Raw genomic sequence first — 100,471 nt, 5'->3', positions numbered from 1 at the left:
TTGCCCGGGTGCCTATTTGGGGCTTAATCGCGTGTTGGTACCGGTGGGGGCCCCCACTCTACCTGACGCGTCGCGTCGGCGGGGGGGGGGGGCCGGTTGCCGCGCCCACGACGCTGATCGCCGCCCAGCCGGCGGCCGCGGCCGCACCGGCCGTCTCGGTGGAGTTATCGGACGGTTCGCAGAGCCGGCACATCCGGCTCAAGCTCTACATCGGGCGCTGCAAGGACACCTGCCGGGCCAAGGTCCGCGTCACCAACATCTCCCGGAGCAACCTCTTCAACGCCCGCCTCACCCTCTCGGTGAAGGTCAACGGGAAGAAGATGGGCAGCTGCACCGACTACATCGGGCGGATCAACGCCAAGCGGGTGCGCTGGGCGGCCTGCACCATCCGGACCGCCAAGCTGGACAACTACTGGGACCGCTGGCTCGACGGCGACCTGAGCCGCTGGTCACCGTACGTCTACGCGGTCACCAACTACCGCTACTACGTGTGAGTCGGCGTTTCCTGCCCGGTTGACGACAAAAGCCGTCTGGCCGAAGGGCCAGACGGCTGGGTCGCGCCGGTCGGGTCAGGGAGCGGTGATCATCAAGGCGAGCCCGATCAGGACGACGATCGGGACGACCCAGACCACGGCCTCGGCAGCGAATTCCTTGTACATCGTCGCGCTCTCCCTTTTGCCACGCTTTGTCAGGCGCTCACATTCAGACTGCAGCATAGCGCCTGTCCGTATGTGGCCATGACCTCTAGCCCAAGGACGAATCTGCCTTTACCGTCCATCACAGATCTTGTCCGATCCGGGAGATGAAGCATGCGCCTCTTACGTCTGAGAACCGCTGTCGCGGCCGTGGCAGCCGTGACCCTGTCCGCCGCCCTGGGCACCCCCGCCGAGGCGGGCACCCTCGACGACATCTTCGCGAAGATCCTCGTCAAGAAGGTGACCGGGGAGAACGTCCACAAGCACCTCGAGAAGTTCCAGGCCATCGCCGACGCCAACGGCGGCAACCGCGCCGTCGGCACCCCCGGCTACGCCGCCTCCAGCGACTACGTCGCCCAGACCCTGCGCCGCGCCGGCTACAAGGTGACCGTCCAGCCGATCAAGTACGTCGAGAACTGGGTCGAGAACACCCCCACGGTCTTCCAGCAGACCGCCCCCAACGCCAAGGCCTACGTGCCGGGCACCGACTTCTTCACCGTCAACGCCTCGCCCAGCGGCGACGTGACCGCCCAGGTCCAGGGCGTCGACCTCACCCTGCCGCCCACGCCCACGCCCTCCTCCACGAGTGGCTGCGAGCGCTCCGACTTCACCGGCTTCGTCCGCGGGCGCATCGCGCTCATCCAGCGCGGCACCTGCCCCTTCACCCAGAAGCTGCGCAACGCCGACTGGGCCGGCGCCGCCGGCGTCATCATCTTCAACGAGGGCCAGCCGGGCCGCACCGACGCCTACGAGCTCCCGCTCGGCGAGTGGCGCGGCGGGCCCATGGTCTTCGCCGACTTCGCCGTGGGCCAGGAACTCGCCTCCGCACCCGGCGCCACCGTGCGGATCAAGACCGACACCACGACGACCTTCGGCACCAGCACCAACGTCATCGCCGAGACCCGCTTCGGCGACCCGCGCAACGTCGTCATGGTCGGCGCGCACCTCGACAGCGTGCCCGAGGGCCCGGGCATCAACGACAACGGCTCCGGCACCGCCGCCATCCTCGAGACCGCCCTCCAGCTCCGCCACATCCCGGTGCGCTACAAGGTGCGCTTCGGCTTCTGGGGCGCCGAGGAGATCGGCCTGCTCGGCTCCGAGCAGTACGTCCGCGGCCTGTCCCAGGCCGAGCAGGACCGCATCCGTGTCTACCTGAACTTCGACATGGTGGCCTCGCCCAACTACGCCATCAAGATCTACGACGGCGACGACTCCGACGGCGTCGGCTCCCCGGCCGGGCCGCCCGGCGCCGCCCAGATCGAGAAGCAGCTCGAGAGCTTCTTCGACAAGCGCGGCGTGGGCCACGTGGGCACCGACTTCGACGCCCGCTCCGACTACGACGCCTTCAACTGGGTCGGCATCCCCTCCGGCGGCATCTTCACCGGCGCCGAGGGCATCAAGACGCCGGCCGAGGCGGCGCTCTTCGGCGGTACGGCAGGCGCGCCGTACGACCCGTGCTACCACTCGGTGTGCGACACGATCACCAACATCGACAAGACGGCGCTCGACGTCAACTCCGACGCCATCGCCGACTCGACGGCCCGGTTCGCCTTCAACCTGCGGGCCATCCCGGACCGGTCCTCGACGGCGGCCCTGACCGCCGCCACCCCTGAGAGCCGGCCCGCCGTCGAGGGTTCGGACGACCACCGCCTCCGCTGACCCTCATCTGACAACGGTGCCCCGGCCCTCCTTCGGGCCGGGGCGCCTTCAGGTCTCCCGGCGACCTTCCGCGGCCTGGCCCCAGCCGAGCGGTAAGGATGGGTTCATGACCGTCGACCTCGCCCGAGCCGCCACCTTCCTGGCCGGCCACGCCCGCGTCCTGGACCGCCGCCGCTTCGGCCTGCTGTTCGTCCAGGACCACCCCGCCGACCCCGCACCCGTCCTGGCCGCCCTGGACGGCTACCGCAACCCCGACGGCGGCTACGGCTGGGGCCTGGAAGCCGACCTCCGCTCCCCGGAGAGCCAGCCCGGCGCCGCCCTGCACGCCTTCGAGGTCCTGGAAGACGTCGCCCTCGCCACCACACCGAGAGCCGTCGAGCTGTGCGACTGGCTGGGGTCGATCACGCTGCCCGACGGCGGCCTGCCGTTCGCCCTGCCCCTGACCTACCCCGACGCCAGCGCCCCCTGGTGGCAGAACGCCGACCCCACCGCCTCGGCCCTGCAGATCACCTCGGTCACCGCGGCCGCCGCCTGGCGCGTCGCCGCGCACGCCCCCCGGGTCGCCGCCCACCCCTGGCTCGCCCGCGCCACCCGCTACTGCCTCGACGCCATCGCCGCCCTGGACGAGCAGCCGCCCGCCTACGTCCTGGCCTTCGCCATCCGCTTCCTCGACGCCGCCCACTCGGCCCACCCCGAGGCCCTCGACCTCCTGGGGGGCCTGGCCAAGCACCTCCCGCCCGACGGCATCGTCCCGGTGGCCGGTGGCACCGCCGACGAGGCCCTCCGCCCCCTCGACTTCGCCCCCCATCCCGGCCGCCCCGCCCGCGACCTCTTCACCCCCGCGCTCATCTCCGCCGACCTCGACCGCCTGGCCGCCCTCCAGCAGGAGGACGGCGGCTGGATCGTGGACTACGCCCGCATCTCCCCGTCCGGAGCCCTGGACTGGCGCGGCCACGCCACCGTCGCCGCCCTCCAAACCCTCCGAGCCAACGACCGCCTCTAGGCCCTGCCGCCCGCCGGACCCGGCAACCCCATCCCGGCCAGCTTGTCCGGGTCCACCACGATCGCGATCCCGGTGATCTGCTCCCCGCTCACCGTGAACGAGATCACTGAGAGCACCGTGCCGTCCTCCCGCCATGAGACGTATCCCGGCCGCCCGCCGACCAGCACGGCCTGGTAGCTGACCACGGCTCCGGACACCGACTTCGCCCCGGTCGCCACGGCGGTGGCTCCGAGGGTGACCACCCTGCCGCCCGGAGTGTCCACGGTCAGCCGTACGTCCGGATCGAGCACCCGCAGCAACGCCTCGAAGTCCCCGCCGGTCGTCGCCGCCCGGAAGGCCTTGACGACCCGCCACTGCTCCCGCCCCGCGACCACCGGCCGCTCGGCCTCGCGCACCTTCCGCCGGGCCCGGCTGGCGATCATCTTCGTGGCGTCCGCCGACTTGCCCAGGATCTGCCCGATCTCCGCGAACGGCACGCCGAACAGGTCGTGCAGCACGAACGTCACCCGCTCGGCGGGCCCGAGCACGTCCAGCACCACCAGCAGCGCGACCCCCACGGAGTCGGTCACCGCCGCGGCCTCCTCGGGCGCGCCGCCCTCGTCCACGGTGACCACGACCTCGGCCAGGCCGTCGCCGTAGGACGCCTCGTGTCGCGCCTGCCGGGACCGCAAGACGTCCAGGCTGATCCGCCCCACCACCGTGGTCAGCCAGCCCGCCAGGTTGCCGATGCCCGCGGCGTCCTGCCGTACCAGCCGCATCCAGGCCTCCTGGACCACGTCCTCGGCGTCCACGTGCGAGCCCAGCATGCGATGGGCGACCGCGCCCAGCCGTCCCCGCTGCGCCTCGAACGCCTCGGCCAACAGCTCCACCCGACGGGCGTCAGTCACCTCGCACCCTCCTCAACTCCGCTTCCTGGTGGCCCGGCCAGGGCTCGCCCACGTCCCTGCACTGCTACCGGCGAAGCGGCTGGCGAAGCGCGATCCGGTTCCCGTCCGGGTCGACCGCCTCGATCCGCACCCCGAACGGGTAGTCCTCCGGCTCGGCCTGCTCGAACTCGACGCCCCTCTGGCGGAACACCTCGAAGTCCGCCCGCAGATCCTCGGACTCGAGGAACAACGCCGCGATCGCCGAGGCCTGCGCCTCCTCACCCTGCGCGCGGGGCCACAGCAGGATCTGCACCGGGCTGTCGCCCACCCCCACGGTGAGGAACCGCCCCTCCGGCCCCGGGAAGTCGAGGCGCTTCTCCAGGCCGAGCCCCTCGGTGTAGAACTTGAGCGCCCGCTCCTGATCGGTGACGTGGACCGTCACGTACATGATTCCTGTCAGCATTCTGATCTCCCGTCTCGGTGCGGTCCGACGGCCATGAGGGCCGGCGACCACCCCTATGACGGGCGAAGCCGTACAAAGGTAACAACCCACTTCTGGTACGGCTGGGCACGCCGCTCAGGGGTGCCCTCAGAACGGGTCGGAAAGCCGGAGCAGGAGCGCGGCGGCGATGTAGCGGGCATGCCCGGTGATCGTGCGCGGGTCGTACCCGAGGGCCCGGGTCAGCGACTCGTGCTTGGCCTGCATCGTCGAGTGGTGCATCCCCAGCCTGGCCGCCGCCGACCGCACGCTGTCCGACTCGACCAGGACCCGGGCGATGTCGGCCGACCGCGGATCGAGGGCGGCCAGGGCCCGGACGTCGTCGTGCGGCTCCCGCGGATCGTACGCCTGGGCGAGGATCAGCAGTGCCCCGATGTCGGTGGCGTCCACGACGGGGGACTTCGGGTCGGTGAGCCGGTAGGCGATGACGGCGCCCTCCCACGACTCGGGCGCCCGCTCGGCGTTGAGCCGCGGCCCGATCCCGGCGGGTTCGGTGGGCGCGAGCTCACCGGTCAGGTCGAGGGTGGCGCGCAGGATGCCGAAGCGGGTCGGCATCACGGTGGACGGCGCGCTCATGACGGGCGCGTCCGTGGCCGTCGCGATGAGCCGGATGCGCGCGTTCGGGCGGACCCGGAGCCTGGCGAGCGCTTTGGCGCGTTCGGAGACGGGTGTTCCGGCGTCGAGGGCGGTTTCGAGGGCGCCTTCCGGGTTGCGGCGCGCTTCGGCGAGATCGACGGCGAGGCCGAGCCGTTCCAGGATCATCTCGTCGTTGGCGTGGGGCGGGCCGACGCGTTCGAGCCAGACCGAGCCGCTGCGGGTGGTGCGCTGGAGCGAGCGGTGGATCTCGGTGTCGGTGACGTGCAGGCCGCGCGGGCTGTAGCGGGTGGTGCGGCCCCGCCGTTCGGCGCCGGCGACGACGCCCGACAGCACCGCGGCCCCGCGGAGCAGCCCGTCGAGGCCCGCTCCGCCCGCGTTCAGCGTGTCGAAGTAGGCGATGACCTTGAGCGTCTCACTCGCATCGGGGTCAAGGGCGGTGAGGCGTCCGACGAGATCCTGCATGTCTGCTCCCTCGGCCTGTCACCCCAACATACCCGCAGGTCGAGCGCGCCTCCGGGGCCCGTCCAAGAACCACGCCCACCGGCCCACCCGCGGCCACCCTCCCGCCCACGGCCACCGCTCCCGCGCACAGCCGTCCTCCCGCCCACGGCCACCGGGCCGCCCACGGCCACCGGCCTGCTCTCGGGCGCTTTCCGAAGCAGGCCGGTCACCGGCACTTCGGTGATCACTTACCGAGGATCTTGGCCACCCAGGCGTTCCGCGTGGCGACCGTCGCCTGGGCGAGGGCCGAGTGAGGCGCGGCGAGGTCGTAACCGTGGAACCCGCCCGGCCACACGTGCAGCTCTGCCTGGCCACCCGCCTTCCACAGGCCCATGGCGTACTCCACGTTCTCGTCGCGGAAGACCTCGGCCGAGCCGCACTCGATGTAGGTGGGCGGCAGCCCGCCCAGGTCGGTCGCACGAGCCGGGGCCGCGTAGATCGAGACGTTCTCGGTGCCGCGCCGCTCACCGAGCAGGGCGGTCCAGCCCATCACGTTGCTCGCCCGGTCCCAAAGGCCGACGCCGTCCATCTGCAGGGTGGAGACGGTCTGGTCGCGGTCGTCGAGCATGGGGTAGATGAGGACCTGCCCGACCAGCGCGGGGCCGCCCCGGTCGCGGGCCAGCAGGGCGGTGCCCGCCGCGAGCCCGCCGCCCGCGCTCGCGCCCGCGATGATCAGCCGCCCGGCGTCGATCCCGAGCTCGGCCGCGTGCTCGGCGGTCCACACGAGACCGGCGTAGCAGTCCTCGACGGGGTACGGGTCGGGGTGCTCCGGAGCCAGCCGGTACTCCACGGTCACCATGACGGCGTCGTGGTCGACGATCCACCGCAGGGTGTCGTGCAGCCCGGAGAAGCGGCTCCCGGCGACCATGCCGCCGCCGTGCGTGTAGTAGATCCCCGGACCGAGCCCCGTGTGGTCGTCCCGGGCGATCACCGAGACGGTGATCTCGGCACCCTCGTAACCGGGGATGGCGACGTCGCGCCTGGTCAGCCCGGTGGCGCTCAGATCCTCGTCCGTTACGTCGTTCGACGGGTGCCGGCGCAGCAGCGGGATCATCTCGGCGGTCACGACCGGCGGTAGCTGGTCGGCGATGAGCGCGAGCGTGGCGTCCAGTTCGGGATCGAACGGCGGTCGGGGAATGGCTTGCGACATGGGTTCCTCCACCTGGCCGCACCGGCGCGCGGCCTCCCTTCCATCATCCGAACCGGCCGCCAGGGTCACCCCCGCCAATCGTGGCAGGTCGGGGCCTTTTTCCCCGCCGTTCGGCCGGTAACAAAGCGAGGCCCGCCTGCGACCGTGGAACCACACCTACGAAGAGGAGCATGTCATGGTCTGGCCTGCAGGAGAGGTCGCCTTCGTCACCGGCGCGGCGTCGGGCATCGGGCTCGGCATCGCGAGAGCGCTGGTAGCCGCGGGGGCGAGCGTTGCGCTCGCCGACATCGACGGGAAGCGGCTGGCGGAGATCGCGCGCGAACTGACCGAGGCCGGCGGTTCGGTGGCCGCGATCGAGCTGGACGTCAGCGACGCCGCCCAGTGGGAGGCCGCGGCGGACCGGGCCGAGGCGGCCCTCGGGCCGGTCTCGCTGCTGTTCGGCAACGCCGGCGTCAGCGGCGGCGGCCGGATCGAGGACACCACGCTCGACGTCTGGCGCTGGGTCCAGAAGATCAACATCGAGGCGCAGTTCATCGGCGTCGCCACCTTCCTGCCCCGCTTCAAGGCGCGCGGCGGGCGGGCGCACATCCTCAACACCGCCTCGATGCAGGGCTGGTGCCCATGGTCACCCAGGGCGCCTACGTGGCCTCCAAGTTCGCCAGCGTCGGCTTCTCCATGGTGCTGCGGGACGAGCTGGAGGGCACCGGCATCGGCGTCTCCGTCCTCTGCCCCGGTACGGTCGCCACCCGCCTGGGCGTCACCGCCCCCGAGGCCGAGGCGAAGCTGCTGGGCGCGGACCTCGACGTCTCGATCGTCGAGCGCAACAGCGCCCTCCTGGCCACCGGCGCCGACCCCGACCAGGTCGGCAAGCAGGTCCTCGACGCCGTGCGTGACGGCCAGTTCTTGATCATCACGCACCGGGAGTGGGCGCCACTCGTCGAGGGCGTGCACGCCGAGCAGTCCCGCGCCTTCACCGAGTTCGACGGCCGCCACGGCGTGGACGCAACCGCCCAGATGCTCGCCTCGGGCATCCACATCGACCAGGCCTAGGGGCGCCTGCCGAGACCTTGACGTCTGGTCCCCCCTGATCGGGACCGCGAAGACGGCCTCTTGACCAGGCCTCACGAAGACCTCCGATTGACCAGGCCTCGTGAAGACCTCCGAGCTTGGCGGCGTCGCCGTTCTCACCGGTGCTCGGAGGTCTCACGGCCCACGACGCCACCCGGCCACCACTCCGCCCGGCCACCACTCCGCCCGGCGGCCACTCCGCCCGGCCGGCACTCCACAGCGGCCGGGACTTCTTAAGCCCTGCACTTCCTCAGGCCCCGTACCCTTTCCAGGCCTGCACCCCTTCGGCCTGGGATTCTTCACGCCCGGTACCTTCCGGCTCGGCCGCCTTCGACCTGAGCCGCGCTCACGAGCCGCCCGCTTCGACCGCAACTCCGGCTCTGCTCCGCCCAGGAGATCTCGGGCTGAGATCGCGTGGTCAACGGGGGTCGAAGGGGGCCGGGAGGCCCCCTGGGAAGACTGACCGAGCCTTTGCGCGCAGCGCCCCCGCGGCGAAGGACCAAGTAGCCGGCTCCCGCGGCGAAGGGCCAGGTCGGTGGCCTTCGCCGCGGAGGAGGGGGCTAGGAGTCGGGGTTGGTGAGGCCGGCCTTGCGGAGGGCTTCGGCCATGGCGCCCGACGGGGCGGGGCGGCCGCCACGGTTGCGATCGCCGCCACGGCGGTCAGAGGTGTCGCGGCGGTCGGACGGATTGCCGCGGCGGTCGCCGTTGGAGTCCCGGCGAGACGGGGAGTCGGCGCGCGCTGGGTCGGCGGTGCCACGGGAGCCGGCTGAAGTCCCTGCGCCGCGGGAGCCGCCTGCACCACCACCGGCACCGCCTGCACCACCGGCGCCGCGGGAGCCGCCTGGTGCGCCACCGCGGGGGTTGCCCGTGCCGCGGGGGCCGTCGGAGCGGGCAGAACCGCGGGGGACGCCGGAGCCTCGGGGGCCGGCACCGGCACCGGCGCCAGCGGTGCCGCGGGAGGAGGGGGAAGAGGCGGCGTCGGTGGTGTCGTCGTCGAGGCGGAGGGTCAGGGAGATGCGCTTGCGCGGGATGTCCACGTCAAGGACCTTGACCCGGACGATGTCCCCCGACTTGACCACGTCACGCGGGTCCTTGACGAAGGTGCGGGACATGGCCGAGACGTGGACGAGCCCGTCCTGGTGGACGCCGACGTCCACGAAGGCGCCGAAGGCGGCGACGTTGGTGACGACGCCTTCGAGGATCATCCCCGAAGCCAGGTCGGAGATCTTCTCGACGCCGTCCTTGAAGGAGGCGGTCTTGAAGGCGGGACGCGGGTCACGGCCGGGCTTCTCGAGCTCGCCGAGGATGTCGGTGACGGTCGGCAGGCCGAAGGTGTCGTCGACGAAGTCGGCGGGCTTGATGCTGCGCAGGGCGGCGGTGTTGCCGATGAGGGACTTGAGGTCGCTGCCGACGGTGGTCAGGATGCGCCGGACGACGGGGTAGGCCTCGGGGTGGACGGCGGAGGAGTCGAGCGGGTCGTCGCCGCCGGGGATGCGGAGGAAGCCGGCGCACTGCTCGAAGGCCTTGGGGCCGAGGCGCGGCACCTCCTTGAGGGCGGTACGGCTGCTGAAGGGGCCGTTGGCGTCACGGTGGGCGACGATGCTGAGGGCCAGGGTGGAGCCGATGCCGGACACGCGGGTGAGCAGCGGCGCCGAGGCGGTGTTGACGTCGACGCCGACGGCGTTGACGGCGTCCTCGACGACGGCGTCGAGGGAGCGGGAGAGCTTGGTCTCGGAGACGTCGTGCTGGTACTGGCCCACGCCGATGGACTTGGGGTCGATCTTGACGAGCTCGGCGAGCGGGTCCTGCAGGCGGCGGGCGATGGAGACCGCGCCGCGCAGGGAGACGTCGAGCTCGGGCAGTTCCTTGGAGGCGTACTCCGAGGCGGAGTAGACCGAGGCGCCGGCCTCGCTGACGACGATCTTGGTGATGCCGGGCATGTGCTTGACCAGCTCGCCGGCGAGCTTGTCGGTCTCGCGCGAGGCGGTGCCGTTGCCGATGGCGATGAGCTCGACGCCGTGGCGCTGGGCGAGCGCGCCGAGGACGGCCAGGGACTGGTCCCACTGCCGCTTGGGCTCGTGCGGGTAGATGGTGGCGGTCTCGACGACCTTGCCGGTCTTGTCGACGACGGCGACCTTGACGCCGGTGCGCAGGCCCGGGTCGAGGCCCATGGTGGCGCGGGCGCCGGCGGGCGCGGCGAGCAGGAGGTCCTTCAGGTTGGTGGCGAAGACGCGGACGGCCTCGTCCTCCGCGGCCTGCCACAGCCGGGTGCGCAGGTCGATGCCGAGGTGCACCAGGATGCGGGTGCGCCAGGCCCAGCGCACGGTGTCGGCGAGCCAGCGATCGGCCGGGCGGCCCTGGTCGGAGATGCCGAAACGCGAGGCGATGCGCATCTCGTACTCTTCGGCCTCGTCGGGCTCCAGCGTGACGGAGAGGATCTCCTCCTTCTCGCCGCGGAAGAGCGCCAGGATGCGGTGCGAGGGCAGCTTGGTGAAGGGCTCGGCGAAGTCGAAGTAGTCGCTGAACTTGGCGCCCGCCTCCTCCTTGCCCTCGCGAACCTTGGCGGAGACCTGCCCGTGCGTCCACATGCGCTCGCGCAGGGTGCCGATGAGGTCGGCGTCCTCGGCGAAGCGCTCGATGAGGATGGCCCGCGCGCCCTCCAGCGCCGCGCCCTCGTTCTCCACCCCCTCCTTCACGTACGGCGAAGCCGTACCGAAGGGGTCGAGGGACGGATCGCCCAGCAGCGCGTCGGCCAGCGGCTCCAGCCCCAGCTCCCGCGCGATCTGCGCCTTGGTGCGCCGCTTGGGCTTGTACGGCAGGTAGATGTCCTCCAGCCGAGCCTTGGTCTCGGCGCCTAGGATCTGCTCCCGCAGCTCGTCGCTGAGCTTGCCCTGCGACTCGATCGACTCCAGGATCGCGGCCCGGCGCTCCTCCATCTCCCGCAGATAGCGCAGGCGCTCCTCCAGCGTACGCAGTTGCGTGTCGTCGAGGCCGCCGGTCACCTCCTTGCGGTAGCGGGCGATGAACGGCACGGTGGAGCCGCCGTCGAGCAGGTCGACGGCCGCGGTCACCTGCCCTTCGCGCACGCCCAGCTCGTCCGCGATTCGCTGCTGGATTGAGAGCACCACTCCGCCTTTCCGCAGGTGCCTGTCCGAAGGCCTTGCCCGGTCAATTGTGCAGGACCGAGCCACTCTTCACGACCGGGCTGTGGATAACCGTGCGCCCGGCGTGCATGACCAGGGTGCGCGGCGGCCGGGTGACGACGGCTTCGGCGGCGCAGGAGGCGGGGACCGCGACGAGGTCGGCGCGGTCGCCTTCGGCGAGCCCGTAGCCGCTCAGTCCCAGCACGCGGGCGCCGCCGTAGGTCGCGGCGCGCAGGGCGAGCTCGATGTCCTCGTCGCGGCGGAAGGCGCTGCGGTAGGCCAGGTGCATCGCCCGGTCCAGCATGTCGCCGCTGCCGTACGGTCCCCACAGGTCGCGGATGCCGTCGTGGCCGCAGGCGACGGTGACGCCTGCGGCGAGCACGCGCTTGAGCGGCGGCACGGGGAAGCTGTAGACCGCGGCGGTGACCAGGGCGACGTCCGCCTCCGCGAGGAGCCGGGCGAGGCGGTCCTGGTGGTCGGGCTCGATCTGCCCCAGGGCGTAGGCGTGGCTGACCGCGACCCGGCCGCCGAGCCCGAGCGCGCGGGTGCGTTCGGCGATCAGCTCCAGCTCCCACGCGCCCAGGCTGCCGCCGTCGTGTAGATGCAGGTCGAGGAGGGCGCCGTAGCGGTCGGCGAGGCCGAAGACGAGGTCGAGGTGGCGGACGGGGTCGCGGTCGACGCCCGCCGGGTCGAGGCCGCCGATCGCGGCCACGCCGTTCTTGAGCGCCTCCTCCAGGAGCTCGGCGGTGCCGGGGTTGACCAGCACGCCGTGCTGGGGAAAGGCCACCTGCTGCACGGACATGCCGGTGGCCTCGGCGGCCTCGGCGACGGCCTCCACGCCGCGCAGGCCGACCTCGGGGTCGATGTCGGTGTGCGTGCGCACGTGCGCCGTGCCGTACCCGCGCATGGTCCGGAGCAGGGCGGAGATGCGTTCGACGCTGGGGACGCCGAGCGGGCCGCGGCGGGCGAGGTCGTTGGCGATGCGGCCGGGGAGGGTGTCGTCGGCGGAGTGGGGGACCCACGGCCCGCCGTACAACGTCTTGTCGAGGTGGCAGTGCGCCTCGACCAGGCCGGGGAGCAGGAGCTGGCCGGTGAGGTCGATGACCTCGCCGGGCGGGGGCGGCTGGTCGGAGGGCAGGACCCGGGCGATGCGGCCGTCACGGATGAGGAGGTCGGCGGGTTCGGCGCGGCCCCAGATCAGGCCGCCGCGGAGCAGCACGTCACTCATGAATCGACAGTAACCACCCGGATCATGATTTATCGGCATCCGTGCAAGCTTGCGCCGATACGATCTTGACCTCCGGTAGTGAACCGGATGCAGGCCGCCGAACTCCGCGTGCCGTACAAGATCATGATAAATCGGGAAAGGACCTCAATGCGTTGGCATAAGGGATTACTCGTCAGCGCCTTGGCCCTGGCGCTCACCGCCTGCGGGGGCGGTCAGGTACGCGGCGCCGACCGGACCCCCCAGCCGGCGGGGACGGCGACCGGAACCCCGGCGACCACCACCGCCGCCACCACCACGAACGACGACACCTTCGTCTACGCGCCCAACCTGGACGTCGTCACCGACTGGGACCCGGCGACCTCGTACTCCAACGAGATCATCGCCATGGCCAACCTCTACGAGGGCCTGACCCGCTACAACGCCCAGACCCAGAAGCCCGAGCCGCTCCTGGCCACCGAGTGGAGCTCGGCCGAGGGCGGCAAGGCCTGGACGTTCAAGCTCCGCGAGGGCGTCAAGTTCCACACCGGCGCCCCGCTCACCGCCGAACTGGCGAAGAAGGCGATCGAGCGCACCATCGAGAAGAAGGGCGGCGCGGCCTACATCTGGGACGCGGTCCAGACGATCGAGGCGCCCGACCCGCTGACGCTGAAGTTCACCCTGAAGTACGCCACCCCGCTCGACCTGGTGGCCGCCTCCGGTTACGCGGCCTACATCTACGACCCGGCCGGGATCGACCCCGAGGGCGGCAAGGACGGCGGCAGCGGTCCGTACACGGTCGACACCTGGCAGAAGGGCAAGGAGACCGAGCTCACCCTCAAGGCCTTCGACGGCTACTGGGGCGGCTGGAAGCCCGAGCAGTACCGCAAGGTCGCCTTCCGCGTCACGCCCGAGGTCAACACCGCCTGGCAACTGCTGAAGAACGACGAGGTGAACTTCGTCCCGCGGCTCAACCCGCAGCTCTTCCGTCAGGCCGCCGCCGACGGCACGGTCCTGACCTCGCAGACGCCGTCGTTCCAGAACCTGCTGGTGCTGTTCAACACCAAGAGCGGGCCCCTGCGCGACCCGGCGATCCGGCAGGCACTGCAGCTCGCGATCGACTACGACGGCCTCGCCGCTGCGCTCAAGGGCGCGGGCGTCAAGGCCAGCGGGCTGGTCCCGGCGGGCCTGCTCGGCCACGTGCCCGGCCGCGAGCCGGTCTTCGACCCGGACAAGGCGCTGGAGCTGCTGCAGGGCGCCGGTTACGGCCGTGACGCCGACGAGCTCACCCTGACCCTGACCTACGCGCAGGGCGACGCCGACCAGAAGCTGCTGGTCACGCTGCTCAGCAACGCGCTCAAGCAGCTCAACGTCCGGCTCGACGCCCGCCCGATGCAGTGGAACGCGCAGTGGGACCAGGGCAAGAAGGGCGGCCAGGACATCTTCGTCATGTACTGGTACCCCGACTACCCGGACGCCTTCTCCTGGTTCTTCAACGTCTTCCGCAGCAAGGACTCGACCGAGTTCAACCTGACCTACCTGAAGGACGCCGAGATCGACCAGGCGATCGACGCGCTGCCGGAGCTGGCGGCGACCGACCGCGACGCGGCCCAGGTCTCCTACGCCAGGATCCAGGAGAAGATCCTGGTGGACCAGGCCGCCGCGGCCGTGCCGTACGTCCAGACCTACCAGCGGGCCTTCAGCGCCGGCCTGCGCGGGTACGCCGACAACCCGGCGTACCCGAACGTCGTGTTCTTCTACGACCTGACCCGCTCACAGTGAGCGCAGCGCGCTGATCACGTCGAGCAGGATGCCCGGGTCCTCCATGGGCGCGGGCAGCTCGACCCGGACGAGCTCCTGGGCGTGCAGGTCGCCCACGAGCACGCGGACCACGCCGATCGGCAGCGCCAGCTCGGCGGCGACGTCGACCAGCCGGGTGGGCCGGATGCACTTCTGCAGGATGATCAGGTGCTCCGGCCCGAGGCCGGGCGGCGGCGCGAAGCCGCCCACGGTGGTGATGACCGCGATGAGGTCGATGGCCTCGCTGACCGGCACGGTGCGGCCGCGGGTCAGCAGGTAGGCCGGGACCACCGGCCCGGCCTCCTCGTCGAGCCAGCGCTCGTCAGTCATGGATCACCGCCTTGAGCGGAGCGGGGGTGATCACCTTGGCGGTGGGGATGAGCACGATCGCGGTGGTCCCTCCGTAAGACGATCCGCGCAGCGTCACGCGGATGTCGTTGCGCCTGGCGAGCCGGCCGACCACGAACAGGCCGAGCTTGTCGCCGTCCTTGAGGGCGTCGAACTCGGGCGGGTCGGCCAGGCGCGCGTTGTACTCGGCCAGCTCCTGCTCGCTCATGCCGAGCCCGTGGTCCTCGACGACCACGGCGAAGCCCCGGGCCGCCTGCTCGCCGCGGACGCGGACGGTGGCGGCGGGCGGGGAGAAGCGGGCGGCGTTCTCGATCAGTTCGGCGATCAGGTGGATGGTGTCGGCGACGATCGCGCCGTCGAGGTTGAGCCCGGGCATGGGCTCCACCACCACCCTGGTGTAGTCCTCGACCTCGGCCGCCGCGCCGCGGACCACGTCGTGCAGCGGCACCGGGCGGCTCCAGCCCCGGCCCGGCGTCGAGCCGGACAGGATGATCAGGCCCTCGGCGTGCCGGCGCATGCGGGTGGTCAGGTGGTCGAGGCGGAACAGGTCGTCCAGCGCGTCCGGGTCGGTCGCCCGGTGCTGCATGGTCTCGAGCTGGATGCGCTGGCGGTGCAGCAGGGCCTGGCTGCGCCGCGACAGGTCGCGGAAGACCCGCCGCACGCCCTCGCGGAGCTGGGCCTGCCCCACGGCGGCCTCGACCGCGGTGCTCTGCACCATGGCGAAGGCGGTGCCGACGTCGGCGATCTCGGCGGTGCTGCTCCTGATCTCGATGTCCGGGACCTCGACCGAGGCGCCCTCGCGCAGCTTGGCCACGACCTGGGGGAGCCGCTGCTCGGCGACCTCCAGCGCGGCCCGGCGCAGCTCGGCCAGCTCCTTGGACAGCCGCGCCGCCTGGCGCAGCGAGATGATGATCGAGACGATGACCAGCAGGAGGCCGGTGCCGCCGATGAGGATGGCGCGAAGCACCACCGAGTCGGCCACCGGCTCGGCGCGGGCGGTGAGCGTGGCGCCGGCGTGCATCTCGGCCTCGCCGAAGGTGCGGACCAGCTCCTTGCTGGTGTCGGCCCAGCCGGCCGGGACCCGGCCGTCCATGATCTGTTGCTCCATCGTCCGGACCCGCTGGTAGAGGGGCGAGGTGACGATGCCGAGCTGGATCTCGCGCAGCTCCGGGTCGAGCTCGGCCAGCGCCTGGTCGATCATGAAGCGGCGGTTGCCGACGAGCTGGGTGAAGGCGGTGCGCTCGGCCTCGGTGGTGGGGCCGGCGCCGATCGCCTGCTCGCGGGTGAGCAGCTCCTTGGCGTACCCGAGGGTGATGACCAGCCGGGACTGCTCGTAGATCGGGATGTCGTTGATCATCGCAACGCTGCGGTGCAGGGCGAACAGCGAGTCGACGATGGTGTTGTAGGAGTCCATCGCGTGGTAGCGGTCGAGCGCCGCGGCCTCGATCTCGCCGCGCACCTCCTCCAGCCGGTCGAGCTGGGTGAGCGTGGCCCTGACCTGGGCGCCGATGGCGGGGGAGGCGTCCATGGACAGCGCGGAGCGGGTGCGCAGCCGGTCACGGGCGTCGTCGGTGGCGGCGCGCTGCAGCAGGAAGGCCTGCCGGTCGACGTCGGCGTCGGTGCGCCCGCGCGAGCGCAGCAGCCGGACCGCGGCCAATCGCTCGTGCTGCAGTTCGCGGACGAGGTGGTAGGTCGGCTGTCGCAGGTTGGTCCAGAGGGTCTCGTAGGCGCGTAAGCCCAGGGACTCTTCGACGGTCAGCGTGGCCAGCACCCCCCAGAGGACCAGCATGGAGATGATCGGAACGAGCAGCAGGCCGATGATCTTCGCCCGGATCGTGCGGCTGCGGCTCATGGCACCTCGCTGGTTTGATCAGTAGAGGATAGCAAGACGATCACCACAAGTCCCGTTTTCTACGGACTTGTGCGATAGGTTGCCGAGCATCATGGAGGCCCGGGAATCGCGGCGCCGCCGCCTCGTGGCCGGCGTCCTTGTCGTGCTGCTGGCGATCGCCGGCTGCACCTCCGGCGCGTCCATGGAACCGCAGCCGTCGCCGGTCACCCGGGTGCCCCAGTTCGTGTACGGCAAGACGCTCGACGTGATCACCGACTGGGACCCGGCCTGCTCCTACTCCAACGACATCGCGGCCCTGCAGAACATCTACGAGACCCTCACCGTCTGGAACCCGGTCACCACCAGCGCCGGCCCCCGCCTGGCCACCTCCTGGCGCTCCTCGGCCGACGGCCGCCGCTGGACCTTCCAGCTCCGCAAGGACGTGCTCTTCCACACCGGGCGCAAGCTCGACGCCGACCTGGTCAAGGCCTCGGTCGAGCGCACCAAGCGGGCCAAGAGCGACGCGGCCTACATCTGGGACCCGGTCGAGGCGGTCCGGGTGGACGGCCCGCTGACCGTCACCTTCCTGCTCTCCTACGCCGTCCCCTTCGACCTGGTCGTCTCCGCCGGCTACGCCGCCTACATCTACGACCCGGCCGGGATCGACCCCAAGGGCGGAAAGGACGGCGGCAGCGGGCCGTACAAGATCGGGTCCTGGCGCAAGGGCGAGACCGCCGAGCTGGTCCTGGAGGCCTTCGACGGCTACTGGGGCGGCTGGGACGACCGCCCGCACTACCGGCGCGTGCTGTTCCACGTCTCCGGCGACCAGAGCGAGCACTGGCGGCGCCTCCTGCGCGGCGAGACCAACTTCGTGCCCCGGCTCAACTCCCGCCAGTACGGCAGAGCCACCGCCACCGGCGGCGTGCGCACCTCACGCACGCAGTCGTTCCAGATCCTGATGCTGCTGTTCAACACCAGGACCGGCCCGCTGGCCGACATCCGGCTGCGCAAGGCGCTGCAGAAGGCGATCGACTACGACGGCCTCATCCGCGCGCTGCGCGGCTCGGTCTCACCGGCCAGCGGCATCGTGCCGAGGGGCCTGTCCGGCCACCAGCAGGGGCTGCGCCCGAGCCGCGACCTCAAAGCCGCCGAGCAGCTGCTCCGCCGCGCCGGCTACGGCCCCGGCGGCCGGCCGCTCACCCTCAGCCTCACCTACGCCGAGGGCGACGACGACCAGCAGCTCCTGGTCACCTCGCTGACCCGGGCGCTGCGCTGGCTCAACGTGCGGCTGGAGGCGCGCGCGATGCCCTGGATCGAGCAGTGGGAGCAGGGCAAGAAGGGCGGCCAGGACATCTTCGTCATGTACTGGTGGCCCGACTACGCCGACGCCTACTCCTACTTCGGCTCGGTCTTCCGCAGCTCGGAGCAGCCCACCTTCAACCTGACCTTCGCCGCCGACGCCGAGCTGGACCGGCTGATCGACTCGCTGCCGGTGCTGTCGGCGACCGACCGCAAGGGCGCCGAGCGCGTCTACGCCAAGCTGACCGGGCGGATCCTGGACGACCTGGCGCTGGCCGCGGTGCCGTGGGTGGTCAACTACCAGCGGGGCTACTCGCTGGGCATCCAGAGCTACCACGACAACCCCGCCTATCCCGAGGTGGTCTTCGTCTACGACTTGAAGCCCTCGGCCTGAGCGTCGACCTCGCTCACCTTCTCGCGCAGCCGTACCCGGATCTCGTCCGGCGTGTAGGCGCGCCGGCGCCGCTCGGCCCGGGCGATCACCACGCCGGTCGCGGCCACTCCGGCCATTCCGGCCAGACCCAGAATCTTCCACCAACGAACGCGCATGCGCCCACGCTACCCGTGCTTAGTCTTGATGCGTGCTCACACTAGACGAAGCCGTCAACGAGACCCGCACCGGCGACCTGTGGGTGTTCAGGGGCCGCTCCGTGCCCGACCGGGCGATCCAGACGATGACCAACAGCCCGGTCAACCACGTCGGCATGGCCATCGTGGTCGAGGACCTGCCGCCGATGATGTGGCACGCCGAGCTCGGCAAGTCGCTGCCCGACCTGTGGGCGGGCACCCACCAGCGCGGGGTGCAACTGCACGACCTGCGCGCCGCCGTCACCGTCTGGGGCAACCGGTACGGCCAGCGGGCCTGGCTCCGCCAGCTCGAACCGCTGGCCAGTCCCGAGATGGAGGACGCGGCCCTGCGCACGGTGGCCAGGCTCGACGGCACGCCGTTCCCGTCGACCGCCCGCCTGGCCGGCCGCTGGTTCCGCGGCCGGGTCCCGCAACTGCGCAAGCCGCCGCGCGAGCGCGTGCTGGAGAGCGCCTACTGCGCCGAGGTCGTGGCGGTCACCTACGAGGCGATGGGCCTGCTCCCGGCCGAACGGCGCACCAACTGGTACGACCCGGGACGGTTCTGGAGCGGTGACGACCTCGAACTGCTCGGCGGCTACAAGCTGGGCAACGAGATCACCGTCGGCGTCCCCCGGCAGGACTAGAACGCGCCGATCATCGCGCTGAGCTCGCCCCGGTCGCGGGCGCCGGTCTTCTCGTAGACCGCGCCCAGCGTGTTGGCCACCGTCCGCACCGACACGACGAGGCGTTCGGCGATCTCCCGGTTGCTGAGCCCCTGCGCCGCCATCATCGCGATCTCGCGCTGGCGCGGGGTCAGCCCGGGCACCTCCAGGTCGGTGAGGGCGACCGTGCGCGCCCCCTGGCAGGCGCGGGCGAGCTGCCAGGCCCGGGTGGTCGCGTTGCGGGCGGCCCGCGCCTGGCCCTCGCGATGGTGGGCGAGCGCCGCCTGAGCCCCGGCCTCGGCGGCGAAGAGCAGGAAGCCGAGCTCGGCGAACTCCGCCGACACCGCCGCGAGCTCGGCCGCGCCGCGGGCCTGCGCGTGCCTGGCCAGCAGCGGCAGCAGCCGCCCCTCTATCGGCCACGCGGCCAGCCGGTCGGCGACCAGCTCGGCCCGGCCCAGCCGGACCACGTCGTGCAGCGCGAAGGGCACGAAGCACGGCGTCGTCTCGTCGGCCAGCTCCAGCGCCGCCCGCACCGCGCCGGCGAGATCGCCGCGCGCGGCCAGCGTCCAGATCCGGGCGAAGGCCACCGGAGCCGTCACCGGCGGCCCGATCGGCAGGGCGCGCCGCTCGGCCTCGGCCAGCCGTTCCTCGGCCGCCGACGCCTCGCCGCGCAGCGCGTGCGCCAGCGCCAGCTCGCCCAGGCAGGGCCCGGCGAAGGCGGCCCGCTCGGGCAGCCGCGTGACGATGTCGCGGGTGAAGCCGAGCGCGTCCGCCAGCCGGCCGCGCAGCCGCGCCACCTGCGCCTGCCGCGAGCCGAAAGTCTGGATGGCGCGCGGCCAGGTGCCGAACTCGCCGCCCAGCCGGTAGCCCTCCGCCGCCGCCTCGCCCGCCCGGTCGAGCTCGCCCATCAGCAGGTGCGCCGCCGCGGCGCTGTCGAGCACGGCGGCGGTCATGCTCGGCAGGTCGCCGCCGTACCGGGCGATCTCCGCGCGCATCTCGGCCACCTGCGCCAGGCACTCCTCCAGCCGGCACTCGGCCAGCAGCAGTCCCGCGCGCGTCGTGCCGTGGGCCAGCCGCCCGCGCGGATGCACGATCCGCTCGCTCGTGACCCGCTCCAGCCGCGCGCTCGCCGAGACCAGGTCGCCGCTGAAGGTCTCCAGAGAGGCGCGGGTGCCGAACGCCGCCTGCCGCTCCTCGGCGCCGGTGATCCCGGCCTCCGCCTCGTCCAGCACCGCGAGGGCCGCCTCGCTCCGGCCCAGGCCCCAGAACAGGTTGAACGAGCGGGTGATGGCGCACTCGATCCGCCGGTCGTCGTCCATCTCCCGCGCCCAGGCGGCGGCGTAGACCTCCTCCGACTCCTCGTAGCGGTCGAGGTAGAACAGGATCGCGGCCAGCGCGAGCTGCGCCTCCAGGCCGCCGCCCGCCTCGGTCGCCGCCCTCGCCAGGCGCAGCGCGAGATGCAGGTCCCGGGTCGCGCGGGCCCGCTGGCAGGCCCGCAGCAGCAGGTCGGGATCGCGGGCCGCGCCGCCGTCCAGCCGCCAGACCGCCACCCGCAGGACGTCCTCCCGGCGGCGCAGCCCGGTCGCGGCCACCGCGTCGGCCAGGCGGCGCATCAGGCCGCGGGCGCGCAGCGTGCCGCAGCCGGCGCGGATCACCTCGCCGTAGAGCGGGTGGGCGAGCCGGACGCGCAGGCGCCTGCCGTCGTGATCGACGGTGACCAGGTGCCGGTCCTCCAAGCGCTCGACCGCCGCCTCGGCGGTGAGGGCGGCCAGCGGCTCGGCGCCGAGCGGCTCGCCGTACGCGAGGTATTCGAGGACCTCGCGCTCGTCGGCGGTGAGCCGGCCGATGCGGCCGGCGATCGTCTGGCGCAGCGAGGGGGTGATGGACGGCTCGCGCGCCCAGCGCCACAACTCGCCCGAGCGCTGGAGCACGCCGGAGAGCACCAGCTCGTGCAGGTAGAGGGCGTTACCGCCGGACGCGCGCCACAAGCGGGCCACCGACTCGCGCTCCACCCGCCCGCCCATCGCCGCGTCGAGCAGGTCGGCGGTCTCCTCCAGGGTCAGCGGCCCGAGGTCGAGGCGCGGCAGCAGGTCGTCCTTCCACAGCGCCCGCACCGCGTCGGGCGGCGTCGTCTCGGCGCGGACCGTCACCACCACTCTGGTACGGCGGTGCACCACCAGATGGTGGACCAGCGCGGCCGAGGCGGCGTCGAGCAGGTGGGCGTCGTCCACGACCAGCAGCGGCGCGGTGATCGCCGAAGCCGCCCAGCCCAGCGGGTTGCCCCCGGGACTGTCGGTCGGCAGGAGCGGCGCGAACGCGCCCAGCGGCAGCTCGGCGGCGGCCTCGGTGGCCCGCACCCACGCGGCGCCGGAACCCTCGACGGCCTGCGCGGCCAGCCGGCTCTTGCCCGCGCCGGGCGGCCCGGCCACCACGATGCCACCGGCCGCCGACCGGATGGCCGCCAGTTGCGCGTCACGACCGCGGAAAGGCCACACACTTGAGTATCGCTTACTCATGCGGCCGGCCGCCGGGGAAAAGGATCGTCGAGGTATGAGCAGCTTGCAGGAGGTCGTGCGGACCCACGTCGGAGACCCCGCGGCGCGGATCGCCACCCAGCACGTCGAGCACCTGGGGCACACCGCGTTGTCGACCGCCGAGCTCCGCCGGATCCACGGGACCACGACCGACGGCCGCCCCTGGTCGGTGGTCGCCAAGTCGATCCGGTCGATGCGGCACTGGCCCGAGCTGGTGGCGATCCCGCCGGAGCTGCGCGAGCGGGCGGTCGAGGGCTACCCGTGGCGGGCCGACGCCGACGTCTACCTCTCGCCGCCGCCACTGCCGGAAGGGCTGCGCCTGCCGGAGGTCTACCTGGTCGAGGACCTCGGCGACGACCGGCTGGTGCTCTGGATGGAGGACGTACGGCAGGCGGCGGGGGAGTGGGACCTCGAGCGCTACCGGCGGGCGGCCCGGCTGCTCGGCGAGCTCGCGGCGCTGCGCCCCTCGCCCGACATCGACGCCGGCATGCGGATCTACCTGGGCGGGGTCGTGACGCACGCGTTCGTGCCGATGCTGCGCGAGCCGGCCTTCTGGCAGCAGCCCCTGGTCGCCCGGAACGCCGACCCGCTGCTGCGCGCCGACCTGCTGGCCCTGGCCGGGCGCATCCCCGACCTGCTGAAGCTGTCGGAGGGCCTGCCGCACTTCCACGGACACGGCGACGCCGGCCCGCAGAACCTCCTGGTCCCGGCGGAGGGCCCGGCCGAGTTCGTGGCGATCGACTGGAGCTGGCCGTACCCGGGCGTCGCCGGTTTCGACCTGGGCCAGCTCCTGGTCGGCCGGGCGCACGACGGCGAGGTGGACCCGGCCGAGCTGGCCGCCATCCACGACACCATCCTGCCCGCCTACGCCTCGGCGTTGCCGGGCGTGGACGTCGAGACCGGATACGTGGTCTCGCTGGTGCTGCGCTCGGCCTGGACCGCGCTGCCGCTGGACCGGGCGGGCGAGGCGGCGACGCCGGCGACGGAAGAGTTCTTCCGCCGCCGGGCCGGCCTCGCCCGCTTCATCGCCGACCTCGGCCGGAGCCTCTAGCCGGTGCGCAACGTGCTGATCGGGCGCAACGCCATCCTGATCAGCGCCAGCGCGTTGTCGTCGCCGGCGATGCGGTTGGCGCTCAGCTCCCCGCAGGCGACGCACTCATGGATGATCATCCATTCGCCGTCCTGCCGGACCGACAGGCTCAGCGCCGCCATCCGGCCCCGGCAGCGGGCCTCCCGGTCGCCGGGTCGCCGGCGGTCGAGATGCACGCTGGTCAGGCAGTGCGGGCAGTGGTTGCGGTGCGCGGTGCCGGGGGCGGCCAGCGGGACGTCCATCCGGCAGCCGACACAGCGGAACGCCCCGCCGGCCGCCTCACGGACCAGCGGTTTGGGCTGCTGGGGGCGGCTCTGCCGTACCTTCTTGCGCGGCATCACAACACGCCCAGCGTTTCGAGCGGGAACGGCGGCTGCGCCAGCGGGCGGACCGCCATGCGCAACAGGATGAGCTGGTTGTCGTCCCCGCGGACGGGTGAGGAGGTCAGCTCGCCGCAGCCGGAACACCGGTGGATGAGCATCCAGTCGCCGTTGCGCAACACCGCGATCGAGATCGGGGCCATGCGTGAACGGCACTCGGACGGCCCGCCCTGGACGTGGTCCGTGACGTGCAGCGAGTGGAGACAGGTGGGACAGTGATCGCGCCGCACGCCGTCGGGCGCGAGCGTGGTCACGGTGAGACCGCACCGGGTGCAGGTGAACGTGCCGGTGCGGGAAACAGTCTGGTCAGGCAACGCCGGAGCTCCTTGCTCATCAGAGAGAAAAAGGCAAGGGCGGCCGAGCGGCCAAGCGTCTTCAGTTGGTACGGCAGGGCGCGCTCGGCGCGAGCCGGGGCATGGGCCATCCTTCAGGTCCGGATCCGACGGTGCCCTGGGAGGCTAACAAGCGGCCTGCGCCGGGCGCGATCGGTTTTTCGCGGGCCCGTGGATCAGCGGCGGTGTCGTTCGCGCCACTCGCGGGCGATCTCGAGTGCCTGCTCGGCCTCCTTGCGCAGGGCCAGGGTGGGCGGGAGCGGGAAGGAGAGGTTCCCTGAGCGCAGCTTCTGCTTGATCCACCACAGCTCGTCGCCGGGGATCGGCTTGCCGGAGCCGGGCAGGTTGTCGAACTCGCCGCGTTCGGTGGCTTCGCGGATCTGGCGGTCGATCCAGGTCTCGAAGGGCATGCCGGGTGGCTTGCGTCCCGTCACCGTCTCAGGCTACCCAGCGTTCCGATATTCGAGGAATGTCCCTTTTGTTGGAAACTTCCTCTGGGTTCACTTCGGAAAAGAGGAAATTTCGCATTATGCCGCTGTGCTTGCCGTACGCTTCTCTGGCCGTCCAGCGGAGGTAATCAGCGGTGATCGCACAGACCTTGATCGGTCAGCAACTGGCACGCTTACGCGTGCACCGAGGTCTGCGCATGGAGGAGGCCGCCGCCGCCGTCGGGCTCACCCACGCCCGCGTCGCCGCCATCGAGACCGGCCGCCACGAGCCGCAGGAACGCGAGGTCGCCGCCCTCCTGGAGCACTACGGGCTCCAGGACTGGCACGAGCGCCAGCACCTGCTCTCCCTCGTGCGCGGCGAGCGCGAACCCGGTTGGTACGACCGTCCCGAAGTGCCCATCTGGCTCTCGGCCGCCTGCGCCTCGGAGGACCGGGCGAGCCTCATCTACAGCTACGGCCCCCACTACCTGCCCGCCCTGCTCCAGACGCGTGCCTATGCCGAGGCCGCCGTCCGGGCGGTCCAGCACCCCGGCGCCACCACCGAGCAGATCCGCACCGGCGCCGACCTGATCATGCGCCGCCAGGAGGTGCTGCGGCGCGAGGACGGACCCGCGCTCTGGGTCGTCCTCGACCGGCGCACCCTGCTCGACCCGCCCCTGGCCAACGTGGACGCCCGGCTCGACCAGATCGACGCGCTCATCGCCGCGGCCAAGGAGCCCCGCATCACCGTCCAGATGGCCCGGCCCAGCACGGTGACCCAGTACCTCTACAACGGCGCGCCCTTCACCCTCACCCGCTTCCCCGAGCGGCACCGCGAGGACCTGCTCGCGCTGCACCTGCTGCACGGCTCCAAGCTGATCAGCGAGCCCGCGCTGGTGGAGGACTACCACATCGCCTTCGCGCGGCTGTACATCTCCGCGCACCCGGTGGACGCCACTCCCGACGTGCTGGGCGAGATCAGAGCCTTGGTCGCCGCCTGAGCCCTCTTGCGGCGGCGGCTGTTCCTCTTAGGGCGGTGGCTGCCACGGGCTTCCTCTTACGGTGGCAGCTGTTACGGCCTGCCCTCATGCGGCGGTGACTGTTACGGCCTGCCTCTTAGGGCGGCGGTCGCTGCGGCCACGCCCCTTGCGGCGGTGACCGCTACGGCCAGCCCGGCTGCGGCGTAGGAGACCTTTCTGACCAGCCGTACGGCAGGCCGGATGTCGCGCACCTCCGGCTTCCGCCCCTCGCCCAGCTCGGGCCGGTGCTCGACCCGCTCGCCGTACACGTTGGTCCCGCCCAGGGTCAGCCCCAGCGCCCCTGCGAAGGCCGCCTCGCACCGGCCGGAGTTCGGGCTCGGATGCCGGTGCCCGTCCCGGCGCAGCACCTTCAGCGCCCCGGCACGATCCGGCCCGGCGGCGACCGCCAGCAGCCCGGTCAGCCGCGCAGGCACCAGGTTGGCGACGTCGTCCAGCCGCGCCGCCGCCCATCCGAACCGCTCGTAGCGCGGCGAACGGTGCCCGACCATGGCGTCCAGCGTGTTGATCGCCCGGTAGGTCAGCAGCCCCGGAACCCCCGCGACCGCACCCCAGAACAGCGGCGCGACCACGGCATCCGACGTGTTCTCCGCCAGCGACTCGACCGTGGCCCGCGCCAGCTCGGGCGCTTCCAGCGCGGACGGGTCCCGCCCACACAAATGCGGCAACCGTTCGCGCGCCGCGCCCAGGTCGTCCGCTTCCAGGTGACCGGCCATCAGGGTGCCCTCCCTGGCGAGGGTCGTCCCGCCCAGCACCGCCCAGGTTGCCGCCGCCGTCAGCAACGTCCTCACCGGCGCCGGAGCCCGCTCGGCCAGCATCCCCAGCCCCGCCGCCGCCCCCACCAGCACCGCCACGTGCACCACCCCATTGGGCCGGCGATCCGCGTACAGCCGCCGCTCCAGCGCCGCCGCCGCGCTCCCGAACAGGGCTACGGGATGCGCCCGCCGAGGATCCCCGAACACCGCATCCAGCACCACCCCGAGCGCGATCCCCACCGCTCTTTCTTGCGCCCGCCTGTCCTGCGCCGGTCTGTCGTGCGCCCGGTTTCCTTGGGCCCGGTTTTCCTGCGCCCGCGTCAGGCCCAACCCGTCCCGCTGCCTACTAGATGAGATGTGCACGAAGCTCATCTTCGTGCACATCCAGCCAGGCCGACGCCCGCCGGATCCGCGCCCCCGCTCCGCTGTCCCACATCCGCGCCCACGCCGGCTCCTCCGCGGCTCGGCTCCGCATCACCTGGTAGGAGCGATGAAACCGCGTCCGCGCCAGATCCAGCAGCCGCCGCCGATCCCGGGCCGCCAGCCCATAGGCATCGCAGAACAACCGCAACCGAGGCCCCACCTCAAGGGGACGCAACAGAGGATGCCGATCCACCGGATCCGCGATCGGCGCCCAATGCCGCACCGTCGTGACAATGTCGAACAACCGCGTCGTCGGCCGTGCCAAATCGAAGTCGATGAGCGCTACCGGAGTGCTTCCCCGAAATATCGTATTCTCCGGCGTGACATCGCAATGCCCGATCACTTCCGGCGTCCGATCGTCATTCGACCCTTTGGACCACCCGTGCGGCGAGAGCGAGAACCCCTGCGTCGCGTCATGAAACTCCCGCAACAACCCCGCCAGCCCCTTGAGCGCCTCATCACTCGCACTCTCCGCCGTCAGGCCTGCCGTACCCGGGATGAAGCTCACCACCTCGCGCCCGGCCTCATCCACCCCCAGCAGCCGCGGCGCCCCCTCGAACCCGGCAGCCTCCAGATGCTCCAGTAACGCATGCACCTTGGGCGTCCACGCGCACACCGGCCTCCGGACGGTGTCGCCGATCCGCACCACTCCGTCCGTCACGTTCCCGCCGCTCAACGGGACCTCGCACACGAGCGCCGTGACCATGGCAGAAGAGAATAAACCAGGACTCCTCCCCGCGCCCGGCATTTCCCCCGGCCCGCTTCCCCCCTTTCAGCCCCGCCCCAACCTCCCGCCACCGCCACCCGCCCGCCACCGGCAGACCGTCCCCTACATCAGCCGACGCCTCACCGCCCGGTCCGGCCGCCGTGCCTGGCCAGGGCGAACCGCCGACTTCACCCTCCCGCCACCGGCAGACCGTCCCCTACTTCGGCGGTGCCCCCATCGGCCGGTTCAGCCATCGTGCTCAGCCATCGTGCTCAGCCAAGGCAAACCGCCGGCCTCACCCCTCCTCAGCCTCCATCGGCAACCCATCCCCGATCCGCCGATGCCACTCCCGCCACATCTCCAGCCCATCGAACGACCCACCCCGGATCTCCTCGACCAGCCCTCCCACCCACTCCAGCTCAGCCCGCCGCAACACCACCACATACTCCGCCTCGATCATCAACAACCGAGGCAGCCCATCCTTGACCGCCACCCCCCAGGCCGCCTCCGCCTGAGCCAGCCCCTGCTCCAGCCGAGCCCGCCGCTCCTCCAGCAACCGCACCGCCACCCCCGGCTCCAGCACCGGCAACAACGACAGCCCAGCCTCGAACCCCGTGTACTCCCGCACCGGCACAGACACCAGCTCACTCAGCCAGTCCTGCAGCTCCAGCTTCCCCGCCTCGGTGATCTCATAGATCGTCCGCTCAGGCCGCCGCCCCTCCCGTACGACCTCCTTCACCCGCACCAGCTCCCGCTTCTCCAGGCTCTGCACCACCGAGTAGAGCGTGCCGAAGTTCAGCTTGATGCTCTCCTCCTTGCGCCGCTCCCGCATCGTCGCCGCCAGCTCATACGGATGCATCGGCCGCTCGAACAGCAGCGCCAGCACCGCCAACGCCAATGGATTACTTCTCGACCTAGGGGCCATGGTGGTGAGCTCTCCTCGAATACTCGGCTTCGAGTATCCTCGCAGACGGCGTACTCCGCTATCCAGTTCGTGAGCACGCGTGGGATCATGCACAATGATGCCTGAGCGCCCTTAGCTCAGCTGGATAGAGCACCGGACTTCTAATCCGACGGTCGCAGGTTCGAATCCTGCAGGGCGCGCTTCGATCATGGCGCTGACCTGCGGTAACCTATTTTTGCGCCCTCATTTGGAACATAGTTCTAGTCGTTTGGTGCTCCTCCGGTGCTCGCCCGTACCAATCCTGTACACACCATGATCAACATGCTGTCTGTCGTCGTGTTCACCGCTCCCTCCGCGCGTGACAACGGCCTCGTTCCGCGCGCTCCCATCGGAACGAGGCCGTCATCTCACCTCGTCGGCTGTTCCTGCTGACAGCTAGGCGGGAAGGTGACGCACCACGCTGCCATCGTGCTCGTCGCCCAGCAGCAATGCCGCGGTCTTCTCCGCCGCGGCCATCGCCACTTGAGGGAAGACGGAGGTGTAGGTGTCGGCGGTGAAGGCGCTGGAGGTGTGTCCCAAGGTCTCCTGCACGACCTTGATCTCTACGCCGGCGGCCAGCATCAACGATGCGGCTCCGTGCCGGAGGTCATGCAGCCGGATCGGCGGTAGCCCGGCCAGGTAGGCCAGCCACAGGAACTGGTCGGACACGTGCTGGGGGTGCAGCCGATCCCCGTCCGGCTGGGTGAACACGAACCCGGTCTCTGTCCAGGCTTGTCCGGCTGCGAGCCGTTCCTCCTGCTGACGGCGTTTGTGCTCCCGCAGCACCATGACGGTTTCGGCGTCCAGCGCGATGGTGCGCATCGAGGCGTCGGTTTTGGGTCTGCTCTCGCGGATCTGACCGGCCAGCTGCACCAGTTGCCAGGCGATGCGTGCGCTCCCGGCGTCCAGGTCGACCTCTTTCCACCGCAGCCCGCACGCCTCGCCGCGCCGTAGTCCCCGCAGCGTGATCAGCCGATACAGGGCGAACAGGCGATGACGCCTGGCCTCCTGCAAGAACAGCCGGGTCTGCTGCGGTGTCCACACCATCACCGACGACGGTCGCGGCACCCGCACGTAGGCGTCTATCGGATCGACCCGCCGCCCGCCTCGCCTCTCCCGCTCAGCAGCCCGGTAGGCGCGAAAGTCGCGATGCCATTCCTCGACCCGGTCCTTCGTCCACACCAGTGCTTTGGGGCGAGTACTGGCCGGCATCTCCAGCACGGCGGCCGGGTTGAAGTCGATCAGCCGGTCCTGGCGGATGGCCATGTTCAGCGCATGCCGCAGCGTTGCCCGGATGCGGTGCATCGTGGCCGTGCTCACCGCACGCCGATACTTCACACTCGCGCGCACCTGCCGATCCGCGCTGGCCCGCCGCTCGGCGATGGCGTCGTTGAACTCCTCGATCTGCTCGAACATCCCGGCCACGTCCCCGACCTTGAGCTGATCCAGCCGGATATGGCCCAGGTACGGGGTGAGGTAGAGGCGGATGTGGCCTTCGTAGGAGCGCCGGGTCGACTCTTCGATCTTCCGTTTGCGTGTGAGGAACTCCTCCAGCCACTGCGCGACCGTCACATCCTGGGTCAGGTCCTGCCGCGTCCGGACGCGGCGGCGCACCGTCTCGACGCTGGGCAGCGCGCCGGTTTCGGCCAAGGTCCGCTTGATCAGGTCGGCGATCTGATTGCGGATCAGTACCTCGGCAGGGTCGGCCAGCGCCAGTAGGTCACGCACCTGCGTTAGTTGTTCGCCGGCTGCGTCCTGGGTGGGGAACCCGCTGCGGCGCAGCGGGCCCCGGCGCTTTCTCTCTACGGTGGCGGGTAGCTCGATCTGGTAGCACCAGACGCCGTGCCGGCTGCTCCAGCCCCCGCCGGCCCGTCGTAGTTTGGGGCACTTCTGCCCCAGCGGCTTGCCGTCCGCTCCGGTACAGGAGCACCGTTTGTAGATGGTGCCGTCAGCCATCACCGTTCTCCTTTGCCTGTGACGTCTTCTCCCGCCGCGCGTCACGGACGAGCACCCACACGTCGAGCGACGCTGACCGGGCGAGCACGCCGTCAACACCAGCCCGCGCGTGGTGCGGCCCGTGTCGGGCGGGGGTGTATCGACGCCCACCTTCGCGACCCCCGTCAAGCCCAATCCGATCGTCGTTCCGGATTTCAACGACCACCTCATCCGGATCCCGGCATCTAGGCCGGAACGTCGGCTTCGGCTTAGGCGGTCGACGAAGCTGTCCTGTCACCGATCCAAATACCTGCCGGCAGAGTCGATATCGGACAGCTCGGCAGGACAAGGTTCGGTCACCCCCGTCGACGACGGTGTGCGGTGACGACGGGCATGGGCGTCGTAAATCTCTCGAGCCTGATCCGATTCAGCGCGAGTGAAAGCGCAGGCCAGTAGCAGGAGCACCATGATGAGGGCTGGACACAAGAGCGGAGGGCCTTGAATTTTCCTCCCGAATCATCGGGACATCTTCGGAGGGGTTGATACATACACCTCCGAACTACCACTTCGCCACCGCGCTGGGAGGCAGGTCAGGTGCGGCAACGACCGCCGGTCCTGGCCGCGCTTGGTCCATCAACAAGGCGCAGAGCTGCGTTTGAGAGACAGTAGGTGGCGTAGCCGGTGTTCGGCGCCTTCCACCGACGCGGTGAGCGTCGCCGCATGGTCGGTCGGCAGGCTCCCTGTTCCAAGCCCGGCCGCAGCAGCCACTGCCGCTACCCCTTGCTCCTGGCCGGCAGACGTGTGCGGGCTGGTGGCGAGGTATTTGGGCACCTCGCCGGCAGCGTAGGCGTCGCCACGCGCCACATCGACAACGGTGGCATGTAGGTCGGCCGCATCAGGTGTGATCCGGGCGCCGGCCACTTGGAGCGCGCTCAGACCGAGGCGAGCGCCAAGACGGCGGTTAGCGTCGGGCTCACGGGCTAGTGCTGTGATCGGAAACTTTCACCGGCTCGAGTGAGGGATTCAGGCTGCTGGTGTGAGTGGCCGGCCGCCCCAGCGGATGCCCTTCTCACTTCGGATGCGAGCGCGTTCGCGTCGTTGGGCGGCCAGCACGTCGGGATGGCGGGTGTGCGCGTTGCGCCAGCGTGGATAGGCGTGCAGTGCGCGGGTCAGGACGGTGTGGTTCGGGTGGTCGGAGTTGGCCAGAGTGAACTGGCGGAGCGGTCCGAAGTGCGCCTCGATCGGGTTGGCCCAGGACGCGTACGTGGGGGTGAACAGCAGCTTGACCTTGTTCTTCTTCGCCCAGGTGCGGATGCGCCAGTTCTTATGGGCTGACAGCTTCTCCAGGATCACGTAGATCGGGACGCCGCCCGGACGGGCGGCGCGGATCGACTTCAGAGCGGCCCAGGTGTGGTCGATGCCCTTGCGTGCCCGGTTGACGCCCCACAGCCGGTCGTCACCGACGGAGTAGCGACCGTGGAAGCAGGTGACGCCCTGGGTGCGGCGGTAGGTGGCCGGCAGCCGGTCCGGCTCACCCTGCGGGGCCCAGCCAGTCCCCGCGGTCGGCCGGATGCCGAGCGGGCCGAACTCGTCGAAGGCGAAGGTGCGCTCGAGCCGCTGCGTCAGCGCGTACTCGATCTGATCGAGCTTGGCGTCGAAGTCCGGATCCGGGGACTCCTTCCAGGTCTTGATGCGCTGGAAGTCTTGGTGCGCTGGAAGAGACCCCGTGCCGGTGCAGCAGGGTGCGCAAGGTCTGCCGGCCGATCGAGATGGCCCGGCCGGGCAGGCGGCGCAGGTAGGCGAGGAGCTTGCGGATGGACCAGCGGGTGAAGGGCTGGCCGAGTTTGCTCGGGCGGGTGGTGGCCGTCTGTGCGACGAAGCCTTCGTCATCGGGACTGAGCAGGCGGGGACGGCCTCCCGCCCACTGAGGGTCCAGGCAGGCCAGCCCGATCTCGTTGAACCGGTGGATCACCTCGCGCACGGTGTTCTCATCGGCCTGCACGAGGCGGGCGATGACCGGCACCGTGTTGCCGCCGGCAAAGGCCGGCAGGATCATCGCCCGCCGATAGCGGACCGTGCTCATCGTGCCGCGCCGCACGATCCGCTGCAGCTTCTGACCTTCCTGGTCCGTGAGCCTGCGGACCTTGACCGGTTGCGTCACCGGGCCTCCCGAGCGCCAATCGAACAAGACCAGCCCATCCAACCGGCCGGTAAGTCCCACACGCCAACCCGGTGATCATTCCGGTCACAGCACTAGCCGGGTGATTCGGCAGGTCTGCCAGTCTGAGTAGCTTCCGGCCATCCTGCCGAAGATCCAATCCGCGTTCAAAGGGGGTTTGGGATCGATAGTCCGGAAACTGTCACACCCTGCGGGTAGAAATGAGGGGTGACTTCCAGCAGCGGCAACCCCACCGAGGACGAGACCTGCAAGCGGTTCGTCCTGCCCGCTCTCGTCCGGACCGGTTGGAATGTAGAAGAGCAGGTCAAGAGCCAGTATCGGATCAACCGCGGCCGGATCCAGCCGACCGCCCGCCGCCACCATCAGCAACGCCCGCTGATCGCCGATTACGTGCTGGAGTACTCTGACGGCCTACCGCTCGCCGTCGTCGAGGCTAAGCGCTCCCGCATTGATCCCGCTGAGGGTTTCGAGCAGGCCAAACGGTACGCCGAGCTGCTGGACGCCCCGTTCGCCTACTCGACGAACGGCACCCGCATCATTGAGATCGACTACCGGGCTGGCCTGATTTCGGAGATCTCGGAGTTCCCCACACCGGAGCAGCTCTGGGCCCGGTACCGCGATGACCGATCCCTCACTGACGACGCTCATGCCCGCCTGGCCTCCGCACCGTTCACACTGACCCGCAACTGGGACGGCACTCCGAAGGACCCCCGCTACTACCAGCGCAATGCGATCAACCGAGCCGTCCAGGCCATCGCCAAGGGGAATCGGCGGTTGCTCCTCGTGCTGGCCACCGGCACGGGCAAGACCCTGGTCTCGGCACAGATCGTCGCGAAACTGTGGAACGCAAACTGGCCGGACAAGGGGCGGCGGCCCCGTGTCCTGTATCTCGCCGACCGGAACATCCTCATCGACCAGCCGAAGGACGACTACTTCACCGAGATGTTCGGCGAGGCCGTCCACCGGCTCGGCCAGGGCAAAGTGCAGAAGAGCCGCAACATCTACTTCGCGCTGTACCAGTCACTGTCGCAGCCCGGCGGAGCGCAGGACTTCTACACGAAGTTCGACCGGGACTTCTTCGACCTCGTCATCGTCGATGAGTGTCATCGGGGCAGCGCCTCCGAGGGCTCGCAGTGGCGCGAGATCCTGGAGTACTTCGAGCCCGCCGTCCAACTGGGTCTAACAGCCACGCCGATTAGCCGTAAGGACGTCGACACCTACCATTACTTTGGCGACGCGATCTACGAGTACTCCCTCGCCCAGGGCATTCGCGACGGATTCCTCGCCCCTTACCGGGTCCGCAACGTCCGGATCGACATCGACTTGTACGGCTGGCGGCCGGACACAGGCCAGCTCGACATGTACGGCAGGGAGATCCCCGACGAGCTGTACGGACCGAAGGACTTTGAGCGGCTCGTGGCCATCCTCGACCGCACCGACGAGGTAGCCCGCTACCTGACGGAGTATCTGCACAAGACCGGCCGCATGCACAAGACCATCGTGTTCTGCCAGACCAACGACCACGCGATGCGCATGGTCGGGGCGCTGACCCGCGCCAACGCCGACCTGTCGCAGCGGTACGGCCACAAGTGGGTCTGCCGGATCACCGGAGACGACCACGAGGCCGGCCGAGAGCGTCTGGACGAATTCCGCGACGACGCCTCCGAGGTCCCGGTCATCGCGGTGACGTCGCGGATGCTGTCGACGGGCGTCGACATCCCGACCGTCCGCAACATCGTGTTGTTCCGCGTGATCCGCTCGATGCCAGAGTTCAAGCAGACGATCGGCCGCGGCACCCGCCTGTCGCCCGAGACCGGCAAGTTCGCGTTCGACATCATCGACTTCGTTGACGCGACCCGCCTGTTCTACGACCCCAAGTTCGATGGCCCGCCCCTCCGGCGGCTCCGCGACGAGGCAGACCCGGACGGCAGCTTCATCACTTTCCCTGAGGACCTCGATATCGAGCCGGACCCGGATCCCGACGAGGCGGCCGAACCCGAGGCTGGGTATGAGGGTCACGACGGCGGTGACCTTCCGCCGATGATCACCGACGGCGAGGAGATCGACGACATCCGCGCCGAGGGCCGCACCCTCTATATCGACGACGTAGAGGTGAACATCCTCGGTTCGGCCGTCTACATCACTGAGACCGACGGGACGGGCCTGCGGCTGCGCCTCGTGCGGCTGGAGCAGTTCATCAAGGACAAACTGCACGAGCTCGATCTATCCCCGAACCAACTGCTCGCCCAGTGGGCGCACAGCCGGAGCCGCAAGGAGCTGCGGGAGCGACTGGAGGCCATCGGCATCAGCACCGCCGACCTCGGTGAGCTGACGGGCCGTCCCGATGCCGACGCTATCGACCTGCTGATCTATCTCGGCTGGGGCCTCCCCGTACTGTCGCGCTCCGAACGCGCCCTCCGCTTCAAGTTCCAGCACCGTGAGTTCCTGGAGTCGTTCGCCCCCGAGGCGCGCGCGATACTCGACCGCGTGCTGACGCAGTACTCCGCGCACGACGAGAGCGAACTGGAGGTTCAGTCCATGGACTCTCCGGCCTACCAAGAGTTCGGCACGGTTGTCGAGATCGCGGAACTCTTCGGCGACCGCTCCGGCACCGGGCTACGCACCGCCGTCGACCACTTGCGCACCCAGCTGTACGAAGCCTCCTGAGCTCTTTTGGGGCGAACAAGGCGAGATCCGCATCGTGCACGAAACTAAAAGTGACTATAAGTTTCCCTTACGCTAGCCTGGCGACCGTGAGGCAGCGGGAAGAGGAATCCCGGACCCGGCTCTGGCGCCGGGCCGCCCGTCAGCGCGGCTACTTCACGGCGGCCCAGGCACTGCTCGACGGCTACTCATATCAGTCGCAGTACTTCCACGTCCGCCGGGGCAACTGGACGCGCGTAGACCGGGGGCTGTACCGCTTCCGCGAATACGCCGACCTCCCGTCGAGCGACCTGGACCATCTGGTCCGCTGGTCCCTGTGGAGCCTGGACCGCGCGGTCTTCTCCCACGAGACAGCTCTGAGCGTCCATGGCCTCGCGCCGGTCGACCCGGCCGTCGTGCACATGACGGTTCCGCCTGGATTCCGCCAGCGGGACCCCGCCGTGCTCACCCACCGCGCCGACCTGTCCACCGCAGACGTCGAGCATCGCGACGGCTTCCGCGTGACGACTCTCGCCCGCACCCTCATCGATCTGAACATCCAGCCGACGAACAAGGATCTCTAACGACCATGGCCCCACCCGCAAAGAAGCAGGACACTACCTCCCGCGCCCGACTGTCGGCGGTCATCAAGTCGGCCCGCGACATTATGCGCAAGGACGCGGGCCTCAACGGCGACCTGGACCGCCTGCCCCTACTGTCCTGGCTACTGTTCCTGCGCTCCTTCGACGCGCTGGAGGCCGAACGCGAGGTGTTCGGCGAAGACCCGATCATCAAACCGGAGTACCAGTGGCGGGCCTGGGCCGACAACGAGACGTTCACCGGCGCGGAACTGCTGGCGTTCGTCAACGGCGAACTGCTGCCGGAACTCGCAAGCATGCGCAGTGACGTGCCTGGCGACCCGCGGAACGTCCTCGGCCAGGTATTCGCCGGCGTCCAGAACCGGATGCTGTCGGGCTACCTGTTCCGCGACCTGGTCAACCAGATCCGCGGCATCGACTTCAACAGCAGCGACGACATCCACACGATGGCGTTCCTGTACGAGGACCTGCTGAAGCAGATGCGCGACGCTGCGGGCGACTCGGGCGAGTTTTACACCCCGCGCCCCGTCATCCGCTTCATGGTCGAGCAGACCTTCCTCAAACTGGGCGAGTCGATCCTGGACCCGGCGTGCGGCACCGGCGGCTTCCTCGTCGAGGCCTACACCGAACTGTTCCCACAGGCCACTGGCAAGGTCCTCCAGCAGCAGTTGTTCAACAACATCCGCGGTATCGAGAAGAAGCCTCTTCCGTTCCTGCTCTGCATGATGAACCTGACCCTGCACGGCATCCCTTCCCCGAAGATTCTTCACGCCAACTCCCTCCGCGTAATGATCGATGAGAAGGGCCCCGGCTCCCAGGTCGACGTCATCCTCACCAACCCCCCCTTCGGCGGCGAAGAGGAGGACTCGATCGCCAAGAGCTTCCCCTCCGGCTACCAGACCCGTGAAACGGCCTGGCTCTTCCTCCACGCCGTCATTAAGAAGCTGAAGCCCGGCGGCCGCTGCGCCATCGTCCTTCCCAACGGCGCCCTCTTCGGCGAGGGCATCGGCGCCAAGATCCGCAAACAGCTCCTCGAGGAGTGCGACCTCCACACCGTCGTCCGCCTCCCTCAAGGCGTCTTCGCCCCCTACACCCAGATCCCCGCCAACCTCCTCTTCTTCGACAAGACCGGCCCCACCAAGGAAACCTGGTTCTACGAGATCACCCCACCCGAGGGCCGCAAGGGCTACGCCAAAACGAAGCCCATGCGCTATGAGGAGTTCGAAACCTGCACGGCGTGGTGGGGCGGCTTGGATCGCATTGGCCGGGAACAAACGGATCGCGCGTGGCTCGTCCCCGCGTCCGACGTCATCAGCCAGGGCTACAACCTCGACCTCGCCAACCCGACCGAGGAAGATGATCTGTCCCACCGCCCGCCCGCCGAGCTCATCGGTGATCTGATCTCCACCGAGAACGAGATCCTCGCACTCCTCTCCTCGCTCGCGAAGGACCTGGAGGGATGAGCATGACCACCTACCCGGAAGTCGCTCTCGGTACGTTCCTACGGCAAGAGGCAGACACCGTGGCCGTTGACCCGGACGCGACTTACACGACGGTGGGCATCTACAGCTACGGGCGCGGGCTCTTCAAGCGCCCGCCCATCACCGGTTCCGAGACTAACTACCCTAAATACAACAGAATCCGGAAGGGGCAGTTCATCTACAGCAAGCTCTTCGGCTGGGAAGGCGCGCTCGCCACTGTGCCGGAAGAGTTCCACGGCCTCTACGTATCCCACGAATTCCCGACATTCCACATTGACGACACCCTCGCCGACCCCGGTTACGTCGTCCATCTGGCCACTTGGCCTGGCCTCCATGGCAAACTCCGCGACCAGGGCACTGGCATGGGCTCCCGCCGTCAACGAGTCAACGTTGACCGCCTCATCAGCGTCACCGTTCCCCTGCCGGACCTGGACGAGCAGCGCCGCATCGCTACCCGCCTCGACGTCGCCACGGCGAAGCTCTCGCGGGTCGAGCAGCTCCAGGAGCAGCGCTCCAAGCTTCAGGCGGCGTTCAAGGAATCACTGATCGCGGACTCACGCGCCAATCACCCGGACGAGTGGGCTGTGGGTGAGGTCATCAGGCTGACGCGCCGTCAGGTTGATGTGGTTGAGAGTGAGACGTACCGGGAGATCGGTATCAGGTCGTTCGGGCGAGGGGTTTTCCACAAGGAACCCGTGACCGGGGCTGAGCTGGGCGGAAAACGTGTCTTTGCGATCGAGCCTGGGGATCTCTTGTTCAGCAGCGTTTTCGCGTGGGAAGGCGCGGTCGCCCTCGCAGGAGATGCCGAGCGTGGCTACATCGGGAGCCATCGGTTCATGACGTACCTCGTCGACACCGAGCGGGCCGACGCCTCGTATCTACGCCACTACTTCACTTCGTCAGCTGGGCTGGAAGTGATCCGCCGTTCGTCACCCGGTTCGGCAGGCCGTAATAAGACGCTCGGAATCAAGAATTTCGAGGCCCAGCGAATTCTGCTGCCCTCGCTGTCCGAGCAGCAGCGCATCGGTCGGCACCTCGATGCACTGGCGATCGGTTTGGGCATGAGCAAGAGTCCCGAGTTCGTGAAGGCTCTGCGACCGTCGCTGTTGAATGCGGCGTTCAGCGGGCGGTTGTGAGCGTGGTCGGGGCCTGCACCGCCTCGCCCGGATCGTTCGTCGGGAGCAGTGGGCGCGGATTTCGCCATTCAAGGTCTGCGACCTCGCGAGTCACTCGTATCCTTCCGTTTGAGCTTCATTCAAGTGACGGATTCGAGCTGCGGGCGGCACTCGCTGAACGGGACTGGCGTGCGTCCGTCGACTGAGCTTCGCCGATGGTCTCCCGCCGTGTGGATACAGGCGCGCGACGGGCACCTGGCGGGTCTGTGTGTCGGGGCCACCCGACCGGATCGCCGAGGCCGACGACCGAATGGACTCGTGCGAGCCGTCTCCACTGGTTGGCCCGGCACCGGTGTGATGGTCACGGGATCCTGGACCACATAGTCGTCGGTGACGATGACGTGGTCGAGCAGGCGGAGCCCGACTGTGGTCTCGGCGTCGCGGAGGCGGGCGGTCACCCGGACGTCTGCCTCGCTCGGCTCCGTCCGGCTGCTCGGATGGTTGTGCGCTACCGCGAAACGGGCGCCGCCCAGCGCGAGGATCAGGCTCAAGACGTCACGGACCGGGATCGGGGTGCGATCCGCTGCGCCGTCGGTGAGCACAGCCATCTTCTGGTCCGGCCGCCGGCGTCGCAGACGACCACGACCGCCCTCTCGTGCCGGAGACCGCGCAGCAGCGGTGCGGCGGCGACCACTATGTCCTCGGCGACTGTGATCCGGCCGAGGCGCGGCGGCCTGGCCGCGCGTCGCGCCAGCTCGAACACTGCCGTTACACGGGCCGCCCTGGCCGGGCCTATCCCCCCGACCGCTAGAGCGCGCCCGGATCGGCCGCCGCCACTGCGGCCAGCCCGCCATGGTCGGCGAGCAGCCGGGACACCAGCTCGATGACTTCCACGCCGGGACGGCCCTCTCCCAGCACGAGCGCCAGCAGCTCCCGGTCAGCGAGCGCACGCGGGCCATGCTCGAGCAGCCGTTCCCTGGGCCGGTCGGCTTGAGCACATCAGTGATGCGCATGAGACGCACCTCCCGCCACCAGGAGACCATCCGTCACCGACCGAACGCCGCCGCCCGGGCCTCAGTCGTCGGTGTCCTCGTCTACGACCTCGACCTCGTTCGCGAGCCGCAGGCTCTCCTCGTCGAGCTCCGCGGGCGCGGCCTCCGTCGCCAGGCCGCGCTGGATGAGGTCCCTCGCCCACTCCAGCAAGGTCTCCGACCGGGCTGCGAGGAACGCCTTGTAGTCGCCGCGCATGGCCGCGTCGAAAGCGGGTGCGGAGACGAGGCAGGTGTCGAGCCGCTCGCGGATCGTTCGTTCGTCGCTGAAGTCGATTTCGGCCTTCAGATAGGCGGACGGCGGGAGGTCGGAGAACCTCTGGTTGCTGATCGCGGTCAGCATGACGATGTTCGCGAGGACGTTAGCCTGCTCGAACCTGACGCCGTCGCGTAGGAGGGCCGCTTTGGGAAAGAAGTGGTGGAACTGCAGGTAGTTGTCCCCGGCCAGGGTCTTCCCCACATCGATGGCCGCCCCGGTGATCAAGTCAACGGGGCCCCGTGCCGCGAGCATGAGTGCGAATGCTTTTTGCGGCGCGGTGCCCCGATCGTACTTGCCTCCCCACAGTCGCGTGCTGGGCGACGGGGCGTCCACCTCGATGCCCTTGGTCTCGCCGTTCGCAAACGCCGTCACCGCCGCGAGGTCTGCCGCCATCTTCCGGGGATTCCAGCCCTCGTAGTAGCCGCCGAGGACCGTCCGCCAGAACCAACTGCGGAGCTGGGCGAACTGTTTGCCGTTCGGCCTCGGGATCTGCCGGAAGATCTCGATGACGACAGCGAGCTGGTTGGCGTGGGGAAGCGCGGCCGCCGTCGGAGTGCCGATCTCAGTGGTGAGAAAGTCCACGGCCTTCTTCGCGGCGTTCTCGGTCTCCTCGATGGCCGCCAGGAGACGCTCATGGCCGATGGACGGTAGCTGCTCCATGTCGGACTTGGAGAACCCAAGCCCGGCCGCCGCCGAGATCGCGCGCAGCAGTAGCATCTGGTCGATCAGGCCGTAGTGCTTGGCTGCGAGCACGTCGCGGACGCCGTCGATCGCGTCTAGGAGATCGAAGTCGCTGCGCCAGGTCACCGCGCGGATGACCTGGACCGCCGTCAGCGGTGTGCCGCGCGTATTGACCCGTTCGAAAATCCGGCCGACCTCAGTGATCGAGGCCGTCTTCAGCGTCACGACCGAGGTCTCGTAGTTCGCGAAGTTGTCGAAAAGTTGCCCCGCCGCCTCCTCGAACTCCTCAGGAAGCCGTTTCGAAGCCCACTTGGCGTACTGGTAGGGCTGGGCGAGCAGCCTCAGCGGAATCTGGTGCGCGGGCGGCTCGTCGAAGTCCTTGCGGTGCGTGAAACGCTGCTCCTCGAAGTCGTAGACCAGGTTCCAGAGGCTCTTCGGATCGCCCTTCGGCTCCCAGTACAGCGCCCCGCAGATGGTCGACAGGCGCTGGCAGCCGTCGAGCAGGTAGGCGGTACGTTCACGGTGCGGCGCCTGGTCGATCTCGATGCCCGCGATGTCGTGGTCGCTCGCCAGCCGCAACTCGCTGTCCCACAGCAACAAGCTTCCGATCGGGTAGTTCCGTGAGATCGAGTCGAGGAGATCGAGGACCTGGTGGCCCTTCCACACGAACTGCCGCTGGAATTTCGGAAGCCTGATCTTCCCCGCTCTGACCCGCGACGCGAGCTCGGTGATCTTTTCTAGCTGGGGGCGGTGAGCGCGCTCGTGGGGGATCAGTGACATACTCCAAGATTTTCACGAACGCCACACCGTTGTCACCCGAAGCACTGACAGGGTGACCTATCCGCCTTTGTCGGAACCGCCGGGGTGATCAAGATCATCTGGCGTGGGACCTGCTGGGGCGACGGTAGCCTGCCGAGCGCTCTCGACCGCTGCGACGTTGGCAAGTGTCATGTCCGTGCGACGTCGTCGTCCGAAGGGCGCAAGCTATTCCAGGATGTATCTGCTCGGCTTCGGGAGGGGCGGCAGCAGGTCACGGGCGCGTGAGTCAAGGGATCGGGCTTGCCCGTCGCGGGGTTGAAGCCATACACGAATGCACTTAATGGCGGAGCACCATAATCTTGGCATCCTTGGAAGCCTGGCTACGCCCCAGCAGCACCAGCCAACCGAACACACGAATCAAGGTTAGATGCAGCAGACGCATCGGCACAGCTCGTGATCTTGGCCTCGCTGCGGCTGAAGGCCAAAACTGCAGATCGCGCACTATACGAGGCGTTATGAAGCGGTAGAGGATCCTTCGTGGCGATCCGGTCGGCCGGGCCGCGCTCTACCCCCCGTGAACCGAGCTTTATGCGGTCCGCGGGGGGAGCCAAGGGGCGTCGAGAAGCGACCCGGCAGCACGGGCGCCTACTGCTGCTCCGGGCACCCTGACGATCTCAGGACGCCGGCGAGGGAGCGCGCCCCCTACTTCTCGACCAGCCAGTTCCCGATGACCAGCGCGTCCAAGCCGGTCGAGTAGAACGTGCGGAGCGCGTCCCTCGGAGTCTGGACGATCGGTTCGGTCTCGTCGTTGAAGCTGGTGTTCATGACCACCCCGTACCCGGTCGCGTCGCCCAGGTGACCCAGGAGCCGGGCGTACTCCTCGTTGTGCAGGCTGGAGACCACCTGGGCCCGTGTCGTGCCGTCGACGTGCGACACCGCAGGCAACGTCATCCGCATGTCGTCTACCATCGGGAAGGCCCGCAGCATGAAGGGCGAGCCCTTGTCGGTGCCCAGCATCTTCTCGGCGGTCGCCGGGAGAGCGCTCGGCGCCAAGGGACGCCACAGCTCACGTCCCTTGATGCGGTTGACGCGCTCCAGCATGCTGTGAAGCTGCGGATTCGCCAGTATCGACCGGTGGCCGAGCGCCCGGGGGCCGATCTCGGCCCGCCCCTGGAACCAGCCTAGGACTTTGCCGTCGAGGATGAGATTGGCTGCCACGCCCGCAGCGTCCACCTGGCGGGCCGACACGCCGAGTTCGGTGAGAGTCTGCCGGATCTCGCCGTCGTCGAAGGAGGGGCCGAAGAAGGCGTGCTCGATCTCCCCTTCGACGCGGTCGCCCATCTGCTCCGCCATCCACAGCGCGGCGCCGACGGCCGTCCCGGCGTCACCGGCGGCGGGGAAGATGTACATTCGGTCCAGCCCCGCCAGGTTGACGAGCTTGCCGTTGCTGGAGCAGTTCAGGGCGACGCCGCCGCCCAGGATGAGGTTTTTGGCCGGCGTCCAGGAAAGCGCCGTCTTGGCGAGGTGGGTCATGACCGACTCGAGCGCGCTCTGCGCACTCGCCGCCACATCGGCGTAGGCCAAGACGTCGTCGTGCGACGCCCGGATCCGCCCGGCGCGGACATCGTAGGCATGCTTCAAGACAGGACGCGGGCCGAAGGCGCCCGCAAGCCAGGTCGCCCATGACTTCTGCAGGGCCCTGCCGTACTCGTCCCACGGCGCGTCAGGGACGGAGAGGTCCACGCTGTAGCCTGAGGGATCGAGGGTGATGGGGAAGTCGCGGATCGGTTTCCCGTACGACGCGAGGCCCATCACCTTGCCTTCGGCACCGTCGCCGAATCCGAGGTATCTCGTGGTCGCCCCGTACAGGTAGCCGAGGGAGTCACGGATTCCGAAAACGGCCTTCCTCTCCAAGGACCTGTCCTTCGCGATATAGATCGACGTGGCGGCCGCCTCGCCTCGGCCGTCGGCGACGATCACCGCGCCGTCAATGAATCCGGAGCCGGCCCACGACGCGTAGGCGTGCGCGAGGTGGTGATCGACAGGCGTCACCGGCGGGAGTTCCCCGCGAAGCAGGTCATGGTCGACGATCGCCTGCAGGTAGTCCCTGGGTTGCTCCGCGTCCGGGGCCAGTTCCGGATTCCATCCGGCCGCGAGCATGTCGACATCCCTCAGCCCGATCCCAGCGGCGGCGAGACAGTAGTGGATCGCATGGATCGGCAGTTCGAAACGGGCGCGCTTCTTCCGGATGAAGCGCTCCTCCTCCGCCGCCGCGATCAGGCGCCCGTCCACGACGATGGCGGCCGCCGGGTCGTGAGAGAGACCTCCGCTTACCCCGAGAACAATCATAGTCTTTCCTTTCTTGAGCCAAACGACTACGTCGCGCTTTCGGCAGATCAGCGCCTAGCTGTAGGAACCAGAGCGGAGCGCTTCCCGGTATCGGGAACTCAGCTTCTGACAGGCGATCGACGCCACCGTGAAATCGGAATCGGCGTGCAGGGATCCGAAGCGGAGCGCGAAGTCGTGCGGGGGGCGGCCATAGCGGTGCTTCAGCCGCCGCACCACCTGCTCGATGAGGTGGGAGTCGTCATGGAGCTCGACGATGCCTCTCGCCTGCAGCCAGGCACCACCGATCTTGTATTTGGCGAACGACGTCGCGACAGGTGTGCCCGCGCCGACCGCGACGTTCTCCTTGGGCACCAGGAAGGTGATCCGCGCCTCGCCACCGATGGCGGTGACGTCGAACCCGATCCGCCGCGCACGGAGGCGGCCGAACTCATCGTGAACCGCGATGTGCCCGTATGTGCTGTTGACCGATCGGAACTCAGAGCCCTCCCTGGCGTAGCCGAGAATGGCGAGCTCGTCCTTGGTGCCAAGCAGTTCCAGCTCATCCGCCGGCAGGCGATCCTCTTCCCAGAAGGTGTCAGGAGCGCATGCCCGCCCTTCCAGCAGATGGCTCGGCTGAATGCTCCTGCCTTCGATGTGCCGCATCCAGGGGGCGAACCGGGCCCGTGATTCATCACCGAGCTCGTTGGTCACCTGATAGGCGATCAGATCAAGCCTGATGCGCCGGTTGCCCTCCCGGCGATCCCAACTGGTGTAGTTGCCGTCGGCATGGACGCGCATCCCCGGATTGCTGTACAGCTCCGCGATCTCACGGATCAGCGCGTTCCCCTCATCCGGGGACTGCATGACCAGCCCGCAGACCTCGACGCCGAGAGGACTGCCAATTCCCGGAGCGATAGATATCGCCGCCATCGGATCGACGGCCGTCGCACGGGCTTTGATCCTGTTCTCCACGGTGCTCAGCACCACCTGCCTGTCCTTCGTCGTCACCCAGAGGGGCGTGATGCTCGGGAACCCTTCGGGATCGCGAACCGCCAGATGGCCGAAGGCCCGGGAGGGGCTGGGCAGGTGCCGGGCTCGCGAGAACGGGGGCTTGATGACCGTGATCTCGTCGTCGTTGAGCTCGAGCCCATCGAGCAGCCCCACGACCGCAGCGACCTCGTCGGCGCGGCGCTTCACCGCGCGCCTAACCTCGTCAGTGGCGATCCGCTCGGCGGCGGCGAGGTCGGGGCGCTGTGCTGCGTCGTAGAAGAGATGACGGGCGTACGCCAACGGCAGAGGAAGGGTTTTCAGGAGCCCGGCCGCGGTTCGGTCTTCAGTCGGCTCACGTATCTCTAACAAGGCAGGCTCCGCGCCTCAGGGGAATTCCTCTCCGCGACGAACTGCTCCAGCAGCATCGGATCCTTCAGGAAGCTCACGAAGTCGCCGAGCAGAGACGCCATGGTCTCCGGCGGCCAGTTCTCCGATCCGAAGGTCAGCTCGATCACCGCGTTGCCGCGCGCTTCGATGATGTCGACTGCCAAGCCCCCGAAGGGAACAGCCGTCGCCGGCAGATCGTCGAGTTCCTCCGCGTCCATTCCGTGCCAGGAGACAGGGCCGGAATCGCTCTGATAGCTGAAGAAGACGTTGGGGCCGTTCCTGCCCATGTCGGGCTTCAGTAGTTTGAGCACCAGGAAATACGGCAGTTCCTCATGGCGCGAGGCGTCCAGAATCGCCGCCCGGGTTCCCTCGAAGAGACTGGCCAGCCCGTCCGCGCGGACGCGCACCTCGAAGGAGAACGCATGGGCGAACCAGCCGACCACCCGCTCCGCACCCATCGGCCTGTTGCCGGTGACCGAGACGATCGGCACGCTGTCAAGACTCGCGGCACGTGCCGTCGCTGCCGCGAAGGCCGTGATCGCCACCATGTACGGGGTGAGACCGTGACGGCGACCGAGATGGAGTGAATCCGTCAGCTCGGAGAGCGGCACGACGGCACGTGCTTTCGTCGCCAGTGGTAGTCCTTCGGTCTTGCGCCACTGAGGGAACGCGACGCCTTCGTAAAGGCCGCGGTCCCGGATCTGCGCCCCCCAGTAGTCCAGCAATTCCTGGCGCCTATGTCCCGCCAGCCGTGTGCGTTGCCATCTGGCGAAATCCAGGAATTCATAGGGTAGCTCGGGAAGGCCGGCGTCGGCGCCGGTCACTTCGCCGCCGTAGAGGGCGGCTAGGTCCGCCAGCAGGATGTCCAACGCCATGCCGTCGGCGACGAGATGTTCGACGACGAGGGCGATCGCGAAGGTCTCCTCCGCCAGGTGGGCGCAGACTATTCTCAGGAACGGCGGAGCAGAGAATTCGAAAGGCAGCGCACAAGCCGCGTCGACCGCGGTCTCCACGTACCGACGAGCCGCCGCGTACGGCAGAGCACGAAGGTCGTACCAGTCGATGTCGAACGCGTCGCCCACGTCACGGACGGCTACGTGCGGCACTCCAGCGGGCGGGACGTCGAAAGCGGATCGCAGCGCCTGATGACGGGCAAGCAGGCGCCGCGCGGCACGGGTCAGCGCTGTGCGCTCCAAGGGGCCGCGCAACAGCTGCATCCGGCAGAGGTTTCGCGAGGTCGGATGCTGACGCCAGATGTCGAAGCGATGCTCCTGCGCGATGGAGACGATGCCGGAGGTGACCTGAGACCTGCTGGGCACGTCGGGTTCCGCGTCGAGCGCGCCTTCTGCCGAGAGTTCGGCGAGCACCGAGGCCAGCCCCTCGGGAGAGGGATACTCCAAGATGTGCACGAGGCTGACCGGTGTCCCGAGCCTGCTCCGGATCAGTCCTGCCAGGCGAGCCGCCGCCAGCGAGTTTCCTCCAGCTTCGAAGAAGTCGGTGTCCGCTCCTATGGCGGCGTCGGGCAGGATCTCGCGAAACAGACCGCACAAGTCCTCGACGATTCGCGGCATGGCGAAGTACTCCTTTCTCGTTCAGGTCTTCTGGAATAGCGCCGTAGCCGGGCTTCGGGCGGTACGTCGAGCGGTCCCGCCAGCCGGGTGAGCGGGGTCAGGCGCGCACGCCCAGGTGCAGGACAGTCCATCCGGCGGCGCGCCAGCGTCCGGAGTCGATCACGCCCCGGGCGTCGATGATCCTTCTGTCGGCGGCGTGCCTCGCCATCTCGTCGGGGTCGAGATCGCCGAACTCCGGCCAAGCGGTTCCGACGAAGACGAGATCTGCCCCTTCGACGGCCCTGATCGCGTGCACCGCGTATCCCAGCTTCGGAAAGGTCTCCTGCGCGACGCCCGTCGACTTCGGGTCGTAGACCGTGACATCGGCTCCGGCCTTATGCAGGTGAACAGCGATGTCCATGGCGGGAGAGTCCCGGATGTCGTCGACCCCCGGCTTGAAGGCGACGCCGAGCACGGCGACACGTTTCCCCGCCACCTGGCCGCCGAGCTGCTCCAGCACCAGGTCCATCGCTCGACGGCGCATATGGAGGTTGACGCTGTCGATGCTCCTGAAGAAATCTGCGGCGACGGACACCTCGTACTGCTCGGCCTGATGGACGAAGGCGCGGAGGTCCTTCGGAATGCACCCTCCGCCGAAACCAAGCCCGGGAGACAGGTATGACCGGCCGATCCGCGCGTCATGGCCGATCGCGTCGGCCAGCTCGCTGACATTCGCCCCCGCGCCGGCACACATTTCGGCGACCGCGTTGATGAAGGAGATCCGCGTGGCGAGGTAGGCGTTCGCCGTCGCTTTCGCCATCTCAGCGGTGGCGGGGTCGGTTAGGATGACGGGACACCCGTGGCCGCTGACGATAGGATCGTAGAGGTCGAGGAGCGTCGCCTTCGCCTTCTCCGATGTCACGCCCAGGACGATTCGGTCTGGCGTCAGCGTGTCGGCGACGCTAGTCCCTTCCCTGAGGAACTCGGGGTTCCAGGCGATCTCGACCAGGTCGCCCGAGGGCGCGAGTTCGGCCGCGAGGCGCTGCAGCGCATGGGCGGTCCCCGGGGCGACGGTGGACTTCCCCACGATCAGGCACTCACCCGTGAGGTGAGGCGCCAGCTGCTCGATGGTGTTGTGGAGCTGCGACAGGTCGTATCCACCGGCCGGACTCACCGGGGTGCCGACTGCGAGAAAGTGCACCTCGCCGTGTGCGGCTGCTTCTGCGAAGTCGGTGGAGAAACGCAGACGTCCGGCCTCGATGTTGCTCTGCAGCAGCTCGTCGAGACCTTCTTCGTGAAACCAGCTGCGTCCTTCGTTCAGTGAGTCGACCTTGGCCTGATCGACGTCGATGCCTACGACATGATGTCCGATCTCCGCCATACCCGCAGCGTGGGTCGCCCCCAAATGCCCGCAACCAATGACTGTAATCTTCATTCCGCTCTTTCCTCTCACGCTTTTTCCATTACTCGGGAGATCATGACGATAAGAAACTTCACGCAGAGCCTCGAAATCGATTGACGACCTCCGACTCGACGAATACCACGCATGGTCAGGCGTGGCCGGCGCTGACTCGCTGCCACCACATGGAGATCAGCAGGGCCTGGAGCCGGGAGCGGCCCAGATGGCCGACGCTGGCCGCGCCCAGCCGCTTGATGCGCTGGGCGAGCGCGGGCGTGCCGGCGTCTTCCAGGGGACTCACGCTGGCGTGGTACCAGCCGTCAAGTGTGGTGGCCAGCCATCCTGGAACCGGCGAAGCGAACCCGCGCTTGTCGACGTTCGCCCAGATCTCCTGAGGGACGCCAATATCCCGGGCGAAGTCGCGTAACACCCGCTTGCTGTATCCACTCCTCCGCTTGTATTCGAGCGGAAGCTGAAAGCAGAGCTCGGCCCACTCGTGCGCGAGATAGGGGGATCGACGCTCGATTCCGTAGGCGGAGGCGAGCTTGTCAGAAGTGAGGAGCATCGCGGGCATGGACACGCTCAGCTCGACCAGCGATATCGCCTGGCCGAGATCCGCCCCCCGGTCGAAGCATTCGTAGACCAGATTCCTGGTCTTCGCCGTTAGGTCCGGTCCCCGCAGGCACATTCGATAGTAACGGTCGGCCGGGCTGGTGCCTTTGTCTTCTTCTCTGAATTTCTGGCCCAGGGGTTCGTAGGAACGGAGATCGCTGGCGTCGGTGATCGAGGGGCCGTCCAGGGCGATCGAATTCCTCACATAACCCAGCAGGAACTCGTCTGGGCCGATCCCGCCGTGGACGACTCTGAGCCCCAGGCGAGCAGCCGCTCTATACAGCAGGTGCTCGGAGAGCAGGCTGGCGTTCCCGACGGGATAGTCGAGATCTTCGACGATCTCGGCCGCCCGGTTCTGGAAGTCGCTCACCTGGGGCTCGACGACCACCAGTTCGGCGCCAATCGCATCCGCCACCTTCTTCGCCAAGTCGTACTCGTCGTAGCGCGGGGCTCCCGGATAGCGCGCCGTCAGCAGGACCTGCGGGCGCAGCAGCATCGCGAGAACCGCCGAATCCAGCCCCCCACTGAGAAGAAGGCCGGAGTCGCCGCTGAAGATCCTCCTGCGGGCGGTGCGGACGAGTGCGGAACCCGCCTGCTCATAGGCTTGCACGTAGGAGGGATATTCGTTCACCTTCGCGGCGATCGACCACCACTGGCGGTGCGTGCATCGCAAGGAGGCGAGCTCCACGATGAGGTACGAGCCCGCTTCAACGATGTAGACGTCGCTGTACGGCGTGTCGGCCCCGAGCGGGCTCTCCACCGCCAGCCACTCCTGGCTGAACTTCGGCGTCAGGCGGGTGATCGCCTCAATCCCCTTCACCTCGGAGGCGAAGCTGAACTCTTCCTGATCTACGTGGTAGTAGAGGGGCTTCTCCCCGAACCGGTCACGTGCCAGGAACACCGTGCCGTCGCGTGGATCGAAGACAGCGAAAGCGAACATCCCGTCGAACAGCTCCAGACAGGCGGGCCCGAACCGGAGGTAGGCCTCCAGCACAAGGTGCGCGTCGGTCTGACCCGGCGCGAGGGTGATTCCCCACTGCCTGGCCAGTTCCCGGTGGTTGTAGATTTCACCGTTGAAGGTGATCCGGGCCCCCGAGACCGGGTCACCGTAGGGCCCGGCCTGGGCGTCGCCGTCCACGATCGCCAGCAGGTTCATGCCCAGGCCCAGACGACCGCACGCTGATGTCCAGGTATCCGAGCCGTCGGGGCCACGGCGGCTCTGGGCCCGATTCATCGCTCGAATCCGATCGACATCGACCCGGCCCTTCGTGACCAACCCAGAAATCGCACACATAGTCGTCCTCGCGCACTCGTCTACTCGCGTCTTCCCTGCATTCCCGGCTCAGTGGGCTCAGGGAAGCTCCCACCTTGATCGCTGGTCGGTTTCCCGGCCGAGACCACCCGCACGTGCCTGTTTCACTTGTGGAGAGGGGACTGGGCGTCCCGGCGTATCCCGGTCCCGTTGCTCGGGCGGGTGGCCCCTGCGCACCCACCGCTCCGGGTGCGGTTCGCCCCCTGCCCCTCTCCGGACGTCGTCGCCGGGAGACACCACGCGCGCCACAGGCGGGCGTAGGCGCCGTCACGCGACAGCAGATCATCATGCGTGCCGAGCTCGACGATCCTGCCCTCCTCCATGACGGCGATCCGGTCGGCGTCTCGGGCGGTGTGGAGCCGGTGCGCGATGTAGATGATGGTGCGCCTGGACAACACCTCCGTCATCGCCGACTCGAGATCTCTAGCCAGCTGGGGGTCGAGGAAGGACGTCGCCTCGTCGAGAACGATGACCTGCGGATCCGCGACGACGATGCGCGCCAGCGCCAATTGCTGCGCCTGGGCGGGTGAGACCGCGAAGGCGTCGGCGCCGAGAATTGTGTCGAGCCCCTGCGGGAGACGGGCCACCCACGAGGTCGCCTTGACCACGTCGAGCGCTCTGCGGAGTTCCGCATCCGAGGCCCGGGGGTCGGCGGCGGTGAGATTGTCGCGCAGGGTGCCGCTGAACACGTGGTGCTCCTGGGCCACCAGGGCCACACGCCGCCGATCATCCCGCCCTGAAGCGGACCCCGACGGGAGGGCGTCCTGCTCTGAAGCGAGCCCCGGCAGGAGGTCGTCCTGCTCCGAGGTGAGTGTTAACGGCCGGCCGTCCAGGAGGATCGACCCCTTGGCGGGCTCATACGCCCCGGCCACCAGACGCCCCAGCGTCGTCTTCCCTGCGCCGGAGGCGCCCACCAGTGCTATCCTCTCGCCAGCCTCGACGACCAGGGAGACCTCGCGCAGGGTATCGACGCCTTCGCGATAGGAGAAGGACACCTGGTCGATCACCAGCCGCCCGTCGCGGGGCGAGGTCACGTCCAGGGACTGGAGCGGATCGGCGGGCGGCCGGGGCGGCTGCGCCACGCCGCGCACCCGGGAAAGGGCGGCCTGCCCAGCCTGCAGTTCGTTCATCCACGTCACGAACCGGTCGAGGGGATCGGCCAACTGGTGGACGTACAGCGCCGCGGCCACGACGTGCGCCAGCGGCAGTTCCCCCTCCGCGTACAGGTAGCCGGAGAGGGCGAGGGTGGCGGTCAGGGGGAGCACCCAGGCGAGACCCGCCGAAGGAAACCAGATGGTCCGCAGGCGCAGCGTGTAGAGCTCGGCTCCCCATGACCGTTCGATGTCGCTCTCGGTGCGCGCGACCCGCAGGGCTGCCAGGGCGAGCGCCTCCACGGTGCGAGCTCCCTGGATGCTCTCCGTCAGCCCGTCGACGACGCCCGCGTAGGAGGACCGCTCGCGGAGGTAGCCCTCGCGCGCCCGGCACAGGTACCACCGCGAGGAGTACCACAGGAGCGGGATGCCGAGAAGGCCGGGCACGGCCAGGATCGGGTTGAGCACCACCAGGGCTCCCAGGGTTAGCAGGCACGTCACGACCGCGATGAAGATCTGGGGTGCCGCTCGTCGCACCACGTTGGCCAGGGTAGAGACGTCGTGCGAGCTGCGGGTCAGGAGCTCGCCGGTGCCTGCCCGCTCGAACAGGGCAGTCGGCAGCCGCAGCATGTTTGCGACGAAGTCCTCACGAAGCCGGGTGAGTACCTTCTCCCCAAGCTGAGCTGAGGAGTTCAGCGCAGCCAGGGTGAGCGCGCCCTGTGCGAGGAGGAGGGCCAGCACGCAGGCGATGATCAGGCCGGGTTCGGCGACGCCGTCCCGTATGTCCTCCACCAGCCACCCCAGCAGGAGTGGCGCTCCGAGCCCGGCTCCGACGGCAGCGGTGTGGAGGAGCACGGTGCCGAGGAAGGCGCGGTCGTTGGCCCTGATCAGCTCTTTCGCGTATCGGTGGGTCTCGGCCGTGTCGGCGACCCGAAGCCGCTCGTTCGTCAAAGCCGCTCTCCCATGCCGATCAGCGAGCCGTACCGTGGCTCCGCGTTCACCAGATCTTGGTGCCGTCCTTCGGCGACGGCGGAGCCTTCCTCGACAAAGACGACGTGATCGGCGCGGGTGGCGAGCAGCGGGCTGCTGGAGAAGACCACCGTCGTACGGCCAGCACGGGCGCGGGCCAGTCCCTGCGCCATGCGGCTCTCGGTGTGGACATCGACCGCGCTGGTGGGGTAGATCAGCACCAGGACCTCCGGTGCGGCGATGAGCGCGCGGGCCAGCAGCAGTCGCTGGCGCTGTCCGCCGGAGAACTCCTTTCCCGAGTCGGTGACTCGGGTCGAGAGTCCGTCGGGAAGCCCTCTGACGATGTCCTCCGCAGATGCTGCGCTCAAGGCCGCCCGCACCGCTTCGTCGGTGGCCCCGTGCGGTGCCAACTGATCGGCGAGCATGCCGTTGAACAGCCAATCGTCATGGTCGGCGAGCAGGATGTGCGCGCGGACGGAGGCCCGCGGCAGGGTGGACAGGGCTATTCCCGAGAGCGTCGCTTCCGTCTGGCCGTAGCCGCTGAGGCGCAGGCCGATGCTGCGCGCGATGGTGGGATCGGTCGCGGCGACCACGGTGAGCCGCCCCGGAGGGATCCGTACGCCTGAGTTCGGGTCGGACAGTTCCGGGAAGGGGGGAAGCAGCGTCGGGTCTGACGACTCCGGGGCTTCGATCGACAGGATCCGGATGATGCGCCGGGCCGAGACCAGCCCCTTGCTGATCTTCTCGATCGTCTCGATGAGGATGCGGAGCGGAGGGCCGAGAAAGGTAGCGTAGCCGTAGAACCCGATCAGTTGCCCTGCGGTGAGGCTGCCGTCGAGCACGCGGTGCACGCCGAGCCAGATCACGCCGAGGAGCAGCAGACCTGGAAGCATCTGTCCCGCGGCTCCCATCAGTGCCGCGAAGCGCGCGACGTCGAGTCCCGCGTGGAGAACCTCCTTCGAGGTCCGCCGGTAGCCGGCCACGAAATGGCGTTCGCCGCCGAGGCCCCTCAGCACGCGAAAGCCCTGGATGATGTCGAGGGTCTTCATCCCGAGTTCGCCCTGCCGCGTTCTCAGCTGTTCCTGCCGCCGGGTCAGCGGTTTGAGCAGCGCTGTCATGACGAGGGAGACGGCGGGTACACCGAGGAGGATCACGACCCCGAGCGTGGGGTCGGTGACCAGCATGAGAATCGCGACGACCGTGACGCTCGTGGCGGCCGCAGTGCCGAGCATCACCATCTCCGCCGCGCCGGCGACAGAGTTGACATCGCCCATGCCGACGGTGATGACCTCGCCCGCGCCGACCCGCCTGGTGAGCTCGTCGCCGAGCCGGGTCGCCTTCCAGACGAGGGTGCGGACCGCCAGGTAGAGCCCGCCGAGCCAGGAGGTGACCGTGCTGCGGTGGCGCAGAATGGCGGCGATCACCTGCACGAGCCCCAGGCCGAGGACCACGAGGAGCCAGCGGAACAGCGCTTCTGTGTCATGGAACGCGATTCCTTCGTCGACGGTGCGCCCGATGGCTGCGGGGATGAGGGCAGTGGCCAGCATGGACGCGCCGCTGAGGGCGATGCCCGCCGACAGCCGGGCAGCCTGGCTCCGAACCGTCCATAACAGGAATCGTCCGGGGGACGATGTGGCCGACTGGCTGATCGTCATCGGAGGTCCAGCCCCATGAGATCCCCTCTCCGGTCGAGAACGCCCGGCCGGAGCCGTGGCTTGGTTTGCTTCCTGACGACATGCCCCATGGGAAAAATGAGTTCATCAGGTGGTAGCACATGAATTAACCGCCTCATCATGATGCGACCGCGCCCAGTATTCCGTCGAGCGCAGGAATAACCAGGGCAAGCACGAAATCACCGAGAGCAGACTCTGCTTCGATGCATTCTGGCTACGCGGGTCTGCCGATATGGCCGCTGGTACCGAGGGCGGGTCAGTAGCGCAGCGTTACTGCAATGCCATATGTAATATCACACATCCGTCGGCTATTCAAGATGTTCCCTCTTGGTTGCAGGAGGAGCAATGTGGCCTTTGACGTGCATCTATCGCCAAGCGGCTCTCCCCGCCCGCTCTCGCCGTCAAGGTGATCATCATCACATCCAAAGTCTTGTCGCCTGAAATGTCACACTGGGTAGTCGTAAGAGAACGCTCTCTGAATTTTCCGCATCGCCGCTTCTCGGCGTGACAAACCGCTGTTGACCGTCATATCAACTCAATGGCATCATGCGGTGGCGATCTTAGACCGCAGCAATCCGATCGCGCCCTGATCGCGATTGTAAAGAACGAGATACCTATACCTCCCGCGAAGCAGTCGCGATTTCAGGAACGTCGCGCAAAGTTCCCTTCTACCACCCTTTTCTCATCCATCATTAGCTTCCGATTAGCGAGACCCATGCCTACTTCCACATACCTGGTGACGCTCAACGATTACGGCCAGCAGTCCATCTGGCCGGCCCACCGGCCCCTGCCGGAGGGATGGAAGCCAGCGGGCCCGAGTGGTTCGCGGGAGGAGTGCCTGGCGTACATCGACGGTCATTGGCCGGCCCTGCCACCCGCCCACCCCGCGGCCCTGTCCGCCGATCGCAGCGAGACGGTCCTCGCCCTCTTCCGCCTGCAAGCCGTACAGACCCCAGACGCCGTCGCCATCGCGGCAGGAGAGCGCCGTCTGACCTACGCGGAACTGGCCGGCCGGGTCGCGGCACTCGCGGGGGAACTCCGCCGCCGAGGCGCCGGGCCGGAGGTCCCGGTCGGGCTCGAGATGGACCGTTCCCCCGAGTTGGTCATCGCGATTCTGGGTGTGCTCTGGGCCGGGGGCGCCTACGTCCCTATCGACCCCGAGTATCCGGCCGACCGTAAGGAGTTCATGCGGGCCGACTCACAGATCTCGCTGCTTCTGACCCAGCACGACGTCGCCGAACTCTCGACCGGTACAGCGAACGCGGCGGATGCGCCGCTGCCCGACCCGGCGTCGCTGGCCTACGTCATCTACACCTCCGGTTCCACCGGGCGGCCCAAGGGTGTAGGCATCGACCATTTCGCCCTGGTCCGGCGGGTCATGTGGATGCGGGAGCGGTTCGCGCTCGGCCCTGGCGACCACATGTACCAGCATGCCGCCGTGAGCTTTGACGCCCATGCGGAGGAGATCTTCCCCTGCCTCACGACCGGTGCCACGCTGGTGCTTCCGCCGCCGGGAAAGGACCTCCCCGATCTCCTCGCCGAAGGGACGAAGATCACCGTTCTGGACCTGCCCACCTCGTACTGGCAAGGACTGGCCGGCTCTCCGTGGCCCGAGGAACTGCGGCTGGTGATCCTCGGAGCCGACCCGCTCCGCGGCCAGGCCCTCGCCGGCTGGTACGCGGAGATGGGCGACACCGTCGAGGTAATCAACACCTACGGGCCGACTGAGGCGACCATCATCGCCAGCGCGGCCACGATCACCAGGGCGGAAGCGGGGGGACGGCCCCCGATCGGCCATCCGCTCAGTGACACCAGGCTCCACGTCCTCGACCGGGAGCTCGAGCTCGTCGAGCCCGGCACCCCGGGTGAGCTGTGCATCGGCGGGCTGGGGCTCGCCCGTGGCTACCTCGGGCAACCCGCGCTCACCGCCCAGGCCTTCGTCCCTGACCCCTTCGGTGCCCCGGGTGAGCGGCTGTATCGGAGCGGCGACCTGGTGCGCGCCCGCCCTGACGGCGCCCTGGAGTTCCTCGGCCGCCTGGACGGCCAGGTGAAGGTACGCGGCTTCCGCGTCGAGCCGGGCGAGATCGAGATCCGGCTCCTGGAGCATCCCGCTGTCGAGCGGGCGATCGTCGTCGCGCGCAACGACGGCCTTGACGCCTATCTCATCCTCGCCGTCGACGTGAGCAGCGAGGAGTTGGCCGCGCACGTGTCGTCGAAACTGCCGTCGTACATGGTGCCCAATACCTTCACCTTCCTCGACGCTTTCCCGCTCACCCGGTCCGGGAAGATCGACCGGTCCGCACTTCACGCGCCCGCGCCCGCAGCCGCTCCCGGTCAGGCGTCGCCCGGCCTCGCCACCCCGACGGAAGAGGCGGTCGCGGAAATCTGGGCAGAGCTCTTCGGGCTCGACCGCGTGACCCCTGACGACGACTTCTTCGCCCTCGGCGGGCATTCACTCCTCGCGACCAAGGCAATCGTCTGGCTGACCCCGGTCGTGGGACAGCACATTCCTCTGCGCGCGCTCTACGAGACACGGACGCTCAGGAGCTTCGCCGCCCATCTCGATGAGCTCAAGCGGGAGAAGGCCGAGCGCTGATGCCTGTCCATCTGCCGACCTTCGTGGTCAACCTCCGGCGCCGGCCTGATCGCCGGGAGCGGATCGCCGCCCAGCTCTCCGGCCACGTCGACGCCTCCTACACCTCCGACTGGGACGGGCTCTTCGACGGCGCGGACATCACCCGGCAGGCGCTCGCCAACGCCGGGCACGACCTGTACCCGTGGGCTGTCGCCTCCCCCAATCCCTGGTGGAACCGGCCTCTGCGGCTCGGCGAGATCGGGTGCACGCTGAGCCATCTGGCGTGCTGGCGCGAGGGAGCCAGCACCGGGGCACCATACTTCATGGTCTTGGAGGACGACGCGACCCTGTTCCCCTCCTTCTTCGACCAGCTGGCCGAGGGCCTGGCCGAGGTCCGCGTCCGCGAGCAGCCGGGGCTGATCTACCTCGCACGCTGCCCGATGGAGGCCGACGAGCCTGCCTGGCCGGGTTTTGTGCGGCCCGGTTTCAGTTACTGCACGTGGGGCTATCTGCTCAGCCACGAGGCCGCGCTGACGTTGCTGGCGGCGGGGCTCGATCGGGCGCTGATGCCCATCGACGAGTTCCTGCCCGCCATGTACATGGAGCATCCCCGGCCCGACGTCCGCGCCCGGTTCTCGCCGAGGATTAGCGCGCTGGCCTTCGATCCGCCGCTGCTGGAGACGCCCGAGCACGTACTCGGCGACAGTGATACCGAGGCCTCCGATGCCGTCTGCTGGTAGTGACGCACCTCTGCTGGTGCGCTTCGAGTTCCTCGGTGAAGTCCCCCGCCGGACCTTCTCCGGTCTGGCCGAGCTGCGCCCTTCGACGAGCAGCCTGGTGATCGATCCCACGAGCCATCCCGGCCTACGCGGCTCCGCCTGCAGCCTCGCGGATCAGGCGGAGTACTGGGCTGGAGAGGCCCGGCGCGCCTCCCCCGGCCCCTTCATCGTCATGGGCTACTGCTCGGCGGCGAGCCTGGCCCTCACGCTGGCGGAGAAGCTCGACGGAACAGTCCTGGGAGTGCTGCTGTTCGATCCGCTCACCGTCACCCCGGAGTTCACCGCGTCGAGTGTCCGCGACGTGCTCGCGAGCGCTGGCGTCGCGGCAGGAGACCGCGGCACCGGCGCGCTGACGGAGATCGAAGCGACGTTGACCGGCCACGAGAACAGCGGGCTGCGTTTCCTGCCAGAAGAGATTAGGTCAGAGCTGGTCGAGCAATACATGCGCTGGCTCGCGTTCGTACACGCCTCCTCAGGCGTCTCCGCGCCGACGACGCTCCCGTTCCCCCTCCACCTCTTCTGGAGCGACCCGGCCTTCGTGGACGGGTTCAGCGGCGGAGCGGCAGCGGACTCGGCGCAGGTGATCGAGAGCAACGCCGTCGCCCTGCTGTCGCACGAGAGAGTCGAAGAGGTGTTCCTGTCCGCCACTCACCCAGGGAAGTCCGAAACATGAGAATCGCCGTCGTCTCCCCGCCTTGGCTCAGGACCCCTCCCCTTCGCTACGGCGCCGTCGAGACCATCGTGAGCAGTCTGACCGAAGGCCTCGTCGCCCGAGGCCACGACGTCACCCTCTTCGCCTCAGGCGACTCGCTGACTTCCGCCGCCCTGCGGAGCTACTACCCGAGAGCGCTGTACGAGACCGGCGACGAGCAGAACGGCACACTGGAGGTGATGCACGCGCTGTCCGCCTACCGGTCCATCGAGGAGTTCGACCTCGTCCACGACCACAGCGATACCGTGGGGATGGCGATAGCCTCCTTCGCAGGCGCCAGCCGTCCCGTCGTGCACACCATGCACGCACCGTCCAGATCGCCCTGGTTCGGGCCGGTCTATCAGGCCACCGGTGACCATGTGCATCTGGTCGCCATCAGCCAGGCCCAGATCAAGGACGCGCCCGGCATCCGCTACGCGGACATGATCCACCACGGGATCCCCGTCGGACGCTTCACCTTCAGGGAGGAGAAGGAGGACTACTGTCTGTTCGTCGGGAGGCTGTCCCCGAAGAAGGGCCTCGACCTGGCGATCAAAGCCGCCAGGAAGGCCGGCAGAAGACTGGTGATCGCCTGCAAGGAGATCGCCGGCTCCATCGAAAGGACCTACTTCGACGAGGTCATTCAGCCGCTGCTTGGGCCCGACGTCGAGTTCCTGGGAGAGGCCAATTTCGAGGAGAAGGTCGATCTGTACAGCCGCGCCTTCTGCACGCTCGTGCCCACTCGGTGGGAGGAGCCCTTCGGCTTGACCGCCATCGAGTCGTTAGCCTGCGGAACGCCTGTCGTCGGGCTCAGCAGGGGAGCCACGGCGGAGCTCATCGACCACGGGCGCACCGGCTTCCTGACTCATGACCCCGATGAGCTCGCCGACCACCTCGCTGACGTCCCGGGGATATCACCGGCGGAGTGCCGGAGGGTCGCGGTGGAGCAGTTCTCGGAGACGATGATGATCAGCCGCTATGAGGATCTGTACCGGCGGCTGATCTAAGCGACAGCCGATTCTGTACGGCACGGCGGAGCCCGCCAGCGACGCCGCGCCACCTGATGTCCTTCCACCAAAGGAGCACAGAGATTCCGCACCTCCAGCACAGCCCGGCCCCGGCGTCCGGCCGAAGTCCGCTCCAGGAACTGGCTTCTCACGGCGTCGGGAGCGTCGACTGTCTCCTCGTCTCCGGCCCCTACGCGCGTGGCTGGCTTCACCGGCACAGCGATGTGACCGCCTATGCCGTCCTCGGGCCGGAGCAGGACGTCTCCCCCGGCCGGCTGACCTTCTTTAGAGACGGCACCCGGTGGGAGGTCATCACCTACAGCGCTGACACGATCGCGCGCGCCGTGACGTCGATCAGCGAGCTCGCCGCGGCTTCGGCCTCGGCCTGGCACCGTCGCGGGCTGCCGGCCCAGGACGGCGGGCTCACCGCCGTCCTGAACATCTGGGACGGCGTCGCGGTCGCTGGCGCGGAGCGGGCCGCCGCGCATCGGCGCCTCCTCCGGGCCGCGGGCCTCAGGCACGTCGTCAGCAGGATGGCGGCACTCGAAGCGGAGAAGGCCCTGGACAGCGCGCTCAGCCTCTCCTATACCGGGGACCACCGCTCGGCGGTGCTCTCAGCTCATGTCGCCGTCGGCAAAACAATCGATGCGTTCCTGGCGGCGGCGGGCACTCTGTACGCCGACTCCACGTGGCGGCATCGGAGACTGGAGGCTCTGGTGAGCGACGGGGCGCCCGCGCCGCTCACGTTCGATCCGGAGAGCTGCTGGAACTGGCTGAGCATGCGGCAACTGGCCGACCTGTCGCCCGTCGACTGGACCAGAGGAGCGGTCGCCTTCTGCCAGGCGATGCTCGACTCGATGACTGTACTGCTTCAAAATCATCACACGTGTCCTGACCTGGTCGTTCAGTAGATCCCTGCACAATGGTGATGAGGTTGAGCTGATCGTTTCGCCTCATTCCACAGGTATGACCCAGGGCGCCCGGGTACGGTTCCGTTTCGCCGGAGGCCGGGGAAAAGCCAGGGGTTCGGCGTAGGATTCACGGGTAAAGGAGGCGCCATCGTGGTTCGGTAAAGCCCGGTGGTATGGCCGGTGGTTGCTCGGTGGTTGCTCTTCGGCATGGGGTACGGCGTGTCAGGTGCCGTCACGTCCCGGCACGATGTGCGGGGCACAGGCGGGAAGACCGTCATTGATCGGCACATCGTGACGCGGGGTAGCACCAGGGCTGCGGACTATTAATCCGCAGGTTCCGGGTTGGGAGTCCAGGGCGCCCCGCCACTCCATGCCCAAGTTGACCTGATGTTTCCCGATTCTGGATTCTCAGCTCTCTCAGAGGGGAGAGTGGCCGGGTTCATGGTCGTTACATGGTCTTCGGCGCGGCTTCATCGGCGGGCGAGCACATGCGCGGGATGGATTACTCCGCTTGGCGGGCGCTCCCCGGGCGGTCAGGTAAAGGCCAGACCTGTCAAGCGTTCAGCGGAAGTGGCGCGGCGCAAGGACCCTGAGCTGGCTCGGCCTAAACCTCGGTGACCTGTTCGCCCTCACCAGGGCGCCGCGGACGGCAAGCAGGCTTTCGTCATCCAAGAGCTGTGCGGCCCCGCTTGGCTGTGCCCTCGGCGTCGGAGTGGCGCTCGGCCTGGCAGGCGCGCTCTTCAGGTTGTCGCCCCCGTAACCTGAGCGGCAGCCCCGAGTCGCGTCCGATTTGATGTCAGCCTCGCCTAAGACGACGTCTCATTTGGTGATTCGGTGGTAGCAGATGAGGGCTGCGGCCAGGGCGACGAAGGATGCGAAGTGGTCGGCTCGGCGTTCGTAGCGGCGGTGTAAGCGTCGGCAGCCTGCCAGCCAGGAGACCGTCCGTTCGACCACCCATCGATGGCGGCCCAGGCGCTGGCTGGATTCGATCCCGCGGCGGGCGATGCGCGGGATGATGCCGCGCCCGCGCAGGAAAGCGCGCAGGTGCAGGTAGTCGTAGCCCTTGTCGCCGTGGAGCTTGGCGGGTCTGCGGCGGCGCGGGCCACGGCGGGAACGAATGGGTGGGATGCTGCGGATCAGCGGTTCCAGTGCCAGGCTGTCGTGCGTGTTGGCGGCGCTGATCGCGACAGAGATCGGCAGACCGGTCCGATCGGTGATCAGGTGGATCTTCGAGCCTTTCTTGCAGCGATCGACAGGATTCGGGCCCGTCAACTCCCCCTTTGACCGCCCGCACGCTGACCGAGTCGATCGCGCATCGAGACCAGTCCAGCTCTCCGCGCGAGCCGAGCTCGTCCAGCAGGATCCGATACAGCTTGGCCCACACCCGGGCGGCGCTCCACTCGGCGAAGCGGCGATGCACCGTCTGCCAGGAAGCGCCGAAGACCGGCGGAAGCTGACGCCACGTGCAACCGCTGGTCGCTACAAACACGATCGCCGCCAAGACCAGGCGGTCATCGGCTCGTCACCGCCCACCACCCTGCGGGCGCGTCGGCGACGGCGGCACCACCCGCTGAAACAGCTCCAACAACTGGTCCGGAACCAGCCAATCGATGAACGGATCCATGATCAACCAAACGATTGAACACCAAACAAGACACGGTCTAACTGCTGGCAAAGCTGTTCTCAGTCGAGCTGTGGTCCTTCCATAGTGGCTGCCGTTCTGATCTTCTCTACGGAACGGAAGCTCGATGATTGTTCGCTTTGCACTGCTCGGAAGTGCTGCCCTGGCTCTGCTCGCCTGGCCGGCCTCGGCCGCCCCGCCGGTCTCCGGCTGGACCAGCGGGTCCAGCGAAGGGTTCGTCTACGTCTCAGCTGATCGCAAGAACATTACCGTGTGTGACCTACGGGACGACGATAGGCAGGTCGGTGCCGAATACGCCACTTCCATGCTCGGTATCTACAAGGTGCCCGATGCGAACGGCCCCCGGTCTGGGTGTGGAACCGACAGCACGCTCCTCTCTCGTATCGATGTCTTCAAGATGTGCGTCACCATCGGCCTGAACCGGGAATGCCGCAACCCTGTCTGGATCAACGACCGCAGGTGAACGGCAGGCGGTCGCGCTGGCAGGTGAGGGTCTGGGGCTGAATCAGACCCTCGCCGCTGCTACTGGCTGCGCCAGAAATCGAACTCTCCTTTCTTGGCGCCATCAATGAAGGCGGCCCAGACCGAGGATGAGACCACGTAGGGGGGCAGGTCGGGGCGCTCAGAGTCGCGCAGCCCCACACGGCCATCCTTCAGGAGGGCCACTTCGATGCAATCGCCGTTGTCGCCGGAGCGGGTCGCTTTACGCCACTCAGCCGACTTCACTAGTCCTGCGGTCACTTCGTCCATTTCTCCGCCATCTCCCCAATCAACCGGAGGGAGGCCTGCCGAGGCAGGGCCTCGTTGTGCAACATTTCGTACCTCGACTGAACTTCCCGCACCCGCCCGCTATCGGCGGTAATCTGACTCATCGTGATCGACTCGAGGTAGACCATAGCCGGCATCCCCGGTCCGCCAGCCAGCACGAACGCTCCCTGCAGGCCGGTCGTGACCGACGAACTGTATGGGAGAACGCGCACGTTGATACGAGGATGCTCGTCCAGGGCGATCAGATGCGCCATCTGCTGAGCCATCACCGCCTCACTGGCAATTGGTCGGGTCAGGACCCCCTCGTCCAGTATCGCCCACATTGTTGGCCCGCTGTCGCGATGGAGGACGCGCTGGCGTTCCATTCGCGCGACGACGTTGTGCTCGATCTCTTCCGCAGTGATGGCTGGCCTGCCACAGAAGATGGACCGTGCGTACTCCGGTGTCTGAAGCAGGCCGGGGACGATGAGTGGCTGCCAGGTGCGCAGGATGTCCGCCTGCTGCTCGATCTCTGCCAACTGTGCCAGCCACACGGGCCAGCGCGCGGCGTACTCGACCGTCTCGCGCCAGCGTGCGAGCAACTCGCCCTTCGCTCGTAGCGCGGCGTCGGCTGCCCGCACAAAGTCTTCGCGAGCCGGACGTTCTCCACGTTCGACCATACTGATCTTCGAAACGGACCAGCCGAGCATGGCGGCTAGCTCCTTTTGTCGCTTACCGGCCAGTATGCGATATTCGCGAAGGTGATCACCAAATTGCACTCGAGGTGCTTTCAGCTCCGGGTCTGGCTCGACGTTTTCCAAGGTGAAAAGTTCTTCCTTTGACGGGTCGCACGAGAAATACACGGCAGTGTGTAGTATCACGTTTGGTTCGTGCCTGGGAAGTGCTTTGCAATAAGCCCTATGAACAGGCTTTTTCTGAGATGGTCTCTTCAGGCCGGGTCGCACTATGACGCCAGCCACACGAAAACGCGAGCGGATGTGTTGGGCATCGCTCCCTCTCCTCGTAACAGGAAGCGGCCCGTGATTGGGACGTAGTGAGGCGAAACGGTGATCTACCTCGTACCCCCACCCATGAAACTTGAGGAACTCGGCGTAGTCCGGTTGGCGTGCGGCTTGCGGGCGCCGTATCTGGCCAGGGAGGCGATCACCACGTGGTTGGGGAGGACCCACACCGCTTGGGAGATTGTCATGCTGGCGGCATCGGAGCTGGTCACAAACGCCGTCAAGTACGCCGGTGCCCCCAGCGTAGGCGACGGTCCCAGCGCCATCACAATCAAGCTGTCGCAAGACCCGCTCGTCCTGCGGTTAGCGGTGACCGATCCCGGGTCGAACTTCTCGGCTCCCACCCGTATTCCGCTGCAGGTGCCGAATCTGCGGTCGGAGCATGGGCGGGGGCTGGCGATCGTGGAGACTCTGTCACGCGGACGGTGGGGAAGTTACCGGATGCCCGGCACTGGACACCGTCACGTGTGGTGCCACCTGGATCGTCACCTTAACGGGGCGCAACTGGAGGAGCTGTTCTGCGATCCGGCCGCTAGCTGACTTCGGGCTTCTTCAACGATTCGCGCTGTTCGCGCCGTGTGCTGGCCTGCCCGAATTCGGAGAAGCGTCGTGCGCCGTCCTCACTCGCTCATGTTCATCCCGGGGCTGGTCACGGCTCTGCCGTGGGCGGGCCGTGTGTGTTCGCGGCTGCGATGCTTGGGCGGCGCTGGCAGCTCCGTCGCCGGGCGGCTGAGGGCCGTTCGCATTTCGGCCGCTGACCGCCTCACCCCACCGATTCCATCAGTCTCTCGTACCTCCGTAGAAAGGTCCCCTCCGTGTTCCGTGGCAAGGCGTTGTCCGTGCTGGCCCTGTTCCTGACCGCTGCGTTCGTCGCCTTCGTACTCGCAGGGCCTTCACCTGTGGTTCGACCCGTGTGCCAGGCGCTGCTCGCCGTCATCGTCGCTGGAACGGTGGCGGTGATCGTCAGGAAGGTTCTCCTCGCGCGACGTTCGGCCAGCCGCAACCAGCCCCCAGTTTCTTGACCGTTCCAGCCCGCCCTCGTGTGAGGCCGTCATGCCCGAACCCGTTCCCGCCGATGTCGCCGACCAGGCCGCTGCCTACCTCGCGGAGCTGAAGGTCCTGCTGGAGGTACGAGGTCTGCACGCCCGCTTCCTCATCCAGCCCGGACGACTGCCGCGCCTGCGCGAGCCTGTGCGAGGTGGTCACCGCCGCATCGATCGGCGGCGAATGGAGCTTGTGGTGGTCATGGGCCGAACGGATCACCGGCGTCGGTGAGATGGTCGCCGCTGTCGAACGCATCGGCCATGTCCTGACCCCGGCGACCTCAGCGACCCCGGCCGCTCAGCGCATCTGACCCGCCCTACGGCGGGCACGTCCCGTACGCGCCCCTACCGCCGCTCGTGGGCGTCGGGGACGCCCGGTGGGGCCGCGCATCTAATCGCGCCCGGTGCGGCCAACGCCGGTCGGGTCGCCATATGAACCCTGTCAGTCGCAGCCGCTTTGCGGGCGGAGATCCACTGTGGCCGGCAGCGCCCTCACCCGGTCCGTCCGGGAAGCCGGGCGAGGAGGACCCCCCAAGATTTCCCGGAGGCCGAATAGCCGTGCGCAGGCGGTTGTCCGCTTCCGGGATAGAGGTGACCGCGAGCGCCCGGCGTGGTGGCGTGAACGCGGTCACCCAAGAGGGGGTGGCTGGCCGGTAAGAGGAGGCGGCTAGCCACTTCCTCATGGCGATGATCATGGCGGGGCCCCGTCCGCCTGATCGCCGTCAGGGGCGGCCTTTCGCAAGCGGTGACTGTCACGGACAGTCGATGCCGTGACGCGAGGGGCCGCCCCTCCCAGAAGCGTCCGGCGGCAGCATCCCCCTCCAACAGGTGCTGCCGCCGGGCCGGGGGTCGTCGGGAAGGCTCCCGCTGCGGGTCACAAACGCAAGCGGGGGCATCATCCCTTTCCTGAAAAGGCCCCTGTCTTCCGATGAAGGTTGGAAGAGAGCAGAGGCCGGTCAGTCGTGCGGCCGGCCGGCCTCGTGCACCCTCCCGGGATCGACTAGCTGGGTGTTCACGAATGCGGTTGACCTGGAGCGTAGGAGAGGTTAAGAAGATCGCTTCCCAAGGGGACGATGATCGTTTCCCGCGTTCGTTCGATTTCTGCCCCGCGACCAGGTCTTCGTGGACGGCCGATCTCGGTAGACCCTGCACCCGGATTCGGTTCGTCACAGTAGGACCCTTCATGTCCGGAGCCGGATGATGGAAGATCGCTAGGTGACGATCGACATGTCGGGACGCTTCGAGGTGGGAACGACCGTGGTACGCCGCCACGTGTGGGGCGGCAAGGTGTGGTCAGCGATGCCGTATCGGGTGCTGGAGGACGTCGGCGACTATCTGACGGTGGCCAGCTGGCCGGGCTTGCGCGGTTTGGTGTCTACCACGTGGATCACGGCGTTCTTGAACGAGGGGCGCGGCCGGGATCAGACTATTCAGGAGCTGGCTTCGGGCGCGTGGCGGCTGGGGTGGTGGGCGTGGCGGGGCACCACCGTGCGCAGCTGGTACGGTCTCCACGCCTACTTCACGGTGCGGCAGCACTTTGACGCCGATCGACGCCCGCTTGCCTGGTATGTCGACTTCGACCTGCCGAAGCAGCGCACTCGCATGGGTATCGACACCTTCGACCTTCTGTTGGATCTGGTCGCCGAGCCCGACCTGTCACGCATCCGGTGGAAGGATGTGGAGGAATATGAGCACGGTCGCCGGCTCGGGCTGATCGATGATCGGTCGCATCAGGGTGTGCTCGCGGCGCGCGAGGAAGTAGTCGGGCTGATCGAATCGCGGCAGGGGCCCTTCGCGCACGACTGGTCGCCTCTGGCCTGCGAGGACTGGCGAACGCCCGTACTGCCTGATGCTGTTCGGTCTGCCGACGTGGACTCCGGCCTTTGGATCGGTTAGCCATCCGGCGGGCGCCTCCGCCGTCATGGCGTTGATCGAGGCCGAACTCGGCCCACGCCCCGGACCGGCCGGAGTGCCGATCCGCGCCGTGCTCGTCTGCCAGCTGATCTCCATCCACCACACCGGCAAAGCCACCCTCGCCGAGGCCTGGCGGTTGTCGGCCTTCTCCCTGTCGCAAGCCGCACGCAAGCGTCTCGGTTTCGACCCCACCCGGCCGTACCCCGACAATCCGCATGCCTGCCTGGCCGACAACCGGCGTTTCTACCGAGCCTTCGACCGGCTCGCCGCCCTGCTGGACCCTGCCCGCAACGACTACCGCGCCCGCCTGCCCCAGCACGAAGCCGACCAGTACGCCATCGCCTGGCACGACAAACATCCAGAGCGCACCCGCAAGCGAGACCTGCTGCAAGACATCGTCACCGCACTCGTGCTCACCCCAGTGCGCTGGGCCAAAGGTCGCGGCTACCTGGCAGGCTTCCACGGCGACGTCGGCATCGATACCACCGCTGCCCCGTCTTTGCCGACCGCCCCGAGCTCTCCGCTCCACCGGTGAACTGCTCGCTCCACCGAGATCACCGCGGGCTGGCACCACTCGGCAGGCAACGACCCACCCGCCTTACGGCTACAGCGCCACCATCACCGTCGCCGCCCGAACCCGTTCGACTCCAGGGTCCTTCCCGCAGCTGGCGCTCGGCCTGGTCCTTGACACCCCGCACAAACGCATCGGCGCCAACGCCATCACCACTCTGAAGCCCTTGGCCACGCTCGGGTTTCCCACCGGCTTCGCTGCCGTCGATCGCGCTTACACGACCAGCAGAGCGCCCATTTCGCCCAACCCGCCTGCACGCTCGGCTACCGGATCGCCCTGGACTACAAGGTAGAGCAGCGCGGAGTGCAGGGCAGCGTCCACGGCGCCCTGCTCATCGACGGCAGCCTGGCCTGTCCGCTGATGCCTGACCGGCTCGCCCGCGTCACCACCACTCTGGACGATGTTGCCGTCCGCACCCCATCGGACGAACTCAAGGCGCTCATCAGCGCGCGAGAGCCGTACTTGCTGCGTCTCAAACAGGGCCCGAACACCGACGGCACTGTCCGCTTCCAGTGTCCCGCGGCAGGCACCTCCCCATCGCTGTCCTGCCCCCGCTTCGACCGTCTCCACCACCGCGCGCCCAGCTGGCCCACCGCAGTCGACCTGAGCGACACCCGACAACGGGCGGCGCATCCGGCGGCCAAACCCCGCATCCTGCCCACGAGCCCCGACCTGAAGACCAGAGAGTTGCCGAAGATCTGCCGCCAGCACACCATCACCCTGCACAAGAACGACCTCGGGCACCTCGACAAGTTCCGCCAGGATGTGTGATCTATCTCAGCCCCAGGTGGGAAGGGGTATACAAGCCTGTCCGCGCCATGACGGAGGGCATTAACGGGCGCCTTAAGGGGCATGACCTCGATCTTGGCGATCCGAAAGACCGGCTCGCCCGCGGGCGCGTCGCCCAGACCATCCTGATCGCACTGCTCGTCACAGTCGCCAACGATCACTTCCTCGACACCCGGCGGCGACAACACCAACCTCAACGCGAACCCGACGCACCCACCGACCACCCCGGACAATCGGCCGAACCCGCCGTCTCCGAACAACTCGAGCGTGAAAGCCGACCGCCACCAGGCCCATAAACCGCACATCACGCCACCATGTCGCATCACCCAGCCCAGAGTCGGCCCCGTCATGCCCACCGACGCAAACTCAGCCCTCCACCAGCGACACCACCCAGGCCTCCCCAGACAGCTGCCGCCAGGCCTCAAACCATGACGAAGCTGATTCGGAAACTCTCTGAAACGACAAGATCCCGCCCGATCGTGATGATCGGGCGGGACTCGTCAATCCTTATCGGGCCGTTTCAAGAACGGCCCTAGCTGGTCGGTAGGTGGATCAGCGACTCGCTGGCCTGCTGCTTTCTAGGCGCGATGCGGTACGGGCGGTTCTGGCTGGTCGAGTAGTGCCCGTAGCCCGCATATCGGCACCGCGTATCGGCCACCGATACGCAGCACTCGGCACGGAAACTCACCCGCTTGAGCGAGCCGGTATGCCTTGGTCCGGCCCATGCCGAGCAGGCGTCCGGCCGCAAGCAGGCCGACCACCTCCGGCTGTTCGGCACTCTCGGCTCCCGTCTGGCTCGGGGTTGTGCTGGTCATGCATCACCTCCACGTTGATGAACAGGGGCGGGCCGCGGTGTGCGCGCCCGCGGTTGGGATCGGTGAGACGCGGCCACTGTGCCCGGCCGCCGCCGTTTGCGGGGCGGGATCGACTAGTTCATGGCAGGCTGACTCAGCCCCGGCTGGCACCGGTTGAGAGACATTCGCAGCTCAGCGCCCCGAACCATGTTTGCGGCTCAGAGCCGCGCCGGTGACGGGGGCGGCTCTGACTACTCCCGCTCGGGGGCTGTTTCGAGGTCTGAGGCCAGGGCGGCGGCGGGCGCGGTGGGCTTGATGTAGATGAGCAGGTCCTCATGGGCGAGCGCATGAACCGGCAGGCCGCGTGACCATGCCTTGCGTGCCTCATGGAGCTGGAAGAACGAGGCGCGGTTCAGGAGTGTGCCTTCGCCCAGGCCGCAGAGCAGGCACGCGATCCGATCGGCGAGCACCAGCCCTGCGCTCTGGGCGACCTGGTGGATGTGGCCGGGCAGATCGACCAGTTCGCCGCGTACCCGGTACGGACGCACGGTGACCGCGACGACACCGTTGGGGCGCAGGAGCTTCACGCACCCGGCCAGGATGCGGCCGAAGCCCTCCAGCAGCACAGGGAGCTGTTGATGGGCGAGGTTGCCGCGGTCTTGTGAGTAGTGCTGGTTCCATTTGCGTACGCCCGGCTCGCCGGTGTCGCGGGTGGAGCGGATGTGGCCGTGGGTGTAGGCGCCGTACGGCGGGGAGGTGAGCACCAGCGTTGCCTGCCCCAGCAGGTCAGGCAGCAGCCGGGCGATGTTACGGGAGTCCCCGGCTACGACCCGCCCGGACCCGGACGCGCCGTGGATGCGGGCGTGGCTGAGGTTGGCGACCGCCAGCCGTGCCCACTTCTCCTCGTACTCCACGCCTGCGGCGTGCCGACCGAGGTGCGCGGCCTCGACGAGTGTGGTGCCGATCCCGCACATCGGGTCGACCACCAGCTCACCGGGACGGGTGTAGGTGCTGATCACGCGGGCGGCGATCGAGGGGAGCATCTTGCCCGGGTGGCTCATCGATTCCGGCAGGTACCGGTCCCGTCGCTGGACCCGCGACTGCTGCTGGCCGGTTGCCCACACCGAAGTCGTCGGCTCAACGGGGGACTCGGTCGTGGGGGAGTCCGTCATGGACTCGGTCATTGTCGGTTGCATCGTTAACGGGCACTCCCCGTTTGTGCGGTGGGTCGGGCATCGATCGGCGATTGTGCGCTGCCTGGGGGAGGGGTCTGCGGCGCGTACGGCTTGGAGTGCCCGCCGCTCGGCCGGGTGAACAGAAGCACGTCGCTGTGCGCGCGTGGGCTCCAAGGCAGCCAAGCGCAGGCCGGCATCTGCTGGGCTCCAGCCGGCCGGCGGGCGGAGAGATGGTGCCCGGGGAGACGAGGGTCGAGGTGGTCGCCGCGGGCGGGTTGGTGAAGGGCGATGATGTGCTGCAGATAAACCAATCCCGCCCGCCTGGCCATGGCGATGATCTCCGGCAACGGATCGATCACATGGTCGGTTCGATGCAGGCCGGTCACCACCGCGAGGTGGCCGCCGGGCCTCAGCAGGTGCGCAGCTTGGACCACGTCGAAGCCCTCGGCCTCGAGAGCGGGCTGGCAGTCAGAGGAGACCAGGTGCTGCTGGCAGGTCTGCTCCGCCACGACCAGTCGTGCCCGGTCGGTGAGGTCTGCTGTCACTGGTGCGCCGTGGTCGTGCGGGTCCGTGATGCGCAGGTCTGTGACCTCCAGGTCGTGGTCGGGATGGGTGCGCGCGAGCCGGGTCCAGCTCACGCCGGCCCGCTCGGCGCTGCTGAAGACGGCCACCGGCAGGCAGCCCGCGGTGAGGGCGGCCGAGACCACCTGGTGGTCGGTGGCGCCCAGGTGGATGACCGTCTCGCCCAGGCGGGTGCAGGCGGAGATCAGGTGGCGGGCCAGTGGGCCGCTGACGGGAAGGCAGCAACCCGGCCGGCAGGTGGAGGCGCACTCGGAGTCGGCGGGGGTAAGCCAAACGGTCAGCGGCAGATGCGCCCGGGCCGGGTCCTGCGCCTCGCGGCGTACGGTGGGTTCATGACGTGCGGGGTTGGCCGGCTTGCTGGCGGCCGAGCTGGTGGAGCTGGCTGAGTTGGTGGTGGGTTCGGTCATGTGGGTGTGGCCCGAGTTCCGGGTCAGCGTTCCCTGTCACTGATCCAAATACCTGCCTCAGGGCCCGGGTTGGGACACGCCGTCAAGCAAAGCTCGTGTCATGCCTGTCGATGTCGGGTCGTCGCGCCCCTGCTTGAGCCCGACTGCTTGCTGCCCACAGGTGGATCGTCCGGTGGCCAGTCGTCAACGCCGGCCCAGTGGCTCTCGCGATGAGCAACGGAGCCAAACGTCGGCGAGGCTGGGCATCATTTGAAGATCAGCGACCTGAAGTGACGATGAGTTTGGCTCCAGTACTTGGGCCCCGACTGCCTTACACTCCCTCCATGACCGTGGCCTTGATCGAACTGGGTGAGGGTACGCAGTTACGCACTTGGACCACGGGCTCAGTGATCCCGCAACGATTTCCAGTGGTCATGCTGCATGGCGGTCCAGGGGTCCGGGACTATCTGGCCCCGGTCGCCGGCATCATCGAGGACCTGTGCCTGGTCCACCGCTACGACCAGCGAGGCACCGGCGGGTCCTCCTGGGAGGGAGAGCACACGATCGCTCGCCACGTTGAGGACCTGGTGCTGTTGCTTGATGCATGGGGGCACGACCGCGTTGTTCTGGTGGGGCATTCGTTCGGAACCAATCTGGCCGGCTACTTCTTGCTGGCCCATCCCGAGCGTGTGGCCGGACTGATTCAGATTGCCGGGCCGTTTCTGGATCCTTGGCGGGAAGCCGACCGAGCAGCACAGCGAGCACGACGCACTGATGACCAGCAGATCAGGCTCGATGAACTGGAAGCGCAAAAATCGCGCACAGAAGTCGAGGAGATCGAATACCTCACGCTGGCGTGGTCTACTGACCACGCCGACCGAACTCGAGCCTGGGAATGGGCGCTAACATCAGCCCGCACGCTACGGCCCATCAACTACGCGATGAACGCGCAGCTTAGCGCCGCGAAGAAGGCTGGTCCTCTCGAACTACACGTGGACGAGCTTCGTCAGCTCCTACCGCCCGGCGCGGTGATCATCGGCGGAGCTGGCGACAGCCGCCCCGCTGATGCCCTACGACGTCTCGGGACGCGCCTCAATTGCGAGGTGATCATCATCCCGAATGCGGGACACCATCCGTGGCTGGAGGCACCGGACCAGTTCGGTGCGGCGTTGCGTGCTGCCGTGGAAGCGCAGACCCAACGGGCTGGCTGACGGGCCAACGCCCACCTACGCCAGGCAAACCCGGCGCTCAGTGCAGCAGGCATTGGGCGCGGCCGTGCGCTCCAACGCAAGGCTTCCCCTGATGTCAGGGGATAGTCTCGGCCCCACTTGCGAGCATGAAAACCCCTACCTCTTCCGAGGTTGGGGTCCAAGCTAGCCGTAGGGGCGGTCTGGAACAAGATGCCGGTTCAACCAGAACCAGATGAGCGGCGGAACCTCCAGGCGAACACGGCTAGCGGTGTGTTGCGCAATCAACTTGGAGAGTTTGCGCCACTCTCGCCTGTAAAGGTGAGAGATGAAGCATATCTGCTCCGTGGCCATGTCGTCATCGCTCTTAAAACGCAATCTGAGGGCCAAGAGCTCCTTGACGGGCTCTCGTCCGACGATTTCCTCGAAGCGCGCCTGTCGGAGGTCCTCCCACTTAATGTCGTATACTTTATGTCGTTGTGAACGCGTAGGGGATTGGCCCCTCACTCTCATCCCCCAGGAATAGACGTGGAAGGCGATGGAGAACTTGGAGCCGATCGCGACTTCACGTTTGGGCCATCTTGGCCGGCGTGACACGCTGACAGGTTCGGGCACAGCTTCCACCGACTCGATGGCTACCTGGCTAGTTGCCCTGTTGAACGATTTGAGGGATGCCGCCTGTTGCCAGGCGAAGAGCCCGCCCGATCCGAGCGCGAAGGGTAGCGAGGCCCAGGCTGTGTCGACGACATCCACGCCCTGAGCTATGAGCCCGAGGATTGCCACGATTGCGCAGACAATCGTGGCAACTAGCAGCGACCTCGGAAGCTTGGGTAAGTTCATGCATCCCGCCGTTGGTTATGCCCGCGCTGCCTCGTACGCATCCACGACCATCTTGGAGATGCGGCCACGCTCGCTCACGTTCAGGCCAGCCTCCTTAGCCCACGAACGGATGGCCGACGACTCGTCGCGGCTGAGCTTGTCTCGACCGGCGACAGACAGCTTGCGGCCTCGAACACTGCGGCCATCGCGCACTGGGCGAGCCGCTGCGATGTAGGGAGCGAGAGCCTTCCTGAGGCTGTCCTCGTTCCTGCTGGACAGGTCGATCTCGTAAGCGTCGTTACCGATGCTGAACCGAACGGTGCCTTCGGCCTCGCTGCCGTCGAGGTCGTCAACGTACTTGGTAATGACTTGCTTCGCCATGCTGGTACTCCCAAGTGTTATACAAACAGAGGACCCTTGACGTGTTGTAGCGGTCCTATCTCAGCTCATCAGCTCGTCACGACACTGCGGACAGAGCTTCATGCGCTCGCACTGGTCAAGGATGTCCTCGGTGATCGGTCGATCATACATCTCGGAGTCCGGGTTGTAATCCGGAGGATAGCTCGTCATCGGGTCGATGACGAAGATAACAACAGTAGTTCTGTCGAACTCAAAGAGAGTTCCGCAGATCCAGCACTGACCAAGATCCGTTGCCGCGGGGCGTGAGCGTACTTCTTAAAAGAAGCCAGCAAGGACCAGTGGAGGAGCCATTCGCCTTTGCGACCACAGGCTTAGGTGTCGCATCGATCCTTGGGGTGATGGTTCGGGGGACTGGCGAGGGTTCACGCGCTCGGCGGGGTTCGCTGTTGGTTGCTAAAAGCGCCTTCATCTCGCTCCACTTGCTTGGTAGGGCTCCGGCCGCCTGCGGCCCAGGTAGGGGATGAAGTAACGCGGTGCCCCGGTAGGTCCATGGAGCTTCCATCGCTCGGTGAGCCCGGCTTCTTCCGCGTCTGCACCGAGGTTCTGAACTCTTTGCGCTGGCGTTCATTCGGGGGGTGAACGCCCCAGGCTTCTGGCCTTCTTCTCCAGCCCCTTCGCGGCAGCCACCAGCCCTGCCACCTCCTGCGGCTTAATGCCCAGATGCTTAATTGTCGGTGCGGCGATGCGTGATCATGCAGCTATGTTGCGCCTTTTGAACAGCCGAGACCCTGCCTTCCCACGGTTCGGAGGGAAGTGGAGCAGCGCCGCTCTCCGTGTCGTCGGTCCGGGAAGCGGCTTGGCGGCGGTCGCTCCCGGTACTAGCACTAGCGGCTAGGCCAAGGGCGGTATGGGTGCGGAGTCGCCTGCGGGCAGGACACGCCCTCAACTACGCGAAGCGCGTTCCGAGGTGGCACTTCCAAGTCGTAGGTGAAGCAGCGTCCGTCTCCGCCCCCCGTGTTGAACATCCGCACGACGACGTGGGCTCGGCCCGGCCGAGCGTCGAAGTGCCACCACTCCCGCCCCACCGAATCTTCCACCTCCCGTGCCGTCAGGCGCCCGTCCGCCGCCGCCGAACTCAGCGCACCGCCGATGCTCGCCGCTCGGGTCCGCATGCTCTGCAAGCCCGCTTCTTCACGGGCGCTCGCGAAGGAGTTGAGGCTGGCAAACACCCACACGACAGTGGCGATCGCCGCCGGAGCCAGCACGCCGAGCAGGACGGTGACAGCAAGAAACACCCGCCCCGCAACGGATGATCCCGATGAGGGCGTAGCGCCCCCCCACCGGGCTCATGAGGAACCACCGTTGTCGCCGTCGTGATCCACCTCGACCATGAACGGCATCCGGTAACGGGCCCACGCCGTCGTCTTCTCCGCCATGGCTACGATGATGTCGGCCATGCCAGGGCGAGACCACGCCCGGTGCGAGATTGTGACGCCCTCCAGGCCGCGACTCTTGTCAGGGCCGGGGGATCAATAGTCGCCCGCGCCGTCTTCGGCGAGGGTGTCGAGCCGACGCTCTTCGGCCTCCACTCGGCGCTCCCGCTCCACCAGGCGCTGCATGCCGGTGACTTCGGCGGGGGCGTGCAGGTCGACCACGCGCGAGGGCTGCTCGAGGCGGGCCATGCCGACGAGGTAGAGCCCAACCATTGGCCGCGCATGCACGGCAAGGCCGCGACCAAGCTGCGCAACCTCACCGTCCGGCTTGGCTCATACGTCGCGGGCGACGTCCGCGACTACCTCGCCAAGGTCGTGCCTCAGGACGCGGCCGTCGTGATGTTTCCGCCCTTCTACGGCGGATACTGCGAAGCCCAGTTCACGTCCACGCCTACCTCGGCGCGGGCCGCACACGCTCCGGAAACCGCCGAGAGTCTGACCAAGAACGATCGCTACGTGCGTGACGTCGCGGTGGCCATCAAGTGGTGCGAGCGGGCCGAAGCGTACGACCGGCACCTGGACAAGCTGTATGAACAGGCGTGGCTGGAAGAGCGGCGCAAGGCCGCCGAGGCGGACGCGAAGATCCTCGGCGCCGCCGTCGGCAAGATCGCTCAACGGCTGCCGGCGCTGCGCGCCGAGGACCTGTCGGCGGGTGACCTCATCCGGCTGCTGGACGTGACGATGCGGCACCGGCGTGGCCTGTTCGGCGATCCGACGCTCACCGTGGCGGTGACCGGCCCGAGAGGCGATCCGCTGATCGTGCAGCTGGCCGACTTCGCGAACCTGGCGCCGGAGGAGCGGCGACGTCGCCTGGCCGACCTGGTCGCGGCGATGGGGTGCCGGGTCGCGGCGGAGGGTGGCGGCGAGGACGAGGTATACCCGGCCGGCGACGATGACGGCCTGGACGAGACGCCGGCCACCCCCTGGGCCCATCCGTCGAGCCCGCATCGGAGGTGCCGTGGGCCAGGATGGCGGGCCTCTTCACCGTGGGCGCACCAGCGCTGATCATGCTCATTGCCGCCATAACGAGCCGTGCGGTTATGGCCTTCTCCTTCCTGGTGCTCACCCTGCTGACGCTGTTCCTTATGCCGGAGTTCGCGTCCTTGGGCCAGCGCGGATGAAGGAGAGGCTTGGCAGACACCCGCGCGGCCGGGTGGCGGAGTTTTGTGAGTGCGGCAGGTCACCGATACGACACGAACGCCGCGCTGGCGCAACTTTCGGCGCCTACCGTGCGACGAACAAGCATGGACGAACCGGCAGGGGAGGATGCGGCCCGTGCTCGCCGAGGCAGCCGGCGGGGTGAGATCCCCATCGTTGCGCTCACGGCAGGCTGGATTCTGGGCGCCCATTTCCTCTTCGTGCTGACTGTGTTCGCAGGATTTGCCGATCCCACGCCGGTGGTTGGGCGCCGACCGGACGGCACCCTGGTCCCCGTAGATGCTCGGAGTGCCTTGGAGCGGTGGTCCGCGGTTCTGACCTTCGAGCAGTGGCTTACCGCGCTGGGAGTCTTCTTGCCGGGCGTCCCTCTGCTCGTTGCGATCATCGCCTTCGTGAGCAGCCGGAAGGCGGTGGCTGTCTTCTTCGGCATTCTCGGCCTGCTGATTCTCGCAAGCATCTTCTGGTTCGCGTCCCTGGGAGCGAGCCCGGAAATGTGACGAAGAGTTCAGGAACACCGACTCTCGGATACTTCAGTGAATGGAACCAGAACAGTGATCGATCCAGCAGGCACGTTTCCAGACCAAAATCAGTACGATCTTCTAGCAGCTCATGGGTTCGGAGAAGCGTTCTGCGGCTACTGGATCGAGAGAGGCGATCTCGACGAGCTGGCCACCCTGCTAAGACTCGATCCGGCGTCTCGCCGGGATCAAGACCTGGCAACGGCTGCTGCCGACATGTCGAATGCCGTCGACATCTACGACCCGAGTGACCTCTGGATTGGCCCGCATAGCCCAGGGTGGTCGGTAGTCATCTGCTCGATGGAGCTGCAGGCAGTACCCGAGGGGGTCATCCCCGGCGCCCGGCGGCTCCTTGAAGTTAGCTGGACCTGGGATATCGATGGCCTCCACGACCTCTCTTTCTGTCAGGGGGACAAGCTGATTGCTCAGATTCCAGCGTTTCCGTGGGCCTTCCTCGCGGTACGGCCGGCGAAGCCAGCGAAGAGTTGCTGGCAGACTCCTTCCTCGCCATCGTGGGGCGAATGACCGGCCGTTTCCTCGACGAGGAGTGGTTCGCTACCCAGGGCCGCGTGTACAACGTGCCCGTTGGCGGTGCATGAGTCGGCGGACGAGAGGTTGAGCCGTCCAGGCGAGTGAACGGCGACGCGTTCCACGCCCGGCGACGGCATGGAGGAGGTGCGTAAGCAGCGAAGGAAGGCCCACGAGTTCGTCGACGGCCGTACAGCCCGGACACGCCGCCTGAAGCGCGACCTCGGCATCCAGGTGAAGTCGTGGCGACGCCCTTGCATGCTCCGCCACCCCAAACGGCTGGCGGACTACACCGCCCACCGGGACCTGGGCTGCGGCATCGACTACAAGCTCCTGGATCACGGCATTACCTGGTGGAGAGGCGGTCACCTGCTCGCCGTGGTGACCGAGCCCTACGACCCGGAGGGTGAGGAGGTAGCCGCGCTGACCGCCAGTTGCGTGCTGTACGGGCTGGACGTGCACATCAGCGGTGAGCACGCCGTGCACTTCCCGCCGTACACCCTCGCGGTGATCGTCACACGGGCCGGGGACCGGCTCCAGCATCGGGACAAGCGCGCGGGCTGAGCACCGCTTCCTCTCGCTCACCACACCGCCACAGAACAATGTCCGCAAAACGCACACTCGGACTGCTCAACAAGCCCTAGGGGCGGGTACATATCTATACGAATCGACCGAAAGAGACTCCATGGGGCTCTGGTTCACGCTCGGCGCCTTCGGCGTAGGAGCATTGCTGTGGGTTGCCTACGCCCTCATCGACGCCTTCTTCGGAGAGTTTGAATGGATTCTCGGAGCGGCCTTCCTGTGCATGTTCTGTGGCCTCTTCATCGGCGTCCTCTCAGTGATCGACTACTTCGGCTGGGTCGACCTATCAGGGCCAGGGCCTCTCTACTAGAGCCTGTACGGTGTTCGGATCTTCAGGCTGGGCGGAGGCTGCGGAGCCAGAGGATGGCCCCGCGTAGGTACAGGCCGGCGAGATAGCTGTCGGGGGTCTTGTCGAAGCGGAAGGCCAGACCACGCCACTCTTTGATCCGGTTGATGCATCGCTCCACGGTGTTGCGTTGCTTGTAGAGCTCGGCATCATGACCGACCGGCCGGCCACCGCGGGAGCCACGCTTCTTGCGGTGGGCCGCCTGGTCGGCCTTCTCCGGGATGACCGCCTTGATCCCGCGCCGGCGCAGATAGGCGCGGTTGCCACGGGAGGAGTAGGCCTATCGGCGGCCACCGCGTCCGGCCGGGTGCGCGGTCGACCGATCGGCAGGCGGATCCTGATGCGCTCCAGCACGGCACGGAACTGCGGGCTGTCACCGGCCTGTCCAGGGGTGAGAACGAAGGACAGCGGACGGCATCGCCGGTCGGCCGCCAGATGCACCTTGCCGGTCAGGCCACCCCGCGAGCGGCCCAGCTTGGCCACCTTCAGCCGGAAGCGATGCCGGCGTCGCATCCGTCGGCGTTCGTCCCGCTCTGCGTCATCGCCCGGGTCACCGTCACTGGCGATTTGCCCCTTTGGCGCAGCCCCTTTTCCTGCTCGGCGGCCTCATGCAGCGCTGCGGCCAGCTCGCTGTGCAAGGCCATTCCCGCGGCGTGGTGGTGGGCGCGGGCCGTCGCAGAGTCCACGCTCACCACGTCGAGACCGGCCTGTCCACGAGCCGCAGCCTCGGCGATCATCGCCTCCATCAGGCGCTCGAACACGCCGCTCACCGCCCACGAACGGAACCGGTCATAAACGGTGGACCAGGGCCCGTAGTCCGCAGCGGGCACATCCCGCCACGGACTGCCGGTCCGAAACCGCCACATCACCGCGTTGAACTGCTGCCGCAGATCCGGGATCGGACCTCGCTCACCCAAGGGCAGGTGAGGCTCGATCAGGGACCACTCCTCGTCGGTGACGTCTCCGCGTGCCATGGCGAACACCTACCAGGGCCACCAAGCAGACCGCAGGCAATCCCTCTGATCTCAACTCCGTACAGGCTCTAGCCCGATCGTGAGTGAGGCTCTCAGGCGTATCCGATAGCGCCTGCGGCACTTGGCCCCACTTTCAAGGCGAGCCTCACAGGCCGGCCTGGGGCGCCCGCCTGGCGCAAGCTTGACCCGAGAATTTGGCCTTCGTCTCGTTGTCGCAGGTCAAAGGGACTTTCGGTGCGCTATGACGGGAATCCTGGCCCCCGCCGCCGGGTGGCTACATGGATCGCTGCCTGATGTTTCTGCAGGTCATGCGGGGTTCGGTGGATTGGGGCAACGCTGAAATGATCTTTACCCTGCCCGGCGTCTGATCATTTTCTGCCCGGTTCCTGCCCAGGCGCTCTGAGCGGATAGCGACGTCCGAACCGAATCTCTTCCTCGGGAGCGTCGCATGTTCCACACCTCGGTCCACCTCTCTGCGGACACCACCTCACCCATCACCTCGGCCACCACCCCGTCCATCACGGCGGCCGCGCCGGACAGTGCGAGCGCACCGGCGGCCATCGCCGCCGGTTCCCTGCCGCTGGACGTGGCTGAGCACGCCTTCGAACTGCTGATGTGCGGCCCGGCCCCGCTGTCCATCGACGGGGCCGCCCTCGGGCAAGGGCTACCGGCCCGGCCGATCCCGTTGAACGAACTGCGCCAGATCCTGCTGCACCCGTCGTGCTCGCGTGCCACCCGCGACTACGTCTGGCGGCACCTTCTCGCCCAGGCCCGCGCCCACCGGAACGCGTGGATGGTCGCCGCCGTCGCCCTGGCGATCCCGATGCTGCGCCGCCTTGTCGGCGCCCTCGTCGGCAAGACCCCGTCCGGGCGCATCGACCGCGAAGACCTCGAAGCCGAGGTCCTGGCCGCCTACATGGAGGCCGTCACCCGGGTGAAGCTGACCTGGTCCCATCCGCTGCTGCGGCTCTCACGCATGACCCAGCTCGCCGTCTTGCGCATCGTGGCCGTCGAGCCGCCCAGGCTGCTGGACGACCCCGAGTCGATCGAGCGCGCCGGAAGCAGCCACGCCTTGGCCTATCCGGCAGGCCACTCCGACCTCCTGCTCGACCAGGCGGTCGCAGACGGGATCATCTCCGAAGCCGCGGCGGAGCTGATCCAGTTCACCCGGTTGGAGGGCATCCCGCTCACCTCCTACTGCCGTCGCCGAGGGCTGCTTTACTGCACCGCACTCAAGCGACGCCAGCGCGCCGAAGCTGCGCTCCACCAGGCATTCCTCAAGCGCAACCAGTAGCGGCTGGGCGGGCCGCCAGCCGAGCAGGCGAGCAAAGATCGCCCCAAACCGCCTGGCGCCGATGTCCCAACTCAGCTCTTCGGCCAGGTCTTTTACCTGTTAAGGCAGCGCGGAGGATGGCGCGGTCGGCAGTCGGAGCCGCTCCTGGTCACCGGTCCCTGTCACCCCGGCCCAGCTCCGCACCTCGAAGGAGGACGCCCGCCGGCCCGCCGCCGAGCCCGCCAACTCCGCGCCGCCTTCCCATCCGCCGCCGTACGGCTAGCGCCAGATGTTCCGGGAGGAAGCCCTTGTCCCGCCCGCGCCGCACCACCTCAGCACCGCTCCACAGCCTGACCATCGCCCTGCTCGCTCTCGCCCTGTCGGGAGGCATCGTCCTGGGCGTCCTGCTCGACCACGCCCTCGCCCACGCGGCCACCAGCCTCGCCGCACACCACGCCCCCGACCACGCCCTTGGGCATGCCCTGGCCGCGCCGGGTTCGCTCAACACGGTGATCGACAATCTCCGCAATGTCATCGTCGGACTGCTGGTGGCCCTGGCGACGCTCTTCCTCACCGTCGCAGGAGTCCGCTACATCCTGGCCGGCGGCGACCCCGGCGAAGTCGAGGCGGCCAAGAAGGGCCTGCGCTACGCCGCGCTCGGCTACGGCATCGCCGCCCTGGCCCCGCTCCTCGTCACGATTCTCAAAGGCATCGTGGGCGCGGAATGATCCGTCTCCCGTCTTGGCGGCGATGCTTCAGCCGGGCACGACACCGGCTGCGCCGTGCCGGCGTCATTCTGGCGTTGCTCGCCATCACCGTGTCGAGCGCGCCCGGCCTGCTTGTCGCTCCTGCTCGGGCCGATCCCGCCCCCTCATCCTCGCCCGCTCCAGGCCCGAGCCCGGTCCCGTCTGCACAGGTGACGTGGCCTCCACCCGCCCCACCCGCTACGCCGATCCCGCCGCCGGCGACGGGCGAGGCGCAGGAGTGCGGGTGGATGGACGCCGGGTGCAAGCTCAACCAGGCGATGAACGGCTGGTTCACCAGCCTGGTCGCTGATGCGATCAATCCCGCCTTCGTCACCGTCGGCAGCGTCCTGCTCGCCGCCCCGCCGCCGTCGATGCTGGCCCGCGTTCAGGAACTGGCCGGACATGTGCGGCAGGTCGCGAACGCGCTGCTGGCGTTGATGGTGCTGGCCGCAGGCGTGATCGTCATGGCCCACGGCAGCACCTCCGGTATCTCGACCACACCGGGGGAGGTCGTCCCGCGCCTGATCGTCGCGGTGATCACCTTGAATACCTCGCTTCCGATCTGCCAGTACGCCATCGAACTCACCAACGCCATGGTCACCGCCCTGCTCGGCGACGGCGTCGACCCCACCCGCGCCGGGAACCTCCTCGCGGCCAAGGTCGACGGCCTGATCAAAGACCCGATCGGCACGGTGCTTTTCCTGGTGCTGCTCGTCGGCACGGCAGTACTGATGGGGCTGCTGCTGGCCTTCATCGGCCTGATGCGCATCACCTTGCTGCTGTTCGTCATCATCGCCGCGCCGCTCGCGCTCCTGTGTCACGCGCTCCCGCAGACCGAGGGCATCGCGAAGCTGTGGTGGCGCAGCTTCTTCGGGCTGCTGGCCATCCAGGTCCTGCAAGCGCTCGGGTTGATCCTGGCGTTCAAGTTGCTGCTCACCGACTCCACCGACGCCTACTCCCTGGCCGAGCCCGCAGACCCCGGCCTGCGCGACGGCGTCGAGGCGCTCGCCCGGTCCGGCGCCCACAAGGCGCTGGACGCGCTTTTGGTGATCGGCATCCTGTTCATCCTGATCAAGATCCCCGGCTGGGTGGCCCGGACGATCTGGCAGCAGGGCCAGCCCCACATGCTGAAACGCCTCGTCAAGGCCGTCATCGTCTACAAGTCGTTCGGTGCCGTCCGCGCCCTCGGTCAGGCCCGCACCCCTACCGCCGCAAGCAAGTCCACCACCGCAGCCGGAAAGACCGCCGCTGCAGCCAGGAGCCGGGGCGGCAGATCGGCCAAAGGCGAAGCTGGGCCCGGCAGCAGCCGGAAGCCGGTCGGCCGCCGCACGCCCGAGCGTCCCGGCTCCACGACATCGACCAGCAGCTCTACGACGGGAACCGCCATGCCCAGTCGTTCGCCTTCCTGGCAACAGCTCGAACTCCCGCTCAATCTGCCCGCACACGATCCGCCTGCGCCCGCCCCGCAAGCGGCGGCTGCCTCAGCCCGGCGGGCCCGCCAGGGCAAGCAGCTCGCGCTGCCGTTCGCGGTCACTCGCGTCCCGCGCGTGCCCGCGCCACCCGGTGCAACGGCAGCGACCTCAGCTCCGCCTGCGCTTGCGGGGGCCGGGACGTGGATACGGCCCCGCCCACCCTGGGTGCAAGACCGGCTGCCCGGCATGCCCACCCGGCCACCCCGGCCCGGCCAGCTTCGCCTGCGGCTCGATCCGCCGCCCCGCCGTACCCCGCGCCAGCCGAAACAGGGGGACCGATGAGACACGACGCCGAACCGCCGCCGCTGCTGGCCCGCATTCCCGCCGATATCAACCAGCCCGACAAGATCGCCTACGGGCTCACTCTCCGCCAGTTCCTCATCGTCGCCTTGACCGGCGGCATCGCGGCCGCCGTCTACTACCTGTTCCACCAGCTGCTGCCCGTCATCATCCTGGTCGCGATCCTGCTCCCGCTTCTCGCCTTGGGGCTGGCGATCGCCCTCGGACGCAGGGACGGGCTGACCTTGGACCGGTTCGCCCTGGCCGCTCTGCTCCACGGCCGGGCCGGCAAGCGTCTGGTCGCCGCACCGGACGGGGTCGCTGAACCGCCTCGGTGGTGCCGCCTGCGCGGCAAGCTGCCCGCGCCGCTCCGGCTGCCGGTGAAGGCGATCCGTACCGACGGCGCACTCGAACTCGCCGACGGGGGAGTCGCCGTTCTGGTGGAGACCGGCACTCTGTCCTTCCATCTGCGCACCACCGGAGAGCAGGCCGCGCTGGTCGGCGGGTTCGGGCGGTGGCTGAACTCGCTCGAAGCACCCGTGCAGCTCCTCGCCCGAGCCCGGCCGGCCGACCTGACCCACCTCATCGAGACCATCCAGGCCCAGGCCGGCGGTCTACCTGACCCGGCGCTGGCCTCGGCCGCCCGCGAGCATGCCGGCTACCTGGCCGATCTGAACACCTCCCGCGAGCTGCTGACCCGGCAGGTCCTCGTCGTGCTTCGCGACCACCCCGCCGCCAGCAGGGGCCGCCGGACGGTACGGCGCGACACCTCGGCCGCGGTCGTCTTGCGCCGCGCCGCCGAAGCAGAACGCGCCCTGGCAGCGCTCGGCCTCACCACCCGCGTCCTGGACGCCGACCAAGCCGCCCGGGCTCTCGCCGAGTGTCTCGACCCCGGCGCCTGGCTCCCCGCCGGCCAAGCCCTGCCCGACGAACTCATCACCTCGCCCAGGAGCCTCCCGTGAAGCTTCGCCGCCGCTCCCGCCACCGGGAGCCGAGCCCGCTGACCCGACCGGCTGCTGTCCAGGTCGGCGTGCGCACTCTCACCCTGCCCGACGCTGTCACTACCTCGTTCGCCGTCACCGGCTACCCACGCGAAGTCGGCGCGGGCTGGCTCGAACCGCTCCTCACCTACCCCGGCCACCTCGACGTGTCCCTGCACATCGAACCCATCCCGCAGCAGGTCGCGGCCATGCGGTTGCGCCGCCAACTCGCCCGCCTGGAGTCGGCCAGCCGATCCGATGCCCAACACGGCCGCCTGGCCGACTTCGGAGCCGAGGCCGCCGCCGATGACGCCACCGATCTGGCCGACAGCCTCGCCCGGGGCCACGGCCGCCTCTTCAAAGTCGGCCTCTACCTCACTCTCCACGCACCCACCGAGCAGGAGTTGGCCGCCGAGGTCGAACGCGTCCGCGCGCTGGCATCCTCGCTCCTGCTCGACGCCCAACCAGCAACCTTCCGCGCCTTGCAGGGGTGGACGACGACGCTGCCGCTCGGCGTCGACTCCCTGAACCTGACACGCACCTTCGACACCATCGCGCTCGCGGCGGCCTTCCCCTTCACCTCACCCGACCTCACCTCCGAGATCGGCGAGAGCAGCGTGTTGTATGGGCTGAGCGCCACCGGCTCCGGCGTCGTGCTCTGGGACCGCTACGCCCAGGACAACCACAACTCCGTCATCCTCGCCAGAAGCGGCGCGGGTAAGAGCTTCTTCACCAAGCTCGAAACCCTCCGGCTCCTCTACCAGGGGGTCGAGGTCGCCGTCGTCGATCCCGAAGACGAATACGCACGCCTGGCCCGCGCGGTCGGCGGCACCTGCCTGCACCTGGGGGCCACCGAAGTCCGATGGAACCCGTTCGACCTGCCCGCCAGCCAAGGCCCGAGAGACGACGTGCTTTCCCGCCGGGCGATGTTCCTGCAGACCCTGATCGCCACCATGCTCGGGGGCCAGCTCACCGCCCCGGCCCGCGCCGTCTTGGACTCGGCGATCCTGGCCACGTACGAGGCTGCCGGGATCACGCGCGACCCGGCTACCTGGACCCGGCCCGCCCCGCTGCTCGCCGATCTGGTCGCTGCCCTTATCCGAACCGGGGGCGGGGGAGAGGCCGGGACGGATCTGGCAGCCCAGCTCGCCCCCTACGTCTCGGGCTCCTACCGCGAGCTGTTCGACGGCCCCACCACCACCCACCCTTCCGGGCACCTCACCGTCTTCTCGCTGCGGGACCTGCCCGAGGAGATGAAAGCGGTCGGCACCCTTCTGGCCTTGGACGCCATCTGGCGCCGGGTGGCCAACCCGCGTGAGCGCCGAAAGCGCCTCGTGGTGGTGGACGAAGCCTGGCTTCTGATGAAAGAGCCAGAAGGGGCACGGTTTCTGTTCCGGATGGCGAAAGCGGCCCGCAAGCACTGGGCTGGACTCGCCGTCATCACCCAGGACGCCGCCGACCTGCTCGGGTCGGAACTGGGGCAGGCGATTGTCGCCAACGCCGCCAACCAGGTGCTGCTCCGGCAGGCGCCGCAAGCCATCGGCGCCGTAGGCGACGCGTTCGATCTGACCGATGGCGAGCGGCAGTTCCTGCTCACCGCGGAGCGAGGCGAGGCGCTTCTGATCGCTGGGCCGGCCAGCCGAGCTGCCTTCCACATCATCGCCTCACCCACCGAGGCAGCGCTGGTCACCACCGACCCTGCCCAGCTGGCCCAGCTCGATCAGCTCGCCGAGTCCCATCAACAGCCCGCGCCGGCGGACGCGTCGACCGGCTTCCCCGAGACCGGCGGCCCCGGGGATGAGGAGGCCGATCCGCTGTGAAGCCGACCGTCACAGACGCTGAGAGTCCGTGCCTGCTGTGCGGGATCGACGAGAACGACGTCCAGAAGGCCCTGGATTTCCTGGCCGAGCTGCCGGCCCGGCTGCCCGAGTTCGCCCTCGCCCACGGACCGCGTATCGCCCTGGTCCTGGCCGTCATCTGGTCCGTGGCCGCCGCCGTCAGCTACCTGCTCGGCTGGGCCCACCACGCCGACATGACCCCGCAGGCCCGGCTGATCGAGATCTCCTCCCCACCGCGCAGCGACCCCGAAGGGGCGCTGGTGCTGTGGCGGCAGCTGGTCGGCCTGCTGCGACCCGCATGGGCTCGCATCTTCACCGGGCAGCCGCACCTGGTGTGGGAGTACCACGGCAGCAACGCCGGAATCCGCATCCAGCTGTGGGTGCCCGGCACCGTACCGCCCGGCATCGTGGAGAAAGCCGTCCAAGCCGCTTGGCCGGGCGCGACCACCACCACCTCACCGGCCACCTCGCCTTTGCCCAAAGGCGCGCAGGTCGCGGGCGGACGCCTGGTACTCGCCGCGCCCGAGCATTTCCCCCTCACCACCAACCACGACCACGACCCCGCCCGCTCCCTGCTGGAGGCCATGAGCGGACTGCGTGAAGGCGAACACGCCGTCGTGCAGATCCTGGCCCGCCCCTCCACCGGCCGCCGCCTGCGCCACGCCTACCGCGCCGCCGCCCACCTACGCGGCGGCGGCAGCCGCACCCACGTCGGCCGCGTCTTCGACGCCGTCCTGCCCATGCCGGCCGGCCATCGCGAGCATCGGCCCGGCGAGCTGGCCCGCGACTTTCCCGAACGAGCTGAGCAGGTCCGTGCGATCTTGGAAAAGGCCGGTCAGCCGCGTTACGAGGTGGCGATCCGCTACGCCGTCTCCACCAGCCGCCACCCCACCTCCACCACCACGGCCGAGAACAGCCAGCCGGACAGCGCACGCTCCGGCTCGACCCCTCGTGACTTGGTCCGCAGGTGGCTGCGAGGTCAAGCCCACACGCTGGCCGGCGTCTTCGCCCTGTTCACCAACAGCCACCAGTACCTGCGCCGAGCACGCCTGATGCGGCCCGGCCGCGCGATCAGCTCGCGCCGCCTCGACCACAGCTACCTGCTGTCGGTCGCCGAGCTGGCCGCGCTCGCCCACCTGCCGTGGGACATCGACGCCCCCGGCGTCACCCGCGCTGGAGCCCGCCCCGTCGCTCCGCCACCGGCCATACCCCGCACCACGGCGGCCGGTACGGCCCGCATCCTGGGCGACGCCGACAGCGGCCCACAGCGCCCCATCGCGCTACCCGTGGCCGACGGGCGCCACCACACCCATGTGCTCGGCGGCACCGGCGTCGGCAAATCCACCCTCCTCGCGAACGTGGTCCTGGCCGACGCGCAGGCAGGCCGAGGCGCGCTGATCATCGACCCGAAAGGCGACCTGATCACCGACATCCTCAACCGGCTCCCCGCGAGAGCCGTCGGCAAGACGGTCGTGTTCGACCCCCAGGACCCGGCCCCGCCGCCATCGATCAACATCCTCGCCGGCCCCGACCCCGCCTTCGCCGTCGACTCCGTCGTGACCATCTTCCACCGCTGCTTCTCCACAGCGTGGGGACCACGCGTCGACGACCTGCTCCGCTCCACCTGCCTCACCCTGACCAGCGTCCTGGGCTGCAAGGCGACCTTGGCCGACGTCCCCAAGCTGCTGACCGATTCAGCCTTTCGCGCCCGGACCACAGGCGAACTACACGACGAGCTGCTGGCCGGATTCTGGGACTCCTACGAAGCACTCACCCCCGCCGGACAAGCCACCGTCATCGGCCCCGTCATGAACAAGCTGCGCGCCGTCCTCCTACGGCCGTTCGTCCGCCAGGCACTGGCCAGCCCGGACACCACCGTCCCCATCGGGCAGCTCCTCGACCGCGGCGGACTGGTCCTCGCCCGGCTCCCCAAGGGCATCCTCGGCGACGACGCCGCCCGCCTGTTCGGCTCCATCCTGCTCGCCCACACCTGGCAGGCCACCACCCGCCGCTCCGGCCTCGCCGAGGCCGACCGGCCGGACGCCTGCCTGGTGATCGACGAGTGCCACAACTTCCTGAACTTGCCCGGCCATATCAACGACGTCCTGGCCGAGGCGCGCGGCTACCGGCTCTCCCTGGTGCTCGCCCACCAGCACCTGGACCAGCTACCGGCGGACCTGCGCGAAGCCCTGTCGGCCGACGCCCGAAACAAGGTGTACTTCAACACCTCACCCAAGGACGCCAACGAGCTGAAACACCACACCGCACCGCTGCTCACCCCGCACGACCTCACCCACTTGGGCGCCTACCAAGCCGCCGCCCGCCTGGTGGTGGACGGGCAGCAGACCTCCGCGTTCACCCTGCGCACCAGGCCCCTGCCCGCACCGGGCGAAGGACGGCAGGAGGCGATCCGGCAGGCATCCCGCGAGCAGTTCACCCAGCCCAGCCGTGCCCCCCGGCCACGCGCCCGCACGGCCCGCACGGCCCGCAAGGTCCGCGTCGAGCCGGACCTGCGCCCCACCCTCCACAGCCGGCCAGCAGCCCGCGACGAGCAACTCGACTGACTGATCCTGCCCTCGGCCAGCCGCCCGCCCGGCCACACCGCCTGTATCCGCCTCGCCTTGGAGGTCCGTCGTGTCCGTCACCCGTATCCCGCTCCGCCTGGCCCGCTTCGACGCTGCCGCTATGGCCTACGCCGCCGCCCGCCTCACCCCGCGCGACTACCGGATTCTGGAACACCTCTACCACCACCGCGTGCTGACCACCCACCAGCTGGAGAAGCTGTTCTTCACCAAGCCACAGCCCGCCCGCCGCCGCCTGGGCATCCTGCGAAAGCTCGGCATGATCGCCTCCGCCCGGCCCTGGACACCCACCGGCTCCCACCCGAACCACTGGGTCCTGGGCCGGGCCGGAGCCGAAGTCCTCGCTCTGCGCGACCAGACCACGGTCAAAGAGCTGGGCTACGACGCGGACCGAGCCATGTCGCCCGCCCTGTCGTCTAAGCGCGGCCACCACATCGGCGTCAACGACTTCTTCGTCACCCTCGCCCACCTGGCCCGACACCGCCCCGACAGCCACCTGCGAGCCTGGCTGTCGGAGAAGCAGTGCCTGAAGATGTGGGGCGATCGGCCCCGGCCCGACGCCTACGGCTGCTGGATGGAAGACGGCCACCAGATCGACTTCTTCCTTGAACACGACACCGGCAGCATGACCCTCGCCAAGGTCACCGACAAACTCGCCGCCTACGCCGACCTCGCCGACACCACCAGGGTCAACAGCCCGATCCTGTTCTGGCTGCCCAGCCGCACCCGCGAGACCAACCTCCGCAATCTCATCACCACCGCTGACCTGCCGATTGCCACCGCCGTGCAAACCGAGCTCGAGGACGGCCCGGCCGGACCCTGCTGGCTGCCCATCCCCCCACACGCCAGCCGCGAGCGCATGCGACTGGCCGACCTCGCCGGCGGCTGGCCCCACCTGACCCTCGGCGCAATCCCCGAACCACCCGACACCGCCCAGGACGAGACCGCCTTCCTCGACCGCATCTTCAGCGACGAGGAGAAGACGAACAGGTGAAGGCCGCCGCGGCCGGCGCCGTCCTCCTGCTGCTCATCGTCTTGGCCTTTCTCGCAGCCGCCACCAGCATCCTGACCGGCTCCGCAACGCCCGGCGGCGTGGCCTGCGCGATCACACCCGCCACGACGGCGAGCAGCACGGCGAGCCGGCCGGTCGCGGCTCCACCGGTCACTACCGTCGCCTCCACGTTGACCTTGGACAGCGAGCAGCAGACCCACGCGGCGCTCATCGTGCAGATCGCGATGGAGCGCGGCCTGCCAGCACGAGCAGCCGTCATCGCCATCGGCACCGCCCTGCAGGAATCCAAGCTCCGCAACCTGACCTACGGGCACCTCGATTCACTCGGCCTCTTCCAGCAACGTCCCTCCCAAGGGTGGGGGACACGCGAGCAGATCCTCGACCCCCGCTACGCGACCGGCACCTTCTACGACCACCTGGTCAAGGTGCCGCGCTGGGAGCAGCTCCCGCTCACCCGCGCCGCTCAAGCGGTGCAGCGATCCGGCTTTCCTGACGCCTACGCCCCATGGGAGCCTCTCGCTCAGAGCGTCGTTGACGCGCTGGCGGGAACCTGCGTCGCCCTCATCCCCGCTGAACGTGTGGCGGCGGTTATCGCCTACGCCCACGCCCAGCTCGGCAAACCCTACGTGTGGGGAGCCGAAGGGCCGGCCTCCTTTGACTGCAGCGGGCTCACCATGCGTGCCTACCAGGCCGCCGGGATCACGATCCCGCGCGTCGCCGCCGACCAATGGCGGTGGGGGCCGCCCATCCCGCGTGGCCAGGAGCAGCCCGGAGACCTCGCCTTCTTCCGGATGGAAGCAGACGGGCCCGGACACGTGGGCCTCGTCATCGGAGGCGGCCGGATGATTCACGCCCCCAACGAACGGACCGTCGTTCAAATCGACACCTACCAGCGCCGAGACCTCATCGGGTTCACCCGCCCGGCCGCCCACGCACCCACCGGCCATCCCGACCCGCGCTAGCCCCGCTCACGGGACCGGTAGCGTCGGGGCGGCGATCCGCTCCGGGGATGGGCGCGGAACGCCATGCCGGGATCACAGCCGCCCGGCCCATGGGGCCCATCCATCCGACGCTGGCATGGTGACAGCAGAGCCTGACGTCGTATCGGCCGTAGATCCGCAGGTGAGCGGCTTACCCCTTTTTGGAAACTCGCGGTCACGCAGAGCGATGTAACCGATACTGGGCGGGAGATCTCCAGCATCTCTAGGTGAAGGAGCCCCCATGTCCACTGTCCGGCCCGCCCCATTCCCACTCGTCGTCAGCCTCTCCGAAGATCTCGACGAACCGATCAAGCTCCGAGCCAAGCACAAAGTCGCCGACATGCTCCTGCTCGAGCGCAATCACGCCAGGCGCCTCGATCGCGGCTGGAACGTGCCCGGCGCATACATCCTTCTCGACCGCCCCGACAGCGAAGGCCGGTGGGGAGCCTACGTCGGCAAAGCCACCAATCCCGGCCTCCGCCGTCGGGTGCTGCAGCAGGTCAAAGAGCGTGACCATTGGTATCGGGCGCTGCTCATCCGCTACGCCTCCAACGACGACGAAACGCTGAACAGCAGCGAAGCCGCATGGCTCGAAAGCGAGCTCTACTACTGCCTCGACAGCTCCGGACTGGTCGACCTGCACAACCGCAACCGGCCCCACGACCCCACCCTGTCGCATATCGACGAGGTCAGCCTTCGCGACTACCTGACTCCCGTCGAGTCCGTCCTCCGCTTGATCGGCCACACCCACCACCCCCGGAGCCTTGTCACAACGATCACGCCCCGCCTCCTCGCCAGCGTCTAAGGAACTTGTGACGGACGTGAGCGCCCTCAGCCTTGAGTTATGTTTCTCGCTGGTCCAAGCAGCCCACGCGTCGGGGTGATCCGGTGGTGAAGGCGGTATGCCCCGGCCAGCGCACTGTGATTGTGCTGGGCGGGGCATGCCTCCTACATCACCGGATCAGCTAGCGCCGTACTCCTCCTCGCTGTCTTCGCATCCGTCGTCCTCGTCGTGGGGTTCTCCGCCGAAGATCCGGCAGGCCCGTTCCTCCTCGGTCGTGAGGACTACGGCCGCCAGCTCGGGGACGCCGGTGTCGAGCGCCTTGTAGAGGCGGTGCCAGCCGTCGATGATCAGCATCCCGCTACCGGGGACGGTGATCACGATCAGCGGCTCGGACATGTCCACCTTCGCGGCGTGCTCGGTGTCGATGGCGACCAGGTGAAGCATGCCCGACCACTCCCTCGGGGTGATCCGGCCCTCCGCTTCCCGGCCCCGTGCGAACTTCTTGGCGGCGGTGACGTTCCATCGCCAGGCCAGCATCTGGAAGAACTCCACCTGCGGACGGCGCTCCCGGCCCGGCGCAGGCTTGTCCGGGATCGCCGTCGAGGCGGCATCGAGGGCGCGGCCGTCGGGCGTGCTGTGCTGGGTCATGCGGTCATCTCCTGCTCGTTCGAATGGGCCGGAATCTGCTCGGTGCAGGCCGGCACGAGGTTCTTGACTTGAGCCATGAAGGTTCGGGCCGCGTCTCGCCGGATCAGAGCCATAGCCCGATCGAAGTGGGCGAGAGCGAACTCGCGCTCGACATCCGGCCCGAGGACCTCCACCGACAGGGCCACATCGGGCGCGACGGTGTCCTCCTCGAGGTAGGGGCTGACCCAGGCGACATACCTGGCCACCATCTGCTCCGTGGTCCGACCCCGACCGCCACAGGCGTGCTGGATATGCCGGTCGACGAGCAGCCACCACGTCGCGAGCGTCTGGGCGTGCAGGCTGTCGTAGAGCTGCTCGGCGGTCAGCCGTTCGCCCCGGCCCAGCCGTCGCCCGATGTCCTCGGCGTTGTGCTGGCGCATCTCGCGGGCCTGCTCGATGACCCCCTCCACCGACAGTGCCGCGCCGGAAGCCGGGCCGCTGGTAGGGCGGCCGAGAACCGGAGACGGGGCCGGGGTTGGTGGCGCGGGTTTCGGGGTGTGGGGGTGGTGCGGGTTCCGCATAGGGCTGTCCTTTCGTGGGGTGCGGGCGTCAGTGCCGGGCGGCGCTGACGTGGCCAGTTGGCCGTTCACGGGGTGTTCGCCGTGGATGAGGGCACCCCCGGCGTGGGCGGGGTCGCGGGCGAACTGTCGGGGGTGTCGCGGGCGCAGGGCGTGCCCGGTGCCGGGGCGTCGGTGCCGCCGCCGGACTGGACCTTGCGATGGATCAGGAGCTGGCTGCTCGTGGCGAGGAAGTCGCGGGCGGCCATGCGGGCGGCGTGGGCGAGGGCGTGCTCGAACAGCGTTCCCGGCCGCGCGGCCGGGGCCTCCTTGGTCAGGAAGTGGCGGGCCCAGGAGCGCACCCGCACCACCGCGTGTTCGCAGGTCAGCTTCTTGTGGGTGATCTCGCCGTCGACCAGGTCCCACCAGGCTCGTGTGGTCTGGGCGTAGACGGCGGTGAACAACTGCTCGCCGCCGAGGAACCGGCCGTTCTGCAGGGCGATCACCGCCTCGGCCGCTGCCGCGTAGTGCGTGTGGCGGGCGGTGGTGATTGTCAAGCTGATGAGCTCGTCGATCGAGGAGCACGCCTGCCCAAGTGAGGAGGTGTCGCCGACCACTCCGCTGGTCGGTGGCGGGTGGCCAGGCTGCTGGCGGTCGTTCATGATGCGGGGTTCCTTTCGTTGGTGGCTCAGAGCCGGTGGACGTGAGAGGTGAGGGCTTAGCGCCGCCGTCTCGCGGCGGAGTGCCGCCTCCGCGCCCGGGCGGGCGGCGCAGGCAAGCGGGCTGGCCGGGCTGGCGCTAGGGCCGGTATCGGCCGGCCGCGTCTTCCCGCGCCGCCCGCACAACTCCGGCGGCGGCTGCGCGGCTGGCAGGCGGGTTGTCGGCCGGACGGTTGGCCCGCGCGGGTGGCAGGGTCAGCGCGTCGGCCAGCGGGCGGGTCGCGTGCAGGAACTTCTGGGCGGCGGCACGGCGTGATTCGGCCATGGCCAAGGCGAAGGCAGAAGCGTGGGTGCGGGCAGGGAGCAGGATCAGGTACTGCTCGGCGTTGTGCCGGACGGCCAGCAGCGCGGCCCCGCCGTCAACGCTCTCCTCGCGGCCGTGGGTAAGGTCGGTGACCTCCTGCCACCAGCTCCTCAGGTGGTAGAGGTCAGCCACCTTGCCGAGGGCGTGGTCATCCAGCGTCCCCTCCTCCTGGATGGCGTTGACCCGGATGAGGGCCTCGCCCAGCTCATAGTCGGCGTCGACAGCGTGGATGATGATCAGGTTTCCGAGGCGACCCATGGTGTTCTCCTTCGTGATCGTGGGCGGGGTTGTTCGGCGGGCCTTCCGCCGGGCGCGGGGCTCTATCGGTCGAGGGGGAGTGGGGCTGCGGGGGCTTTCCAATGCGCACGCCGCCTAAGGGGGCGCGGGTGCGGCGTGGCCGCGTGCAGGGTTACGGCGTTCGGCCGGAGGGCCCGGCGCGGCCCGGTGAGGGGCCGCGCCGGGCAGCCGGTCAGACCGTGGCGAGCATCCGAAAGGCGCGAGTCTTGATCTTGGCGTTGTCGTGGTCGTCGAGCAGGGCGCGCTCGGCGCGTACGGTGGCGACGTCGCGGCTGCCGAACACCGGGCTCTTGTGGTCCAGCCGCTCGGTCACCGCGTTGTAGGCAGCCCACCGCGTATTTCGAATCGGCTCCTGCGTCGGAGCCTCGCTGAACAGGTACTCCAGCTCCCGCATGGTCAGGTCGTGGTTGCGCTTGGCGAGCTCCTTCGCGTCCGCCGGAAGCGGGTGCAGGCGGGTGGCGAACTGGCGGAACTCCTTCACATCCATCGGGATCGCAAGCAGCTTCTCGGCCTCAGCCGCGAACGCCTCACCGTGCTTCCACGTGAGCTTGAGCGCCTCGCGCGCTTCGGCGATGCGCCCGGCGACGTTGCCGGTGTGGCGGACGGTGAACTTGGAGGCGTGGTTGGCGAGCGCGGCTCGTTCGGTGTTGGCGCACACCACCCGGACGGGGGTGGCGACCGTGGTGAAAGCGCCCCACCCGTCATGCCGGGAGAACGCCGCCAGGTACAGGTCGATCTGGTCGAACCCGCCGACCATGAGCGGCTCGGGCAGCCGCATGGTGACAAACACCCGCCGCCCGTGGTTCAGCGAACCGCCGGTGTCGAAGATCGCCCCCGACTCATCCACCAGGGTCTGGAGGAAGCCGGTGACGTCCTCGTTCTGCAGGACCTGATAGTCCCGCCCGACCCGGCCGAGCCGCTCAGGCTCGCCGGTAACCGGGTTGGTTCGGACGACCAGGAAGTCCTCATCGGTGACGACCGGCTGGCCAGTGACCGGGTCGGTTACCTGGCCGACCGGCACCTTGCGCACGTTCCACCCGGCGAGCTGCGATCTCGACAGGAGTTCCTCGGCGGTCATCGGGCCGGGAGCGGTGTAGCCGAGCCCGTGCCAGCCGGGCTTGCCGGCGGCGGCGAATCCGGCCGAACCGTTGGCGAAGATCTCGATCTCGTGAGCCATGACATGTCCCTTTCTGAGGTGCCGGCGCGCGGCGTGGTGGTGCTCGGGCAGGCGAAACAGACGCGATGCCGTCGCGGGGTGTGGGTTGGAGGGTGAGCCCCCGGCGTGTGAGCCGGGGTGCCGGTGATCAGCGGGGGAGGGGCATCCGCCCGATGCGGGGGCCGTGCGCGGGCGGGTCGTTGCCGATGCGGGCGGGACAGTAGGGGAGTCCCGCCCGCAACCGGGCCGGACCGGGCGGCCCGGTCAGGGCGGCCTGCCCACCCGGCTACGCCGCGTCGGCGTCCGAGTCGTCGGCGTCGGCGTCGGCGTTGTTGGCGGTGGGTGCGGCGGGCGTGGGCTGGGAACTGGGGGACAGGCCATACCGGCGGGGCCGCTCACACGTCAGCACCGCCTCCTCCAGGCTGACGAGCCGGTCCAGGGCGTTGGCCACCGCGCCCGACGAACGGTCCAACGCCCGCCCGATCTCGTAGGGGGTGAAGTCCTTGTCGGGGAACTCGACCAGGTGCGCGTGCACCAGGTCCCGCAGCCCGCCCGTCCGCACGCTGCCCCCGATGCCCGCCGCGCCGCCACCGGCACCCGGGCGGGCCGCCGGCACCGGACGAGCCGGGGTTGCGGTGCCGGTCAGCGCCGCCCGCGTGCTCCGGTGCGCGGCAGTGACCTTGGTCATCGCCATTTCGAGGCATCCCAACGCCATCACGGTGTTGCCCTCGTCCTTCGCCGAGATCACCCCGCTGAAGAGATTGAGCAGTTCCGTGAGCTCGGTGCGGGCCCGCGCCCAAGCCGGGTCGTCCGCCACCGGCTGGGGTGCGTCGGCCTCGTGGGCCGCGTCGAGGTCACCGTCCGCCCTGTCCCCATCCTGACCGACCTCGTCCCCGATCAGGTTCTCCTGGCCTGCGGCCTGCTCTTCCGGCGCCGGGTCGGCCGACTCGATGTCGTCCGGGGCGGTGCCCGCCTCCGGCTCAGGCATCGCGTCAACGCCCGAGACGCCGGTGTCGGTGCCGGTGTCGGGTGCGGTGATCGCCTCGGGCGCGACATCCGGCGTCTCAGGGGCGGCGGCGGGCGCGACGTCGGCCTCGGTCGGCTCGGCGGGGTCGGTCGGCTCATCGGGGTCGGTGGTATCGGCGGAGGTGGGGGAGGTGATCGGGTACCACCGGTCAGCCGCCCGCCCGCGCCCGCTGTCGCTGACGCCCGGCTCACGCCGTGCCCGGCCGTTCGCCTCGAAGTCGTTGAGGATCTTCCCCGCTGCCATCCGGCTCAGACCGGCCGCCGCCCCGATCGCCGTGGCCGACCCGCCCGGCTCGGCGTTCAGGGCCGCCCACACGGCCATCACACGCCCGTCCGTGTCCGTCGCGGGGTAAGGGGCCAAGGCGACGGTCGCGGGTCCGTCAGCGGCCGTCAGGGGCGCGGCAGGACCCGTTTCGGTAGCGGTGATTTCCGCATCAGCGGGGGCGGTTTCGGTAGCGGTCGTTTCCGGGGTGTGAATAGCCATTTCGTGACGCCCTTTCCGGCTGAATTCCCGGCCCTGTCCGGGCCGGTGTTTTTCGTTTGCGTCACGACCATCCCTCGTCGATAACCCGGATGGCAAGTCGACCCGGCAACAAATGTTGTCACCCCAACGGCTGGAGAGGCTGACCTAACTAAACAACCGCTGATCTGGGAAAACATCTCGCGAGAAGGTCGATGTCCAGGCTTGACATCAGAGGCCGGCCCGGCTCTTCACCTAATAAGAAGACGACAGCGAACGATGCCGTAATGCCCGAATCCCAGGACGAGAATCTGCGAGATGAATACGCATCCCGGTTGACATCAACACGGCAACGAGCGTCCATGGAATTAGGCGGGAATCACCGCCGGAAAATAGCGCCGGACCACACGAAAGGGCACACCGCATGACACACAACGACCCCGGAAACGGCAACGGGACCGACCCCACCGCCTGCCTCACCGTCAAACCCGCGCACGCCCGGGCCCTAGCCGACCACGGCCCCGGATGGGCGATCATGTGGGACGACCGCAACAGTCAGCCCGTCATCGTCCGGCCCGCACGCGGCGACGACGGCACGCTGCTGGAGATCTGTGGCTACGAGGACATGTTCGGGCTCGGCGGCGATTGCGACACCTGCGGCGACGCCCACACCTGCGACACCTGCCGGCCGGGCGGGCAACCCGACTTCGAGACGATTGCCGGCCACATGAGCGACATCCTCGGCGACACCTACTTCAGTCGCGCCGACATCGCCGCGTGCATGCCTCTCACGTTGCCCTACACCCGCGCCCTGAGGGCCTACGGCTACGAACGCCGCTCACAGGGCAGCCGCCGCCCGGACAGCAGTTCCACCCGCATCTATGACGCCTACGGTCAGGAGTACCGCTCGCCTGAAGGTCACCGCATGGAGGTGAGCATCCCGCTGACCGCGCCCGATCCCGGCCACGCGGACGCGCCGTCGCTCATCATCCGATGGATCTCTCTCGGCCGCATCGCCCCCGGCGGCACCTATCCCCGCACGTATCTGCGAGCCGATACCCCGGCCGCCGACGTGGCCGAGCTGATCGCCGCCCACGTGGCCCTCCACCCGCCCGCCCCCGCCGCGCCGGACCCCGCCACAGGCGGGCCTGAGAGCGCCGCCACGCCCGCCCCCGCCTAGCCCCCCGGCCGACGCAACCGGCCCCGGCACCGCCCTACAGCGGTACCGGGGCCGCGCGTCAAACTCCCCGGCCGGTCAGCTCACGTCGGCGAACCCGTACCCGGTGGCGTCATCCAACGCCGCCAACCCCAAACATTCCGACCCGCACGGTTCCCCCGGCCCCGCATCGCACGCGTCACACTCCCGCGCCGGATCCGCCGGACGGAAGATGTCGATCATGCCGCCCGGCAACGCGGCCGGGTCCGCCACGTAGCGGGCCGGGTTCAGCACCACATCCGTGGGGCGAACTTCCGTCGCCGCAACCGCCATGAACTCCCCATCGAATTCGCCCGCACCGTACGCCATTTCTTTCACCTTTCTACTTCTTCCCGCTGACATTCTTATTTTATCTCGATAGCGCCGCCACTCCTAGGGTGTGTGGCTTTTTCTCGCGCCCGAAAGGTAAAGTCTTTCGGTCATTTCCCGGCGTCCGATCCGACGCTGCCTGGCCGTTGCCCGCGCGTCCCGCCGGTGCGTCCCGTCCGCCCACATCCCGGTGATCAGCCGAGACGATGGCACTGCTCGCCGCACAGGACGAGGCGGCCGCGAGGGCCGGCCCGCGGCCGAGCCGCGGGCCGGCAAAGGCTGATGGAAGAAAGGCTGGCGGGAGAAAAGCGGCGGAAGGATAGAAGAGAAGTTGACGCTTTCGACGCCTGCGAGAACGCGCGCACACATATTCAAAGGAGTCGCTTGTAAGCGATTCGGGGCGGCCAGCGCAACAGACGAAACCCGCGTGACCTGAGGAGATGACACGCCAGGGGGCGTCGCGATCTCAGTGGCTACAGCGGACGCAACACCAAAACGCGACACCGGATGCGACACCGATCAACACCCCACCAGCGGATTCCGCAACACCCGCCGAACACTCACCCGTGTCCGGCCAACCCCCACACCTGACCCGTACGAACCCGAGGTGGGGTCGCCCTTCCGCAGCGTAGGACGACCCCACCAGCCGGCGTGCCTCCAGCGCCCACGTACGGACGCCGTATGCAGGAGACGGCGGGATCGCCTCACCCCCTACGCGAGGCGACCCCGCTCAGAACCGTGCATCTCGGCACCCGGTGCGCTGGGCTGCACGGACCGGTATTGACCCCCGCCTCAGACCGGGCGGACAAGCACGTCCCGGCCATCACCCGAGGCCAGTGCGGGGAAGTTCGCCTCGCCCCTTTTCGCGAGGCGAACTCCTCCCTAGCCCACCCACCTTGGCCGCTCCGTACCGCACGTACGGATAGGGCGGGCGGACCGGTATCAACGCCCACCTTGATTCCCGATGTCATGCCCGCGCGGCCCCCCACGCCGCGCCCCCGCTCCGGCCGTGCACCACCGGGAATCGACCTCAAGCAGCGACGGGGGAGTCCGGCGCTGAGAGTCTCGTCCGGGCCCGACGATGACGAGGCCCGCCCTCGCCCACCCGCCCCGTCCCGCCGGCTGCGTCAGCGCCTTGCCCCGTGCGGGAGCCTGACCGTGAACGGCCCCGACGCCGACCCAGCCGCCACCACCCGCTCGGCCACCACCCCGACCGCGCCCCGCCACTGTCAGCAACCGCCCACGTTCCCGTCACCGAACACTCGGCCACCATCATCCCTAGCGACGGCCCTGCGCCCGTCAGCGGGCCACTCAGTCCCGCACCGGGCCCACCGTCGACCCGTAGCCCGCCCGCGGCCCGCGTTGACGCCGGGATAGGCGGAGGTGAGCTCGTCCTGATCCAGCTCACGCCCGGTTCTCCGCGCAGCAGCTCGTCCAACGTCGGCAACGCCAGGGCAGGATCGGGCACCCGATGCTCAATCGCGACAGGCCCGGCCGGGTTCGCCTGGGCGTGGATCGGCGGCAGCGCATACCGCAGCTCCTGCGGATCGGTCGCGCTGACGATGACCTGCTTGCCCCGTATCGCCAGCCACCGGTAGCGCACCACGAGGAACGCCCAGTCGGGCCAGTTGCGGCGCAGCTCCGCCAGGGCTTGCTGCGCCCACGGCTCCTGCCCGAACGCCGAGACCCGATCCGTTTTCCTCCCATGGTCGGAACGGACGGCGCTCCGGCCGGCGAGATCGACCACCGCCACCGGCCCGGTCACCACCAGCTCCCGCGCGCCAGCCGCACCCGCGTCCGCTGCTGCCGTACACGGGCGAACCTCCTGCGGCCTTACCGAAGCCCCAACAGGATTAACGGTGAGCGCGAGATCCGCCCAGACCGCGTGCCCCGTGACCGCATCGCCCGCCGCCCCAACCCGGACCGCCAGCGCCGCCACCCCGGCCAGGCCCCGCCCGTCCTCAGCCGTCTCCGGTACCCCGTCCGGCGAACGCGAGAAGTCCGGAACAGGGCCGCCTCCCAGGTCATAGACCACGATCCGCGCTGTCTCTATGCCGAGCAGCACCTCCACCACGAAGAACCCACGGCCCTGCCCCGAACGCGTATGCCGCAGCGCGTTACTGACCAGCTCGGCCGTCACCCACCGCGCATCATCGGCCCGCTCCGTGTCTGCCAGGAGCTGGCCGACCATCCGGCGCGCAAGCGCCGACTGATCTCCCCGCCCCGGGAAGGCCCGCCGCCAGGCCATCCCCTCCCAGACCCGCCGCGTCCGGAAGGTCGACATCACCAGGCCTGGCGCCAGATCGGGGAACTGCTCCGCGGGCGGCAGGCCAGCAGGCGGGAAGAAGGAGCGGCTCGGGTCAGGTGAGGCCGGGTGTCGGGGCGTGTGAGTGTCCATCGGATGTCCCTTCGGGCGATGCCCCGGCGCGGCGCTGGGGCGGCCAGCACGATCACTTACCTCGCCGCCCGAATCACACCCCCAAACCGCCAGCCTGCGCCAACCCCGCCCCGGCCTGCGGCGACACAACTCCCACCCCGCGACCGGCCGTAGGGATCGACCCGACGATCACCCCATCAAAGACTGGAGCCCCTCCACGCAGGCCGCCTACCGTCCCCCGTACCCCGAACGCGGGCCCCCGGCACAACCCTCGGCGCACGGCAACGAAAGGGACTCCACCGCATGTCCGCTACCGGATACCAGGCGCTGCTCGATTGCCGACGCCGCAGCCGATACCTGCGCGAGCACGGCTTCACCCTCGACCAGGTCGCCGTCATCCTCGCCCTTGACCACCCCGCCACCCCGCTGCGCCTCTACCGGTACGCGGCCGGGCTCACCGCCGCCCAGACGATCGAGGCCTTCCACCAGCTCGCCGGAACCACCGGCGCTGGACTGCGCGAGTCCCGCCTGTATGACTACGAGAACTGGCCGCAGGCAGGCCGGCGCCCCTCCATCTCTACGCTCCGCCTTCTGGCCCGCATCTACGGCGCCCACCCCGCTCGCTTGCTTACCGCGGCGATGATCGCCACCTACCCGAGGCGCGACCAGGAGGCTCTCCACGACGAAGGGTGAAGCCCGTCCTTCTGGAACTCCACCCTCCGTGCTCCTACTCCGGGGGGTTAGCGAAGCAGGCGCTCGTACAGCTGCCGTACCTGAACACTCGGGACCGCATCGATCTCCACCAAGCGCTCCCGCATCAGCTCGAACGAACGCCGCACCGCGAGATGACCACCCACTTCGGCCTGAACCGTCATCAACCGGCACCACAACAGCTCGTTGTACGGATCGATGCGCTCCACCGCCAACTGCAAAACGTCGACCGCACGGCCGGGATCATCCGCGCGCACCAGCTCCGCCAGACGCTCAGCGGCATTCACCGTGTGCCGCTGAGCCGCCTGCCGTACCGGAACCACCCATAGATCGTCGCGACCGGCCAGCAACGGCCCCCGATACAAGGCCAGCACCTCATACAACGCCGACACGCGCGTCGCCTCGTCGACCGCGGTCGAGACCAGCTTGCATGCCTCATCGAAGCGCCAGAAGTCCACATCGAACGACGCCGGTGGGAGCAGGCGCCGCTCGCCGGACTTCACCACGAACCGCACGCCGGTCGCGCAGCCGGTCGCGTGCCGCATTGCCTGGTTGACCTCGCGTACCGCTGACTCCAACCTGCGCGCGCCCCGCTCGTAGTCGCCTGGCCACAGCGTCTCGACGATGCCCTCGGTCGGCATGCCGTCTCGCGATACCGCCAGCAGCGCGAACAGATCTCGCGCCTCTGCCCGCCCGAAGACCACCTCCTTTCCCGCTGAGGTCACCCTCGGGACGCCGAACACCTCGACCTTGGTCTTCCCCGCTGCCACCGCAAAGCCGGAACCGACGGCGCCAGGCGCAGCAGCAGCCGCCGAGACGACGGTCGAAGAGGCCGGCACTCCCGATGGCTCGCCACGTTGCTCGGGAGCAGGCGCGCCCAATTCCAACCTTTCCGCGTCGTCGACCGGCCCCACCTCGACGGGCTCGGCTGGGGGAGTCCGCAGACCGGCAGCCAGCGCGATCGGCAAAGCGACGCCTGCGTCGGAAGTGCTGTGAAGCAGACCGTCACCGCCCCCAGGAGGCCCTTCGTGGCGTGAGCCCCCGCGGGCCAGCCCGAGGCGGAACCGCATCCGGGAGATCAAAGCCGCGGCCAGTCCCATCACCAGGAGCCCGAACGCCAGCGCGGTTACCCACGGTCCGGTCAGGCTCTGCGGAGAACGGGTATCCGCCACTCCGGGAGAAGGCGAAGCCCCCTCGTCCGCTGGTGATGGTGAGACGGACGGCCTCGGAGGCCAGGGCGTTGCATTCTCTCGAGATGTCGGCGGCGTACCTGCCTTGTGTGGACGATCAGCTGCCTGGTGCGCATCGTGGGCTGAGGACGGGGCGGGAGTCGGGTTGGTGCCCTGCGGGTTCTCGACGGGCTTGTCCGGTACGTCGGTGTTCTCATCGGTGCGGGGCCGGCGCTCTTCTGAGACAGGAGCGTTTGAATCCGCTTCTTTCTTCGGGTGGGGGACAGGTGATGCCATCGTTGGATGACGGCGCGACTGCTCCAGCCGCTCGCCCAGATTTGGCACCCGCCCCGCATCCAGGTCCTCGTTTACGGATGCGCACCATTTGTCGATGTCGTATATCTCGCGCGCCTGATCCGACACCGTCGGGCAGTACGGCTCCGCCATAGCACTGGTCGAAGAGCAGGCCGTAA

84 protein-coding genes, 1 tRNA gene and 4 pseudogenes are annotated in these 100,471 nt (G+C 68.6%); 42 read left to right on the top strand and 47 right to left on the bottom strand.

The features are described from left to right. Nucleotides 1–158 precede the first annotated feature (158 nt). The 3 genes from ACIBG7_RS27590 (at nt 159) to ACIBG7_RS27580 (ending at nt 3,357) form a co-directional block, all read left to right on the top strand. On the top strand, nt 159–494 hold the full coding sequence (locus ACIBG7_RS27590) for a hypothetical protein (protein WP_397338132.1): 336 nt from the start codon (nt 159–161) through the stop codon (nt 492–494). 351 nt (nt 495–845) lie between these two features. Further along, entirely contained in the window at nt 846–2,354 is a 1,509-nt protein-coding gene (locus ACIBG7_RS27585) for a M28 family metallopeptidase (protein WP_397338131.1), read from the top strand. Nucleotides 2,355–2,460: 106 nt separating this feature from the next. Then, complete coding sequence (locus tag ACIBG7_RS27580) at nt 2,461–3,357, top strand: hypothetical protein (protein WP_397338130.1); 897 nt, start codon at nt 2,461–2,463, stop codon at nt 3,355–3,357. On the opposite strand, the gene ACIBG7_RS27575 is transcribed toward ACIBG7_RS27580, so the two are convergent. The 4 genes from ACIBG7_RS27575 to ACIBG7_RS27560 all read right to left on the bottom strand — a co-directional run bounded on the left by ACIBG7_RS27575 (nt 3,354) and on the right by ACIBG7_RS27560 (nt 6,970). Further along, nucleotides 3,354–4,244: a sigma-70 family RNA polymerase sigma factor gene (locus ACIBG7_RS27575; RefSeq protein WP_397338129.1), complete on the bottom strand. Its 891-nt coding sequence runs from the start codon at nt 4,242–4,244 to the stop codon at nt 3,354–3,356. The genes ACIBG7_RS27580 and ACIBG7_RS27575 overlap by 4 nt on opposite strands. Nucleotides 4,245–4,308: 64 nt before the next feature. Further along, nucleotides 4,309–4,686, bottom strand: a complete 378-nt coding sequence (locus ACIBG7_RS27570; protein ID WP_357932173.1) for a VOC family protein — start codon at nt 4,684–4,686, stop codon at nt 4,309–4,311. Between the two features lie 126 nt (nt 4,687–4,812). Beyond that, the gene (locus tag ACIBG7_RS27565) at nt 4,813–5,781 is read right to left on the bottom strand and encodes a hypothetical protein (RefSeq protein WP_397338128.1); all 969 of its coding nucleotides are present in this window, start codon (nt 5,779–5,781) and stop codon (nt 4,813–4,815) included. Nucleotides 5,782–6,004: 223 nt separating this feature from the next. Continuing rightward, entirely contained in the window at nt 6,005–6,970 is a 966-nt protein-coding gene (locus tag ACIBG7_RS27560) for an alpha/beta hydrolase (protein WP_397338127.1), read from the bottom strand. 175 nt (nt 6,971–7,145) lie between these two features. On the opposite strand from ACIBG7_RS27560, the pseudogene ACIBG7_RS27555 reads away from it, so the two are divergent. After that, a pseudogene (locus ACIBG7_RS27555) lies at nt 7,146–8,020 on the top strand (SDR family NAD(P)-dependent oxidoreductase). A 578-nt stretch (nt 8,021–8,598) separates the two neighbouring features. On the opposite strand, the gene ACIBG7_RS27550 reads toward ACIBG7_RS27555, so the two are convergent. Continuing rightward, a complete protein-coding gene (locus tag ACIBG7_RS27550; RefSeq protein WP_397338126.1) occupies nt 8,599–11,166 on the bottom strand; it encodes a Tex family protein in 2,568 nt (855 codons plus the stop codon). 40 nt (nt 11,167–11,206) lie between these two features. Next, entirely contained in the window at nt 11,207–12,409 is a 1,203-nt protein-coding gene (locus tag ACIBG7_RS27545) for an amidohydrolase (protein WP_357932188.1), read from the bottom strand. Between the two features lie 147 nt (nt 12,410–12,556). Between ACIBG7_RS27545 and ACIBG7_RS27540 the strand changes: the two genes are divergently transcribed. Beyond that, nucleotides 12,557–14,167 carry an ABC transporter substrate-binding protein gene (locus ACIBG7_RS27540; RefSeq protein WP_397338125.1) on the top strand — a complete coding sequence of 537 codons (1,611 nt, stop codon included), beginning with the start codon at nt 12,557–12,559 and terminating at the stop codon, nt 14,165–14,167. Here ACIBG7_RS27540 and ACIBG7_RS27535 read toward each other — a convergent pair. Further along, complete coding sequence (locus tag ACIBG7_RS27535; RefSeq protein WP_357932193.1) at nt 14,159–14,515, bottom strand: DUF742 domain-containing protein; 357 nt, start codon at nt 14,513–14,515, stop codon at nt 14,159–14,161. The two genes, ACIBG7_RS27540 and ACIBG7_RS27535, sit on opposite strands and share 9 nt — an antisense overlap. Further along, nucleotides 14,508–16,385 carry a nitrate- and nitrite sensing domain-containing protein gene (locus ACIBG7_RS27530; RefSeq protein ID WP_357932195.1) on the bottom strand — a complete coding sequence of 626 codons (1,878 nt, stop codon included), beginning with the start codon at nt 16,383–16,385 and terminating at the stop codon, nt 14,508–14,510. The genes ACIBG7_RS27535 and ACIBG7_RS27530 overlap by 8 nt, the downstream gene beginning before the upstream one ends. 91 nt (nt 16,386–16,476) lie before the next feature. Here ACIBG7_RS27530 and ACIBG7_RS27525 point away from each other — a divergent pair, with 91 nt between their 5' ends. Next, nucleotides 16,477–18,057 carry an ABC transporter substrate-binding protein gene (locus ACIBG7_RS27525; RefSeq protein WP_397338124.1) on the top strand — a complete coding sequence of 527 codons (1,581 nt, stop codon included), beginning with the start codon at nt 16,477–16,479 and terminating at the stop codon, nt 18,055–18,057. Here the strand turns inward: ACIBG7_RS27525 and ACIBG7_RS27520 are convergent. Beyond that, nucleotides 18,033–18,212, bottom strand: a complete 180-nt coding sequence (locus ACIBG7_RS27520; RefSeq protein WP_357932201.1) for a hypothetical protein — start codon at nt 18,210–18,212, stop codon at nt 18,033–18,035. The two genes, ACIBG7_RS27525 and ACIBG7_RS27520, sit on opposite strands and share 25 nt — an antisense overlap. Before the next feature lie 32 nt (nt 18,213–18,244). On the opposite strand from ACIBG7_RS27520, the gene ACIBG7_RS27515 reads away from it, so the two are divergent. Beyond that, the gene (locus tag ACIBG7_RS27515) at nt 18,245–18,874 is read left to right on the top strand and encodes a hypothetical protein (protein WP_357932204.1); all 630 of its coding nucleotides are present in this window, start codon (nt 18,245–18,247) and stop codon (nt 18,872–18,874) included. Here the strand turns inward: ACIBG7_RS27515 and ACIBG7_RS27510 are convergent. Beyond that, nucleotides 18,871–21,387, bottom strand: coding sequence for a LuxR C-terminal-related transcriptional regulator (locus tag ACIBG7_RS27510; protein ID WP_397338123.1), 2,517 nt, complete (start codon nt 21,385–21,387; stop codon nt 18,871–18,873). The two genes, ACIBG7_RS27515 and ACIBG7_RS27510, sit on opposite strands and share 4 nt — an antisense overlap. Nucleotides 21,388–21,442: 55 nt before the next feature. On the opposite strand from ACIBG7_RS27510, the gene ACIBG7_RS27505 reads away from it, so the two are divergent. Then, complete coding sequence (locus ACIBG7_RS27505; RefSeq protein ID WP_357932209.1) at nt 21,443–22,477, top strand: hypothetical protein; 1,035 nt, start codon at nt 21,443–21,445, stop codon at nt 22,475–22,477. Here the strand turns inward: ACIBG7_RS27505 and ACIBG7_RS27500 are convergent. The 3 genes from ACIBG7_RS27500 to ACIBG7_RS27490 all read right to left on the bottom strand — a co-directional run bounded on the left by ACIBG7_RS27500 (nt 22,474) and on the right by ACIBG7_RS27490 (nt 23,662). Next, nucleotides 22,474–22,854, bottom strand: a complete 381-nt coding sequence (locus ACIBG7_RS27500; protein WP_357932212.1) for an RNHCP domain-containing protein — start codon at nt 22,852–22,854, stop codon at nt 22,474–22,476. The genes ACIBG7_RS27505 and ACIBG7_RS27500 overlap by 4 nt on opposite strands. After that, nucleotides 22,854–23,210, bottom strand: coding sequence for an RNHCP domain-containing protein (locus tag ACIBG7_RS27495; protein WP_357932215.1), 357 nt, complete (start codon nt 23,208–23,210; stop codon nt 22,854–22,856). Before ACIBG7_RS27495 ends, ACIBG7_RS27500 begins: the two co-directional genes overlap by 1 nt. A gap of 194 nt (nt 23,211–23,404) precedes the next feature. Then, complete coding sequence (locus tag ACIBG7_RS27490; protein ID WP_397338122.1) at nt 23,405–23,662, bottom strand: DUF1992 domain-containing protein; 258 nt, start codon at nt 23,660–23,662, stop codon at nt 23,405–23,407. 149 nt (nt 23,663–23,811) lie between these two features. Here ACIBG7_RS27490 and ACIBG7_RS27485 point away from each other — a divergent pair, with 149 nt between their 5' ends. Continuing rightward, nucleotides 23,812–24,657: a helix-turn-helix domain-containing protein gene (locus ACIBG7_RS27485; protein WP_397338121.1), complete on the top strand. Its 846-nt coding sequence runs from the start codon at nt 23,812–23,814 to the stop codon at nt 24,655–24,657. A gap of 101 nt (nt 24,658–24,758) precedes the next feature. On the opposite strand, the gene ACIBG7_RS27480 is transcribed toward ACIBG7_RS27485, so the two are convergent. From ACIBG7_RS27480 to ACIBG7_RS27470, 3 genes are all read right to left on the bottom strand, one after another. Then, nucleotides 24,759–25,832 (bottom strand): cobalamin biosynthesis protein, encoded by a 1,074-nt coding sequence (locus tag ACIBG7_RS27480; RefSeq protein WP_397338120.1) that lies wholly within the window; start codon nt 25,830–25,832, stop codon nt 24,759–24,761. Beyond that, complete coding sequence (locus tag ACIBG7_RS27475; protein ID WP_397338119.1) at nt 25,795–26,577, bottom strand: phosphotransferase; 783 nt, start codon at nt 26,575–26,577, stop codon at nt 25,795–25,797. Before ACIBG7_RS27475 ends, ACIBG7_RS27480 begins: the two co-directional genes overlap by 38 nt. A gap of 295 nt (nt 26,578–26,872) precedes the next feature. After that, a complete protein-coding gene (locus tag ACIBG7_RS27470) occupies nt 26,873–27,475 on the bottom strand; it encodes a PadR family transcriptional regulator (protein WP_397338118.1) in 603 nt (200 codons plus the stop codon). Nucleotides 27,476–27,607: 132 nt separating this feature from the next. On the opposite strand from ACIBG7_RS27470, the gene ACIBG7_RS27465 reads away from it, so the two are divergent. Continuing rightward, a tRNA-Arg gene (locus tag ACIBG7_RS27465) sits at nt 27,608–27,681 on the top strand. 235 nt (nt 27,682–27,916) lie between these two features. Here the strand turns inward: ACIBG7_RS27465 and ACIBG7_RS27460 are convergent. Together ACIBG7_RS27460 and ACIBG7_RS27455 are read right to left on the bottom strand one after the other, a co-directional pair. Next, nucleotides 27,917–29,476 carry a tyrosine-type recombinase/integrase gene (locus ACIBG7_RS27460; protein WP_397338117.1) on the bottom strand — a complete coding sequence of 520 codons (1,560 nt, stop codon included), beginning with the start codon at nt 29,474–29,476 and terminating at the stop codon, nt 27,917–27,919. A gap of 1,002 nt (nt 29,477–30,478) precedes the next feature. Next, nucleotides 30,479–31,616, bottom strand: a pseudogene (locus tag ACIBG7_RS27455) (IS630 family transposase). A gap of 225 nt (nt 31,617–31,841) precedes the next feature. On the opposite strand from ACIBG7_RS27455, the gene hsdR reads away from it, so the two are divergent. The 4 genes from hsdR (at nt 31,842) to ACIBG7_RS27435 (ending at nt 37,493) form a co-directional block, all read left to right on the top strand. After that, nucleotides 31,842–34,301, top strand: coding sequence for an EcoAI/FtnUII family type I restriction enzme subunit R (hsdR, locus tag ACIBG7_RS27450; RefSeq protein WP_397338116.1), 2,460 nt, complete (start codon nt 31,842–31,844; stop codon nt 34,299–34,301). An 86-nt stretch (nt 34,302–34,387) separates the two neighbouring features. After that, on the top strand, nt 34,388–34,861 hold the full coding sequence (locus ACIBG7_RS27445; protein WP_397338115.1) for a hypothetical protein: 474 nt from the start codon (nt 34,388–34,390) through the stop codon (nt 34,859–34,861). A gap of 5 nt (nt 34,862–34,866) precedes the next feature. Then, nucleotides 34,867–36,339: a class I SAM-dependent DNA methyltransferase gene (locus tag ACIBG7_RS27440; protein WP_397338114.1), complete on the top strand. Its 1,473-nt coding sequence runs from the start codon at nt 34,867–34,869 to the stop codon at nt 36,337–36,339. Beyond that, nucleotides 36,336–37,493, top strand: coding sequence for a hypothetical protein (locus tag ACIBG7_RS27435; protein WP_397338113.1), 1,158 nt, complete (start codon nt 36,336–36,338; stop codon nt 37,491–37,493). Before ACIBG7_RS27440 ends, ACIBG7_RS27435 begins: the two co-directional genes overlap by 4 nt. Nucleotides 37,494–37,612: 119 nt before the next feature. On the opposite strand, the gene ACIBG7_RS27430 is transcribed toward ACIBG7_RS27435, so the two are convergent. The 10 genes from ACIBG7_RS27430 to ACIBG7_RS27385 all read right to left on the bottom strand — a co-directional run bounded on the left by ACIBG7_RS27430 (nt 37,613) and on the right by ACIBG7_RS27385 (nt 52,513). Then, nucleotides 37,613–38,080 (bottom strand): JAB domain-containing protein, encoded by a 468-nt coding sequence (locus ACIBG7_RS27430; RefSeq protein WP_397338112.1) that lies wholly within the window; start codon nt 38,078–38,080, stop codon nt 37,613–37,615. Between the two features lie 199 nt (nt 38,081–38,279). Continuing rightward, nucleotides 38,280–38,441, bottom strand: a complete 162-nt coding sequence (locus tag ACIBG7_RS27425; RefSeq protein ID WP_397338135.1) for a UPF0758 domain-containing protein — start codon at nt 38,439–38,441, stop codon at nt 38,280–38,282. A 105-nt stretch (nt 38,442–38,546) separates the two neighbouring features. Then, on the bottom strand, nt 38,547–40,241 hold the full coding sequence (locus tag ACIBG7_RS27420) for a DUF262 domain-containing protein (protein WP_397338111.1): 1,695 nt from the start codon (nt 40,239–40,241) through the stop codon (nt 38,547–38,549). Between the two features lie 681 nt (nt 40,242–40,922). Beyond that, the gene (locus tag ACIBG7_RS27415; protein ID WP_397338110.1) at nt 40,923–42,569 is read right to left on the bottom strand and encodes a carbamoyltransferase; all 1,647 of its coding nucleotides are present in this window, start codon (nt 42,567–42,569) and stop codon (nt 40,923–40,925) included. A gap of 54 nt (nt 42,570–42,623) precedes the next feature. Beyond that, nucleotides 42,624–43,838, bottom strand: coding sequence for a hypothetical protein (locus ACIBG7_RS27410; RefSeq protein WP_397338109.1), 1,215 nt, complete (start codon nt 43,836–43,838; stop codon nt 42,624–42,626). Nucleotides 43,839–43,900: 62 nt separating this feature from the next. Then, nucleotides 43,901–45,496 carry a condensation domain-containing protein gene (locus ACIBG7_RS27405; protein WP_397338108.1) on the bottom strand — a complete coding sequence of 532 codons (1,596 nt, stop codon included), beginning with the start codon at nt 45,494–45,496 and terminating at the stop codon, nt 43,901–43,903. A gap of 97 nt (nt 45,497–45,593) precedes the next feature. Beyond that, a complete protein-coding gene (locus ACIBG7_RS27400; protein ID WP_397338107.1) occupies nt 45,594–46,910 on the bottom strand; it encodes a UDP-glucose dehydrogenase family protein in 1,317 nt (438 codons plus the stop codon). 115 nt (nt 46,911–47,025) lie between these two features. Then, nucleotides 47,026–48,780 (bottom strand): asparagine synthase (glutamine-hydrolyzing), encoded by a 1,755-nt coding sequence (asnB, locus tag ACIBG7_RS27395; RefSeq protein WP_397338106.1) that lies wholly within the window; start codon nt 48,778–48,780, stop codon nt 47,026–47,028. 122 nt (nt 48,781–48,902) lie between these two features. Beyond that, a complete protein-coding gene (locus tag ACIBG7_RS27390; RefSeq protein ID WP_397338105.1) occupies nt 48,903–50,840 on the bottom strand; it encodes an ABC transporter ATP-binding protein in 1,938 nt (645 codons plus the stop codon). Continuing rightward, a complete protein-coding gene (locus tag ACIBG7_RS27385) occupies nt 50,837–52,513 on the bottom strand; it encodes an ABC transporter transmembrane domain-containing protein (RefSeq protein WP_397338104.1) in 1,677 nt (558 codons plus the stop codon). The genes ACIBG7_RS27390 and ACIBG7_RS27385 overlap by 4 nt, the downstream gene beginning before the upstream one ends. A gap of 556 nt (nt 52,514–53,069) precedes the next feature. Here ACIBG7_RS27385 and ACIBG7_RS27380 point away from each other — a divergent pair. The 5 genes from ACIBG7_RS27380 (at nt 53,070) to ACIBG7_RS27360 (ending at nt 58,494) form a co-directional block, all read left to right on the top strand. Next, nucleotides 53,070–55,127, top strand: a complete 2,058-nt coding sequence (locus ACIBG7_RS27380; protein ID WP_397338103.1) for an amino acid adenylation domain-containing protein — start codon at nt 53,070–53,072, stop codon at nt 55,125–55,127. Further along, complete coding sequence (locus ACIBG7_RS27375; protein WP_397338102.1) at nt 55,127–55,846, top strand: glycosyltransferase family 25 protein; 720 nt, start codon at nt 55,127–55,129, stop codon at nt 55,844–55,846. Before ACIBG7_RS27380 ends, ACIBG7_RS27375 begins: the two co-directional genes overlap by 1 nt. A 16-nt stretch (nt 55,847–55,862) precedes the next feature. Continuing rightward, nucleotides 55,863–56,558, top strand: coding sequence for a hypothetical protein (locus ACIBG7_RS27370; RefSeq protein WP_397338101.1), 696 nt, complete (start codon nt 55,863–55,865; stop codon nt 56,556–56,558). After that, nucleotides 56,555–57,583 carry a glycosyltransferase family 4 protein gene (locus ACIBG7_RS27365; protein WP_397338100.1) on the top strand — a complete coding sequence of 343 codons (1,029 nt, stop codon included), beginning with the start codon at nt 56,555–56,557 and terminating at the stop codon, nt 57,581–57,583. The genes ACIBG7_RS27370 and ACIBG7_RS27365 overlap by 4 nt, the downstream gene beginning before the upstream one ends. 224 nt (nt 57,584–57,807) lie before the next feature. Next, nucleotides 57,808–58,494, top strand: coding sequence for a hypothetical protein (locus ACIBG7_RS27360; RefSeq protein ID WP_397338099.1), 687 nt, complete (start codon nt 57,808–57,810; stop codon nt 58,492–58,494). 819 nt (nt 58,495–59,313) lie between these two features. Here the strand turns inward: ACIBG7_RS27360 and ACIBG7_RS27355 are convergent. Beyond that, nucleotides 59,314–60,118 (bottom strand): annotated as a pseudogene (locus tag ACIBG7_RS27355) (IS5 family transposase). 124 nt (nt 60,119–60,242) lie between these two features. Here ACIBG7_RS27355 and ACIBG7_RS27350 point away from each other — a divergent pair. After that, entirely contained in the window at nt 60,243–60,599 is a 357-nt protein-coding gene (locus tag ACIBG7_RS27350) for a hypothetical protein (RefSeq protein WP_397338098.1), read from the top strand. 59 nt (nt 60,600–60,658) lie between these two features. Here the strand turns inward: ACIBG7_RS27350 and ACIBG7_RS27345 are convergent, their stop codons facing one another. Both ACIBG7_RS27345 and ACIBG7_RS27340 read right to left on the bottom strand, forming a co-directional pair. Then, a complete protein-coding gene (locus tag ACIBG7_RS27345) occupies nt 60,659–60,886 on the bottom strand; it encodes a DUF397 domain-containing protein (RefSeq protein ID WP_397338097.1) in 228 nt (75 codons plus the stop codon). Further along, nucleotides 60,874–61,704 (bottom strand): helix-turn-helix domain-containing protein, encoded by an 831-nt coding sequence (locus tag ACIBG7_RS27340; protein WP_397338096.1) that lies wholly within the window; start codon nt 61,702–61,704, stop codon nt 60,874–60,876. Before ACIBG7_RS27340 ends, ACIBG7_RS27345 begins: the two co-directional genes overlap by 13 nt. 270 nt (nt 61,705–61,974) lie before the next feature. Between ACIBG7_RS27340 and ACIBG7_RS27335 the strand changes: the two genes are divergently transcribed. Next, nucleotides 61,975–62,445 carry an ATP-binding protein gene (locus ACIBG7_RS27335; protein ID WP_397338095.1) on the top strand — a complete coding sequence of 157 codons (471 nt, stop codon included), beginning with the start codon at nt 61,975–61,977 and terminating at the stop codon, nt 62,443–62,445. A 423-nt stretch (nt 62,446–62,868) separates the two neighbouring features. Here ACIBG7_RS27335 and ACIBG7_RS27330 read toward each other — a convergent pair whose 3' ends face one another. Beyond that, complete coding sequence (locus ACIBG7_RS27330) at nt 62,869–63,204, bottom strand: hypothetical protein (RefSeq protein WP_397338094.1); 336 nt, start codon at nt 63,202–63,204, stop codon at nt 62,869–62,871. A gap of 959 nt (nt 63,205–64,163) precedes the next feature. On the opposite strand from ACIBG7_RS27330, the gene ACIBG7_RS27325 reads away from it, so the two are divergent. The 4 genes from ACIBG7_RS27325 to ACIBG7_RS27310 all read left to right on the top strand — a co-directional run bounded on the left by ACIBG7_RS27325 (nt 64,164) and on the right by ACIBG7_RS27310 (nt 66,518). Then, nucleotides 64,164–64,844, top strand: a complete 681-nt coding sequence (locus tag ACIBG7_RS27325; RefSeq protein WP_397338093.1) for a DUF402 domain-containing protein — start codon at nt 64,164–64,166, stop codon at nt 64,842–64,844. A 25-nt stretch (nt 64,845–64,869) separates the two neighbouring features. Beyond that, nucleotides 64,870–65,397 (top strand): hypothetical protein, encoded by a 528-nt coding sequence (locus tag ACIBG7_RS27320; protein ID WP_397338092.1) that lies wholly within the window; start codon nt 64,870–64,872, stop codon nt 65,395–65,397. Nucleotides 65,398–65,736: 339 nt separating this feature from the next. Continuing rightward, the gene (locus ACIBG7_RS27315) at nt 65,737–66,204 is read left to right on the top strand and encodes a hypothetical protein (RefSeq protein WP_397338091.1); all 468 of its coding nucleotides are present in this window, start codon (nt 65,737–65,739) and stop codon (nt 66,202–66,204) included. Further along, a complete protein-coding gene (locus ACIBG7_RS27310; protein WP_397338090.1) occupies nt 66,201–66,518 on the top strand; it encodes a hypothetical protein in 318 nt (105 codons plus the stop codon). Before ACIBG7_RS27315 ends, ACIBG7_RS27310 begins: the two co-directional genes overlap by 4 nt. 749 nt (nt 66,519–67,267) lie before the next feature. Here ACIBG7_RS27310 and ACIBG7_RS27305 read toward each other — a convergent pair. Further along, nucleotides 67,268–68,188: a TRM11 family SAM-dependent methyltransferase gene (locus ACIBG7_RS27305; protein ID WP_397338089.1), complete on the bottom strand. Its 921-nt coding sequence runs from the start codon at nt 68,186–68,188 to the stop codon at nt 67,268–67,270. A 26-nt stretch (nt 68,189–68,214) separates the two neighbouring features. Further along, nucleotides 68,215–69,180 carry a hypothetical protein gene (locus ACIBG7_RS27300; protein ID WP_397338088.1) on the bottom strand — a complete coding sequence of 322 codons (966 nt, stop codon included), beginning with the start codon at nt 69,178–69,180 and terminating at the stop codon, nt 68,215–68,217. 323 nt (nt 69,181–69,503) lie between these two features. Between ACIBG7_RS27300 and ACIBG7_RS27295 the strand changes: the two genes are divergently transcribed. After that, entirely contained in the window at nt 69,504–70,370 is an 867-nt protein-coding gene (locus tag ACIBG7_RS27295) for an alpha/beta fold hydrolase (protein ID WP_397338087.1), read from the top strand. A 162-nt stretch (nt 70,371–70,532) separates the two neighbouring features. Here the strand turns inward: ACIBG7_RS27295 and ACIBG7_RS27290 are convergent, their stop codons facing one another. The 3 genes from ACIBG7_RS27290 to ACIBG7_RS27280 form a co-directional block, all read right to left on the bottom strand. Further along, nucleotides 70,533–71,186, bottom strand: a complete 654-nt coding sequence (locus ACIBG7_RS27290) for a hypothetical protein (protein ID WP_397338086.1) — start codon at nt 71,184–71,186, stop codon at nt 70,533–70,535. 15 nt (nt 71,187–71,201) lie between these two features. Beyond that, nucleotides 71,202–71,546, bottom strand: coding sequence for an Lsr2 family protein (locus tag ACIBG7_RS27285; protein WP_397338085.1), 345 nt, complete (start codon nt 71,544–71,546; stop codon nt 71,202–71,204). A 1,508-nt stretch (nt 71,547–73,054) separates the two neighbouring features. After that, nucleotides 73,055–73,207, bottom strand: coding sequence for a hypothetical protein (locus ACIBG7_RS27280; RefSeq protein WP_397338136.1), 153 nt, complete (start codon nt 73,205–73,207; stop codon nt 73,055–73,057). On the opposite strand from ACIBG7_RS27280, the gene ACIBG7_RS27275 reads away from it, so the two are divergent. From ACIBG7_RS27275 to ACIBG7_RS27255, 5 genes are all read left to right on the top strand, one after another. After that, nucleotides 73,166–74,023: a hypothetical protein gene (locus ACIBG7_RS27275; protein ID WP_397338084.1), complete on the top strand. Its 858-nt coding sequence runs from the start codon at nt 73,166–73,168 to the stop codon at nt 74,021–74,023. The genes ACIBG7_RS27280 and ACIBG7_RS27275 overlap by 42 nt on opposite strands. A 125-nt stretch (nt 74,024–74,148) precedes the next feature. After that, entirely contained in the window at nt 74,149–74,673 is a 525-nt protein-coding gene (locus ACIBG7_RS27270; RefSeq protein WP_397338083.1) for a hypothetical protein, read from the top strand. A gap of 54 nt (nt 74,674–74,727) precedes the next feature. Next, on the top strand, nt 74,728–75,219 hold the full coding sequence (locus ACIBG7_RS27265; RefSeq protein ID WP_397338082.1) for a hypothetical protein: 492 nt from the start codon (nt 74,728–74,730) through the stop codon (nt 75,217–75,219). Between the two features lie 150 nt (nt 75,220–75,369). Then, complete coding sequence (locus tag ACIBG7_RS27260; RefSeq protein WP_397338081.1) at nt 75,370–75,786, top strand: hypothetical protein; 417 nt, start codon at nt 75,370–75,372, stop codon at nt 75,784–75,786. A 121-nt stretch (nt 75,787–75,907) separates the two neighbouring features. Then, nucleotides 75,908–76,114: a hypothetical protein gene (locus ACIBG7_RS27255; protein ID WP_397338080.1), complete on the top strand. Its 207-nt coding sequence runs from the start codon at nt 75,908–75,910 to the stop codon at nt 76,112–76,114. Nucleotides 76,115–76,136: 22 nt separating this feature from the next. On the opposite strand, the pseudogene ACIBG7_RS27250 reads toward ACIBG7_RS27255, so the two are convergent. Beyond that, nucleotides 76,137–77,124 (bottom strand): annotated as a pseudogene (locus ACIBG7_RS27250) (IS5 family transposase). Nucleotides 77,125–77,572: 448 nt separating this feature from the next. Between ACIBG7_RS27250 and ACIBG7_RS27245 the strand changes: the two are divergent. From ACIBG7_RS27245 to ACIBG7_RS27205, 9 genes are all read left to right on the top strand, one after another. Next, nucleotides 77,573–78,418, top strand: coding sequence for a hypothetical protein (locus ACIBG7_RS27245; protein WP_397338079.1), 846 nt, complete (start codon nt 77,573–77,575; stop codon nt 78,416–78,418). A gap of 287 nt (nt 78,419–78,705) precedes the next feature. Continuing rightward, nucleotides 78,706–79,125 (top strand): pilin, encoded by a 420-nt coding sequence (locus tag ACIBG7_RS27240; RefSeq protein WP_397338078.1) that lies wholly within the window; start codon nt 78,706–78,708, stop codon nt 79,123–79,125. 266 nt (nt 79,126–79,391) lie between these two features. After that, nucleotides 79,392–80,897 carry a hypothetical protein gene (locus ACIBG7_RS27235; protein ID WP_397338077.1) on the top strand — a complete coding sequence of 502 codons (1,506 nt, stop codon included), beginning with the start codon at nt 79,392–79,394 and terminating at the stop codon, nt 80,895–80,897. After that, nucleotides 80,894–81,856: a PrgI family protein gene (locus ACIBG7_RS27230; RefSeq protein ID WP_397338076.1), complete on the top strand. Its 963-nt coding sequence runs from the start codon at nt 80,894–80,896 to the stop codon at nt 81,854–81,856. Before ACIBG7_RS27235 ends, ACIBG7_RS27230 begins: the two co-directional genes overlap by 4 nt. Further along, nucleotides 81,853–83,694: a VirB4 family type IV secretion system protein gene (locus ACIBG7_RS27225; RefSeq protein ID WP_397338075.1), complete on the top strand. Its 1,842-nt coding sequence runs from the start codon at nt 81,853–81,855 to the stop codon at nt 83,692–83,694. The genes ACIBG7_RS27230 and ACIBG7_RS27225 overlap by 4 nt, the downstream gene beginning before the upstream one ends. Continuing rightward, nucleotides 83,691–86,276, top strand: coding sequence for a type IV secretory system conjugative DNA transfer family protein (locus ACIBG7_RS27220; protein ID WP_397338074.1), 2,586 nt, complete (start codon nt 83,691–83,693; stop codon nt 86,274–86,276). The genes ACIBG7_RS27225 and ACIBG7_RS27220 overlap by 4 nt, the downstream gene beginning before the upstream one ends. A 70-nt stretch (nt 86,277–86,346) precedes the next feature. After that, a complete protein-coding gene (locus tag ACIBG7_RS27215; RefSeq protein WP_397338073.1) occupies nt 86,347–87,288 on the top strand; it encodes a replication-relaxation family protein in 942 nt (313 codons plus the stop codon). After that, nucleotides 87,285–88,268 carry a C40 family peptidase gene (locus ACIBG7_RS27210; RefSeq protein ID WP_397338072.1) on the top strand — a complete coding sequence of 328 codons (984 nt, stop codon included), beginning with the start codon at nt 87,285–87,287 and terminating at the stop codon, nt 88,266–88,268. The genes ACIBG7_RS27215 and ACIBG7_RS27210 overlap by 4 nt, the downstream gene beginning before the upstream one ends. 259 nt (nt 88,269–88,527) lie before the next feature. Further along, the gene (locus ACIBG7_RS27205) at nt 88,528–89,091 is read left to right on the top strand and encodes a hypothetical protein (protein WP_397338071.1); all 564 of its coding nucleotides are present in this window, start codon (nt 88,528–88,530) and stop codon (nt 89,089–89,091) included. A gap of 156 nt (nt 89,092–89,247) precedes the next feature. On the opposite strand, the gene ACIBG7_RS27200 is transcribed toward ACIBG7_RS27205, so the two are convergent. The 6 genes from ACIBG7_RS27200 to ACIBG7_RS27175 form a co-directional block, all read right to left on the bottom strand. After that, complete coding sequence (locus ACIBG7_RS27200; protein WP_397338070.1) at nt 89,248–89,718, bottom strand: hypothetical protein; 471 nt, start codon at nt 89,716–89,718, stop codon at nt 89,248–89,250. Next, nucleotides 89,715–90,167 (bottom strand): hypothetical protein, encoded by a 453-nt coding sequence (locus tag ACIBG7_RS27195; RefSeq protein WP_397338069.1) that lies wholly within the window; start codon nt 90,165–90,167, stop codon nt 89,715–89,717. Before ACIBG7_RS27195 ends, ACIBG7_RS27200 begins: the two co-directional genes overlap by 4 nt. Nucleotides 90,168–90,343: 176 nt before the next feature. Further along, nucleotides 90,344–90,916 carry a hypothetical protein gene (locus ACIBG7_RS27190; RefSeq protein ID WP_397338068.1) on the bottom strand — a complete coding sequence of 191 codons (573 nt, stop codon included), beginning with the start codon at nt 90,914–90,916 and terminating at the stop codon, nt 90,344–90,346. A gap of 136 nt (nt 90,917–91,052) precedes the next feature. Next, the gene (locus ACIBG7_RS27185) at nt 91,053–91,535 is read right to left on the bottom strand and encodes a hypothetical protein (protein ID WP_397338067.1); all 483 of its coding nucleotides are present in this window, start codon (nt 91,533–91,535) and stop codon (nt 91,053–91,055) included. 211 nt (nt 91,536–91,746) lie between these two features. Next, nucleotides 91,747–92,751, bottom strand: a complete 1,005-nt coding sequence (locus ACIBG7_RS27180) for a DUF932 domain-containing protein (RefSeq protein WP_397338066.1) — start codon at nt 92,749–92,751, stop codon at nt 91,747–91,749. Between the two features lie 265 nt (nt 92,752–93,016). After that, nucleotides 93,017–94,081, bottom strand: coding sequence for a hypothetical protein (locus ACIBG7_RS27175; protein ID WP_397338065.1), 1,065 nt, complete (start codon nt 94,079–94,081; stop codon nt 93,017–93,019). Between the two features lie 559 nt (nt 94,082–94,640). Here ACIBG7_RS27175 and ACIBG7_RS27170 point away from each other — a divergent pair. Further along, nucleotides 94,641–95,396, top strand: a complete 756-nt coding sequence (locus ACIBG7_RS27170; protein ID WP_397338064.1) for a hypothetical protein — start codon at nt 94,641–94,643, stop codon at nt 95,394–95,396. Nucleotides 95,397–95,471: 75 nt separating this feature from the next. On the opposite strand, the gene ACIBG7_RS27165 is transcribed toward ACIBG7_RS27170, so the two are convergent. Together ACIBG7_RS27165 and ACIBG7_RS27160 are read right to left on the bottom strand one after the other, a co-directional pair. After that, nucleotides 95,472–95,741, bottom strand: a complete 270-nt coding sequence (locus tag ACIBG7_RS27165) for a hypothetical protein (protein WP_397338063.1) — start codon at nt 95,739–95,741, stop codon at nt 95,472–95,474. A 1,030-nt stretch (nt 95,742–96,771) separates the two neighbouring features. Beyond that, the gene (locus ACIBG7_RS27160) at nt 96,772–98,139 is read right to left on the bottom strand and encodes an ATP-binding protein (RefSeq protein ID WP_397338062.1); all 1,368 of its coding nucleotides are present in this window, start codon (nt 98,137–98,139) and stop codon (nt 96,772–96,774) included. Between the two features lie 282 nt (nt 98,140–98,421). On the opposite strand from ACIBG7_RS27160, the gene ACIBG7_RS27155 reads away from it, so the two are divergent. After that, the gene (locus tag ACIBG7_RS27155) at nt 98,422–98,811 is read left to right on the top strand and encodes a helix-turn-helix domain-containing protein (protein WP_397338061.1); all 390 of its coding nucleotides are present in this window, start codon (nt 98,422–98,424) and stop codon (nt 98,809–98,811) included. Between the two features lie 47 nt (nt 98,812–98,858). Here the strand turns inward: ACIBG7_RS27155 and ACIBG7_RS27150 are convergent, their stop codons facing one another. Further along, entirely contained in the window at nt 98,859–99,797 is a 939-nt protein-coding gene (locus tag ACIBG7_RS27150; RefSeq protein ID WP_397338060.1) for a BTAD domain-containing putative transcriptional regulator, read from the bottom strand. Between the last annotated feature and the right edge of the window lie 674 nt (nt 99,798–100,471).

Origin of the sequence: Nonomuraea sp. NPDC050328 (assembly GCF_044459405.1) — a bacterium.
Taxonomy (GTDB): Bacteria; Actinomycetota; Actinomycetes; order Streptosporangiales; family Streptosporangiaceae; genus Nonomuraea.
The sequence above is the reverse complement of the archived record's forward strand: the minus strand, read 5'-3'. Positions and strand labels throughout refer to the sequence as shown.

Coding starts and splice junctions, on each gene's coding strand:
- ACIBG7_RS27580 (WP_397338130.1), top strand. CDS start 2,461: ATGACCGTCGACCTCGCCCGAGCCGCCACCTTCCTGGCCGGCCACGCC.
- ACIBG7_RS27570 (WP_357932173.1), bottom strand. CDS start 4,686: ATGCTGACAGGAATCATGTACGTGACGGTCCACGTCACCGATCAGGAG.
- ACIBG7_RS27565 (WP_397338128.1), bottom strand. CDS start 5,781: ATGCAGGATCTCGTCGGACGCCTCACCGCCCTTGACCCCGATGCGAGT.
- ACIBG7_RS27560 (WP_397338127.1), bottom strand. CDS start 6,970: ATGTCGCAAGCCATTCCCCGACCGCCGTTCGATCCCGAACTGGACGCC.
- ACIBG7_RS27545 (WP_357932188.1), bottom strand. CDS start 12,409: ATGAGTGACGTGCTGCTCCGCGGCGGCCTGATCTGGGGCCGCGCCGAA.
- ACIBG7_RS27540 (WP_397338125.1), top strand. CDS start 12,557: ATGCGTTGGCATAAGGGATTACTCGTCAGCGCCTTGGCCCTGGCGCTC.
- ACIBG7_RS27535 (WP_357932193.1), bottom strand. CDS start 14,515: ATGACTGACGAGCGCTGGCTCGACGAGGAGGCCGGGCCGGTGGTCCCG.
- ACIBG7_RS27530 (WP_357932195.1), bottom strand. CDS start 16,385: ATGAGCCGCAGCCGCACGATCCGGGCGAAGATCATCGGCCTGCTGCTC.
- ACIBG7_RS27525 (WP_397338124.1), top strand. CDS start 16,477: ATGGAGGCCCGGGAATCGCGGCGCCGCCGCCTCGTGGCCGGCGTCCTT.
- ACIBG7_RS27520 (WP_357932201.1), bottom strand. CDS start 18,212: ATGCGCGTTCGTTGGTGGAAGATTCTGGGTCTGGCCGGAATGGCCGGA.
- ACIBG7_RS27505 (WP_357932209.1), top strand. CDS start 21,443: ATGAGCAGCTTGCAGGAGGTCGTGCGGACCCACGTCGGAGACCCCGCG.
- ACIBG7_RS27500 (WP_357932212.1), bottom strand. CDS start 22,854: ATGCCGCGCAAGAAGGTACGGCAGAGCCGCCCCCAGCAGCCCAAACCG.
- ACIBG7_RS27480 (WP_397338120.1), bottom strand. CDS start 25,832: ATGTGCACGAAGATGAGCTTCGTGCACATCTCATCTAGTAGGCAGCGG.
- ACIBG7_RS27475 (WP_397338119.1), bottom strand. CDS start 26,577: ATGGTCACGGCGCTCGTGTGCGAGGTCCCGTTGAGCGGCGGGAACGTG.
- ACIBG7_RS27460 (WP_397338117.1), bottom strand. CDS start 29,476: ATGGCTGACGGCACCATCTACAAACGGTGCTCCTGTACCGGAGCGGAC.
- ACIBG7_RS27440 (WP_397338114.1), top strand. CDS start 34,867: ATGGCCCCACCCGCAAAGAAGCAGGACACTACCTCCCGCGCCCGACTG.
- ACIBG7_RS27435 (WP_397338113.1), top strand. CDS start 36,336: ATGAGCATGACCACCTACCCGGAAGTCGCTCTCGGTACGTTCCTACGG.
- ACIBG7_RS27430 (WP_397338112.1), bottom strand. CDS start 38,080: ATGGCTGTGCTCACCGACGGCGCAGCGGATCGCACCCCGATCCCGGTC.
- ACIBG7_RS27420 (WP_397338111.1), bottom strand. CDS start 40,241: ATGTCACTGATCCCCCACGAGCGCGCTCACCGCCCCCAGCTAGAAAAG.
- ACIBG7_RS27415 (WP_397338110.1), bottom strand. CDS start 42,569: ATGATTGTTCTCGGGGTAAGCGGAGGTCTCTCTCACGACCCGGCGGCC.
- ACIBG7_RS27405 (WP_397338108.1), bottom strand. CDS start 45,496: ATGCCGCGAATCGTCGAGGACTTGTGCGGTCTGTTTCGCGAGATCCTG.
- ACIBG7_RS27400 (WP_397338107.1), bottom strand. CDS start 46,910: ATGAAGATTACAGTCATTGGTTGCGGGCATTTGGGGGCGACCCACGCT.
- asnB (WP_397338106.1), bottom strand. CDS start 48,780: ATGTGTGCGATTTCTGGGTTGGTCACGAAGGGCCGGGTCGATGTCGAT.
- ACIBG7_RS27385 (WP_397338104.1), bottom strand. CDS start 52,513: ATGACGATCAGCCAGTCGGCCACATCGTCCCCCGGACGATTCCTGTTA.
- ACIBG7_RS27380 (WP_397338103.1), top strand. CDS start 53,070: ATGGCATCATGCGGTGGCGATCTTAGACCGCAGCAATCCGATCGCGCC.
- ACIBG7_RS27375 (WP_397338102.1), top strand. CDS start 55,127: ATGCCTGTCCATCTGCCGACCTTCGTGGTCAACCTCCGGCGCCGGCCT.
- ACIBG7_RS27365 (WP_397338100.1), top strand. CDS start 56,555: ATGAGAATCGCCGTCGTCTCCCCGCCTTGGCTCAGGACCCCTCCCCTT.
- ACIBG7_RS27350 (WP_397338098.1), top strand. CDS start 60,243: ATGATTGTTCGCTTTGCACTGCTCGGAAGTGCTGCCCTGGCTCTGCTC.
- ACIBG7_RS27345 (WP_397338097.1), bottom strand. CDS start 60,886: ATGGACGAAGTGACCGCAGGACTAGTGAAGTCGGCTGAGTGGCGTAAA.
- ACIBG7_RS27335 (WP_397338095.1), top strand. CDS start 61,975: ATGAAACTTGAGGAACTCGGCGTAGTCCGGTTGGCGTGCGGCTTGCGG.
- ACIBG7_RS27330 (WP_397338094.1), bottom strand. CDS start 63,204: ATGCGTTCGACAGCGGCGACCATCTCACCGACGCCGGTGATCCGTTCG.
- ACIBG7_RS27320 (WP_397338092.1), top strand. CDS start 64,870: ATGGCGTTGATCGAGGCCGAACTCGGCCCACGCCCCGGACCGGCCGGA.
- ACIBG7_RS27305 (WP_397338089.1), bottom strand. CDS start 68,188: ATGACGGACTCCCCCACGACCGAGTCCCCCGTTGAGCCGACGACTTCG.
- ACIBG7_RS27300 (WP_397338088.1), bottom strand. CDS start 69,180: ATGACCGAACCCACCACCAACTCAGCCAGCTCCACCAGCTCGGCCGCC.
- ACIBG7_RS27295 (WP_397338087.1), top strand. CDS start 69,504: ATGACCGTGGCCTTGATCGAACTGGGTGAGGGTACGCAGTTACGCACT.
- ACIBG7_RS27290 (WP_397338086.1), bottom strand. CDS start 71,186: ATGAACTTACCCAAGCTTCCGAGGTCGCTGCTAGTTGCCACGATTGTC.
- ACIBG7_RS27285 (WP_397338085.1), bottom strand. CDS start 71,546: ATGGCGAAGCAAGTCATTACCAAGTACGTTGACGACCTCGACGGCAGC.
- ACIBG7_RS27280 (WP_397338136.1), bottom strand. CDS start 73,207: ATGGCCCGCCTCGAGCAGCCCTCGCGCGTGGTCGACCTGCACGCCCCC.
- ACIBG7_RS27255 (WP_397338080.1), top strand. CDS start 75,908: ATGGGGCTCTGGTTCACGCTCGGCGCCTTCGGCGTAGGAGCATTGCTG.
- ACIBG7_RS27245 (WP_397338079.1), top strand. CDS start 77,573: ATGTTCCACACCTCGGTCCACCTCTCTGCGGACACCACCTCACCCATC.
- ACIBG7_RS27235 (WP_397338077.1), top strand. CDS start 79,392: ATGGACGCCGGGTGCAAGCTCAACCAGGCGATGAACGGCTGGTTCACC.
- ACIBG7_RS27230 (WP_397338076.1), top strand. CDS start 80,894: ATGAGACACGACGCCGAACCGCCGCCGCTGCTGGCCCGCATTCCCGCC.
- ACIBG7_RS27205 (WP_397338071.1), top strand. CDS start 88,528: ATGTCCACTGTCCGGCCCGCCCCATTCCCACTCGTCGTCAGCCTCTCC.
- ACIBG7_RS27200 (WP_397338070.1), bottom strand. CDS start 89,718: ATGACCCAGCACAGCACGCCCGACGGCCGCGCCCTCGATGCCGCCTCG.
- ACIBG7_RS27190 (WP_397338068.1), bottom strand. CDS start 90,916: ATGAACGACCGCCAGCAGCCTGGCCACCCGCCACCGACCAGCGGAGTG.
- ACIBG7_RS27185 (WP_397338067.1), bottom strand. CDS start 91,535: ATGGGTCGCCTCGGAAACCTGATCATCATCCACGCTGTCGACGCCGAC.
- ACIBG7_RS27180 (WP_397338066.1), bottom strand. CDS start 92,751: ATGGCTCACGAGATCGAGATCTTCGCCAACGGTTCGGCCGGATTCGCC.
- ACIBG7_RS27170 (WP_397338064.1), top strand. CDS start 94,641: ATGACACACAACGACCCCGGAAACGGCAACGGGACCGACCCCACCGCC.
- ACIBG7_RS27165 (WP_397338063.1), bottom strand. CDS start 95,741: ATGGCGTACGGTGCGGGCGAATTCGATGGGGAGTTCATGGCGGTTGCG.
- ACIBG7_RS27160 (WP_397338062.1), bottom strand. CDS start 98,139: ATGGACACTCACACGCCCCGACACCCGGCCTCACCTGACCCGAGCCGC.
- ACIBG7_RS27155 (WP_397338061.1), top strand. CDS start 98,422: ATGTCCGCTACCGGATACCAGGCGCTGCTCGATTGCCGACGCCGCAGC.